Source organism: uncultured Stenotrophomonas sp. (assembly GCF_963519125.1).
Classification (GTDB): domain Bacteria; phylum Pseudomonadota; class Gammaproteobacteria; order Xanthomonadales; family Xanthomonadaceae; genus Stenotrophomonas.
The window spans coordinates 57,672-171,104 of the sequence record NZ_CAUQLJ010000002.1; the positions used below are offsets into that span (position 1 = coordinate 57,672).

Annotated in this window: 107 protein-coding genes, 3 pseudogenes and 1 other annotated feature (2 of these 111 running past the window's edge); of the genes and pseudogenes, 56 read left to right on the plus strand and 54 right to left on the minus strand. The window is 65.4% G+C overall.

Annotated features, from left to right (window positions below; translation table 11 throughout):
* Window positions 1-197: the 3' portion of an aldehyde dehydrogenase family protein gene (locus tag RYM47_RS01670; RefSeq protein WP_315385653.1), read on the plus strand. Its footprint begins 1,186 nt before the window's first position; 197 of the gene's 1,383 nt are visible here — the last part of the coding sequence; the start codon falls outside the window, past its left edge; it ends in the stop codon at window positions 195-197.
* A gap of 17 nt (window positions 198-214) precedes the next feature.
* Here the strand turns inward: RYM47_RS01670 and RYM47_RS01675 are convergent, their stop codons facing one another.
* Window positions 215-898, minus strand: coding sequence for a hypothetical protein (locus tag RYM47_RS01675; protein ID WP_315385655.1), 684 nt, complete (start codon window positions 896-898; stop codon window positions 215-217).
* Window positions 895-1,905: a LacI family DNA-binding transcriptional regulator gene (locus tag RYM47_RS01680; protein WP_315385657.1), complete on the minus strand. Its 1,011-nt coding sequence runs from the start codon at window positions 1,903-1,905 to the stop codon at window positions 895-897. The genes RYM47_RS01675 and RYM47_RS01680 overlap by 4 nt, the downstream gene beginning before the upstream one ends.
* Before the next feature lie 95 nt (window positions 1,906-2,000).
* Here RYM47_RS01680 and RYM47_RS01685 point away from each other — a divergent pair, with 95 nt between their 5' ends.
* Genes RYM47_RS01685 through RYM47_RS01705 form a run of 5 tightly spaced genes read left to right on the plus strand, consistent with a single transcriptional unit; the run spans window position 2,001 to window position 6,623 of the window.
* Window positions 2,001-3,053: a sugar phosphate isomerase/epimerase family protein gene (locus tag RYM47_RS01685; RefSeq protein WP_315385659.1), complete on the plus strand. Its 1,053-nt coding sequence runs from the start codon at window positions 2,001-2,003 to the stop codon at window positions 3,051-3,053.
* A 27-nt stretch (window positions 3,054-3,080) separates the two neighbouring features.
* Window positions 3,081-4,298, plus strand: a complete 1,218-nt coding sequence (locus RYM47_RS01690) for a nucleoside permease (protein WP_315385660.1) — start codon at window positions 3,081-3,083, stop codon at window positions 4,296-4,298.
* Window positions 4,299-4,310: 12 nt separating this feature from the next.
* A complete protein-coding gene (locus RYM47_RS01695; RefSeq protein ID WP_315385661.1) occupies window positions 4,311-5,435 on the plus strand; it encodes a Gfo/Idh/MocA family oxidoreductase in 1,125 nt (374 codons plus the stop codon).
* 18 nt (window positions 5,436-5,453) lie between these two features.
* Window positions 5,454-6,308, plus strand: a complete 855-nt coding sequence (locus RYM47_RS01700) for a sugar phosphate isomerase/epimerase (RefSeq protein ID WP_315385663.1) — start codon at window positions 5,454-5,456, stop codon at window positions 6,306-6,308.
* 18 nt (window positions 6,309-6,326) lie between these two features.
* The gene (locus RYM47_RS01705; protein ID WP_315385664.1) at window positions 6,327-6,623 is read left to right on the plus strand and encodes a cytochrome c; all 297 of its coding nucleotides are present in this window, start codon (window positions 6,327-6,329) and stop codon (window positions 6,621-6,623) included.
* Between the two features lie 28 nt (window positions 6,624-6,651).
* Here RYM47_RS01705 and RYM47_RS01710 read toward each other — a convergent pair whose 3' ends face one another.
* The 8 genes from RYM47_RS01710 to RYM47_RS01745 form a co-directional block, all read right to left on the minus strand.
* A complete protein-coding gene (locus tag RYM47_RS01710) occupies window positions 6,652-7,383 on the minus strand; it encodes a DUF1080 domain-containing protein (RefSeq protein ID WP_315385666.1) in 732 nt (243 codons plus the stop codon).
* 17 nt (window positions 7,384-7,400) lie between these two features.
* The gene (locus RYM47_RS01715) at window positions 7,401-7,973 is read right to left on the minus strand and encodes a gluconate 2-dehydrogenase subunit 3 family protein (RefSeq protein WP_315385667.1); all 573 of its coding nucleotides are present in this window, start codon (window positions 7,971-7,973) and stop codon (window positions 7,401-7,403) included.
* On the minus strand, window positions 7,973-9,658 hold the full coding sequence (locus tag RYM47_RS01720) for a GMC family oxidoreductase (protein WP_315385669.1): 1,686 nt from the start codon (window positions 9,656-9,658) through the stop codon (window positions 7,973-7,975). The genes RYM47_RS01715 and RYM47_RS01720 overlap by 1 nt, the downstream gene beginning before the upstream one ends.
* Window positions 9,659-9,688: 30 nt before the next feature.
* Window positions 9,689-10,585 carry a TIM barrel protein gene (locus tag RYM47_RS01725; RefSeq protein WP_315385670.1) on the minus strand — a complete coding sequence of 299 codons (897 nt, stop codon included), beginning with the start codon at window positions 10,583-10,585 and terminating at the stop codon, window positions 9,689-9,691.
* A gap of 192 nt (window positions 10,586-10,777) precedes the next feature.
* Window positions 10,778-11,977, minus strand: coding sequence for an aldo/keto reductase (locus RYM47_RS01730; RefSeq protein ID WP_315385672.1), 1,200 nt, complete (start codon window positions 11,975-11,977; stop codon window positions 10,778-10,780).
* Window positions 11,978-12,028: 51 nt separating this feature from the next.
* Window positions 12,029-13,021, minus strand: coding sequence for an aldo/keto reductase (locus RYM47_RS01735; protein ID WP_315385674.1), 993 nt, complete (start codon window positions 13,019-13,021; stop codon window positions 12,029-12,031).
* A gap of 15 nt (window positions 13,022-13,036) precedes the next feature.
* A complete protein-coding gene (locus RYM47_RS01740; protein ID WP_315385675.1) occupies window positions 13,037-13,621 on the minus strand; it encodes a flavodoxin in 585 nt (194 codons plus the stop codon).
* 11 nt (window positions 13,622-13,632) lie between these two features.
* Window positions 13,633-14,616 carry an aldo/keto reductase gene (locus RYM47_RS01745; RefSeq protein WP_315385677.1) on the minus strand — a complete coding sequence of 328 codons (984 nt, stop codon included), beginning with the start codon at window positions 14,614-14,616 and terminating at the stop codon, window positions 13,633-13,635.
* Window positions 14,617-14,717: 101 nt separating this feature from the next.
* Here RYM47_RS01745 and RYM47_RS01750 point away from each other — a divergent pair, with 101 nt between their 5' ends.
* A complete protein-coding gene (locus RYM47_RS01750) occupies window positions 14,718-15,611 on the plus strand; it encodes a LysR family transcriptional regulator (protein ID WP_315385679.1) in 894 nt (297 codons plus the stop codon).
* A gap of 15 nt (window positions 15,612-15,626) precedes the next feature.
* Here the strand turns inward: RYM47_RS01750 and RYM47_RS01755 are convergent, their stop codons facing one another.
* Both RYM47_RS01755 and RYM47_RS01760 read right to left on the minus strand, forming a co-directional pair.
* The gene (locus tag RYM47_RS01755) at window positions 15,627-16,796 is read right to left on the minus strand and encodes a carboxymuconolactone decarboxylase family protein (RefSeq protein WP_315385680.1); all 1,170 of its coding nucleotides are present in this window, start codon (window positions 16,794-16,796) and stop codon (window positions 15,627-15,629) included.
* Window positions 16,797-16,811: 15 nt separating this feature from the next.
* On the minus strand, window positions 16,812-17,930 hold the full coding sequence (locus tag RYM47_RS01760) for an alpha/beta fold hydrolase (protein ID WP_315385681.1): 1,119 nt from the start codon (window positions 17,928-17,930) through the stop codon (window positions 16,812-16,814).
* A 110-nt stretch (window positions 17,931-18,040) separates the two neighbouring features.
* Here RYM47_RS01760 and RYM47_RS01765 point away from each other — a divergent pair, with 110 nt between their 5' ends.
* Window positions 18,041-18,559 (plus strand): hypothetical protein, encoded by a 519-nt coding sequence (locus RYM47_RS01765; protein WP_315385682.1) that lies wholly within the window; start codon window positions 18,041-18,043, stop codon window positions 18,557-18,559.
* A 375-nt stretch (window positions 18,560-18,934) separates the two neighbouring features.
* Window positions 18,935-19,684: an IS5 family transposase gene (locus tag RYM47_RS01770; RefSeq protein ID WP_026070729.1), complete on the plus strand. Its 750-nt coding sequence runs from the start codon at window positions 18,935-18,937 to the stop codon at window positions 19,682-19,684.
* Window positions 19,685-19,723: 39 nt separating this feature from the next.
* On the opposite strand, the pseudogene RYM47_RS01775 reads toward RYM47_RS01770, so the two are convergent.
* From RYM47_RS01775 to RYM47_RS01790, 4 genes and pseudogenes are all read right to left on the minus strand, one after another.
* Window positions 19,724-20,205: pseudogene (locus RYM47_RS01775) on the minus strand (IS5 family transposase); the annotation flags it as partial.
* Window positions 20,206-20,405: 200 nt separating this feature from the next.
* Entirely contained in the window at window positions 20,406-21,581 is a 1,176-nt protein-coding gene (locus RYM47_RS01780) for a zinc-dependent alcohol dehydrogenase (RefSeq protein ID WP_026070728.1), read from the minus strand.
* Between the two features lie 77 nt (window positions 21,582-21,658).
* Window positions 21,659-21,988, minus strand: a pseudogene (locus RYM47_RS01785) (transposase); the annotation flags it as partial.
* A 261-nt stretch (window positions 21,989-22,249) separates the two neighbouring features.
* Window positions 22,250-23,472 (minus strand): IS3 family transposase gene (locus RYM47_RS01790; protein ID WP_231390905.1). Its coding sequence is split into 2 segments (ribosomal slippage): window positions 22,250-23,184 and window positions 23,184-23,472, totalling 1,224 coding nucleotides; the frame shifts between segments, so codons are not numbered across the junction.
* Window positions 23,075-23,191, minus strand: a sequence feature (AL1L pseudoknot). Its footprint overlaps the gene before it by 117 nt.
* Before the next feature lie 50 nt (window positions 23,473-23,522).
* Between RYM47_RS01790 and RYM47_RS01795 the strand changes: the two are divergent.
* Window positions 23,523-23,738: pseudogene (locus tag RYM47_RS01795) on the plus strand (antibiotic biosynthesis monooxygenase); the annotation flags it as partial.
* Between the two features lie 623 nt (window positions 23,739-24,361).
* Here the strand turns inward: RYM47_RS01795 and RYM47_RS01800 are convergent.
* The 5 genes from RYM47_RS01800 to RYM47_RS01820 form a co-directional block, all read right to left on the minus strand.
* On the minus strand, window positions 24,362-24,772 hold the full coding sequence (locus RYM47_RS01800; protein WP_196933254.1) for a hypothetical protein: 411 nt from the start codon (window positions 24,770-24,772) through the stop codon (window positions 24,362-24,364).
* Between the two features lie 34 nt (window positions 24,773-24,806).
* Window positions 24,807-26,858 (minus strand): hypothetical protein, encoded by a 2,052-nt coding sequence (locus RYM47_RS01805; protein ID WP_196933255.1) that lies wholly within the window; start codon window positions 26,856-26,858, stop codon window positions 24,807-24,809.
* Window positions 26,851-28,419 carry a site-specific integrase gene (locus RYM47_RS01810; RefSeq protein WP_051008661.1) on the minus strand — a complete coding sequence of 523 codons (1,569 nt, stop codon included), beginning with the start codon at window positions 28,417-28,419 and terminating at the stop codon, window positions 26,851-26,853. Before RYM47_RS01810 ends, RYM47_RS01805 begins: the two co-directional genes overlap by 8 nt.
* The gene (locus tag RYM47_RS01815; RefSeq protein ID WP_196933256.1) at window positions 28,416-29,735 is read right to left on the minus strand and encodes a site-specific integrase; all 1,320 of its coding nucleotides are present in this window, start codon (window positions 29,733-29,735) and stop codon (window positions 28,416-28,418) included. The genes RYM47_RS01810 and RYM47_RS01815 overlap by 4 nt, the downstream gene beginning before the upstream one ends.
* 143 nt (window positions 29,736-29,878) lie before the next feature.
* Window positions 29,879-30,436, minus strand: coding sequence for a single-stranded DNA-binding protein (locus RYM47_RS01820; RefSeq protein WP_315385687.1), 558 nt, complete (start codon window positions 30,434-30,436; stop codon window positions 29,879-29,881).
* Between the two features lie 197 nt (window positions 30,437-30,633).
* Here RYM47_RS01820 and RYM47_RS01825 point away from each other — a divergent pair, with 197 nt between their 5' ends.
* The gene (locus RYM47_RS01825) at window positions 30,634-31,692 is read left to right on the plus strand and encodes a LacI family DNA-binding transcriptional regulator (protein WP_315385929.1); all 1,059 of its coding nucleotides are present in this window, start codon (window positions 30,634-30,636) and stop codon (window positions 31,690-31,692) included.
* Here the strand turns inward: RYM47_RS01825 and RYM47_RS01830 are convergent.
* The 6 genes from RYM47_RS01830 to RYM47_RS01855 form a co-directional block, all read right to left on the minus strand.
* The gene (locus tag RYM47_RS01830) at window positions 31,652-33,706 is read right to left on the minus strand and encodes a PAS domain-containing protein (protein WP_315385689.1); all 2,055 of its coding nucleotides are present in this window, start codon (window positions 33,704-33,706) and stop codon (window positions 31,652-31,654) included. The two genes, RYM47_RS01825 and RYM47_RS01830, sit on opposite strands and share 41 nt — an antisense overlap.
* Complete coding sequence (locus tag RYM47_RS01835) at window positions 33,696-35,195, minus strand: ATPase domain-containing protein (protein WP_315385691.1); 1,500 nt, start codon at window positions 35,193-35,195, stop codon at window positions 33,696-33,698. The genes RYM47_RS01830 and RYM47_RS01835 overlap by 11 nt, the downstream gene beginning before the upstream one ends.
* 143 nt (window positions 35,196-35,338) lie before the next feature.
* The gene (locus RYM47_RS01840) at window positions 35,339-35,719 is read right to left on the minus strand and encodes an SseB family protein (protein WP_315385693.1); all 381 of its coding nucleotides are present in this window, start codon (window positions 35,717-35,719) and stop codon (window positions 35,339-35,341) included.
* A gap of 9 nt (window positions 35,720-35,728) precedes the next feature.
* Window positions 35,729-37,447, minus strand: a complete 1,719-nt coding sequence (locus RYM47_RS01845) for an alpha-amylase family glycosyl hydrolase (RefSeq protein ID WP_315385694.1) — start codon at window positions 37,445-37,447, stop codon at window positions 35,729-35,731.
* Window positions 37,447-38,934, minus strand: coding sequence for an MFS transporter (locus tag RYM47_RS01850; RefSeq protein WP_315385696.1), 1,488 nt, complete (start codon window positions 38,932-38,934; stop codon window positions 37,447-37,449). Before RYM47_RS01850 ends, RYM47_RS01845 begins: the two co-directional genes overlap by 1 nt.
* Window positions 38,931-41,123, minus strand: a complete 2,193-nt coding sequence (locus tag RYM47_RS01855; RefSeq protein WP_315385698.1) for a Six-hairpin glycosidase-like protein — start codon at window positions 41,121-41,123, stop codon at window positions 38,931-38,933. The genes RYM47_RS01850 and RYM47_RS01855 overlap by 4 nt, the downstream gene beginning before the upstream one ends.
* A gap of 234 nt (window positions 41,124-41,357) precedes the next feature.
* Between RYM47_RS01855 and RYM47_RS01860 the strand changes: the two genes are divergently transcribed.
* Window positions 41,358-43,424 (plus strand): glycoside hydrolase family 97 protein, encoded by a 2,067-nt coding sequence (locus tag RYM47_RS01860; RefSeq protein ID WP_315385699.1) that lies wholly within the window; start codon window positions 41,358-41,360, stop codon window positions 43,422-43,424.
* Between the two features lie 168 nt (window positions 43,425-43,592).
* Window positions 43,593-46,355 carry a TonB-dependent receptor gene (locus RYM47_RS01865; RefSeq protein WP_315385700.1) on the plus strand — a complete coding sequence of 921 codons (2,763 nt, stop codon included), beginning with the start codon at window positions 43,593-43,595 and terminating at the stop codon, window positions 46,353-46,355.
* 223 nt (window positions 46,356-46,578) lie between these two features.
* Here RYM47_RS01865 and RYM47_RS01870 read toward each other — a convergent pair whose 3' ends face one another.
* Window positions 46,579-48,192 (minus strand): alpha-glucosidase family protein, encoded by a 1,614-nt coding sequence (locus tag RYM47_RS01870; RefSeq protein WP_315385702.1) that lies wholly within the window; start codon window positions 48,190-48,192, stop codon window positions 46,579-46,581.
* A gap of 169 nt (window positions 48,193-48,361) precedes the next feature.
* Here RYM47_RS01870 and RYM47_RS01875 point away from each other — a divergent pair, with 169 nt between their 5' ends.
* Window positions 48,362-49,360, plus strand: a complete 999-nt coding sequence (locus tag RYM47_RS01875; protein ID WP_315385703.1) for a polyprenyl synthetase family protein — start codon at window positions 48,362-48,364, stop codon at window positions 49,358-49,360.
* Window positions 49,361-49,398: 38 nt separating this feature from the next.
* On the opposite strand, the gene RYM47_RS01880 is transcribed toward RYM47_RS01875, so the two are convergent.
* The 4 genes from RYM47_RS01880 to RYM47_RS01895 form a co-directional block, all read right to left on the minus strand.
* The gene (locus RYM47_RS01880) at window positions 49,399-50,193 is read right to left on the minus strand and encodes a dienelactone hydrolase family protein (RefSeq protein ID WP_315385705.1); all 795 of its coding nucleotides are present in this window, start codon (window positions 50,191-50,193) and stop codon (window positions 49,399-49,401) included.
* Between the two features lie 121 nt (window positions 50,194-50,314).
* A complete protein-coding gene (gene murD / locus RYM47_RS01885; protein WP_315385706.1) occupies window positions 50,315-51,724 on the minus strand; it encodes a UDP-N-acetylmuramoyl-L-alanine--D-glutamate ligase in 1,410 nt (469 codons plus the stop codon).
* Window positions 51,705-53,060: a UDP-N-acetyl-alpha-D-muramoyl-L-alanyl-L-glutamate epimerase gene (gene murL, locus RYM47_RS01890; RefSeq protein ID WP_315385707.1), complete on the minus strand. Its 1,356-nt coding sequence runs from the start codon at window positions 53,058-53,060 to the stop codon at window positions 51,705-51,707. Before murL ends, murD begins: the two co-directional genes overlap by 20 nt.
* Before the next feature lie 41 nt (window positions 53,061-53,101).
* Window positions 53,102-55,705 carry a bifunctional aspartate kinase/diaminopimelate decarboxylase gene (locus RYM47_RS01895; RefSeq protein ID WP_315385708.1) on the minus strand — a complete coding sequence of 868 codons (2,604 nt, stop codon included), beginning with the start codon at window positions 55,703-55,705 and terminating at the stop codon, window positions 53,102-53,104.
* A 139-nt stretch (window positions 55,706-55,844) separates the two neighbouring features.
* Here RYM47_RS01895 and RYM47_RS01900 point away from each other — a divergent pair, with 139 nt between their 5' ends.
* On the plus strand, window positions 55,845-56,720 hold the full coding sequence (locus RYM47_RS01900) for a PhzF family phenazine biosynthesis protein (protein ID WP_315385709.1): 876 nt from the start codon (window positions 55,845-55,847) through the stop codon (window positions 56,718-56,720).
* Between the two features lie 90 nt (window positions 56,721-56,810).
* Here the strand turns inward: RYM47_RS01900 and RYM47_RS01905 are convergent, their stop codons facing one another.
* Entirely contained in the window at window positions 56,811-57,245 is a 435-nt protein-coding gene (locus tag RYM47_RS01905) for an OsmC family protein (protein ID WP_282246895.1), read from the minus strand.
* A 271-nt stretch (window positions 57,246-57,516) separates the two neighbouring features.
* Between RYM47_RS01905 and RYM47_RS01910 the strand changes: the two genes are divergently transcribed.
* From RYM47_RS01910 to RYM47_RS01925, 4 genes are all read left to right on the plus strand, one after another.
* Entirely contained in the window at window positions 57,517-57,915 is a 399-nt protein-coding gene (locus tag RYM47_RS01910) for an HU family DNA-binding protein (protein WP_315385710.1), read from the plus strand.
* A gap of 261 nt (window positions 57,916-58,176) precedes the next feature.
* Window positions 58,177-58,485, plus strand: coding sequence for a DUF3861 family protein (locus RYM47_RS01915; RefSeq protein WP_070206636.1), 309 nt, complete (start codon window positions 58,177-58,179; stop codon window positions 58,483-58,485).
* Window positions 58,486-58,525: 40 nt separating this feature from the next.
* Window positions 58,526-59,059: a hypothetical protein gene (locus RYM47_RS01920; RefSeq protein WP_315385712.1), complete on the plus strand. Its 534-nt coding sequence runs from the start codon at window positions 58,526-58,528 to the stop codon at window positions 59,057-59,059.
* Window positions 59,060-59,123: 64 nt separating this feature from the next.
* Entirely contained in the window at window positions 59,124-59,720 is a 597-nt protein-coding gene (locus tag RYM47_RS01925; RefSeq protein WP_315385713.1) for a DUF1439 domain-containing protein, read from the plus strand.
* A gap of 18 nt (window positions 59,721-59,738) precedes the next feature.
* On the opposite strand, the gene RYM47_RS01930 is transcribed toward RYM47_RS01925, so the two are convergent.
* Window positions 59,739-60,206 carry an SET domain-containing protein-lysine N-methyltransferase gene (locus RYM47_RS01930; RefSeq protein ID WP_315385715.1) on the minus strand — a complete coding sequence of 156 codons (468 nt, stop codon included), beginning with the start codon at window positions 60,204-60,206 and terminating at the stop codon, window positions 59,739-59,741.
* Between the two features lie 132 nt (window positions 60,207-60,338).
* Here RYM47_RS01930 and RYM47_RS01935 point away from each other — a divergent pair, with 132 nt between their 5' ends.
* The 5 genes from RYM47_RS01935 (at window position 60,339) to RYM47_RS01955 (ending at window position 65,637) form a co-directional block, all read left to right on the plus strand.
* The gene (locus RYM47_RS01935; protein ID WP_315385717.1) at window positions 60,339-60,791 is read left to right on the plus strand and encodes an SUF system Fe-S cluster assembly regulator; all 453 of its coding nucleotides are present in this window, start codon (window positions 60,339-60,341) and stop codon (window positions 60,789-60,791) included.
* A gap of 16 nt (window positions 60,792-60,807) precedes the next feature.
* Window positions 60,808-62,283: a Fe-S cluster assembly protein SufB gene (gene sufB, locus RYM47_RS01940; RefSeq protein WP_315385719.1), complete on the plus strand. Its 1,476-nt coding sequence runs from the start codon at window positions 60,808-60,810 to the stop codon at window positions 62,281-62,283.
* A 74-nt stretch (window positions 62,284-62,357) separates the two neighbouring features.
* A complete protein-coding gene (gene sufC / locus RYM47_RS01945; RefSeq protein WP_315385721.1) occupies window positions 62,358-63,122 on the plus strand; it encodes a Fe-S cluster assembly ATPase SufC in 765 nt (254 codons plus the stop codon).
* A complete protein-coding gene (sufD, locus tag RYM47_RS01950; RefSeq protein WP_315385723.1) occupies window positions 63,122-64,384 on the plus strand; it encodes a Fe-S cluster assembly protein SufD in 1,263 nt (420 codons plus the stop codon). The genes sufC and sufD overlap by 1 nt, the downstream gene beginning before the upstream one ends.
* Window positions 64,381-65,637, plus strand: a complete 1,257-nt coding sequence (locus RYM47_RS01955) for a cysteine desulfurase (protein WP_315385725.1) — start codon at window positions 64,381-64,383, stop codon at window positions 65,635-65,637. Before sufD ends, RYM47_RS01955 begins: the two co-directional genes overlap by 4 nt.
* Before the next feature lie 131 nt (window positions 65,638-65,768).
* Here the strand turns inward: RYM47_RS01955 and RYM47_RS01960 are convergent, their stop codons facing one another.
* The 8 genes from RYM47_RS01960 to RYM47_RS01995 all read right to left on the minus strand — a co-directional run bounded on the left by RYM47_RS01960 (window position 65,769) and on the right by RYM47_RS01995 (window position 76,013).
* Complete coding sequence (locus RYM47_RS01960; RefSeq protein WP_315385727.1) at window positions 65,769-66,086, minus strand: hypothetical protein; 318 nt, start codon at window positions 66,084-66,086, stop codon at window positions 65,769-65,771.
* A 104-nt stretch (window positions 66,087-66,190) separates the two neighbouring features.
* Window positions 66,191-66,625, minus strand: a complete 435-nt coding sequence (locus tag RYM47_RS01965; protein ID WP_315385729.1) for a hypothetical protein — start codon at window positions 66,623-66,625, stop codon at window positions 66,191-66,193.
* A gap of 191 nt (window positions 66,626-66,816) precedes the next feature.
* Window positions 66,817-67,233, minus strand: a complete 417-nt coding sequence (locus RYM47_RS01970) for a hypothetical protein (protein ID WP_315385731.1) — start codon at window positions 67,231-67,233, stop codon at window positions 66,817-66,819.
* A gap of 51 nt (window positions 67,234-67,284) precedes the next feature.
* Entirely contained in the window at window positions 67,285-67,815 is a 531-nt protein-coding gene (locus RYM47_RS01975; protein ID WP_315385733.1) for a hypothetical protein, read from the minus strand.
* Between the two features lie 623 nt (window positions 67,816-68,438).
* The gene (locus tag RYM47_RS01980; protein WP_315385735.1) at window positions 68,439-68,807 is read right to left on the minus strand and encodes a hypothetical protein; all 369 of its coding nucleotides are present in this window, start codon (window positions 68,805-68,807) and stop codon (window positions 68,439-68,441) included.
* Window positions 68,808-69,358: 551 nt separating this feature from the next.
* The gene (locus RYM47_RS01985; protein ID WP_315385737.1) at window positions 69,359-69,793 is read right to left on the minus strand and encodes a DUF4265 domain-containing protein; all 435 of its coding nucleotides are present in this window, start codon (window positions 69,791-69,793) and stop codon (window positions 69,359-69,361) included.
* On the minus strand, window positions 69,790-70,641 hold the full coding sequence (locus RYM47_RS01990) for an RHS repeat-associated core domain-containing protein (RefSeq protein ID WP_315385739.1): 852 nt from the start codon (window positions 70,639-70,641) through the stop codon (window positions 69,790-69,792). The genes RYM47_RS01985 and RYM47_RS01990 overlap by 4 nt, the downstream gene beginning before the upstream one ends.
* Before the next feature lie 41 nt (window positions 70,642-70,682).
* Window positions 70,683-76,013 (minus strand): wall-associated protein, encoded by a 5,331-nt coding sequence (locus RYM47_RS01995; protein ID WP_315385741.1) that lies wholly within the window; start codon window positions 76,011-76,013, stop codon window positions 70,683-70,685.
* Between the two features lie 378 nt (window positions 76,014-76,391).
* On the opposite strand from RYM47_RS01995, the gene RYM47_RS02000 reads away from it, so the two are divergent.
* From RYM47_RS02000 to RYM47_RS02060, 13 genes are all read left to right on the plus strand, one after another.
* Window positions 76,392-77,183, plus strand: coding sequence for an energy transducer TonB (locus RYM47_RS02000; protein ID WP_315385744.1), 792 nt, complete (start codon window positions 76,392-76,394; stop codon window positions 77,181-77,183).
* Window positions 77,184-77,234: 51 nt separating this feature from the next.
* On the plus strand, window positions 77,235-77,771 hold the full coding sequence (locus RYM47_RS02005) for a GNAT family N-acetyltransferase (RefSeq protein ID WP_315385746.1): 537 nt from the start codon (window positions 77,235-77,237) through the stop codon (window positions 77,769-77,771).
* Entirely contained in the window at window positions 77,768-78,100 is a 333-nt protein-coding gene (locus tag RYM47_RS02010; protein ID WP_315385748.1) for a non-heme iron oxygenase ferredoxin subunit, read from the plus strand. Before RYM47_RS02005 ends, RYM47_RS02010 begins: the two co-directional genes overlap by 4 nt.
* Window positions 78,101-78,234: 134 nt before the next feature.
* Window positions 78,235-78,630 (plus strand): hypothetical protein, encoded by a 396-nt coding sequence (locus tag RYM47_RS02015; RefSeq protein WP_315385750.1) that lies wholly within the window; start codon window positions 78,235-78,237, stop codon window positions 78,628-78,630.
* Window positions 78,631-78,786: 156 nt separating this feature from the next.
* Window positions 78,787-81,108, plus strand: a complete 2,322-nt coding sequence (locus RYM47_RS02020; RefSeq protein WP_315385752.1) for a catecholate siderophore receptor Fiu — start codon at window positions 78,787-78,789, stop codon at window positions 81,106-81,108.
* Window positions 81,109-81,127: 19 nt separating this feature from the next.
* Complete coding sequence (locus RYM47_RS02025; protein WP_315385754.1) at window positions 81,128-81,814, plus strand: Fe2+-dependent dioxygenase; 687 nt, start codon at window positions 81,128-81,130, stop codon at window positions 81,812-81,814.
* A 121-nt stretch (window positions 81,815-81,935) separates the two neighbouring features.
* A complete protein-coding gene (locus RYM47_RS02030) occupies window positions 81,936-82,364 on the plus strand; it encodes a hypothetical protein (RefSeq protein ID WP_315385756.1) in 429 nt (142 codons plus the stop codon).
* Between the two features lie 149 nt (window positions 82,365-82,513).
* Window positions 82,514-84,946 carry a TonB-dependent receptor gene (locus RYM47_RS02035; RefSeq protein ID WP_315385758.1) on the plus strand — a complete coding sequence of 811 codons (2,433 nt, stop codon included), beginning with the start codon at window positions 82,514-82,516 and terminating at the stop codon, window positions 84,944-84,946.
* 148 nt (window positions 84,947-85,094) lie between these two features.
* Window positions 85,095-85,736, plus strand: a complete 642-nt coding sequence (locus tag RYM47_RS02040; protein WP_315385931.1) for a PepSY-associated TM helix domain-containing protein — start codon at window positions 85,095-85,097, stop codon at window positions 85,734-85,736.
* 32 nt (window positions 85,737-85,768) lie between these two features.
* Window positions 85,769-86,287: a DUF2271 domain-containing protein gene (locus tag RYM47_RS02045; RefSeq protein ID WP_315385760.1), complete on the plus strand. Its 519-nt coding sequence runs from the start codon at window positions 85,769-85,771 to the stop codon at window positions 86,285-86,287.
* A gap of 57 nt (window positions 86,288-86,344) precedes the next feature.
* Window positions 86,345-87,151, plus strand: a complete 807-nt coding sequence (locus RYM47_RS02050) for a DUF4198 domain-containing protein (RefSeq protein WP_315385762.1) — start codon at window positions 86,345-86,347, stop codon at window positions 87,149-87,151.
* A 4-nt stretch (window positions 87,152-87,155) separates the two neighbouring features.
* Window positions 87,156-88,133, plus strand: a complete 978-nt coding sequence (locus RYM47_RS02055) for an FAD:protein FMN transferase (protein WP_315385763.1) — start codon at window positions 87,156-87,158, stop codon at window positions 88,131-88,133.
* Window positions 88,130-89,740 carry a sulfite reductase subunit alpha gene (locus RYM47_RS02060; protein WP_315385764.1) on the plus strand — a complete coding sequence of 537 codons (1,611 nt, stop codon included), beginning with the start codon at window positions 88,130-88,132 and terminating at the stop codon, window positions 89,738-89,740. The genes RYM47_RS02055 and RYM47_RS02060 overlap by 4 nt, the downstream gene beginning before the upstream one ends.
* A 160-nt stretch (window positions 89,741-89,900) precedes the next feature.
* On the opposite strand, the gene RYM47_RS02065 is transcribed toward RYM47_RS02060, so the two are convergent.
* The 6 genes from RYM47_RS02065 to RYM47_RS02090 form a co-directional block, all read right to left on the minus strand.
* Complete coding sequence (locus RYM47_RS02065) at window positions 89,901-90,500, minus strand: HutD family protein (RefSeq protein ID WP_315385765.1); 600 nt, start codon at window positions 90,498-90,500, stop codon at window positions 89,901-89,903.
* Window positions 90,501-90,514: 14 nt separating this feature from the next.
* A complete protein-coding gene (locus RYM47_RS02070) occupies window positions 90,515-91,108 on the minus strand; it encodes a murein L,D-transpeptidase catalytic domain family protein (RefSeq protein ID WP_315385933.1) in 594 nt (197 codons plus the stop codon).
* Window positions 91,109-91,215: 107 nt separating this feature from the next.
* Complete coding sequence (locus tag RYM47_RS02075) at window positions 91,216-92,247, minus strand: L,D-transpeptidase (protein WP_315385766.1); 1,032 nt, start codon at window positions 92,245-92,247, stop codon at window positions 91,216-91,218.
* Window positions 92,248-92,345: 98 nt separating this feature from the next.
* Window positions 92,346-92,822: a hypothetical protein gene (locus RYM47_RS02080; protein ID WP_315385767.1), complete on the minus strand. Its 477-nt coding sequence runs from the start codon at window positions 92,820-92,822 to the stop codon at window positions 92,346-92,348.
* The gene (locus tag RYM47_RS02085; protein WP_315385768.1) at window positions 92,816-93,370 is read right to left on the minus strand and encodes a hypothetical protein; all 555 of its coding nucleotides are present in this window, start codon (window positions 93,368-93,370) and stop codon (window positions 92,816-92,818) included. The genes RYM47_RS02080 and RYM47_RS02085 overlap by 7 nt, the downstream gene beginning before the upstream one ends.
* A gap of 396 nt (window positions 93,371-93,766) precedes the next feature.
* The gene (locus tag RYM47_RS02090) at window positions 93,767-94,054 is read right to left on the minus strand and encodes a ComEA family DNA-binding protein (protein WP_315385934.1); all 288 of its coding nucleotides are present in this window, start codon (window positions 94,052-94,054) and stop codon (window positions 93,767-93,769) included.
* Window positions 94,055-94,296: 242 nt separating this feature from the next.
* On the opposite strand from RYM47_RS02090, the gene RYM47_RS02095 reads away from it, so the two are divergent.
* The 4 genes from RYM47_RS02095 (at window position 94,297) to murU (ending at window position 97,914) form a co-directional block, all read left to right on the plus strand.
* Complete coding sequence (locus RYM47_RS02095; protein WP_315385769.1) at window positions 94,297-95,790, plus strand: M20 family metallopeptidase; 1,494 nt, start codon at window positions 94,297-94,299, stop codon at window positions 95,788-95,790.
* A 64-nt stretch (window positions 95,791-95,854) separates the two neighbouring features.
* Entirely contained in the window at window positions 95,855-96,124 is a 270-nt protein-coding gene (locus RYM47_RS02100) for a GlsB/YeaQ/YmgE family stress response membrane protein (protein ID WP_315385771.1), read from the plus strand.
* A 57-nt stretch (window positions 96,125-96,181) separates the two neighbouring features.
* Window positions 96,182-97,207, plus strand: a complete 1,026-nt coding sequence (locus tag RYM47_RS02105) for a phosphotransferase (RefSeq protein WP_315385773.1) — start codon at window positions 96,182-96,184, stop codon at window positions 97,205-97,207.
* Entirely contained in the window at window positions 97,204-97,914 is a 711-nt protein-coding gene (gene murU, locus RYM47_RS02110; protein ID WP_315385775.1) for an N-acetylmuramate alpha-1-phosphate uridylyltransferase MurU, read from the plus strand. The genes RYM47_RS02105 and murU overlap by 4 nt, the downstream gene beginning before the upstream one ends.
* 228 nt (window positions 97,915-98,142) lie before the next feature.
* Here the strand turns inward: murU and hda are convergent, their stop codons facing one another.
* From hda to RYM47_RS02125, 3 genes are read right to left on the minus strand one after another with little or no spacing between them, the layout of a single operon-like run.
* Window positions 98,143-98,853: a DnaA regulatory inactivator Hda gene (gene hda, locus RYM47_RS02115; protein WP_315385777.1), complete on the minus strand. Its 711-nt coding sequence runs from the start codon at window positions 98,851-98,853 to the stop codon at window positions 98,143-98,145.
* Window position 98,854: 1 nt separating this feature from the next.
* On the minus strand, window positions 98,855-100,018 hold the full coding sequence (locus RYM47_RS02120; RefSeq protein ID WP_315385778.1) for an AI-2E family transporter: 1,164 nt from the start codon (window positions 100,016-100,018) through the stop codon (window positions 98,855-98,857).
* Window positions 100,015-101,139, minus strand: coding sequence for a DUF2066 domain-containing protein (locus tag RYM47_RS02125; protein WP_315385781.1), 1,125 nt, complete (start codon window positions 101,137-101,139; stop codon window positions 100,015-100,017). Before RYM47_RS02125 ends, RYM47_RS02120 begins: the two co-directional genes overlap by 4 nt.
* Before the next feature lie 137 nt (window positions 101,140-101,276).
* On the opposite strand from RYM47_RS02125, the gene purM reads away from it, so the two are divergent.
* The 7 genes from purM (at window position 101,277) to RYM47_RS02160 (ending at window position 105,873) form a co-directional block, all read left to right on the plus strand.
* Entirely contained in the window at window positions 101,277-102,302 is a 1,026-nt protein-coding gene (gene purM / locus RYM47_RS02130; protein ID WP_315385935.1) for a phosphoribosylformylglycinamidine cyclo-ligase, read from the plus strand.
* 82 nt (window positions 102,303-102,384) lie between these two features.
* Window positions 102,385-102,735: a hypothetical protein gene (locus RYM47_RS02135; protein WP_315385783.1), complete on the plus strand. Its 351-nt coding sequence runs from the start codon at window positions 102,385-102,387 to the stop codon at window positions 102,733-102,735.
* The gene (locus tag RYM47_RS02140) at window positions 102,735-103,193 is read left to right on the plus strand and encodes a hypothetical protein (protein ID WP_315385785.1); all 459 of its coding nucleotides are present in this window, start codon (window positions 102,735-102,737) and stop codon (window positions 103,191-103,193) included. Before RYM47_RS02135 ends, RYM47_RS02140 begins: the two co-directional genes overlap by 1 nt.
* Before the next feature lie 9 nt (window positions 103,194-103,202).
* Entirely contained in the window at window positions 103,203-103,640 is a 438-nt protein-coding gene (locus tag RYM47_RS02145; protein ID WP_315385787.1) for a hypothetical protein, read from the plus strand.
* A gap of 25 nt (window positions 103,641-103,665) precedes the next feature.
* The gene (purN, locus tag RYM47_RS02150; RefSeq protein WP_315385789.1) at window positions 103,666-104,325 is read left to right on the plus strand and encodes a phosphoribosylglycinamide formyltransferase; all 660 of its coding nucleotides are present in this window, start codon (window positions 103,666-103,668) and stop codon (window positions 104,323-104,325) included.
* Window positions 104,326-104,392: 67 nt separating this feature from the next.
* Window positions 104,393-105,187, plus strand: coding sequence for a DUF3108 domain-containing protein (locus tag RYM47_RS02155; protein WP_315385791.1), 795 nt, complete (start codon window positions 104,393-104,395; stop codon window positions 105,185-105,187).
* 2 nt (window positions 105,188-105,189) lie between these two features.
* Window positions 105,190-105,873 carry a DUF3108 domain-containing protein gene (locus RYM47_RS02160; protein ID WP_315385793.1) on the plus strand — a complete coding sequence of 228 codons (684 nt, stop codon included), beginning with the start codon at window positions 105,190-105,192 and terminating at the stop codon, window positions 105,871-105,873.
* A gap of 37 nt (window positions 105,874-105,910) precedes the next feature.
* On the opposite strand, the gene RYM47_RS02165 is transcribed toward RYM47_RS02160, so the two are convergent.
* The 3 genes from RYM47_RS02165 to RYM47_RS02175 are packed head-to-tail and all read right to left on the minus strand — an operon-like array spanning window position 105,911 to window position 107,781.
* Complete coding sequence (locus RYM47_RS02165) at window positions 105,911-106,222, minus strand: EF-hand domain-containing protein (RefSeq protein WP_315385795.1); 312 nt, start codon at window positions 106,220-106,222, stop codon at window positions 105,911-105,913.
* A complete protein-coding gene (gene murA, locus RYM47_RS02170) occupies window positions 106,219-107,490 on the minus strand; it encodes a UDP-N-acetylglucosamine 1-carboxyvinyltransferase (RefSeq protein ID WP_315385797.1) in 1,272 nt (423 codons plus the stop codon). The genes RYM47_RS02165 and murA overlap by 4 nt, the downstream gene beginning before the upstream one ends.
* Before the next feature lie 57 nt (window positions 107,491-107,547).
* Window positions 107,548-107,781: a BolA/IbaG family iron-sulfur metabolism protein gene (locus tag RYM47_RS02175; RefSeq protein WP_315385799.1), complete on the minus strand. Its 234-nt coding sequence runs from the start codon at window positions 107,779-107,781 to the stop codon at window positions 107,548-107,550.
* 53 nt (window positions 107,782-107,834) lie between these two features.
* Between RYM47_RS02175 and RYM47_RS02180 the strand changes: the two genes are divergently transcribed.
* The 8 genes from RYM47_RS02180 to RYM47_RS02215 form a co-directional block, all read left to right on the plus strand.
* The gene (locus RYM47_RS02180; RefSeq protein WP_315385801.1) at window positions 107,835-108,836 is read left to right on the plus strand and encodes a KpsF/GutQ family sugar-phosphate isomerase; all 1,002 of its coding nucleotides are present in this window, start codon (window positions 107,835-107,837) and stop codon (window positions 108,834-108,836) included.
* Between the two features lie 41 nt (window positions 108,837-108,877).
* Window positions 108,878-109,426: an HAD hydrolase family protein gene (locus tag RYM47_RS02185; protein WP_102944142.1), complete on the plus strand. Its 549-nt coding sequence runs from the start codon at window positions 108,878-108,880 to the stop codon at window positions 109,424-109,426.
* Complete coding sequence (lptC, locus tag RYM47_RS02190; RefSeq protein WP_315385803.1) at window positions 109,423-109,983, plus strand: LPS export ABC transporter periplasmic protein LptC; 561 nt, start codon at window positions 109,423-109,425, stop codon at window positions 109,981-109,983. The genes RYM47_RS02185 and lptC overlap by 4 nt, the downstream gene beginning before the upstream one ends.
* A gap of 65 nt (window positions 109,984-110,048) precedes the next feature.
* Complete coding sequence (gene lptA / locus RYM47_RS02195; protein ID WP_315385804.1) at window positions 110,049-110,612, plus strand: lipopolysaccharide transport periplasmic protein LptA; 564 nt, start codon at window positions 110,049-110,051, stop codon at window positions 110,610-110,612.
* The gene (gene lptB, locus RYM47_RS02200) at window positions 110,612-111,331 is read left to right on the plus strand and encodes an LPS export ABC transporter ATP-binding protein (protein WP_102944145.1); all 720 of its coding nucleotides are present in this window, start codon (window positions 110,612-110,614) and stop codon (window positions 111,329-111,331) included. Before lptA ends, lptB begins: the two co-directional genes overlap by 1 nt.
* Window positions 111,332-111,373: 42 nt before the next feature.
* The gene (locus RYM47_RS02205; protein ID WP_315385807.1) at window positions 111,374-112,813 is read left to right on the plus strand and encodes an RNA polymerase factor sigma-54; all 1,440 of its coding nucleotides are present in this window, start codon (window positions 111,374-111,376) and stop codon (window positions 112,811-112,813) included.
* 57 nt (window positions 112,814-112,870) lie between these two features.
* Entirely contained in the window at window positions 112,871-113,194 is a 324-nt protein-coding gene (gene raiA, locus RYM47_RS02210) for a ribosome-associated translation inhibitor RaiA (RefSeq protein ID WP_315385808.1), read from the plus strand.
* Between the two features lie 21 nt (window positions 113,195-113,215).
* Window positions 113,216-113,433 carry the beginning of a PTS sugar transporter subunit IIA gene (locus RYM47_RS02215; RefSeq protein WP_315385810.1) on the plus strand. It continues 235 nt past the right edge of the window, so only the first 218 of its 453 coding nucleotides appear in the window; it begins with the start codon at window positions 113,216-113,218; the stop codon falls past the right edge of the window.

Genomic DNA, 113,433 nt, shown 5'->3' on the forward strand with positions numbered 1-113,433 from the left:
CGCAGGACATCGACATCGCGATGCGCGCCGCCAACCGCCTGGACGCCTCGGCAGTGATGATCAACGACCCCACCGCGTTCCGTACCGACTGGATGCCGTTCGCAGGCCGCCGCGAATCCGGTTACGGCACCGGCGGCATTCCGTACACCATGCGCGACATGACCCAGGAAAAGATGATCCTGATGCGCAGGAGCTGATCCCGCGCGCCACGTCGCTACGCTTTCGCCAACTGCCTGGCTGCACCAGACCCCAGGTTGCGGATGAACACACCGGCACTGGCGCCCAGTGCGCCAGCGCCCATCCAGATCGCGATGGTGGCGGTGTTGGCCGCGACGATCTGCAGGTAGCCGAGCTCGCTATGGCGAACCACGAAGTAGGCGGACAACAGCACCATGCACATGTTGATCAGGGCCACGGCGACGGCAAATCCATAGCGCCCGGAGATCCACCCTCCGGCCAGTGCGAACCAGAGCGAGCACAGCACCGCAATGGCGTCCGCCCGTTCGAAGGAGAAGGTGGTCCCTGCCCTCATGCCGATGTTGAACAGCGTCGTCGCCTCCGTGGTGAGCGCAAGGAAGACCAGCAGCGCCGCGATGTGCCGCCACATCGTGTTGCGCCACACGCCCATTCGATCCAGCATGAACGTGATCAGGGCCGCCAGCGCCAGATAGCTCTCCGCAGTGAGAAAACGTCCCGCAGGATTCACCCAGAACATCACTTCCGAGTCCGGCTCGAAGTACGGAAGCCCCACCCAACTTCCCAGTGGCAGGTAATACAGCTGGTGCGCCAGGAAGGGGTACAGATGATCCAGCACATGGGCCAGCGCCAACAGAATCCCCGGCAGCACCATCCAGGTGGCCAGGACCGCCCACGGCAGTACGCGCTTCGATGTAGTCATTGCAACTCCTTTGCCATACCCGTAGATCCCCGCACCATCAAACTGAAATCCAGCGTCTGCTGCAGCGGCACGTCCACCCCTTCGATGATGGCCAGCAGCAGCTTGACCGCGCGCACGCCGATCTCCCGCATCGGCTGCCGGATGGTCGTCAGCGGCGGCGACAGATAGCTGGATGATGCCAGATCGTCGAAGCCGACGATGGACAGGTCCTCCGGCACGCGCAGGCCCAGATCGCGGCAGGCCGCCATCGCGCCCAGCGCCATCTGGTCGCTGAAGCAGAAAATGGCGGTTGGCTTCGACGCCCCGCCCAACAGTGCCCTTGCGGCGGCATGTCCGGATTCGAGGGAGAAGTCGCCGGGCACCACGCTCAGGCTGCGCAGCCGGCCACGTGCCTTGCCGGCGCCCCGGACGCCTTCCAGCCGCTGCCGGTGCAGCGGGTTGTCCGGCGGTCCGCCCACCACGGCGATCCGTTCGTGCCCCAGCCCGTACAGGTGCTCCATCACCGCGCGCGCCGCGGCCGCGTTGTCGATGTGCACGCTGGGAATGCCCAGTGCCGGGTCGAACTCGCATCCATTGACCACTGGCGCCTCTGCACCCTGCTGCTGCACGATCTCGCGCGCCGTCGGCGGCAGCCGATGCCCGAGTACGATCAACCCGTCGGCCTCGTTGCGGCGGAGCATCTGCGCGTAGCGTTCCTCGCGCTCGGGCAGGTTCTGGGTATCGCCCAGCAGGACTGCGTAGCCCACGGCCTGCGCCGCGTCTTCCGCGCCCTGCAGGATCTGCGCGAAGAATGGATTGGCGATGTCCGGCACGGTGACCAGCAGCTTGCCGCTGCGCTGGGTCTTGAGCGTGCGTGCCACGGTGTTGGGTACGTAGCCAAGCGCGAGGGCAGCCTGCTCGATCCGCGTGCGCGTGGCGGGCAGCACCTTGTCCGGCCGCGAGAGCGCGCGCGACACCGTACCTGCGGAGACGCCCACGTGCTTTGCGATGTCGTAAATGGTGGCCATGGCGTCAGTTCTTCTTTCCGCTGTGCAGTGCACAACGGGGTTTGCGGAAGTCCCTGCTAGGGTAATGCAATCGATTGCATCGAGGGCAATTCCCGTTGAAGACGCTCAAGGGTCCCGCACTGTTCCTGGCGCAGTTCATCAGCGACACACCTCCGTTTGATCGGCTCGACACGCTGGCCGGCTGGGCGGCGGGCCTGGGCTATTCTGGCGTACAAGTACCAACCAGCGCGCCTCACCTCTTCGACCTGGCCGAAGCTGCGCGCAGCCAGGCGTACTGCGACGACGTTGCCGGCATGCTGGCCGGACACGGACTGCAGATCACCGAGTTGTCCACGCACCTGCAGGGACAGCTGGTCGCCGTGCATCCCGCCTACGACAGCCTGTTCGACGGCTTCGCACCGGCAGACAAGCGTGGCGATCCCGCCGCCCGCCAGGCCTGGGCGGCGGAGCAGCTGCTGCTGGCCGCGAAGGCCAGCGAGCGCCTCGGGCTGAAAGCGCATGCCACGTTCTCCGGTGCGCTGGCCTGGCCGTACTTCTATCCGTGGCCGCAACGTCCGCCGGGTCTGGTCGAAGAAGCCTTCGCCGAGCTCGGCCGCCGCTGGCGCCCCATTCTCGATGCCTTCGACGCCTGCGGCGTGGATCTGTGCTTCGAGATCCACCCGGGCGAAGACCTGCACGACGGCGCGACGTTCGAGCGCTTCCTCGACGTGGTCGACCACCATCCCCGCGCGAAGATGCTGTACGACCCCAGCCACCTGCTGCTGCAGCAGATCGACTACCTGGGCTTCATCGACCGCTACCACCCGCGCATCGGCATCTTCCACGTCAAGGACGCGGAGTTCCGCCCCAGCGCGCGCAGTGGCGTGTATGGCGGCTACCAGGACTGGATCGACCGACCGGGGCGGTTCCGCTCGCTCGGCGACGGCCAGATCGACTTCAAGGCGATCTTCTCGAAATTCGCGCAGTACGACTTCCCGGGCTGGGCGGTCGTGGAATGGGAGTGCTGCCTGAAGCACCCGGAAGACGGCGCGCGGGAAGGCGCCGCCTTCGTGCGCGACCACATCATCCGCGTCACCGAACGCGCCTTCGACGACTTTGCCGAAGGCGGCACCGATCCTCACTCACTGCGCCGCATGCTCGGCATCTGAGCCATTACCGCCCCGGGAGGGCACGTCATGAAGCACACCATGTCGCGTTTGGGCGCGATGATGTTTCTGCAGTTCTTCATCTGGGGCGCGTGGTTCGTCACCCTCGGCACGTACCTGGTGCAAGGCCCGCTCCAGGCCAGTGCCAGCCAGGTCGCGACCGCCTTCCTCAGCCAGTCCATCGGCGCCATCGTCGCGCCGTTCCTGGTCGGCCTGGTCGCGGACCGCTACTTCGCCGCCCAGCGCATCCTCGCGGTCCTGCATCTCGCCGGTGCGGTACTGATGTGGCTGGCGTCCACGGCAACCGACTTCAACACGTTCTTCGCCTGCGTCATGGGCTACATGCTGCTGTTCATGCCGACCCTGGCCCTGGCCAACAGCGTGGCGATGCGGCACATGCAGTCGCCTGAGAAGCAGTTCCCCCCGGTGCGGGTGGCCGGCAGCATCGGCTGGATCGTGGCGGGCGTGCTGATCGGCTGGCTGGGCTGGGAACAGGCGCATCGACTGGAGCTGACCTTCCAGATGGCGGCGGTGGCGTCGCTCGCGCTCGGCCTGTATGCCTTCACCCTGCCGCATACGCCGCCGCTGGCACAGCAGCGTGACGCCAGCCTCGGGCAGGTCCTGGGGTTGGATTCGCTGAAGCTGCTGAAGTCGCGCTCGTACCTGGTGTTCTTCCTGGCGTCGATCGCCATCTGCATTCCGCTGGCGTTCTACTACAACTTCACCAACCCCTACCTCAACGACCTCGGCGTACGCGGCGCCGCCGGCCTGCAGTCGCTGGGCCAGGTCTCCGAAGTGCTGCTGATGCTGGCCATGCCGTTCCTGTTCGTGCGGCTGGGGGTCAAGACCATGCTGGCGGTGGGCATGGCCGCGTGGGTGGTGCGCTATGTCATGTTCGCGTTTGGCGACGCCGGTGGCGGCTTCTCGCTGCTGGTGATCGGCATCGTGCTGCATGGCATCTGCTATGACTTCTTCTTCGTCACCGGCCAGATCTACACCGACGCGCACGCCGGCCCCGACGCCCGCAGCAGCGCACAGGGCTTCATCACCCTGGCCACATACGGCGTGGGCATGCTGATCGGCACGTTCCTGTCTGGTGCAGTGGTGGAGCACTACACCACGGCGGCCGGTCCGGACTGGCAACAGATCTGGCTGTTCCCCGCCGGCGTCGCACTGGTGGTGCTGATCGCCTTCCTGGCCCTGTTCCGCGACCGCCCGGTCGTGGCGGCCTCGCCTGCCACGAACTGAGGACCGCACCCGATGCCCAAGCTTGGAATCGCCATCGTCGGCACCGGCATGATCGGCGCGGTGCACCACCGCGCGGCCCTGCTGGCCGGCGCCGAGGTCCGCGGCGTCGCCGCTTCGTCGCCCGAACGCGCCACCGAAGTGGCGAGCGCGTGGAATCTGCCGCGTGCCTACCGCGATATCGACGAGGTGGTCGCCGACCCGCAGGTGCAGGTCGTGCACGTCTGCACCCCCAACCACCTGCACCGCGCCATGGCGCAGGCCGCGCTGGAAGCCGGCAAGCACGTCATCTGCGAGAAGCCGCTGGCAACGACCCTCCAGGATGCCCAGGTGCTGGCGGCGCTGGCCGCCTCCACCGGGTTCGTGGCCACGGTTCCGTTCGTCTACCGCTACCACCCGGTGGTCCGCGAGGCCCGCGCGCGGATCGCGCAGGGCGAGCTGGGGCCGCTGCACCTGATCCATGGCAGCTATCTCCAGGACTGGCTGTTGGACCCGGCCAGCAACAACTGGCGCGTGGACCCGGCGCTGGGCGGCACCTCGCGCGTGTTCGCCGACATCGGCTCGCACTGGTGCGACCTGGTGGAGTGGGTGAGCGGCGAGCGCTTCGTCGACGTCAGCGCCGCCTTCGCCACCGTGATCGGCGAGCGCGGCGCCGGCAGCGGGCAGAGCTTCACCACGCCGGCCGCCGGCGGCGCGATGCAGGCGGTCTCCAGCGAGGACGTGGCGGCGGCACTGTTCAAGACCGGCGCCGGAACGCTGGCATCGTTGACGGTCAGCCAGGTGTCGGCGGGCCGCCACAATCGCCTCTGGTTCGAAATCGACGCGGCCAATGCCAGCGTGGCCTTCAACCAGGAAGATGCCGAGCGACTGTGGATCGGTCGGCCCGACCAGCGTGAGGAGATCTTCGTACGGGGCCCGGGCGCCGGCAGCGCAGAGCAACGGCGACTCTCGGTGTTGCCACCCGGGCATGCACAGGGCTACGGCCACTGCTTCGAGGCGTTCGTCGCCGACACCTATGCCGCCATCCACGGTGAGCGCCCGGAGGGCCTGCCCACCTTTGACGACGGCGCGCGCTCGGCGTTGATCGTCGACCGCGTCATCGCCTCCGCCAGGTCCCGCGCCTGGACGCCCATCGACTGATTCCCTGAGGATTTCCGGATGAAGATTGCTGCACGCAGGACCGCCACGCTCGCGCTGCTGATGATGGCCGCCCTTCCCGCCTTCGCAGGCGACCCCACCGGCCCGCAACCGCCCATCGCGGTGCAGATGTACACGCTGCGCAATGCCGGTTCGCTCGACCAGCAGCTGAAGATCGTCCACGACGCGGGCGTGCACGCGGTGGAAACGGTGGGCACCCAGAACGTCAGCGCGGCGGAGCTCAAGCAGCTGCTCGACCGCTATGCGATCAAGGCCATCTCATCGCACGTGCAGCTGGCCGATCTGCGCAATGACCTGGACGCGGCCATCGCCTTCAATCGCTCGATCGGCAACACCGTGCTGGTGGTGCCGTACCTGGACCAGAAGGATCGCCCCACCGATGCAGCAGGCTGGACGGCCCTGGGCAAGGAACTGGGCCAGATCTCCAAGCGGGTGCGCGCCCAGGGCATGCGCCTGGCCTACCACAACCACGACTTCGAACTGGTCGACTTCAACGGCAAGACCGGCCTTGAACTGCTGTTCGCCGCCGCCGGCCCCGACCTGCAGACCGAGCTGGACCTGGCCTGGGTACAGCGTGCAGGCCATGACCCGGTGGTGATGCTGGGCAAGTTCAAGGGCCGCCTGTTTGCCGTACACGCCAAGGACAATGCACCGAAGGGCCAGGCCGAAGACGAAGGCGGTTTCGCCGCAGTCGGCCAGGGTGTCCTGGACTGGAACGCGATCCTGCCTGCGGCAGCGGCAGACGGCGTGCAGTGGTACATCGTCGAACACGACCAACCGCATGATCCGGCCAAGGCCATCCAGGCCGGGGCCGATTACCTGCGCGCCCACCTGACGGCGCGCGCGCCGCGCTAGCACGCGAAGGAGTCCTGCTTGAAAAGCATTCTGACTGTAGCTGTACTGCTCTGTGGATCAACCCTGGCCAATGCCGCATGGTGCGAAGACAACCCTGCAGCTGGCGCGAAGCTTTATGCCACCCACTGCGTCGCCTGCCACGGGGCGGAGCGCGCGGGCGTTCCGCCTACTTTCCCCGCGCTCACCGACATCGGCAAGCGCCTGCAGCCTGCGCAGATCAAGGAAAGGATCACCAAAGGCGGCGGCCTGATGCCGCCGTTTGCCCAGCTGTCGCCGCAGGAGATCAACGACATCGCCAGCTTCCTGGTCAAATAGGAAGCCGGCGCCAGGGGTGCGCGGGTCCTTACAGCGCGCGCACCCAGATGTTGCGGTAGCTGACCTTCGAGTCATGCTCCTGCAGGTAGATCGGCGCACACCCGTGGACCGGGTACGAAGGCGCGCCGATGTATTCGGTCTTGCCCGACAGGACGGTATCGTTCTGCACCAGCACGCCGTTGTGCAGCACGGTGATGCGCGCGGGTGAGATCAAGCCGCCGCCCTCCGAGAAACGCGGCGCCTTCCAGATGACGTCGTAGGCCTGCCACTGGCCGGGTGCACGCGAAGCGTTCACCAGCGGAATGGCCTGCTTGTAGAGGGAAGCCGCCTGGCCGTTGGCATAGGTCGGGTTGTTGTAGCTGTCGAGCACCTGCAGCTCATACACCTCCTGCAGGAAGATGCCGCTGTTGCCGCGGTGCTGCCCGTCGAAGCCCTTGGTCTCCGTGGGCGTGCGCCACTCCACGTGCAACTGGATGTCGCAGAACGTCTGCGTTGTCCGGATGCCCTTGCTGCCCGGCACCACGGTCATCGCGCCGTCGGCAATGGTCCACGGCACGCGGCCGCCCTGCTCCGACTCCCATGCGGAGGTGTCCTTGCCGTTGAACAGCACGATTGCGTCGGAAGGCGCGCCGCCCGCCGGCGTGGCAACTACGGCGGGCACGGGCGTCCATACCTCGGTTTTTGTCGGGTCGCCACTGGACTGTGCGAAGGCAGGGGCGGCGGCCAGCAGGCTCGCCGCCATCAACAGGGGTCGGGTCATCGTGTCATTGCACTCCATCAGCCGGTCGCCCAGGCGGGCGTACCGGGGACATAGGCCAGGTCGCCATCGTAGCGACCCGGTACGGCGACATACTGCAGTGCTTCAGTCGCACCCACCTTCGAGGTGAAGTAACCGAAGATGGTCAACTGCTTGATCATCGTGAAGTAATGCGGCGTCGGTCCGGACGCGTCCGATTCTCCGGTGGAGCTGACGTCGACATTGCGCTTCCTCGCCTCCGCGTCCAACTCGCGCAGCAGCACCGCGCGGGCTTCTGGAGCAAGCGAAACGAACCGGCCGCCCGCCCGCTTGTCGATATCAGCCAGGCCCGCGTGGAACGCAGCCTGCTGACGGGCCGTGTAGCAGTCGCTGACGAACTTCGCCATGAATGCGCCGGTGCCCGCGTCCTTGGCTCCGGGTGTCTTCGTGCGCGGCAGGATGGTCTCGGCGATCTCATCCAGCGTGCCGATGTCGGCTGCGGAGAAGGCCTTCGCCCCGGCAGCCGGCACCTGCCCACTGGCGAGAGCGGGCAGCCCTACCAAAGCCGCACCCGTGGCGGCGACGATCATCTTGAGGAGGTCGCGACGGTCCATCACAGGTTCCCCGCTTTCAGTTCGCGCACGGCATGGTCCGCTGCCCGCGCGGTCAACGCCATGTAGGTCAGCGAGGGATTCACGCAGGCGCTGGAGGTCATGCAGGCGCCGTCGGTCACGTACACGTTGGGCGCGTCCCAGACCTGGTTGTGCTGGTTCAGCACCGAGCTCCTGCGATCACGCCCCATGCGCGCGGTGCCCATTTCGTGGATCCCCTTGCCGGGCGCGTAGTCGTTGTCGTGCATCTCCACGTCCTTGACGCCGGCGGCCTCCAGCATCTCGGCGGCATCGGCCGCCATGTCCTTGCGCATGGCCTTCTCGTTCGCGCGCAGGGAAACGTCCATGGCCAGCACCGGCAGGCCCCATTTGTCCTTGCGTTCCGGGTCCAGGCGGATGGTGTTGTCGTGGTGCGGCAGCATCTCGCCGAATCCGGTCATACCGATCCGCCAGTCGCCCGGCAGGGTCAGCGCTTCCTTCAGGTCGGCACCGATGTTCAGCTCGGCGATCTCGCGCGACCAGCCGTTGCGGCTGGCACCGCCCTGGTATCCAAACCCGCGCGTATAACCGCGCTTGTCGTCGGCGACGTTGCGGAAGCGTGGAACGTAGAAGCCGCAGGGACGACGACCGAAGTAGTACTTGTCATCGTAGCCTTCGACGCGGCCGGACGCGCCGGCACCGAAATGATGGTCCATCACGTTGTGACCGAGCTCGCCCGACGAGGAACCGAGCCCACCCTCCCAAACGTCGGTGGCTGAATTCATCAGCAGCCACGTCGAGTTGAACGAGGACGCGTTGAGGAAGATGACCTTGGCGGTATACACGTAGGTCTCCCCACTCTCGGCGTCGATCACCTCCACGCCCCGCGCACGCTTGCGGTCCTTGTCGTAGAGCACTTCCTTGACGATCGAGAACGGCCGCAGGGTCAGGTTGCCGGTCTTCATAGCCGCCGGCAGCGTCGCCGACTGGGTGGAGAAGTAAGCACCGAACGGACAGCCCAGGATGCATTTGTTGCGGTACTGGCAGTTGACGCGGCCCTGCTCCGGCTTGGGCTGGGTAATGTTCGCAGTACGCGAGTGGATCATGTGCCGGGTGCCGCCAAAGGCCTTCTTGATCCGCGCAGCCACGTCCTCCTCGACGATGTTGAGCGGAATGGGCGGCAGGAACTCACCGTCCGGCAGGACGTCCAGCCCCTCGCGCGTGCCAGCGATGCCGGCGAATTTCTCCACGTGGTCGTACCACGGCGCGATGTCGACGTAACGGATCGGCCAGTCGGTGGCGATGCCGTCCTTGAGGTTGGCCTGGAAATCCAGGTCGGACAGCCGATAGCTCTGCCGCCCCCACATCAGCGAGCGGCCGCCCACGTGATAGCCACGGAACCAGTCGAAGCGCTTGGTCTCGACGTAGGGCGATTCCTTTTCGTCGGCCCACATGCCTTCCAGGTTCTCGGCCAGGCCGTAATCGCGCATCAGCACGGGGAAGTCCGCTTTCATCGCCTGGGTCGGCCGGTTGCGATGCGGGAAGTCCCACGGTTCCTTCATCGCGTTGACGTAGTCCTTGACGTGCTCGATGTTGCGTCCACGTTCCAGCATCAGGACCTTGAGCCCTTTCTCGGTCAATTCCTTTGCCGCCCAACCGCCACTGATTCCCGAGCCAACAACGATGGCGTCGTAATGATTGTCTGCCATGGGTTCTACTTCACCTTGGTGGATATCGTTTCAGACGTCGCAGAGGCGGATCGCCTCGCGCAGCGAAGCGACGGGATCGGCGGCCACAGGACTGAATTCCTGCGCCAGATACCCGTCGAAACCGGTGTCGCGGATCGCGCGACAAATGGCGGGATAGTTCAGTTCCTGCTGGTCCCCGATCTCGTGTCGGCCAGGTACGCCCGCGGTGTGGTAATGCTTGAAATGCGCGTGATGCCGACCGATGGTGGCGATGATGTCGCCCTCCATGATCTGCATGTGGTAGATGTCGTAGAGCAGGCCGAAGTTGTCCGAACCGAGCCGCTGGCAGAGTTCCACGCCCCATGCGGAGTGGTCGCACAGATAATCGGGATGATCAACCCGGGAGTTCAGCAACTCCATCACCAGCACCACGCCGCGTTTCTCGGCATGGCCGAGGATACGCTTGAGGCCGGCCTCGGCATGCGCCATGCCTTCCTGCGGGTCCATGCCGTTGCGGTTGCCGGAAAAGCAGATGAGGTTGCGGTAGCCGGCATCGGCGACCAGGTCGATGTGCCGTGTGTAGCGTGCCACCAGTTCATCGTGAAACTGGACACCGGCGAAGCCCTTGGTCAGTCCAAGCTCTGCGCCGTTGCACATCGAGCTGTACACACCATGGGATTTCAACGTGGGCCAATCTTCGGGACCTACAAGATCGATGGCGGCGAAGCCGATGCCTTTTACCGTCTGGCAGAGCTGCGCGACCGACTGTTGTGGGAAGGTCCAACGGGCGACCGAATGCTTGATATTGCCCTTGAGAGGCGCGGCGTCGGCCAAAGCGGGCAAAACGCCGGCCGCGCCCAACCCCAGACTTCCGGCAACCGCGATGCGCAGCGCATCCCGTCGCGAGAACCGCGAAACTTGGATCGATCCAATCGAACGGTCGGACATTCGCACTCCGGCCTCCCAACCGGTATCAAACGCAACAATTCGGGGCAATGCAATCGATTGCACCATAAAGTAGCGAATCGATTTATTGCAAGTCGCAGTGCACGAAAAAACTTGCTGCAGGGCACAACAGAAAGGCCCGTAAACGGGGCTTTCTGGAATTACTTGCAGTGGGTGCAGATACCTGCCGTTCGTTCAGGGCTTGGCAGGCGCCTCGACACCCGTCGCGTTCAACACGGGCGGCGGCAGGCGCTCCCCTTCTATGTGGATCCCCTGCAGGGCGGCCTGCAGCTCAGCGAGTTCGGCATCGGTAAATGAGACGGAGGCCGCTGCGACGTTCTGCTGGAGATGCACGATGTTGGTCGTTCCGGGAATCGGCACGATCCAGGGCTTGACGGTGCCCAGCCAGGCCAGCGCCAGCTGCGCCGATGTGACACTCTTGCGCAGTGCCCATTCCTGGACAAGTCGAGCCAGCACGATATTTTTGGCAAGCGCATCGGGCGCAAAGCGCGGAACCGCTGCACGGAAGTCGCCTTCCCCAAAGTGCGTCCGGGCATTGACCATGCCGGCAAGGAAGCCCATGCCCAGCGGGCTCCACGGCACGAAACCGATTCCCAGCTCTTCGCACAGGGGCAGCACACTGGTTTCAGGTCCGCGCCACAGCATCGAGAACTCGTTCTGGATGGCCGCAACAGGATGAACCGCATGCGCGCGGCGGATCGTCTGCAAACCGGGCTCGGACAAGCCGTAGTGCAGCACCTTGCCCTCCGCAGCCAGGTCCTTCATCGTCCCCGCGACGTCTTCGATGGGCACGTTCGGGTCGACGCGGTGCTGGTAGAGCAGATCGATGCGGTCGGTGCGCAGCCGTCGCAGCTGTCCCTCGACGACCTGGCGGATATGTTCGGGCCGGCTGTTGGTACTGCCGCGACGCTCACCGGTGTCCGGATCGACGTCGAACCCGAATTTTGTCGCCACCACGACCTTGTCCCGGACACCCTGAAGGGCCTCACCGAGCAGTGCTTCCGAGAAGAACGGACCATAGACCTCGGCGGTATCGAACAGCGTTACACCGAGGTCGACCGCGCGTCGGATAAGTGCGATGCCGGCAGCCCGGTCGGTGCTGCTGGAATACAGGTCATTCACCACGTCAGTGCCCTGCCCCGGGTTCCACTGGACACCCAGGCCGATGGGGAAGACTTCGATGGGCCCCAGGCGGCGACGGGGAACAGGGGCGGTGCTGGCGGGAGTGGCCGGGGCGGTTCCCTGGCTGCCTGCCTGTCTGTCGCCTGACGCGTTGCCGCATGCGGACAACAGCAGCGGCGCAATGCCAGCCACTGCGGCGCCCATCAGCATCTGGCGACGCTGGCTATCGGGTATATCGGACGGACGATTCATCGCACTCTCTCCATATTGATCGGAAATACGCTGTACAACCGAGTCGTCGGGTCAAAGACCCGTCATTTTCAGAGCGCCCTCGGGCAGGCGGTCGCCTACAACGTCCAGCGCCGACAACCCGGCGTTGATGGCGGCAAGCTCGGCGTCGCTCAGCGAAACCTCCACCGCGCCCAGGTTTTCCTCGAGGCGATGCAGCTTGGTGGTCCCCGGAATCGGCACGATCCACGGCCGCTGTGCGAGCAACCACGCCAGTGCCACCTGCGCCGGCGTAGCGCCCTTGGCGGTTGCGACGGCGGACACCACATCGACCAGTGCAAGGTTCGCCTTGCGGGCTTCCGGTGAGAAACGCGGCACCAGGTTCCGGAAGTCATTGGGATCGAACGTGGTGTGCTCGTCGATCTTGCCGGTGAGGAATCCAGCACCCAATGGACTGAAAGGGACGAACCCGATCTGGAGTTCCTCAAGCACACGCAGCAGACCGGTCTCCGGGCCGCGCCAGAACATCGAGTATTCGCTCTGCACCGCCGCTACCGGCTGGACCGCGTGAGCACGCCGAATCGTCTCTGCACCGGCTTCAGAGAGTCCGAAGTGTTTGACCTTGCCTTCTGCAATGAGATCCCTCACCGCGCCGGCGATGTCCTCGATGGGCACGTTGGGATCGACGCGATGCTGATAGAACAGGTCGATACGGTCGGTACGCAGGCGCTTGAGGCTTGCCTCTGCAACCGCCTTGATGTGTTCGGGGCGGCTGTTGGTGCCGCCGCTGCGCTGTTTCGTGGCGGGGTCCATGTCAAAGCCAAACTTGGTGGCAATCACCACCTGATCCCGGACCGGTTCCAAGGCCTGGCCAACCAGCTCTTCATTCGCGAACGGGCCATACACCTCGGCGGTATCGAACAGGGTGACGCCACGCTCAACCGCCGTGCGGATCAGCCCGATCATCGCCTGCGGGTCGGCAGCTGGCCCGTAGTTGGCGCTCATGCCCATGCAACCCAGGCCCAACGCAGAGACTTCCAGTCCCTGTCCCAGCGTGCGCATCTTCATATCATTGTCCTCGCATCATCGGCCGCGTTGCAGCCACTCATTTACGCGTTCCATCGTCTGCCGCTCCTGGTCGGCCTGCATGAGGAACTCCTTCTGCAGATTCGCCCCAGGCGCCAGTCGGGCTATCACCTCCCTGCTGCTGCCCAGGCCGTATCCCCCGTGGGTGACGAACGGCACAAGGGTCTTGCCATTGAGGTCGTGGCGGGAGAGAAACGATCGGATGACGGGTGGCGCGGTTTCTCCCCAGATCGGGAAGCCGAGGTACACCGTCTGGTAGCTCCTGATCGCGACCACGGTTGCTTCCAGTGCCGGCTCGATGCCACGGTCCCGCTCCTGGCGCGCTTGCTCTACCGTGGCCAGATACTCGTCCGGGTACGGAACCGCAGGTTGAATCTCGAACAGATCCGCACCGAAAGCGCGCTGGATCAGTCCCGCTACAACACGGGTATTACCCGACCTTGAGAAGTACGCCACCAGTGCGGTGGAGCCGTTCGTCCCGGCGCCAGGGTTTCCGGCACTGGGCGCCACAGCGCCGCCCAATGGCAGGCTTGCGAGGGCAGCGACGACAGCTCTGCGTGAAGGATCCCTGGGGGTGGCCATGCGCAGAGGCCTCAGCGGTCAATCATCTTCTGCGCGGCAGGCGAGTATCGCGCACCGGCAATCCTGATGTTCCCAAGCGCAGTCGCAATGCGCTGCAGATCCTCGGCGGTCAACGCCACGCTGTCGGCGGCAAGATTTTCCTCCAGGCGGTGCAGCTTGGTGGTGCCCGGAATCGGAACAATCCACGGCCGCTGCGCCAGCAGCCACGCCAACGCCATCTGCGCGGGGGTGACGCCTCTCTGCGTGGCAAGCTCGCCCAGCACATCCAACAGTGACTGATTGGCGTCCCGCGCCTCGGTGGAGAAACGCGGCACCGAATTGCGGAAGTCGTCGCTGCCGAACGTTGTCTGGGCGCCGATGGCACCGGTGAGGAAGCCTTTGCCCAAGGGACTGAACGGAACGAAGCCGATGCCCAGCTCCTCCAGCAACGGCAGTACGTCCTGCTCCGGCTCCCGCCACCACAACGAGTATTCGCTCTGGAGTGCGGTTACCGGCTGGACGGCATGTGCACGGCGAATGGACGCAACGCCCGCTTCAGAAAGACCGAAGTGCCGGACCTTGCCTTCGGCAATGAGATCTTTCACCGTACCCGCAACGTCTTCCATGGGTACGGCAGGGTCCACCCGATGCTGGTAGAACAGATCGATGTAGTCGGTGCCCAGTCGCTGCAGCGCTGCGTCTGCCACTTCGCGGATCCGGGCAGGCCGACTGTCCGTTCCCTGCGTCGGATCGCCGTTCTTGAATCCAAACTTGGTTGCGATGACCACTTGATCGCGGAAGGGCGCTACCGCCTCGCCCAGCAGCATTTCGTTTTCACCCTGGGCATACGCTTCTGCAGTGTCGAACAACGTGACACCACGCTCGAACGCGGCCCGGATGAGTTCAATGCCATGTCGCTTGTCGACTGCGGGGCCGTAGCCAAAGCTCAGGCCCATGCAACCGAATCCGAGTGCCGAGACTTCCAGTCCGCCCTGTCCAAGTACGCGCTTTTTCATGTTGTCCTCGCCATTTGCTTGGGTACCGGACCAATGTAGGCCTACGCGAAGTCCATCACTAGAGGGCATAATCGGATATGGTTCATGCCGTGGGCGCATAAATGATCACCGAGAACTACGACCAGCTGGCCCTCTTCGCTCTTGTTGCCCGCGAACGCAGCTTTACCCGTGCGGCCGCCAAGCTCGGCATGTCGCAGCCCGCGTTGAGCCGCGTCATCCGTCAACTGGAAGAGCGCCTGGGCGTGCGCTTGCTGGCGCGCACCACGCGCAGCGTCTCGCCTACCGAAGCGGGGGAGCGGCTGCTGCGCGTCGTGGCGCCGCGCTTCGAGGAGATAGATACGGAGCTGGCCCTGCTCACCGCCTATCGGGACAAGCCCGCGGGCAAAGTCCGCATCACCGCAGGCGAGCACGCCGCGGTGACCGTGCTGCGCCCCGCATTGGCCGGATTGCTGCCTGACAACCCGGATCTGCATATCGAGATCATCGTCGACTATGGCCTTACCGACATCGTGGCCGAAGGGTATGACGCCGGCGTCCGTCTGGGCGAGCAGCTCGCCAAGGACATGATCGCGGTGCGGGTCGGGCCAGACCTGCGCATGGCGGTGGTAGGCTCCCCTGCCTATTTCAAAGGTCGAGCGCGCCCGAAGACACCGCGCGACCTGATGCAGCACAACTGCATCACCATCCGGCTTCCGACCTACGGCGGCATCTATGCATGGGAGTTCGAGAAAAAGGGCGAGGAACTCAAGGTCCGGGTCGAAGGGCAGCTGGTGTTCAACAACATCGCCATGCGGCTGGACGCTGCGTTGAATGGCCTGGGCCTGGCGTACATGCCGGAGGACCTGGTGCTGGAGCACATCGAGGGCGGACGACTGGTCCGGGTATTGGCGGACTGGTGCCCGCCCTTCCCCGGGTATCACCTGTATTACCCGAGCCGGCGGCAGACCTCACCGGCGTTTACGTTGGTTCGAGACGCGTTGCGCCATGACCCGTGAGTTTATTCAACCTGATCAGCTGCGCTGTGTTTCGCCTTGCTGGGCGAGATGCCAATCGATCGCCGCGTGCACCCGCTGACCTGCTTCCGACATCCCGGCCTCGTCGAGCGATCCTGCCAGCAGCCACAACTGGTCGACATCCAGGCCCACGCGAAGACTGGCGCCAATATGCGAACGCAGCTGTGCGGTGACGTCGGGCATGGTAGAGAGGATTCCGACCGTCGCCAGTTCGCGATCCTGCCAATTGAGCGTGTCGCGTTCGAAGATCGCGCCGAACAGGTGCGCCTGCAGGTAGTCGTTGATCACAGGCGCGAACTGGAAGACCGGTCCATCGACAGTCCGACCCGAAATGCGGCTCTGGTTCTCGCGTCCGATACGCTGTAGTTCAGCGCCCTGGGGGAGTGGGCCCGTTACGTTCGGCCCCATCTCGTCGTGTACGCCGTCCTGTTTCCTTTCCTCGACGACATTCATCAGCTCACCGAGGGCATTCAGGCTGCGCGGGAAACCCGCGTAGGCGTAAAGCTGCACCAGGACTTCCTTGGCCGCGCTTACAGAAAGACCTGCATCCAACCCCTGCGCCAGCGCGCTGCGCAGACGAACCGGGTCACCACCTGCTGCCGCCGCGCCGATCACGGGAATCGCCCTGCGCCTGGAAGACAGCGCGGCGTCGGCTTGAGCCGGTGACAGGGCGGCAGTTGCATCCCGCTCATACTCTTCCGGACTCACCTGCTCCAGCCATTGCACACTCTTGCCGTCAACGACACCGGTAACGGTCAGATGGGTCATGGCGGTTCGAGGACCGGCGCCGTGCCAGTGTTTGACCCCGGGCGGGCACACGACCACGTCACCGGGCCGGATGACCTTGACCGGCTTTCCCCATTCCTGCGTCAGCCCAGTCCCTGCCGTTACCACCAGCCGTTGCCCGGCCGGGTGGGTGTGCCATGCCGAGCGCGCCCCGGGTTCGAACGTCACGTAGGCTCCTGAAGCGGGGATCGCCATCTCGGCCGCGAACAAGGGATCCACGCGCACGCGCCCGGTGAAGTTTTCACGCGCGCCAAACACCGGGGCCTGGGTTCCGGCACGCGTTACGCGTTGCCTGCCAACTTCGTCGTCCGGGCTGGCCACTGCCTGCCCCGCGAGCCCCAGCAAGGGAATACTGATCAAGGCCAATAGTGGTTTGTTCATGCCATCACTCCAGGGTCAACGATCCAGCGCCTTCTTCTTCAGGAAGTCGCTCACCAGATCCGCGATCTCGATGTTGTTCATGTCGGAAAACAGGAAATGGCTGTTGCCGCGGATGCCCACGTCCGGCAGGTGGACCAGAGTTACATCCCCGCCTTGCCGATTGACGGCATCGCGCCACAGCCGGGCCATCTCCAGCCGCGCGCGCCAACTGTCCAGGGCAGGCAGGTGGACCGGCTTTTCGGGAATGTTGTCCCCGTACAGGACCAGGATCGGAATCCGGGTCAGCGCCTTGAACGCCTCAGGCGACACCTCGGTGCCCGAGACGGTATCGAAGGCACTGGGAATCGGCGCGGGTGCATCGCCCTTTGCGAAGACGAAGCTGCTGCCGGGCTCGAATGCGATGATCGCGCGCACATTCTGGCTCTTGATCGCCGTCATCCATCCCGGCCCACCTGCCTGCGAGTGGGTGAACAGGATCGCCGGACCGGTCTTCTGCAGCAGGGCCGCCACGCCATCAGAGAGCACCTGCACATCGAACGGACCGGTGTTGGGCGTCATCGAGCGGAAGAACTGATCAAGGACCTCCTCGCCGCCGGGGAACTGGCTGTCCTTGAAGGGATTCGGCCAGAAACCGATGCGGAACTGGTTGAACCACATCTGCTCATCGGGAACCGGCTTCAGTGTCGCTTCCACCATGCTCCGGCCAGCTTTCCCCCGGCGAGGTTGATCGATCAGGTACGTCGTGAAGTGCCGGCGGAGGAACAGGTTCTGGAAGCCTTCGCGGCCATCTGCAGTCGTCTCCCAACTCTTGGCGGACTGTCCTGCACCGTGCCACATGATGATCGGAAGCGGCTTGGCCCCGACAGGCACCTGATAGAAGGCGTAGACGTGATCGCCATGGAAGGTCTGGCCATCCGGCTTGGACGGCGCGAGTGGATCGAAGATGCCTGGCTGCGTATGCACTGCGCCACCGGCGATGACGCTGCCTTGCGACTCGATCTGCAGGGGCTCGCGTGCGAGTGTTGGTGCCACCGGAAAAAGCGCGGCGGAAACAAGCAGAAATGCGGCAACGCGAACCCGAAGAGGCAGTACGATTGGCGTCATGGCACGCTCGATAACGAGGGGAATGAGCAACGTACGTCAGGGGAAGTCATGGAAAAAGCGCAGCAGTGGCATATGACTTATGCCGTGGAGATATATATCCGATGAATGACGTGTCAGATTGCCTGCGGAAAGGTAAGCACATGACGATCAGAACCTATCCACTGGCCCTGGCGCTCCTGATCATGGCAGTTTGCGCTCACGCATCGGAGGCCAGCCGGACAAGCTCACCGCCAAGCGCCGCCTACAAGTGCGAGGGCGATGCAAACATGACCATCATCGCAACTACGGCGGATTTCTCTTTGTCGGCACCCGGCCCGGACAAAGACGGCTATCGGCACGCGCACTCAGGCAAACAGACGTTCCGATGCGAAGGAGGGCCAGACGTATCGGTCGAGGTTTTGCCGCCCCGAGCAACTGGAGAGTGCGGAGGTGATGGAGGGGTCGTCATCACAGACATCACATTCCCAGGATGGCGCAAGGGCAGCGAGCTCATCGAGTTCAACAAGCAGTGCTTTTTCAGCGATTACATTACGAAGCTGAAGATCCTCAAACACGACTCGCACTATTCGGTGGAGCGTTGCTCTGCGAAGAACAAGCTCAATAAACAAGCTTTCGTCGGCTGTACGACCACGTTATCGGCGAAGCCATCTATCCCATGACCATCAACAATCACGCGCATCCTGAACTGGGAGCGGAAACATTAATGGCGGCACAAAAAAGGCCCTTGCAATGCAAGGGCCTTTTAATTCGCTTCAATCAGAACGGTTGTGCACACATAGGTGTGCTCCCAAGGACGCCGGACTGCGCCCCAACCATCTGATCTTGTTGACATTCTCTTGGCAAGGGCCTACTCCTTGATCGACTAGTTGGCCGCTACTTGTAGAGAACGCAGCCGCAGCGAACGATTTTAGCGTGTTTTCTCACCACTTCCTGCCAGCCCTTCAGAACGACTCTAGGCTCCAAACCCAATCACCCACTTGAAGCCTGACGGCAAATCATGATTCCGATGCGTCTTGATCGCGTTGGAGCCGGTGATGAGCAAGCTGTTTTGGCTGTCAGATGATCAATGGGCGGCAGTCGAGCCGCATCTGCCGAGGAACCAGGCAGCCGCTCGGCGGGTCGATGATCGCCGGGTGATCTCGGGCATCATTCATGTGTTGAAGATCGGCTGTCGTTGGCAGGATTGCCCCGCCGAATACGGCCCGTCCACGACCGTCTACAACCGGTTCAATCGCTGGTCCCACAAACGGTTCTGGTTGAAGCTGCTGGAGGCGCTGGCCGATGCGGGCGCGGTCACTCGCAGCACCTCGATCGACTCGACCTACGTCAAGGCGCAACGCTCGGCCTTCGGCGGAAAAGGGGGGGGCCGGACGCAGGGCATCGGCCCGTCGCGCGGTGGCCAAACGACCAAGGTTCACGCCCTCACCGACGTCGTCGGACGTCCCTTCGCCCTGATCCTGACACCAGGAAACGTCTCCGACATCACCGTCGCTCCGACCCTGCTCGCCCGCGCTCCCGACGCCCGCTACGTCCTTGCTGACAAAGGATATGACGCCGACGGTCTGCGACGTTCGCTGCGCCAGACCGGGGCCGTTCCCGTCATCCCCGGCCGGGCCAATCGAAAGCGAGCCGTCATCTACGACAAGGCCCGATACAAAGAACGACACCGCGTCGAGAACGCCTTCTGCCGGATCAAGGACTACCGCCGCGTCGCCACCCGCTACGACAAACTCGCGGCCAACTTCCTCTCCGGCGTCGCACTCGCCATCCTGGTCGCCTTCTGACTATGAATGAGTCTGGAGCCTAGGCTTAGGACTCACTGATCACAGCCAGAAGAGCACGGTGGCGGCCAGTGCTAGTGCGGAGAAGCCGACGGTTGGCGGTCATATCGCGTTGCCACGCGGCGCCAGTCCTTCAGGCGGCCGAACATGATCTCGATGCGGTTACGCCGTTCGTACCGCGGCTTGTCGTATTTGACAGGCAGAGATCGGGATTTGCGGCCCGGAAGGCACGGTTTGATGCCCTTTTGCTCCAGCGCATCTCTGAACCAGTCAGCGTCATAGCCGCGGTCGGCGAGCATCCACTTGGCCTTGGGCAGATCGTCAAGCAAGGCAGCTGCACCGGTGTAATCGCTGATCTGGCCGGCCGTGATGAAGAAGCTTAAAGGGCGGCCGTTTGCATCAGTCACGGCGTGCAGCTTCGTGTTGATGCTGCCCTTGGTCCGTCCAATCAGGGGCCCGAGATCCCTTTTTACCCCAAGGCTGGAATGCGTGCGGCCGGCCTTGAGATAGGTTGCGTCGATCATGTCGGCCTGCGGGTCGGCTTTCTGGTCTGTAGGGCCCCATGGCAGCCTGCCTGCCGACCGCCGGCACCGGAGATGGCTCCACCGCCATCTCCGGCCTCCGGTTCCGCTTCGCTCCACCTCCGTCCGGACATGACGGCGACGAGCTTATTGTACTAACAAACCGCTCGGTCCGCTCGGCGGGGGCAGATCAGATCCGCACGTCAGCCGTGCGGGCGCATAACCACCTTAATGACGCCTTCTTCCTTGTCCCGAAACTTGGCGTACATTTCCGGCGCGTCCTCGAGGCTTGCCGGGTGGGTAATCACGAAACTGGGATCGATTGCACCGGCTACGATCTTCTCCAGCAACGGCTTGGTGTAGCGCTGGACGTGGGTCTGACCGAGTTTGATCGTCAGTCCCTTGTTCATTGCCGCCCCGAGTGGGAGCTTGTCGGCCACGCCGACATATACGCCAGGGACGGACACCGTGCCTCCCTTGCGACAATTCATGATGGCTTGGCGCAGCACATGCACCCGATCAGTGGCGAGCATCAAGCTCGCCTTGACCTTGTCCATCACCGCGTCGGCCGCGCCGTGACCTGCCGCCTCGCAGCCGACCGCATCGATGCAGCTGTCCGGGCCACGTCCCTTGGTCCGCGCCTGCAATTCGTCATAGACATCGGTCTCGGCGAAGTTGATCGTCTCGGCGCCGCCCGCCTCGGCCATGGCGAGCCGCTCGGGCACCTCGTCGATCGCGATCACCCGGCCCGCGCCCATCATCAGGGCCGATCGGATGGCGAACTGACCGACTGGGCCGCAACCCCAGATCGCGACGGTGTCGCCGGGCTCGATCTGTGCGTTCTCGGCGGCCATGTAGCCGGTCGGAAATATGTCGGATAGAAACAGCGCCTGCTCATCCGTAATGTTGTCGGGGATTTTGATCGGACCGAAGTCGGCCATCGGCACGCGCAGATATTCCGCCTGACCGCCGCAGTAGCCGCCCATCATGTGGCTGAAGCCGAACAACCCTGCGGGCGAATGGCCCATGGCCTTTGCTGCCATCTCGGCGTTCGGATTCGTCCGGTCGCAAGCTGCAAACAAGCCTTTCTTACAGAACCAGCAATCGCCGCAGCTGATCGTGAAGGGTACGACGACACGATCGCCGATCTTCAGGTTCGTCACTTCGGAACCGAGCGCCACGACCTCCCCCATATTCTCGTGGCCGAGGATATCACCTGCCTCCATCGTAGGCTGGTAACCATCGAGCAGGTGAAGGTCGGACCCGCAAATGGCGCATGCCGTGACCTTGATGATGGCATCACGGGGGTGCTTGATCTCGGGATCCGCGACGGTGTCGACGCGAACGTCACCCTTACCGTGCCAACACAGTGCGCGCATAATTCTCTCCATTCAGAAAACCGGTCCAACCGGCCGACCATTCCGAAGACCTTAACGCGCTTGCGCGTGATCGGGTCCCCCCTTTTTGCGCCGCCGGAGCACCGGTGCGCGTTCACATAGCTGCTGTCGATCTGGCCAGTCTAGGCGCTCCACCCTTCCTCGGTCAAGGCCGCCAGGATACAGTTCACGCCGCGTCGGCTCCAGCGGTTCCAGCGATTGTAGATGGTCGTCGAGGGATCATACTCGCTCGGGCAGTCGGCTCAGCGACCGCCGCACTTCAGCATGTGCACGATACCCGATATCACCCGTCGGTCATCGACCCGCCGGGCCCCCGGCTGGTTCTTCGGCAAGTGCGGCTCGATCGCCGCCCACGCCGCATCCGACAACCAAAACAACGATCCCGCCATGCCCAGACCCTCCTCAACTGGAGACTCCTGAATCAGCACGCCGTTGCAGAATCAAGCTTCTGATTGGGTTTGGACCCTAGCAGGCTGTTGAGAAACACCCCGCGATTGCCGTGTCGATAGCTCCTGTCGATTGTTCCGGCGAGGGTTCAGCGTCGATCTTGGCGCCAAACGCGGACTCCGGGCGCACCTTTCCTCAGGTCGGCGACGGCGACCACCAGCCACTGAATCGCCCCGGCTTCTCCGGAGGCCATTTCGTTTGAGTCACGCCGCGATGGCGTGACCCGTGTTGCCGGCGTAGTACGCCGCCTCCGCTTCCGCCGGGGGTATGTTGCCGATTGGCCCCAGCAGTCGCTGGTTGTTATACCAGTCGACCCAACCCAGGGTCTCCCATTCGACCTCCTCCCGGCTGCGCCAGGAGCGGCGGTTCGTAACCTCGGTCTTGAACAGTCCGATCACCGTTTCGGCCAGCGCGTTGTCGTAGCTGTCGCCGACGCTGCCCACCGAAGGTTCGATGCCGGCCTCGATCAGGCGGTCGGTATAGCGGATGGAAAGGTATTGGCTGCCCCTGTCGGAATGATGGATCAGTGCCTTCTCCGCTGGGCGGCGCACCCACACGGCCTGCTCGAGTGCGTCGAGCACGAACTGCGTCTGCTGCGACGAACTGGCCCGCCAGCCGACGATCCGCCGGGCGAATACGTCGATCACGAAAGCCACGTACACAAATCCCTGCCACGTCGGCACGTAGGTGAAATCGCTCACCCACAGCGCGTTCGGCCGGTCAGCCTTGAACTGCCGCTTCACCAGGTCCATCGGCTTCTCTTCCACCACTTCCTGCCCGATCCATTTGCGCGGCTTGCCACGCACCACGCCCTGGAGGCCAGCCCGGCGCATCAGTCGCTCCACCGTGCATCGGGCCACCCGCACGCCTTCCCGGTGGAGCTGGCGCCACACCTTGCGCGCCCCGTAGGCCTGCCGGTTCTCTTTCCAGACCCGGTCGATCACCGGCGCCAAGGCCTGCTCCCGATGCCAGCGCGCCGGCTGGCGCGACGGGTCGGCCTGGCGGCTGGTGTGCTCGTAGTACGTCGACGGGGCGATCGGCAACACCTTGCAGATCGGCTCGACCCCGTAGGCATCGCGGTGATCGTCGATGAACCCATTTAAGGCTTGAATCGGCGGTCGAGCTCCGCCTGGGCAAAATACGCCGACGCCTTGCGCAGGATCTCGTTGGCCTGGCGCAGCTCGCGGTTCTCGCGCTCCAGGGCCTTGATCCGCGCCTGTTCGTCGGTCGTCAGTCCGGGCCGCAGCCCGCTGTCGCGCTCGGCACGGCGGACCCACGTCCGCAGCGTCTCCGCCTTGCAGCCGATCTTCCCGGCCACCGACGTGATCGCCGCCCACTGGGAGCTGTGCTCGCCCTGGTGGTCCAGGACCATCCGCACAGCCCGCTCACGCACCTCGGGTGCGTACCTCGTCAATCTGTTGCTCATGGCTCCATCCTCTCAAGGTTTGGAGCCTCCGGGAAAGACGGGGCGATTCACTCGCCAACGCCGAGTCCGGCACCACGGCCTGGTTCGCATTGAAGTTTGGCCCTTCGACGTTTGGTGTGTTCGATGCCTTTGCCGATGAGGCAGGTCGCCAGGCACATCTGAACGGCCAGATCGCCGCGGCCTTGATGGCCAACGCAGCGACCTTGCTCAGTTCTCCGCCCAATATCGAGAAGGTCGAACTTCTTGCAGCCAAACTTCCTGCATGACAACTCGGCCTTGACCCAATCAGGTCACGCTGCAGGATGGGGGTCACACAGCCCTACGTGCGACCCCTCATTCGTGTGATGGCGAATGAGTTTCTCAATAGCCTCGGGTGCGACTTTCGTATGGTAGCTGTGCGCACGATACGCCTGGGAGTTCTTCCCAGCGCGGAGGCCCTCCGGAAACGGTTGGATGTCATCCGATGGGCCAGGTCGTGCTGCAGCCTTCAGGACGACCTCCTGAAACTCGACAGACAACTCTCTGGCAAACGTCACTCGTGCACTTGCGTCCTCACGCCGGATCGCTGACACGATGGTTTCGGCTCTCTCGGGCACGACGGTGGCGACATCGGGTGGCAGGCGGCCCGCCGCCACGCGGAGGACGTCGGCTGGTATCTGAAGCGCGTTTCCGATGGCTTCGAACTGGTCATCCGCAGGTTGTCGCCGACCACTTTCCAGCATGCTGAGGTACGACTTTGTCACATTCAGTTCCTTCGCCAAGGCGGTCAGCGTGAGCTCCTGTTCCTGGCGCCTTTCTCGCAGCAAACGGCCAAAACTACCAGGCTGTTGAGAAACTCCCTGCGAGATCCGTTGTCATAGGTGAGCTTCAAGTTGTTGCTGAGTCAGCTTCATGCAGACTTCTTTTCCTTTGTCTTCTTCTTGTTGCGCGACCGACCGGATCGGTTGACCTCCGGGAGAGGTTTGTCCCATGCCAACAAGTCCATGCGAACATTGTTTGCGTACGCGTTGTACTGCCAGCGCCGGAACTGATCCAGGAGCAGCTCGTTGGTCTCCGAAAGACGCTTCACCTGTGCTTCCAAGTCGGCAATCCGTCGCGTCGCGACCTCAAGCGTGTAGTCGCGGGGCAAGGCGTCTCTGGCAGTGCGGATGTCCTTCTGTCTCTTCTGGAAGCCCTCCTTGATAGAGGGGTAGAGGTACATCGTGTGCTTAGACACGGACTCGACGTCCAGAACCTTGGCGACGCGCGCACAGAACAGCGGCCAGGTCAGCTTGCCCTCCCAGCGATCCAGTTCTCGCATGATTCTGGGGAGACTGGACTTGGTGATGACCCGCTTAGGCATCTTCAGGCAGCTTGGATGGTAGAGAAACGATGGGGGGCGTCGCGACTTCAGTGGCGGGGATGACATGGACACCGAGGTCAATGAGTGCGCGCTTGATAGGTGAAGGATCATGCCCCTCGGGAATCCGCACCAGGGCGCCGTCCGGGACGTCCGGATGCTCCAGCGTGATACGTATCGCGCGCTGGTGGGCCAACTCCCACTTGTGGTTGTCGACCCACCTATCCGCGCCGAATTCACCGTCCTCGTGCGCTTTCTGGGCCCGCTCGAGCAACCACGCCGTTTGCGCCTCGGCCAGCCGTATGCGGTCCAACGTGATGTGGTCGCCCTTGATGCAGGTGAGCTCAGTGCAGGTGAGACACTTCCGGCGCTTCTCGCACGGCATCATGGAATAGTCGTGGGTGCAGAGGCCGTACAGCGTCACCTTGGCAGTGCCGGGGCGATCGACGCCAAGTTCCGTGTAGTGGACGGGCTTTCGATCCCTAAAACGCTCGAGCACGGACGGCCGCTCCCCGATGATGAGCGCACGCGCCTCTGAGGCTCGCTCTTCAGGCGTTCGGTGGTCGTAGTGCCGGTTGTGTCGGGGATCCGCACGCCCTGCCCACTGAGCGAGCGTGTAGTCATCCATCCCCGTCCGTACACCCATCGTGTTGAGCCAATGGCGCGGCTGGTGCGTCGTCATCTCGATCCTTGACCCGTCCGGATTCGTCTTCCCGAACCGCGCAAAGAGCGAAGGGCCATGGGAATCCTGCATGCGTCTATTAACCTCATTGACGTCGGCCAGCCGCCAGGAGAATGCTTTGGGTGAAAACTCTGCGTGGAATTCATTCTCGCGATGCAGGCACAACGCGTCCCAGATGAGAAGCTGCCGCGTTGCGTCGGTATAGGGCCAATGGGCTCCGCCATAGACTTGTCGTACCACATCGGCCAGCCGTGCGTAGGTGACCTCGCCCGAGGCAATCACCGCAGCGAAAGGCTTGCTGACTTTGATTGCGGACCAGTTTTCCGTGCCGTCACGTCGACGAATGGATTTGGGCACTTTGAGCCCGATCGCCGCGCAGAACTCCTCGGGCGACAGCGGGGCGTCTTGCGGATGATCGGGCGCCGTGATGCAACCGGCATGTATCAGAAACTTGCCTGGGTTCTCGAAGGCGAATTTGGCCGCAAGACGCGCTGGCTCACCCAACTCCATCAGGCGACGATGCGCTTCCTCCATGACCGAGTGCATGGGAGCCACGATCCACTTCTTCATCGCGCCCTTGCCCTTGGCGGCGCGCCAGCGAAACAGCATCTGCTGTTCGCCGTTGTCGTCTGCCTCCCATTGCAGACAGTTGGTGGGAAGCTTGAACGGTTCCGACCCGCGACTGGGTGCCGTCATCAATAGCGCCATGATCGAGGAGAAGTAACGTGATTCCTTGTCGTTGGCTTCTGCGAACACCTCAGCCATGGCGAGCATCGCCGCGTGGGAGGGGAGCTTCTTCTCTCGGTGCTCCCTGCCCGCTTCGCCCAGATCTTCAGTCAGGATCGTGGGCTTTCGAAATGGTGATTTCCAGGCCGGGAGGGACGGCACCAAGTGGTTTCTACGAAGGAAGTCGAACAACTTCACCAGATCGAGGCCAGTCTTATGGATGAAATCATCGCTCGTAGCAAACTCCCTACACTTTTGCGCGCTCGCATCCATCACCGCGCCTGTAATGCGCTGGATGTCGACCGGACCGGGGCTGTCCCGAAGCGCCGCCTCTACACATCGCAAGGCTTGAATGCGGTAACTCAAGGACACGACCGGCCGATGGCTATAGTCGTAGCGGATGTAGGCCTTCGCGAACTGCTTGAATGGCTCCGCGAGAGGAACAAACGAGTAGGACGTCAACGGCGCCGTCTTCGTTCCGAATACGACGACCGCTTTTCCGTCTTGCCAGCGATCTTCGTCCCACGTTGCCAGCCCACCAAAAGCGGATAGTTCTTCCCGACACAACCGAATGAACGCCGTGAGGTTGCCCCGCGCATCCAGTTCGGCCTTGGGAACGAACTGGACGATCTCAGCCACGCACCTGCTCCACCACTAATGCATCCTCCGCCCGCATCTGCTGGCAGCGCAGCACGCAATGCTCCACGGCCAGAATCAGCAGGTCGTCGGCATTGACGACTTCTTCTGCACACCCAGCGGCCTGGGCAGCGGCCTTCTCGGCGTAGAGCTCCTCCAACACCTCTTCATGCGGCCCGAACACCCACGGCTGGAAGAAACGGCAGGTGTAGCAGGCGCGATATCCACTCGCGCAGAACCCATAGTTTCCACACGTTCCTACCGCATGTTGCTCCGCGTTCGGAACGCGGCTCTTGGGATCGTCACCTCGAATCGCCTCCCTCTCAGAGCGGACGAGTGTGCCCATGCAAGCTTGCGCGAATGGCGCTAGCTTGGGACCAATCATTTGATTGATGACGACCGCCTCCTGCGGCGTGTTGTCAGTATAGACGCGGACATTTTGAATGTCGGAATGGTCCATGAGCTCGGCAACTACGAATGCACCATAGCCCTCGCGCCTCAGCTTTGTGCCGCGCGTGTGCCGAAACCGAGTTGCGGTGAGTCGGATGAACTCCCCCGTCCGCTCTGACCTCGCTGTCGACTTGCGTCCGCAGCTTCGAAGCGCGTCGCCTAAGGCAGCGGTAGTTTCATGCAGCGCGTCTGGCCGCTGCCCCAGCAAGGCCTCCTTAAGGGCCTCCAACGAGACTACCTTCATCAACGCACGACCGTTAATGAAAATCGGAATCTCCTGCAGGAGCCCGTCGTCCATCACCGAACGACCTAACTGCTCTTCTACCGTCACGATCGAGCGACGGTGCTGCCCTTGCAGTACCAGGTACAGATCCTCGTTGACGGCCAGTGATCGAAATTCGCCACGAAATCCCACACCACGCTGTTTGGCACGAGGAATGACGATTCGATGTAGCCACGCGCCGTCGCGATTCTCGCGAATCAGGTCCTTGCCGCGAAGGGCCGCGAGCTGCACCGCTCGCCGAGCGGTCATGGCAAGGCAAAGAAGGTACGTGTAGTCCCGAAAGGGAATCGCCTGCGTCGTCACAGCACGATTCGCCCATTCGAGAATGAGTGACATCTCGATGTCGGTGTATGGCCCACTATCCGGACAGCCACTGGAGACGGCCGCGCCCTTGATGTTTCCCTTGATCCGCCAGCCCTCCAGCAGATCCACGACTTCATTGGAAACGCCTTCGAACCCGTAGTCGTGCCAGGCGATCAGAAAGCCCTTCAGCGCTCCCAGATGGTACTGGTCTGATTCCTCAAGCATTGCTCGCCAATTGAGCAGCGCCGCAGGCTCCACTGTTGTCGCGCCGGTGTCTCGCAAGAACTGCTTGAACCTTTGCGCCATGTTGAACGTGTGCATCGCCGACATTTCTTCGGCGTAGCGCTGGAGCGTCGCCCGGAAGCCGCCTTGGGTCGGCTCTGGCAACTCTGTCGCATGACCAAGCGACACGGTCACGTCTTTATTCAGCTGCCAAGTATCCTGTGAAGCATCGAAGGTGTAGCCGTCCTTCGATTCGGACCTCGTAAGCCGCAATTCACACCTTGCTTCGGGCGCTCTTGCACTCATGAACTTACCCTTCGGCCTCGTATGACTCGACCCAACCCGGATTGAAGTTCACGCACTGCCTTGTCGCTGACTTCCCGGATATGACGTTTGTTGTAGACCGCACCAGACGCCTTGCTCCAGTGGCCAGCCAGAAAGGCCCGAATGTCGAGCTCACGGCCTTCTGAAATGAGGGTCTGCTCACCAGGCGCAGCGCCATGCCGCACCCGCGCGTTGTGGGCGTCAATCGCCACCGAGAGGTCGTAGTTGAAATGGTGGCGGAACGCATGGGGATGGATGTCGCCGAACGCGTCGTTGACGGAGCGCATCGTTTCCATGATCCGTCCCACCGAGGACAGCGACATGGGCTTCCCCCAATGCTCCCCCTTGTGATGGGTGACCAACAGGTAGGGATGCTGGCGCGCCGACTTGATCCTTGCTCGATGCTTCATCACGTATTCGTGAATCAGGTTTGCGAGACCTTCCGGAATCGGAATTGGTCGTTCCTTGGTTTTCGCCAAAGGCTGATAGCGTCGCGAATCGAGGAGGTCATCGTGATTACGGCGGACCCACACCTGTGGCTCGTCGCCAAGGTCGATCTGGTCGATTCGAAGGCTCAGTAGTTCCCCTCGCCGTATTCCCGTGTATTGCAAGAGGGCAAAAAGGATGGCGTTTCGCAGCCTGACCGAGGGATCCCGAAACGGATTCTCCGGGGACTCGTAGGCCACAACGGCCATGAAGCGCTCAACTAGTTCCGTCGGCGGCGACTTCTCATCTCGGTCGTCTTGATGCCGTCGGGCGAGACCGCGGGGGCGGTGCTTCCGAATGAGCTTCGCCATCCGAGCAATTTCGGCCGCGAACTTGGGTGAGTTCTGATGTTGCGTGATGGCGGAGCCCAGAAACTCCAGATAATTCGCGATGGAACTCATTCGATTGTAGTGCTGCTGCCCTTCGACGGTCGGGCTCGACGACACCGTGGCCGTGCGCGCCTCCAGCAGTACAACGTTGTTGGCCAAAGTCCTTCCGTCGCTACTGATGTCTTCCACATGCCGCATGTCCAACGACGCGAAGTCGCGCAAGGAAACCACATCAGCGAGCGTCAAGAAGTTGCCGTTCGAGAACTCCCTCTCCAGATTTCTAGCGGGAGTCTGCCTGGACTCCCAGCGCAGCAGCACCAGAACGTCTCTCAGTGTGTTGACGATGGTGTTGACCGCTGCGCCAGCATTACGCAACTGCGAGGTTGCGAAGAGCGTGGGATAGAACAGGGGAAGACCCCGCGCGTCATGAAGCATCGGAACCCGCTCCCCGCCACCAAAGATGTGCATCGAGAGCGTGTACACGCGAGACTCCACTATCTCCACTTTTTACAAGTGTAGCACTATAGAAATCTTTCTCAACAAAAAAATTCCGATGGGAACAAAGAAAAAGCCCTCAATGACGAGGGCTTTCTCTACTAAACTCTACAAAAACGCTTAGGTGTACCTCAGAACGGAATGTCGTCGTCTGCGAAGTCGTCCATCGGCGGAGCCGACTGCTGCGGCTGCTGCGGACGCTGCTGCTGGCCGTAGCCACCACCGCGCTGACCACCGCCACCACCACCGCCACCACCACCACCGCCGTACTCCTGGCGCGGGGCCTGCTGGCGCTGCGGACGGTCGCCGCCGTAGTTGCCGCCACCGCCACCTGCACCACCGCCGCCGCCTTCACCGCGGCCGCCGAGCATCTGCATTTCGTCGGCGATGATATCGGTGGAGTACTTCTCCACGCCGTCCTGGCCGGTGTACTTGTCGTAACGCAGGCTGCCTTCGACGTAGACCGAGCTGCCCTTGCGCAGGTATTCGCCGGCGATTTCACCGAGCTTGCCGAAGAAGACAACGCGGTGCCATTCGGTGCGCTCCTGCTGGTTGCCATCCTTGTCCTTGCGGACGCTGGTGGTGGCCAGGCTGATGCGGGTGATCGCCATGCCGCCTTGGGTGTACTTCACGTCCGGGTCGTTGCCGAGGTTGCCGACCAGGATGACTTTATTGATGCCGCGCGCCATAGGGTGCTCTTCGGTTGTCCGAGGGATGACTGAACGACGCATTCTAACACCGCCGTGCGCCCCGCCCCTGTCGGGGATGCCCGCTCTAGATGTCGGATTTCAGCCCAACCCTTGTGGGACAAGGCGCATGGGGGACCGCCGCCCGGGCCCGGGGCGGCCATGGCATCATGGCCTCCGTCGTCCCAGCCCTGCCCTCCATGACCATCCGCGGCAAAGCCACCTCCCTGGATATCGCCCACCTGGCCGGGGTGTCCCAGCCGACCGTGTCGCGGGCGCTGCGGGGCAGCCCGATGGTCAACCCGGAGACCCGGGAGCGGATCCTGCGGATCGCCCGGGAGCTGAATTACAAGGTAGACAAGAACGCCTCCAGCCTGCGCCTGCGCAACGCCGGGACGCTGGCCCTGCTGTTCTTTGAAGACCCGACCAACGACGATTCGCTGATCAACCCGTTTTTCCACGCCATGCTGGGCTCGATCACCCGCGCCTGCGCGCTGCGCGGTTACGACCTGCTGGTGTCGTTCCAGCAGCTGTCCACCGACTGGCAGGCCGATTACGAGGACAGCAACAAGGCCGACGGCATCATCCTGCTCGGGTATGGCGATTACCACGAGTCGCGCGAGCGGCTGCAGCGGCTGGTCGAACAGGGCACCCACTTCGTGCGCTGGGGTGCCGCACTGCCGGACCAGCCCGGGGTGTCGATCGGCTGCGACAACTTCCAGGGGGGCTTCGACATCACCGCCCACCTGCTTGACCAGGGCTGCCGGCGCATCGCCTTCGTCGGCCATGCCTCCAGCCATTACCCCGAGTTCGAGGAGCGCTATCGCGGCCACGTGGCGGCCATGGCGGCGCGTGGCGTAGTGGCCGAGCCGAGCCTGCAGTTCGATGCGATCACCACGGAACAGTCCGGCTACGATGCCTGCCAGGCGCTGCTTGCCGATGGTGCCGCTATCGACGCGGTGTTCGCGGCCAGCGATCTGATCGCGATTGGCGCCCTGCGCGCGTTGCGCGAGCACGGCCTGCGCGTCCCGCAGGACGTGGCGCTGGTCGGTTTCGACGATATTCCACTGGCGGCCTCGATCTCGCCGACCCTGTCCACGGTGCAGCAGGACACCAAGCAGGCCGGGCAGCTGCTGGTGGAACGACTGCTGGCGCTGATCCAGGGCGAGCCGGTGGAAAGCCAGACCATTCCGGTGAAGCTGGTGCTGCGCGAGTCGTCTATCCGGCTGCCGCCAGCGCCCCCTGCACCGCATCGCTGAACGCATCCAGCGGGAAGGGTTTGGCGATCATGCTCATGCCCTCGTCCAGGAACGCGGCGCGCTCCTGCGCCTTTTCCGCGTAGCCGGTCATGAACAGCACCGGCAACGCCGGGCGCGATTGGCGGGCGATCTCGGCCAGCTGTCGGCCGTTGAGGCCTGGCAGGCCGACGTCGGTAACCAGCAGGTCGATCCGGCGCGACGAGGACAGGATCGGAATGGCGCCGTCGGCGTCACCGACCACCTGCACGGCGTATCCCAGGTCTTCCAGCACCACGGTCACCAGCATGCGTACCTGCGGGTCGTCTTCGACGACCAGGATCGACTGGCCATCGCCCTTGGCGACCGATGACGGCGGCGGCTCGGCAGTCGCGTCGGCGGCTTCGTCCACGAGCGGAATGAACAGCGAAATGGTGGTGCCCTGCCCCGTTTCCGAGACGATGTCGATATGCCCGCCGGACTGCTGCATGAATCCATACACCATCGACATGCCCAGGCCGGTGCCCTTGCCGATCGGCTTGGTGGTGAAGAACGGCTCGAAGGCGCGCTCCATCACTTCCGGCGGCATCCCGGTACCGGTGTCGGACACCGCCACGACCGCGTAGTGGCCGGCCGGCACGGTGGCCCGTTCGGCCTCGGCCAGATGCAACGGGAACGCGCGCAGCACCAGTTCGCCGCCGTTGGGCATGGCGTCGCGCGCATTGATGGCCAGGTTCAGCAGCGCGCTTTCGAACTGGTTGCTGTCCAGGGTGGCATGCAACGGCGTGCTGGCGACCTCGGTGCGGATACGTACGCTTTCGCCCAGCGAGCTGCGCAGCAGCGGCTGCATCGCGTCGACCAGCGCGTTGACCTCGACCTGGCGCGCGTCCAGCGACTGCCGCCGGGAAAACGCCAGCAGGCGCTGGGTCAGCGCAGCGGCGCGTTGGCTGGAGGTGGTGGCCGCGTCCAGGAAGCGCTCCAGGTCATTCACGCGCCCCATTTCCACGCGCATGCGGATGATGTCCAGCGCAGACAGGATGCCGGTGAGCATGTTGTTGAAGTCATGCGCGATGCCACCGGTGAGCTGGCCGATGGCTTCCATCTTCTGCGACTGTCGTAGTGCGGTCTCACTGGCTTCGCGGGCGGCCATCTGCGCTTCCAGTTCACGGGTGCGCTCGGCCACCAGCGTTTCAAGCTCCTGCGCGTGCTGCAGGCTGGCTTCCAGCGCCTGCTTGGCCGCGGTGATATCGGTCACGAACACGTGGAAACCATCCACCGCGCCATCCGCGGCGCGCCGGGGCGAATAGCGCACTTCGCAATCGCGGCGGCGCCCTTCCCGGGTCGGCCAGCTCACTTCAAACACGCGCTCTTCGCCGGCCAGTACCTGCTGCATGATCGGCTTTCGCTCTTCCCACACCCGGGTGCCGACCACGTCGCCGATGTGCCGGCCGATCACTTCGCCCACCGGCAGGTCGAACCACGTCTCGTAGGCTTTGTTGGCAAAGCGGTAGTGCATGCTGCGGTCGACGAAGGCGATCAGTACCGGCATCGCATCGGCGATCAGGCGCAGCTCGGACTCGCTGCGTTCCAGCGCGCTGCGGCTATCGGCCAGCGCGCGCATCTGGTCGCGCACTACGAACTGCTTCTGCCGCGCGCGCAACGCGCCCTGCACTGCACTGAGCAGCGAAATGCCGCCCAGCGGGCGGTCCAGTTCGACTACGTTGATGGTCTGCGGCAACAGGATCGGCAACGGCGAACGTCGGTGCGCGCGCGGTGAACGCAGCAGGATCACCGGCAGGTCCGACCAGCTGGGCTGGGTTTCCAGCGCCGCCAGCAGTGCCTCGGTCCCGGTCGCCAAGGCCTCTTCGGTGATCAGCACCACACCCGCCTGGTCATCCAGCGCCGCCGACAGCTCTTCCAGACTGCCCGCGTCGCGGGTGCTCAGGCCGGCGGCATCCAGTACCGAAGCCATGCTGACCGCATCGCGTCCGAACGGCGCGACGATATGCACCACACCGCCGCGACAGTCATCCCGCATAGGGGTGACTCAGCAGCGAGGCCGAGTCGCCGACGAACTCCGGAGTGCCGGTCAAAATTCCCTTGAACTCCTTCAACGGCCCGCTCAGCGCAATGCCCTGGCGGTTGATCTTGAGCTCGCGGATGGTGTCTTCGTGCGCGCCACCGCGGTTCTTGATCACGGAAATCGCCTTGCGGATGCGTCCCTGCGCTTCGAAGAAGCGGAACAGGATCACCGCGTCGGCAATGTAGGAGACGTTGAGGTTGCCGGTGGACATGGTGCCGACCAGCCCGTGCTGGGGGTTGACCAGGAACGTGGCTACGCCCTTCTGGTTCAAGTAAGAGAGCATTTCGTGGAGCTGCAGCATCAGCTGCTTCTCCTGCGGCATGGCGGCCACATAGCCGTTGAGGCTGTCGATCACCAGCACGCTGCAGCCGCGTTCTTCCACGGCTTTCTGCACGTTCCAGGCGAACTCACCGGGGGAGATTTCGGCCGGGTCGATCTGCATGACCTCCAGCCGCCCGGCGTCGACATGCGGTACCAGGTCGATGCCCAGCGCGTCGGCCCGGCTGAGCAGCGTGCCCACGCGCTCGTCGAACTCGAAGATGCAGCACTTCTCGCCTCGCTCGCAGGCAGCCCAGACGTACTGCAGGGCCAGGTTGGTCTTGCCGCTGCCGGCCGGGCCGGTCAGCAGCGTGCTGGTGCCGCGCAGCGGGCCACCGCCGAGCAGGTTGTCGACTTCAGCGATGCCGCTGGCCAGTGCCGCTTCGGCAAACTCTGCGTGGTGATCGGACGCAATCAGTCGCGGAAACACTTCCAGACCGCCTGTGCGGATGGCGATGTCGTGGTACCCGGCGACGAAATTGACGCCGCGCAGCTTCTGCACCTGCAGCCGGCGGCGGGCCGCGCCAAAATCCAGGGTCAGCCGCTCCAGAGAGATCACGCCATGGCACAGGCTGTGCAGCTGGCCGTCGCGATCATCGGCGCCGGAGGTCAGGTCATCAACCAGGATCACGGTGGCACTCTGCGGCGCGAAATACTGTTTGAGCGCAAGGATCTGGCGCCGGTAGCGCAGCGAATCCTGGGCCAGCAGGCGCAGCTCGGACAGCGAGTCGAACACCACCCGGCTCGGCCGGATCCTGTCGACCTCAGCCTGGATCAGGTTGACCGTTTCATCCAGCTCCACCTCCCACGAGTGCAGCACCGACTGCAGCCGACCATTGCCCAGCGCATCTTCGGCCGAACCGAGCTCGAACAGGTGCAGGCCGTCCAGCGACCAGCCGTGCGCACTGGCCACCTCACGCAGTTCTTCTGCGGTTTCCGACAGGGTGATGTACAGGCAGCGCTCCCTCTGCTTCAGCCCCTGCAGCAGGAACTGCAGCGACAGCGTGGTCTTGCCCGAGCCGGGCGGCCCTTCCAGCAGGTACAACCTTCCCTGCGGCAAGCCGCCGCCAATGACGGAATCAAGGCCCTGCACACCGGTAGTGACACGCGAAGACTGTGTCTGCATATGAGTCCACCCTGTTTGACGGGGAGGAGTCTAGCAACCGGTTCTGTGTAGGAATTGTGTGATCGTGGTCTCTACGGCGCGTCACGCTGCGGCCGTGTTCATGCACGTCAAGGGAGTGTAGACGAGCGCACTGCGGCGCCTGCTCAGGCGAAATCCTTGAGGATTTCCTGGATGCCCTGCCAGGACAGTTCAAGGCCGAGCGAAGTGCCAGGGTTGACCACCACGCCGTAGCCACCGGGTACGCGCTTGAGCACCTCTATCATGCGCATGCGGATGATGTGCGGGGCCTCCTGCGGGTAATCACCGACGCGTGCCTCATCGGTGAACACCGCCACGTGCATGACACCGTTGATGGCAAACAGCAGCGGATCGAAACCGCTGCCATCCGCAGTGACCAGGTTGCCAGTGAGCAGCACCACGTCCGACGCCATGAAGGCCTGCATGAAAGCCTTCAGCGGAACCTGCCCGTCCATGGCGGACTTGAGCAGGGTTTCGAGGGGGTTCCGGGGGGCAAGATCGATCATGCCGCCATGTTACCGAAGGCGTTTCGTCCTCGCGACCTGATCGTCCATCGCACGCACCAGTTCCGCCTCCAGCGCCTTCTGCTTCACCGGCCCGTCCAGCAGGTACACCTTCACCCCGTGCGCGGGTACCTCAGCCTTCAAGCTGCCTTTCACCTTCACGCTGCCCTGCCCCAGCGCATCGCGCCAGGTACCTGCCTGCAGGTAGCGGCTGACCTCGATGCTGCGTGCGGCATCGCCCTTGTTCAGCAGCACCAGCGCGGTCTGCGCGGTGTCCCCATGCTGCAGCACGCGGAAGAACACCGCTTCGTCGCCCTGCAGGCGCTCGTTGACCTGCAGCCCGCGCTGCAATGCCGGGGTGGCTTCGCGCAGCTTGGCAATGCGCTGCAGCGGCCCGAAGATCGGGCTCTGTGGTGCGGCGTCCACGCGCGGCTGGCCGAAGTAGGCGCGGTTGCCGGCGTGTTCGGCACGGCTGCGCATGAAGCCGGTTTCCGAGCCGTAGTAAAGCACCGGAATGCCGCGCGCGGTGAACAGCCAGTTGTGCGCGTCGATGAAGCCGTTGTCGGTGGCATCCAGCCGCGCCATGTCGTGGTTGTCGTAGAAGCTCATCAGCTCGTACGGGTTGGCATACGGCCCGCCCACCAGGTGCAGCGGTTCGGCCAGTGCTTCGAAGCCCTTCTGCTCCCTGCCGAACACGCTGGACATCGCGCCGCGCAGCGGGAAGTCGAGCACGCTCACATTCGCGTTGGTCGGCCAGGTGTGTTCGGCGATCTTCGCCGCATCGTAGTCGAAGGCTTCGCCGAACATGAACATGCCCGGGTGTTCGGCGCGGATGCGCTTGACGAATTTATTCCACCACGGGTGCGGCAGCCAGCCGATGGTGTCGATGCGCAGCGCATCCACGCCCTGTGCGGTCCACTGCAGGTACGCGCCGACCAGGTAGTCCATGACCGCCGGGTTGTCCTGGTTGAAGTCGCCCAGCTCGGCCAGGTTGCCGTCGAAGATCGAACCCTTGGCCGAATCGACTGGACCAATGTTGTTGTAGAAGGCGTGCAGCGGGTTGTGTTTCGGGTCCAGCTGCTGCGGCGGCAGGTTCTGATGGTCGGCGATGAGCGTGCCGTCCTTGTCGAAGATCTGGCCGAACTGCGGCTGCCTGACCGGCATGGTCCAGGCCGGGGAGCCGTGGTTGCCGACGATGTCCAGCACCACTTTGAGCTTCGCGTCGTGGAGGCCACGGGTCAGCCCGGCGAAATCCAGGTCCTTGCTGGGCAGGTGCTCGTCGAGCGTGTAGAAGTTGATGCCCCAGTAGCCGTGGTACCCGGTCTTGCCGCGGTCGGTCAGGGTGCTGGTGCAGCTGATCGGCTTGCTGCCGGTGAATGCTTCGTCCGGGTTGTCGATGATCGGGGTGATCCAGACCGCGCCGAAGCCGAGGTTGCGGATGTAGTCCGCGTTGTCGAGCACGCCGCGGAAGTCGCCGCCCAGGTAACCGATGTTGCCGTCCACCTTGTCCGGGCACGGCACCGGAATGTCGAAGGTGCGGTGCTTGCCGCCCTGGTCGCGGTGATCATTGGACGGGTCGCCATTGACGAAGCGGTCGGTGACCACGAAGTACACCGCGTCGCTGGCGAACGGCTCCAGCGTGCCCACATATTCCGGGCGCGGCGCGGCAACGGCACTGCCGGCCAGCAGGGCGAAGCAAAGACCCAAGCTCAAACGCGAACGGCACAGCATCAGACAACCTCCTGGTGGGACGGAACACGCAGCACGCACAGCCCGGCAACCAGCAGGCTGGCGCCACCGAGCGCCAGCACATGCATGGGGTCGCCGCCCAGCCACAGGCGCAGCATGAAACCCAGTGCGCTGGCCGCAACCAGCTGCGGAATCACGATGAAGAAATTGAACAGGCCCATGTACACGCCCATCTTGGCCGCCGGCACGCTGTCGGACAGCAGCGCGTAGGGGAGCGACAGGATCGAGGCCCAGGCGAAGCCGACCCCGACCATCGACAGCAGCAACCACTTGGGGTCGTCGATCAGCATCAGCGAGATCAGCCCCAACCCACCCAGCCACAGGTTGACCAGGTGGCTCAGGCGCAGGCCCATCCAGCGCACCATCAGCGGGATCAGCAACGCGGCCAGCGCGGCGAAACCGTTGTAGGCACCGAACAGCACGCCCACCCAGTTGGCCCCTTCGTTGTAGGCGGCCGAGGCCGGGTCGGTGGAGCCGAAGTGGGTACCGGCAACCGCCGCGGTGGTGTAGATCCACATCGCAAACAGCGCGAACCACGAGAAGAACTGCACCCAGGCCAGCCGGCGCATGGTGCGCGGCATGCTGCGCAGGTCGCCGACGATGGTGGCCAGCATGTGCGGGCCTGGCAGCACCCGCGCCACGCCGAGCAGCAGGCCGTAGGCAATGCACAGCCCGGCCAGCACGTAGAGCATCTTGTCGCCGTCGCGCCAGGCAATCGCAGCGGCCAGGGCCAGGCCGAGCACGATCCAGGCACCGATCTGCAGCAGCGGCGGCGGTCCGGCCAGCGGCGCGGATTGATGCACCGCCGGCGGTTCGGCGTCGTCGAAGCTGGCCAGCTCGGCCGGCGAGTACTCGCGGGTGCTGAACACCGTCCAGGCAATCGAGCCCAGCAGCACCACGGCACCGAAGTAGAACGCGTAGCGCACCGTGGGCGGCATCTCGCCCGCCGGGGCGGTGTTGGCCACGCCGAAGTGGGCCAGGATGAACGGAAGGAAGCTGGCGACGATGGCGCCCACGCCGATGAAGAAACTCTGCATCGCGTAGCCGGTGGGGCGCTGGCGCGGGGCCAGCTTGTCGCCGACGAAGGCGCGGAACGGCTCCATCGACACGTTGATCGAAGCGTCCAGTACCCACAGCGTGCCGGCGGCGATCCACAGCGTGGGCGAGTTCGGCATCACCAGCAGCGCCAGCGTAGTGAGGACCGCGCCGATCATGAAGTACGGGCGACGTCGGCCCCAGCGGGTCCAGGTGCGGTCGGACAGATAGCCGATGATCGGCTGTACCAGCAGACCGGTCAGCGGCGCGGCGATCCACAGCCCGGGCACCGCGTCCATCGGCGCGCCCAGGGTTTCGAAGATGCGGCTCGCGTTGGCATTCTGCAGGGCGAACCCGAACTGGATGCCGAGGAAGCCGAAGCACATGTTCCAGATCTGCCAGAACGACAGGGTGGGCTTGGCGGGGCGGCTCATCGTGCGGCCTCCGCGTCACCGGCCACCGGGGCAAGCAGCAGCGCGCTGACGTTGGCCGCATTGAGCACGCCGTCGCGCCCGCCCTTGCCGCCGTTGTACTGGGCGAAATGTTCCAGTGCGCTCATGTTGAAGCCCGGTTCCAGGGTGAACGTGCAGCTGCCCTTGGGCAGGTCGAATTCGGCGGCGGTGGAGTCCTGCGGGCCGACGCTGTGGGGCATCACGACGGTGGCGCGTTGTGGTGCCTGGCCGGTGCATTGCACGGCCAGCTGCTTCACCGCGGCGGTGACGCCGGTGTTGATCGGGCCATTCGGGTTGTCATAGCGCAGGCGCAGGCGAACGCGGGTGGGTTTGGCTGCGGCCCAGCGCCAGCTCGTCGCGCCGGGCAGCGTGAGCTGCGGGCCGACGCAGCTCATGGGGCTGTGCAGGGATTCGAGGGTGCCTTCGCGACGGGTCAGGGTGAAGCAATGGCGGTAGCCATCATCGGCCAACGTATAGGTGGTGGTGCCAGGTACCTCTTTTCCGTCCTGCCAGAGGTGATGGTTGGCGGGGATGATGGTGAACCAAGGGCGTTCTGCCTCGGCGACCCACACCGGCGACGTGGGTGTGGGTGGGGCGAAGAGGTTGGTTTCGGTGGGGGCTGTGGGGGACACGCGTGGCGTGTCGCTACGCAGTTTCACGGTGACCGTATTGGCATTGCGCTTCACGCTCGCGGCGACCAGCAGGGTGCCTTCCAGCGTGTCGGGGCGCTGGAGAACATAGGTGGTCTTGCCGTCGTTGAGTTCGATGCTGGTGCGATTGCCGAACAGCTGTGGGACCAGGGCCGTGGGCAGTTGTGGGGTCACGCTGCCGTCGGCTGCCACGCCGAATACGCCTTCCAACACCATGGAGAGGTAGCCGGCAACCGACCACAGCTGACGCGGGGAGTTGACCACCGGGCCGCTCAGCTCGCCCTCGTCGACGTGCACCGACAGGGTGCGCATCTCGTAATTCTCCATGTTCGAGCCGGCCAGCGCGCTGCCGCGCATCAGCGATTCGATCTCGCGCTGGATGCGGGTGGCATCGCCTACCTTGCGGGCGGCGCGCAGCGAATAGGCGCTGACGAACGGCCACACCGCGCGGTTGTGGTAGATCGGCTGCTGCGCTTCCTGCGGCCATACCACCGGGCTGCCGCCTTCCACGTACGGATAGGTGGCCAACGCACGGCGCGCACGTTCGGCGGGAAACACATCGGCCAATACGCCCAGCGAAATGCCGAGCAGGTCGTACTTGGCGTAGGGCACCGGGTGCGCGGCTTCGCCGATGTAGCTCATGTACATGCCGGCGTCTTCGCGCCAGAAGCGCGCGTCGATCTGCGTGGCAAGGGCATCAGCCCATGCGGCGTAGTCGGTGGCGCGGGCGTCGCCGCGCTCGCGCGCGAAGCGCTCGGCCAGGCGCAGCGCCTGGTAGTGCAGCACGTTGGTGGACAGCGCGAAGGAGTCGCCGATGAAGCGCACGTCCTGGCGGGTCCAGTCCGGATAGGTCTGTTCGCGCCAGTCCAGGAACGAGGTCTCGCCCCGGTACAGGCCGGTGCGCGGGTCGAACACCATCGCGCGGTCCTGCGCCAGCGTGGACTGCAGGGCCTGCCAGGTCTGCTCGGTGAATGCGGGGTTGTCATGCAGGTCGCGCGCGGCCAGGAACCACACCACGCGGTCGCTGCTGATCGGCCAGCTGCCGCCCGAGCCGGTGTCCTGGGCCACGAACAGGCCCGGGGTCTGCCCGTCGCGGGCCTTTGACAGCTTGAACTGCAACGACTGCCGGGTACGCACCGGATCCAGCCGGGCCAGCGCAAGGTCGGCCGCAAAACTCACATCGCGCGTCCACACATACGGCCAGCGCGCGCCGGTCTCGAAGCATTCGCAGTCGACCGGCTTGCCGAAGTTGAAGGCGGGATCGCGGATCGCGTCCACCCGGTTGGCCGCCATTTCCTGCTGGGCCAGCGCAAACAGCGAGTCAAACATCACGTTGCCGGTCTGGCTGCGCATCGGCTGGGCGGCGATGGCCACCGGTTTGCCATCGGCGAGCAGCGTGAAGCTGCCATCGGCGGCGGCGCTGGCACGCGCACTGCGGCCATCGAAGGTGAGGTCCGCCGCAGTAGCGGTGGACAGCAGCGCCGCCCCAAGGGCGGCGGTCAGGCAGATCGTCTTCAGCATCGAAAAGCGGCCGACCGGCGTGCGCCTGTCTGCCTTCCTCCCTTCTTGCACGCGGTGTGGTTCAACAGCGCCGGGGCGCTGTCGTCGCGGCCCCCTCCCAGGGTGCCTGCCTGCATGGTAGGTGAGACGCGCCGGTTGCCGCCCGCTTGCATACGTATTCATGGCCTGGCGCGGTGATGCGGTGAACGGCGTGGCTATAGTCCAGAGCAGGTTCCGGCTGCCCTGGGAGGGGAAATGCCTTTGGTTGTTGCGTTGCCGCGCGCGTTGCGTGCGCCCCGTCCGTTGGCCTGGCTGGCCGTTTCGTTGTTGTTCTGCGCGGTGGGCGCGCAGGCTGAACCGGTTACCGTGGCCAGCGCCAGTTCGCCAGGCAAAATACTGAAGGTGTCGCTCCAGCTCGATGGGGGCAACCCGACCTATCGGGTCGAGCGGCTGGGCAAGACCGTGGTGGCCGAGTCGAAGCTGGGCTTCCAGCTGCGCGATGGACGACTGGACCGCGATCTGGCGGTCCTGGGACAGAACACACGCAGCGTCGATGAGACCTGGGAACAGCCGTGGGGCGAGCGCCGCCGCGTGCGCGACCACTACAACGAAGTGACCGTGCAGCTGGCCGAGCGTACTGGTGCCAAGCGCCGGCTGGACGTGGTGTACCGCGTATACGACGACGGTTTGGGCTTCCGCTACCACTTCCCCGAGCAGCCGGGGCTGCGCGAAGCGATCATCGACGACGAGCTGACCGAGTTCGCCATCGCCCCCGAATCCACCGCGTGGTGGATCCCCGCCGGCGAGCCGATCCACTATGAATACCTGTACCAGCGCACCCCGCTGGACCAGGTGCCGCTGGCGCACACGCCGCTGACCCTGCGCAGCACCGACGGCCTGCACGTGGCGATCCACGAAGCCGCGCTGGTCGACTACGCCGGCATGTGGCTGCGCCGCACCGATGGTCAGCGGCTGCGCGCGCAGCTGTCGCCGTCGGCCGAAGGCTGGAAGGTGCGCCGCACCCTGCCCTTCAGTACGCCATGGCGCACCCTGCAGATCAGTGACACCGCCGGCGGCCTGGTGGAATCCAATCTGATCCTCAACCTCAATGAGCCAAATGCACTGGGCGATGTGAGCTGGTTCAAGCCCTCCAAGTACCTGGGCGTCTGGTGGTCGATGCATCTGGACCAGGAAAGCTGGGCCACCGGCCCGAAGCATGCGGCGACCACCGCCAAGACGAAGAAGGTCATCGACTTCGCCGCGGAGCACGGCTTCCGCGGCGTGCTGGTGGAAGGCTGGAATCCGGGCTGGGACGGCAATTGGGTCGGCAACGGCTACGACTTCGACTTCACCCGGGCAACGCCCGACTTCGACATCGAAGCGCTGTCGGCGTACGGGGCGAAAAAGGGCGTGCACCTGATCGGCCACCATGAAACCGGCTGTGCGATCGAGCATTACGAAGACCAGCTTGGCGCGGCGCTGGACCTGTATGCACGGCTGGGCGTGGATTCCTTCAAGAGCGGCTACGTCTGCGATGACGGCCAGGTCGACCGGCGCAACCCGGCCGGCGGCCCGCTGTGGCGCGAGTGGCACGATGGCCAGTTCATGGCCCGCCATCACCTGAAGGTGGTGCAGGAAGCGGCGAAGCGGCATATCGCGGTCAATCCGCACGAGCCGATCAAGGACACCGGCCTGCGCCGCACGTACCCAAATTGGGTCTCGCGCGAAGGCGCGCGCGGCATGGAATACAACGCCTGGGGCCAGCCGCCGAACCCGCCCGAGCATGAGGTCAACCTGGTATTCACCCGCATGTTGTCCGGGCCGATGGACTACACCCCGGGCATCCTCAGCCTGAAGGGCCGCCATGGTCAGGCCATCCCCAGCACGCTCGCCCGCCAGCTGGCGCTGTACGTGGTGATCTACAGCCCGATCCAGATGGCCGCTGACCTGCCCGAGCACTACGAGCAGCATCGCGAGGCGTTCAAATTCATCGAAGACGTCGCGGTGGACTGGGACGACACCCGGGTGTTGGATGGCGAGGTCGGCGACTACGTGACAATCGCCCGCAAGGACCGTAACAGCCGCGACTGGTACCTGGGCAGCATCACCGACGAGTCCGGTCGTTCGCTGCCGGTGCCGCTGTCGTTCCTGGAGCCGGGCGTGCGCTACCGCGCCGAGATCTACCGCGATGGCGAGGGCGCCGATTATCAACGCAACCCGTTCGCATTCGCGCGCGAAACCCGCGAAGTCTCCAGTGCCGACACCCTGACGCTTGTACTGGCACCGGGCGGCGGCCAGGCCATCCGGTTCAGCCCGCTGTAATCGGTTCCAACATCCTGCATATGCATTGAATACGTATGCAGGGTGATTCACGCCGGAGGCGCGCTGCCTACCATAGCCACGCAGTCAACGGCCACCGCGCCATGACACCTGCGGCAACGCATCGCCGTTGATCACAACATGTTTGGCAACATTGCCTGGGAGGGGAAAATGTTGAATCGCAAGCGCAGCGCGCTGAGTATCGCGCTGGCCGTCGCCCTGACGCCGCTGTTGGCGTCGGCGCAGTCCACCACCACCGGTGCGGACACCCCGCCGCCGGCCGGTAACGCCGCCACCGACCTGGACACCGTGCAGGTCACCGGTATCCGTCGCGGCATCGAGAACGCCATCGCGATCAAGCAGGACGCCACCTCGGTGGTCGAAGCGATCTCGGCCGAAGACATCGGCAAACTGCCGGATGTCAGCATTGCCGAATCGCTGGGCCGCCTGCCCGGCCTGGCCGCCCAGCGCGTGGCCGGCCGCGCGCAGGTGATCAGCGTGCGCGGTCTGTCGCCGGATTTCGCCACCACCCTGCTCAACGGGCGTGAGATGGTCAGCACCGGCGACAACCGCAGCGTCGAGTTCGACCAGTACCCGTCGGAACTCGTCAATGGCGTGACCGTGTACAAGACCCCCGACGCCGCGCTGGTCGGCCAGGGCCTGTCCGGCACCATCGACATGCAGACCGTACGCCCGCTGTCGTTCGGCGAACGCGTGATCGCGCTGAGCGGCCGCTACTCGAAGAACTCGCTGGGCAAGGCCGCCAATGTGGATGCCTTCGGCAACCGCTTCAGCGCCAGCTACATCGACCAGTTCGCCGAAGACACCTGGGGCATCGCGATCGGTTACGCGCACAGCGACAACCCGATCCAGGAAAACCAGGTCGGCCTGTACGAGCCGTGGACCACCGAGCAGACCGACCAGGGCAACCGCCCGGGCGTCGCGCCGGGCACCGCGTTCTCGGACGGCATCAAGGCGCTGCGCCGTACCGGCAACGCCAAGCGCGACGGCTACATGGCCACCGTGCAGTTCCGCCCGTCGAACATCTGGACCAGCACGCTGGACCTGTTCCACACCAAGGCCGAACAGATCGACACCGCCAACCAGTTCGAGGTCAACCTCAGCAACTACAACGGCGGCTACACCCCGGGTCTGTTCATCAGCAATCCGCAGGTCAACGGCAACGGCACCTTCACCGGTGGCACCGCCAGCGGCGTGTACCCGCTGGTGCGCGGCATGTACAACAAGCGCGAGGACAAGATCGATGCGTTCGGCTGGAACAACGAGCTGACCTTCGACAGCTTCAAGCTGACCGCCGACGTGAACTACTCCAAGGCCACCCGCGATGAGCTGAACCTGGAGAACAACCTGCAGCTCACCCCGATGCCGCAGCTGGACACCATCGGCCTGACCGTCAACCCCGATGGCTTCTCGCAGATCCGCCCGGGCCTGGACTACTCCAATCCCGAAGCGCTGTACCTGACCAACACCATCTACGGCTCGGGCTACGGCAAGGTGCCGCAGGTCGAAGACCGCCTGAAGGGCGCCCGCCTGCAGGGCACGTTCAACATGCCCGAAGCGCTGTCCTGGTTCCAGGACGTGGACGTGGGCGTGAACTACGCCGACCGCCGCAAGGAAAAGACCCAGGCCGAAGGCAACATCCTGCTCGGCGCACAGGGCGACGCCAACGTCGGCAGCGACCTGCAGTACCGGCCGGTCAACCTGGGCTTTGCCGGCATCGGCTATATCCCGGCGTGGAACGTGCCGGCCGCGGTCGACCGCTACATGGTGTTCAACCCGGTCACCAACCTGGACTACCTGATTCCGAAGTCGTGGGTGGTGCAGGAAAAGACCACCACCGCCTGGGTCCGCGCCAACATCAACACCGATATCGGCGACGTGCGCGTGCGCGGCAACGTGGGCGTGCAGATGATCCGTACCGACCAGAGCTCGCAGTCGAACTACTTCGACCGCTCGCGACCGGTCGGCCAGGAAGTGCTGCCGATCGATGAAGGCAAGACCTACACCGACTGGCTGCCGAGCTTGAACCTGGCCTTCACCTTCCCGCACCAGCAGACCCTGCGTTTCGCGGTGGCCAAGCAGGTGGCGCGTCCGCGCGTGGACCAGATGCGTGCCGGCCTGGAGTTCGGCGTGGACACCGCCACCGGCAAGCCGGGCGGCAGCGGCGGCAACCCGCTGCTGGATCCGTGGCGCGCCAACGCCATCGACCTCTCCTACGAGAAGTACTTCGGTGAGAAGGCGTACGTGGCGGCCGCGGTGTTCTACAAGGACCTGAAGAGCTATGTCTACACCCAGTCGGTGGACGACTACGACTTCAGCGACCTGCTGGCCAGCTACGTAATTCCGCCGGGCATGACCGCACCGCTGCAGACCATCGGTACGTTCTCCGCGCCGCAGAACGGCACCGGCGGCACCCTGCGTGGCCTGGAACTGACCGCCTCGTTCCCGCTGGAAATGATCGCCGACCCGCTGCGCGGTTTCGGCGTGCAGGCCAGCGCGACCTTCAACGACAGCGACATCAAGATCCTGGACCCGGAAAGCGCCTCCAGCGTGGGTACCGATCCGATCAGCCTGCCGGGCCTGTCCGAGCGCGTCTACAACTTCACCGCCTACTACGAGCGCAATGGCTTCGAAGCACGCGTGAGCCAGCGCCGTCGTTCGGACTTCATCGGTGAGATCGGCAACTTCAACGGCAACCGCACCCTGCGTTACGTGGTCGGCGAGAACGTGACCGACGCGCAGATCAGCTACACCTTCGCAGACAGCAGCAGCCTGCACGGGCTGACCCTGCTCCTGCAGGGCAGCAACCTGACCAACGAGCCGTACCGCACCTACGCGGGTACCAAGGACCGGCCGCTGGAATACATCGAGTGGGGCCGGACCTACATGCTGGGTGTGAACTACAAGTTCTGATCCAGATGTAGAAACACGAACGATAAACCCGCTGCGCGAGCAGCGGGTTTTTTCGTTTGGTGTCTGGGTTGGTCGGGGACACACATGGCGTGTCGCTACGCGGATGAAGCATCCAGGGCCATGACGCGTAGGGACACGCCATGCGTGTCTGCTCTTGGCGGGAACCCAAAAAAAGGGCGGGAACCTCTCGGTCCCGCCCTTCAATACCACCGGAAATCGTAAATCAGCTGCGCCGTGCGCAGTACATCGCCTGGGCTGGCAGCTGCAGCTGGGTACCTTCTACCTGGCCCGCATCCGGACCCGGCACGTGCAACGCGTGCCACTGCCCTTCCGGCAGCGCCACCGTGGTAGCTTCGGCCGACAGGTTGAACGCCAGCAACAGCGTTTCACCGGCATGCACGCGCTCGAACATCAGCACCGGCTCGGCGGTCTCCAGGAACCTTATGTCACCCAGCAGCAGGGTCGGCATGGTCCGGCGCCAGGCCAGGAACTGCCGGAACGCGTTCAACACCGAGTGCGGGTCATGCTCCTGCACCGCCACCGCACGAACCTGGTGGTCCTGCGGAATTGGCAGCCACGGTTCACCGGTGGTGAACCCGGCCAGCGGCGCGTCCAGCCACGGCATCGGTGTGCGGCACCCGTCGCGGCCCTTGAAGTTCGGCCAGAAGGTAATGCCATACGGGTCCTGCAACGCTTCGAACGGCACGTCGGCTTCGCCCAGGCCCAGCTCCTCGCCCTGGTACAGGCAGATCGAGCCGCGCAGCGAGCACAGCACCGCCACCAGCAGGCGGGCCAGGCGCGGCTGCGCCGGGTGGCCACCCCAGCGGGTCACCGCACGCTCCACATCGTGGTTGGAGATCGCCCAGCACGGCCAGCCTTCGGTCATGGTCGCTTCCAGTCGCGACACGGTGTCGCGGATGTAGGCGGCGCTGTAGTCCTTCACCAGCAGCTCGAAGCTGTAGCCCATGTGCAGGCGGCCCGGCGCGGTGTACTCGGCGGTGGTCGCCAGCGAGTCCTCGGCCGAGATCTCGCCCAGGCTGACCGCGCCCGGGTACTGGTCCAGCAGCCCGCGCAGGCGCTCGATGAACGGCAGGTTCTCCGGGCGCGTGTTGTTGTAATAGTGGTACTGGTACGCGTACGGATTATCGGCACTGAAGCCACGGCCCAGGCGCTTTTCCAGCGGCTTGGCCGGGTTGTCGCGCAGGTCCTTGTCGTGGAAGCAGAAGTTGATCGAGTCCAGGCGGAAGCCGTCCACGCCCCGGTCGAGCCAGAACTTCACGTAGTCCAGGGTCGCCTGCTGCACCGCCGGGTTATGGAAGTCCAGGTCGGGCTGGTCGGCCAGGAAGTTGTGCAGGAAGTACTGCTCGCGGCGCGGCTCCCACTGCCAGGCCACGCCACCGAAGATCGACATCCAGTTGTTGGGCGGGGTGCCGTCCTCGCGCGGATCAGCCCACACGTACCAGTCCGCCTTGGGATTGGTGCGGTCCTGGCGGCTTTCGCGGAACCAGGCATGCTCGATCGAGGTATGGCTGAACACCTGGTCGATCATCACCTTCAGGCCCAGCGCATGCGCCTTGGCCAGCAGCCGGTCGAAATCGGCCAGGGTGCCGAACAGCGGGTCGACGTCGCGGTGGTCAGCGATGTCGTAGCCGAAGTCGGCCATCGGCGAGGTGAAGAACGGCGAAATCCAGATCGCGTCCACGCCCAGCGACGCGACGTAGTCCAGGCGCTCGATGATGCCGGGCAGGTCGCCCACGCCGTCACCGTTGGCATCCAGGAAACTGCGCGGGTAAATCTGATAGATGACGGCACCGCGCCACCATGGAGTCTGCGTCATCGAGGGGCCCCCCTCCGGGCCAGAACGTACCCGACAAGCTTAGCGGCGGGCCCTTGGCGGTGGCGCCACCTGCATACGTATTCACGCCCTGCCCCGCCGCCGGACGCCTTCGCGGGCGGAATACGTCCGCACCGCCTATAATTCGGGCCAAGCCTGAAAGTCAGACCGCATGACCATCATCGAAGACACCCGCCCCGCGCTGGGCCTGCCCCAGATCCAGTCGCTCGCCGCGCCCGACATGGCCGCCGTGGACGCGCTGATCCGCCGCCGACTGTCTTCGGATGTCGTGCTGATCAACCAGATCGCCGACCACATCATCTCCGCCGGGGGCAAGCGCCTGCGGCCGATGCTGGTCATGCTGGCCGGCCACGCGGTCGGCCAGGCCGGGCCCGAGCACCACCAGCTGGCTGCGATCATCGAGTTCATCCATACCTCGACCCTGCTGCACGACGACGTGGTCGACGAGTCCAGCCTGCGGCGTGGCCGCAGCACGGCCAACGCGCTGTGGGGCAATGCGCCCAGCGTGCTGGTGGGCGACTTCCTGTACTCGCGCAGCTTCCAGCTGATGGTGGAGCTGGACCGCATGCCGGTCATGCAGATCCTGGCCGACACCACCAACCGGATCGCCGAAGGCGAGGTGCTGCAGCTGCTGCACGTGCATAACCCGGATACGGACGAGGCCGCCTACCTGCGCGTGATCGAGCGCAAGACCGCGGTGCTGTTCGCCGCCGGCACCAAGCTGGGCGCGCTGGCCAGCGGCGTGGACGCGGCCACCCAGCAGGCCCTGTACGACTACGGCATGCACCTGGGCTACGCGTTCCAGATTGCCGACGACGTACTGGACTATTCGGCCAATGCCGACGAGTTGGGCAAGAACCTGGGCGACGACCTCGCCGAGGGCAAGGCCACCCTGCCGCTGATCCATGCCATGGCCCATTCGGATGCGGCTACCCGTGGGCGGTTGCGCGAGATCGTGCAGAGCGGCGACGCCGAGGCGATGCCGGAAGTGCTGGCTGCGATCCATGCAACCGGCGGCCTCGAATACAGCCGCCAGCGGGCCGAGGAATATGCCGAGGCCGCCGAGCGTGCGCTCGACGGCCTGGCGGACAACGATGCGGCAGCCGCGTTGCGCGGCCTGGCCCGCTACGCGGTGCAGCGCTCGCATTGAGGTCGAGGTGCCGGGCAGAGCCCGGCACTACGGTCTGATTACCGTTTGTCGAACAAGCCTTCAAAGAACGAATCCAGGCTCTTCCACGCGCGCTTCGCCGCGCGTGCGTTGTACGCGCAGCCCGGTGGGCTGTTGGCGTCGGCTTCGGCGAAGCAGTGCACTGCGCCGCTGTAGTTGGTGAACTCCCAATCCACCTTGGCCGCGTTCATTTCCTGCTGGAAGCCGGCGATGTCTTCCGCGCTGACGCTCTTGTCGTCGGCGCCGTTGAGCACCAGCACCGACGGATGCGTGTCACCGGCCTTGGCCGGCAGCGGCGAACCCAGCCCGCCATGCAGGCTGACCACACCGGCCAGCGGTGCACCGGCACGGGCCAGTTCCAGCACCGTGGTGCCGCCGAAGCAGAAGCCCACCGCGCCGATCTTCGAGGCATCCAGTGGCGCGGTGCCGGCCTGGGCCTTGAGTACCTCCAGCGCCTTCAGCGCGCGGGCGCGCAGTACCGGGCGGTCGTTGCGCAGCTTGGTGGCCACCGGGCCGGCTTCGGCGTCGGTCTTCGGGCGCACGCCCTTGCCGTAGACGTCGGCCACCAGCACCACGTAGTCGTCGCCCGCCAGCTGCTTGGCCTTGGCAATGGCCGAGTCATTCACGCCCTTCCAGTTCGGCACCATGACCAGGCCGGGGCGCTTGTCATTGTCTTCGTCGTCGTAGACCAGCACGCCACTGAAGGTGGTGCCTTCGTGTTTCCATTCGACCGGTTTGGCCTGCATCGCGGCCAGCGCCGGCAACGCCGTCATGCCCAGCACCAGTGCCGCACCCCACCGCCATTGCTGCTTCATGCGCCTGCTCCTTTCGGGAAAGAGCCTTATGAAAGCACAGGGGATGTGACGTTGGATGGGGGTTTCCGCGGTGTCAGGCCTCCCGTGGGACACGCATGGCGTGTCGCTACGCCATGCCGGATCAGGCGACCCCGATCCCCGGGATCGCGGTGATCTGGTCCGGGTCGAACCCGGCCAGCTCGGCGAAATGCCGGCCGCGGGCGACATAATCCTTGTACACCCCGAAACTCGGCGCGCCCGGCGACATCAACACGACCCCGCCCTGCCCGCCCAGCGCGGCGCGGGCCAGCCGCACGGCCTCGTCCAGGTCGCCTGCCGCATGCAGGCCGAACCGCCCGGCATCGGCCAGCGGCTGCAGCAGCGCGTGGATGCGCGGGCCGTTCGCCCCCATGGTGACGATCTCCACCGGCGGCACGTCGCGCGCCATGTGCGCGACGAAGTCCTGCCAGTCCACGCCCCGGTCGTGCCCGCCCACCAGCAGCGCGATGCGCTGGCCGGCGAAACACTCCAGCGCGGCCAGGCTGGCGTGCGGTGTGGTGCTGATCGAATCGTTGACGAAACGCAGTCCATCGCGGGTGCCGATGGTCTGCAACCGGTTGGGTAGCGGTCGGAACTCCTGCACGGCCGGGGCCAGCGCCACTGCGTCCAGGCCCAGCGCTTCCACCGCAGCCAGCACCGCGCACAGGTTGCCGCGGTTGTGGCGTCCCGGCAGCGGCGTGTTCGCGGTGTCGAACACCGGCTGGTCGGCGCGATACACGATCTCACCGCGCATGTGCCAACCCTGCGGCTGGTTGAACCAGACCACTTCGCTGCTCGGCAGTGACAATCCGGCCAGGTGCGGGTCAGCCGCATTGAGCACGGCGATTTGCGGCGCCGCTTCGGTCACCAGCGCCAGCTTGTCCTGGATGTAACGCGCTTCGCTGCCATGCCAGTCCAGGTGCTCGGGGAACAGGTTCAGCACCACCGCCACCTGCGGGTGCGCACCGCTGCGCGCCACTTCGCCGGTCTGGTAGCTGGACAACTCCACCGCCCAGTACGAAGGCGCCGGTTGCGGGTCCAGCACCTCCAGCAGCGGCAGGCCGATGTTGCCGACCAGCCCGGTGCGCGCGCCGGAGGCGCGCAGCAGGTGCGCCAACAGCGAGGTGGTGGTGCTCTTGCCCTTGGTGCCGGTCACGCACACGGTATTGCGCACGGTGCCGTCGGCGTCAGCATGCTCGGCAAACCACAGCGAAGTGCCGCCAATGAACTGCGTGCCCCGTTCAGCAGCAGCCAGGGCTGCTTCGCCGTAAGGGCTGATTCCCGGTGACTTGATCACCACGTCGAACGCGGCCAGCGTGTCGCCGCTCACATCCGACCGCACCTGCAGTGCGCTGCCGGCTTCGGCGCGCGCGGCGGCGGCCTCGGCCTCGGGACAGAACAGGGTCAGCTCAAGCGCGGGCAGGCGTTGCCGAAGTACCGAAAACGCCGCACGCCCTTCACGGCCCCAGCCCCACAAGGCAACCCGCTTGCCTTCAAGCTGCGAAATTCGCACGCAGGCGCTCCCAGATCGCCGCCGGAATGCGGTGCTCGCCTTCCAGCACCAGCAACGGCTCGATCTGCAGCTCGTCAGCGTCCAGCTGCGGCCGGATCTCGTGGATGAAGCGCTTCACCAGCGCATCCTCGTTCCATTCCGCACGCGCGGCCAGGGTCGCCATCGCCGCACGCGACTCACGGCCCTCGCCCACGCACTCGAACGGCTTGTGGTCCTGGAATTCCAGCAGCGCGTCGAAACCGCCGGCCTGCTCCAGATCGTCCAGCAGGTTGCGGCCGAAGATGCGCACCAGCCGGGTCTTGGGCATGAACGGGGCCAGCGCAAGGAACACGAAGTGGCACTTCGGACACACCCCGCACCAACGGTTCACCGGGCGCTCGCCCAGGATGTGGAAGTTGCGGTTGCAGCTGGAGAAATGCGCGTCGTAGAAATCGGTTTTCGCGAACTGCCGCGCCACCGCCAGTTCCGACAGCGGGCGCAGCAGCGAGTAGTACTGCAGGTCGGCGGCCACGTGGCGCTGCAGATGCTCGCCGAACGCCTGCTCGAAGGCCCAGCCCTTGGACCACTGGTGGTTCACTTCACCGGTGCCCGGGATCTGGCTGCCATAGCTGGCCGAGCGCTCGTTGGAGAACACCACCTGGTCCACGCCCTGCAGCAACGCGGCCAGCACCATGATCGCCGAGTTCACCGCCGTCACCGGGATGTGCCCGTTCCACGCGCCCTGGCGGTTGAGCTCGAACAGCTCCGGCGCCAGCGTGCGGCCGATGTTGAGCATCGGCAGGCCGGTACGCTCTGCGCAGGCGCGGATCAACTGCGAACCACCGATCCAGGTCACCGTTTCGGCGATCCCCAGCGTGCGCAGCGCTTCGATGCTGACCAGCGAATCTTTGCCGCCGCCGATGGCCACCAGTGCATGCTCGCGCAGGCCCACCGCCGACGCGGCAACCGCTTCGCCCTCCACCGGCAGGCGGAAGCGACCGCGCAGGTTCAGGCCATTGCGGTAGGCGAATTCCCCCAGGCCGTTGAGGTACACCGTTTCCACCAGCGCAGCGGTGTCGGCGTCGACGGTGTAGCTGTCGATCCGCACCTGCTCCGGTACGCCGGCCTTGTAGTAGCTGACACCGGCGATGAGGTGCAGCAGGCGCAGCGCGCGCTGCACCGCCTCGGCGCGGGCCCCTTCCAGCACGAACGGCGCACCGGGAATGGTGACCGTCTCGACCAGTTCCGGGCCGTTGTCGAAGGCGTAGACCAGCTGCGCCACGCCGGTGTCCGCGGCGAAGTCGCAGCGGACGAAGCGGAAGCAGGCAACCTGGTGTTTATCGAATGCAGCAGTCATGGTGGGTCCGGTGGGGCATGAGGGAAAACAGCGGGCGGCGCTCAGGGCACATCGTCGATGATGTCCTCGCGCGGCAGCTCACGCTGGTTGTAGGTATTGGCCATGACGTAGCCGTAGGCGCCGGCATCGGCGATCAGCATCACGTCATCCGGCGCGGTGGTAGCCGGCAGGCGGCGGCGCTTGCCGAACACATCGCTGGACTCGCAGATCGGCCCGACCACGTCGAACATCGCCTCCGAGTACCCGCCCAGGCGGCTGAGGTTTTCGATGTCGTGCCAGGCGTCGTACAGGGCCGGGCGCATCAGCGTGTTCATGCCCGCGTCCAGCCCGACCCGACGCACGCCGTCCTTTTCCACCACCTGGGTAGCGGTGGCCAGCAGCACGCCGGATTCGGCCACCAGGTAGCGGCCCGGTTCGATCGCCAGGCGGAACGCCGGGTGCACCGCCTTGACCTCGGCCAGGCCCACGGCCCAGGCCTCGAGGTCGAACGGTTCGTCGTCGGCGCTGTACGGAATCGGCAGGCCACCGCCGATGTCGATGGTTTCCACGCTGCCGATGCGGCGCGCGAAGCCAGCCAGTTCGTCGCACATCAGGCGCCAGTGCTGCGCGGTTTCCACGCCGCTGCCCAGGTGCGCGTGCAGGCCGACCACGCGGGTGCCCAGCTCGCCGGCCAGGCGCACGAAGTCGTCCACTCGGGCGATCGGCAGGCCGAACTTGGAATCCTTGCCGCCGGTGCGGACCTTGGCATGGTGGCCTTCGCCACGGCCCAGGTCCACGCGCAGCCACAGCTCACGATTGCGGAACAGGTCCGGCCAGCGCTGCAGCGCTTCCACGTTGTCCAGGGTCACGGTCACGCCGAGCGCGAATGCCGCTTCGTACTCGGCACGCGGGGCGAAGCTGGGGGTGAACAGCACGCGGCGCGGCGACAGCGTCGGCAGCGCGTTGAAGACATGCTTGAGCTCGCCGTGCGAGACGCATTCCAGGCCGAAGCCTTCCTGCTCCAGCAGTTCCAGGATGGCGGGGTGGCTGTTGGCCTTGATCGCGTAGTAACGCTGGTCGATCGGCTTGATCGCCGCCAGCGCCCGCGCACGTGCGCGGACCGTGGCCAGGTTGTACACGTAACGCGGCGTACCGGCCTGCGCCAGGTGCAGCAGGTGCTCGCGCTGGCCACGCCACCAGGCGGTTTCGCGCGGGCGGATGGTGCCGGCGATCTCGCGCCAGCGCGGGCCGAACACCTCGCCCTCTTCCACCGGCATCGCCCCGCTGTCGATCAGCTCGGCGTGCAGGATCGGCAGCAGGCCGTCGGCGTCGGCTTCATCGATGACGAAGGTCAGGTTCAGGTCGTTGGACGACTGCGAAATCATGTGCACGCGCTCGCGCCCGAAGGTCGCCCACACGTCCGACAGCTTGTGCAGCAGCGAGCGCATGCCGCGCCCGACCAGGGTGATCGCCGCGCACGGCACGATGATCTTGACCTTGCAGATCTGCGACAGGTCGGCCGACAGCGCAGCCAGCACGTCGGTGTTGACCAGGTTCTCGGACGGATCCAGCGACACGGTCACGTTGGTTTCGGCCGAACCGATCAGGTCGACCGACAGCCCGTGCTTCTTGAACAGGCCGAACACATCGGCCAGGAAGCCGACCTGCTGCCACATGCCGATGCCTTCCATCGACACCAGCACGATGCCGTTGCGGCGGCTGATCGCCTTCACCCCCGGCACCGGTGCAGCGCTGCCGTCGATGCTGGTACCCGGCAGTTCCGGGCGCTCGGTATCGAGGATGGCCATCGGCACGCCGGCATCGCGGCACGGCTTGATCGAGCGCGGGTGCAGCACCTTGGCGCCGGTGGTGGCGATTTCCTGGGCTTCGTAATAATCCAGGCGGGTCAGCAGGCGCGCGTCCGGGACGTCCTTCGGATTGGCGCTGAACATGCCCGGCACGTCGGTCCAGATTTCCACCCGGCTGGCGCCAAGCAGCGCGCCGAAGTACGCCGCCGAGGTGTCCGAGCCGCCGCGGCCGAGGATGGCGGTACCGCCGTCGGCGTGGCGCGAGATGAAGCCCTGGGTGATCAGCATGCGGGTCGGCTGCGCGCGGAAACCCGCCGCCCACTCGGCATCCGAGCGCCACTGGCAGTTCACCGACAGGCGCTGCGACCAGTCGCTCTGGTTGGGCTGCGGGGGCAGCGCCTGCAGCCACTCACGTGCGTCCATCCAGCCGAAATCGAGGCCACTGGCGCGCAGGTACGCGGCGCCAATGCTCGACGACAGCAGCTCGCCCTGGCCGAGTACGTCGGCCTGCCAGTCCAGCGGACGGGTGGCCGCGCGTGGGTCGTCCAGCAGGCCCTGCAGCGCGGCCAGGCGCGCGTCCAGCGTGCCGGCGTCCAGCGCCAGCTCGGCCAGGAACTCGCGGTGGCGCGCCACCAGCGCGTCCACGCGGGCGCGGCTGTCGGCGGCGCCATCGGCAATCGCGGTCAGTTCATTGGTGACCCCCGACAGCGCAGAGACCACCACCAGCACGCGCGCACCGGTTTCTTCCGCACGTTTTTTCGCCAGCTTCCCGATCGTGTCCCAGCGGTGACGACGCGACACGGAGGTGCCGCCGAACTTCAGTACGATCCAGCGATCGACAAGGGGGGAAGCTGACATGGAGGTAAGAATGGGTAGGTAGTGGGGGGAACGACCCGGCACGCCGGGCCGAACCTCTGATTCTATGCCAACCGGCCGCCCCCGTCAGACCCGGCCGGCCTTGTTAAGCTGCCCGACCGTTCCGCCTGACCGACCTGCCATGACTGCCCGCCGCTTCCTCCAGCTTGACGTGTTCTCCCCCTATCCCGGTGCGGGCAACCCGCTGGCCGTGGTGCTGGACGCCGAAGGCCTCGACGATGCCCGGATGCAGGCAATCGCGCGCTGGACCCGGCTGCCGGAAACCACCTTCGTGCTCGCCCCGCAGGCACCCGGCGCCAGCTACCGGATCCGCATGTTCAGCCCGCAGAAGGAAGTGCCGTTTGCCGGCCACCCAAGCGTCGGTACCGCGCATGCAGTGCTGGACGCCGGCTTGGCGAAGGCAGTGGACGGCCTGCTGGTACAGGACGGCATTGCCGGTGCCCTGCCCTTGCGGGTGGTGGGCGAAGGCGCCACGCGCAGCATCGCGATCCGCACGCCGCGCGCGACGGTGGCAGAAGTGACCACCGCCAGCGACCCGCGTCTGCAGGCAGCCCTGGCCGGCTGGCCGTTGGGCGAACTGCCGCCGGCGCGCATGGCCGGTGGCCGCAGCTGGTGGGTGGTGGCGCTCGCCGATGAAGTCGCGCTGCGCGCCCTGTCGCCGGACTGGGACGCGGTCGCGGCGCTGGCCGAAAGTACCGACAGCATGGGCGTGTTTGCCTACGCGCGCGCTGCGGGTAGTGACTACGACCTGGCCGTCCGTGCGTTCGTCGGCAACGGTCGACGCTTTGAAGACGCCGCCTCGGGCGCGGCCAATGCGGTGCTGGCGGCGTGGCTGGACAGCCGCGGTGCGCTGCCCGGTCGCGCGGGAAGCTACGTGGTCAGCCAAGGCCGCGAAGTGGGCCACGATGCGCGGCTGACACTGCATGTGGACGCAGACGGCGAAGTCTGGTCCGGCGGCCAGGTGCAGACGGTGATCGAAGGCACGATCACCTGGTAATGGACCGAATGCCGGTAGAGCCACGCCCTGCGTGGCTGCGCGCGAACCGTACACCGCGCAGCCACGCAGGGCGTGGCTCTACCGGCCCCATCAACCAGCCAATTCGGCTTCCAGGCTGATCGGCACCGCACTCAACGCCTTGGACACCGGGCAGTTCTGCTTGGCGTCGTCGGCGATCGCGCGGAATTGCGTCGCGTCGATGTTCGGGACCACCGCCTTGACCTTCAGGGTGATCTGCGAGAGCTGCGGGCCGCCTTCCATCGACAGGTCGACCTTGGCCTCGGTGTCCAGCGAGGTCGGCACGAAACCGGCTTCGGTGAGCTTGGCCGACAGCGCCATGGTGAAGCAGCCGGCGTGCGCGGCGGCGATCAGTTCTTCCGGGTTGGTGCCCTTTTCGTCGCCGAAGCGGCTGCTGAAGGCATAGCGGGTCTTGTCCAGCAGGCCGCTCTGCGGCGTGCTGAGTTGTCCCTTGCCTGTCTTGAGGTCACCTTCCCAGTGCGCTGTGGCGTGACGCGAAATGCCCATCGGTTCTTCCTCTGTGGGTGAATGGCAAGTGCAGCGTAGACCGGAGGGCGTTAGCGCCGTGTCTGGCCAGCCGGGGCTCCCAAAAGCGGCCCGGAGGGCGTCTCGGGACCGCATTTCGGGGCATGTCCTGATGCACTGCGGTAATCGAAATTGCAGAAAAGCCGAATTTTTATGCGTTTGCCTATTGGCGGCGCCGCATTGTTGCCCTACATTTCGCTTGCCGATGGGTTCGGCGCGACCACCCAACCAACCGATCACGGAACAGGAAACCATGGCAAAGACCGCTAAGAAGGCTGCCCCGAAGAAGGCAGTGAAGAAAGTCGCGACGAAGGCAGCCGCCAAGCCGGCCGCTCCGAAGCCGATCAAGGAAGTGCTGACCAAGTCCGGCCTGGTTGCACACATCGCAGAAGCCTCCGGCGTTGTCGCCAAGGACGTCCGCGCAGTGCTGGCCTCGCTGGAAACCGCAGTGTCGTCCTCGGTGCACAAGAAGGGCGCAGGCAGCTTCACCCTGCCGGGCCTGCTGAAGATCACCACCGTCAGCGTTGCCGCCAAGCCGAAGCGCAAGGGCATCAACCCGTTCACCAAGGAAGAACAGTGGTTCGCCGCCAAGCCGGCCACCACCAAGCTGAAGGTGCGTCCGCTCAAGAAGCTCAAGGACGCCGCGCTGTAATCTGCGCGCTTCCTGCAGCACCCGGACGGGACGGCCTTGGCCGTCCCGTCCTCGTTTTGGGGCACCGCGTCGCTGGCGAAACACAGCGTTGCCAAACGTCGGCAGCACCCGGCCCGCCGGTTCAGACCCTGCCGCCACGGGCTGCACGGAGGATCCGCGCAAAAGCGGAACGCACAAGGTGGAACACTGCGTGCGGCCGCGCCTGTCGCCCCGACCCGTCGCCGCGCCTAAGGTGGGTCCATCCCCCCACAGTGCACCGCCATGGCCAGCCCCTCGCAACGCTATCGCATCACCGTTACCCCGATCGAAAAGGACGGGCTGCAGTGCAGCGGACGCTGCACCATCGAACTGGAACACCGTGCCCAGCAGGACTGGATGCGGCTGCTGGAGGTGGCCCGGCGCCAGACCGGCCTGAGCGGCGACGAGCGCGCCGCGGCAATCGTCGCCACCCAGCTGCTGCAGGACCTGGCCCAGCGCTACGCCGACCAGCCCAGCCATCCGCTGACCGCACTGCAGCCGCAGCTGGACCAGGTGCTCAGCGCCCTGGATGGAATACAGCGCGCGCCCTGAAGCACCGCTACACTCTGCCCTCCACCGGGGAGGGTGCGCCATGCGTCGCGTCGTGTTTCTTTTGCCGCTGTTGTTTGCAGGGTGCTCCTGCCAGCCCGACCCGGTCGCCGGGGGCGCGCGGCCGGATGCCGCTCCCCTCGCCCACGCAGCGCCCGCGGCGGATGCAGCGCCGCCCGCGGAAGGCGCGCTCTCCAGCGTGGCGTCGCCAACGCTCAGCGCGGTGGCACCCGGCGCCGCGGACGAAGGCACCACCGTACGCAACTACGTGTATGCCCTGCTCAACCGCGACCGCAGCGCCTCGGACGCTTACTGGAGCGGTGGCCGTACCAGCTCCCGCCCCGACGACGCAGTGCTGCGTGACATTCCCGACCTGCGCAACCTGCGGATCGACACCGACAGTCCCATTGCCCGCGACACCGAACAGCCTTCGCGCCTGCGCGAGGTCCCGGTGCGGGTCCGCGCCATCACCGGTACGGGCACCTTCATCTTCCAGGGCTGGTACCGCCTGCAGCCGCGCCCCGACGGCAGCGGCTGGGAAATCCAGGGCGCATCACTGCAGCCGGTGGTGCAATAGCCGTGTAGCACCGATTCATCCAGACCCGCTATCGTGTCTGCATCCCACTCCAGCGCCTGCGCCCATGAAGCTACGCCCGATGTTCGCCCGCCTTGCCGCCTGCACCGTCCTGATCGCCGCTGCCGTCGGCGCGCAGGCCGCTCCCAGCATTTCCGGTCGCAACCTTTCGGTCGGTGCCGCCGACGTGCAGCAGTACCTCGATGGCAGCTTCCCGCGCACCCAGGACGCGCTGGGCGGCCTGATCGCCATGACCATGAGCCATCCCAAGCTGACCCTGCCGCAGGGCAACCGGCTGGACCTGGGCATGGACGTGGCGCTGGCGACCGCCGGTGGCGCCCCCGCGCCGCTGGGCAAGGTCAAGCTGAGCAGCGGCCTGCGCTATGACGCGCAGACCCAGGGCTTCCACCTGGACCAGCCGACCGTGGACGACTTCACCCCGGCCAACAACGGTGGTCGGCTGGACTCGCGCACCCGCGAGCTGCTCAACGTGTTCCTGACCGACTACGCCCGGCGCGAGCCGATCTACAAAATCGACCCGACCGTCGGCGCCCTGCTCGGCGCGCTGCAGGTGCAGTCGGCCCAGGTGCAGAACGGCAAGCTGGTGGTGACCTTCAACCAGGACCTGGGCGCGATGGTGCCGGCCGGGGTGTTGGGGAAATAACCCCAACACCGTTGTCCGTCAGCGCTTCGGTTGCAGCATCGTCCCGGTGCACTTCTTCGAGCCACAGCGGCATTCCCAGATCTTCTTCAGGCGCGCCGTGTGGCGCTCGGCCAGGGTGATGCCGTAGTTGTAGGTCAGCTCGGCGCCGGGCTGGATGTCCTTGATCGCCTCGATGAACACCTTGTCCTCGCGGCGGTTGTCGCCCTCGGCTTCCTCGATCACGGCTTCGCAGTTCGGGTCGCAGCTGTGGTTCAACCAGCGCGCATCGTTGCCCTTGTAGTTGGCGTCGATCACGTAGTCGTCGTTCAGGGTGAACAGGAACGTGTGACCGCTTTCCACATCCCCGGTATCATCGGCATCCACATCGGCGTGGCTGCGCAGCAGGCCCTTGTACTGGATGACCCGTTCGCCCTTCTTCAGTGGCGCCAGCGCGAACACGCCATTGCCGTGGATCGAGGATTTGCGGGCTTGGATCTTCTTGGGCATCAGGCTGGCCGTTACGTTGGGATGGTCGATTCTCGCTTAATAGTCGTGATGATGCCTACCTGAACACGACGGGTTGGATGCCCGCGCATAAAAGCGTACAATTTCAGTCCGCTTTATGGCTCTGCCCTCCCCATGCTCCGCGTCACCAAGCTCACCGATTACGCCACCGTCGTCCTGACCGTCCTTGCCGCACGCCCGGGCGAGGTACTCAGCGCGACCGAACTGGCCGAATTCGCCCGCCTCGAACCGCCCACCGTCAGCAAGCTGCTCAAGCCGCTGGCCCAGGCCGGCCTGGTTGAAGGCCTGCGCGGCGTCCGCGGCGGCTACCGGCTGACCCGTGCCGCGGACCAGATCAGCCTGTTCGAGATCGTCGAAGCCATGGAGGGCCCGCTGGGCCTGACCGAGTGCGCGCACGACCACAGCCAGTGCGGACGCGAGCTCCAGTGCGGCGCGCGCAGCAGCTGGCGGATGATCAACGACGTGGTGTCCGAAGCACTGCGCAAGGTCAGCCTGGCGCAGATCCTGCCCCCTCTTCCCCTTGTTGATGGCACCCGTCGCGTGATCGCGGCGGATGTCGTCTCCTGATTTACAGGCAGCCCCCATGGCCACCGATACCCTCGACACCGTCGCCCCCGGCGATACCCCCAACCGCGAGATCCATGAGCAGCTCGGCCGCAAGTATTCGGCCGGCTTCATCACGGACATCGAATCGGACTCGCTGCCGCCCGGCCTGGACGAGGACACCATCCGTGCCCTGTCGGCCAAGAAGGACGAGCCGGAATGGATGACCGAATGGCGCCTGGCCGCCTACCGGCACTTCCTGACCATGCCGATGCCGAACTGGGCCAAGCTGCAGATCGCCGCGATCGACCTGCAGGCGCTCAGCTACTACTCCGCGCCGAAGGGCCCGAAGTACGCCTCGCTGGATGACGTGCCCAAGGAGCTGCTGGACACCTACGACAAGCTGGGCGTGCCGCTGCACGAGCGCGCCAAGCTGGCCGGCGTGGCGGTGGATGCGGTGTTCGACTCGGTGTCGGTCGGTACCACCTTCCGCAAGGAACTGGCCGAGAAGGGCATCATCTTCTGCTCGATGTCCGAGGCCATCAAGGAACACCCGGAGCTGGTGCGCCAGTACCTGGGCACCGTGGTGCCGGTGGGTGACAACTACTTCGCCGCGCTCAACTCGGCGGTGTTCTCCGATGGCAGCTTCGTGTTCATTCCCAAGGGCGTGCGCTGCCCGATGGAGCTGAGCACCTACTTCCGCATCAACGCCGGCCACACCGGCCAGTTCGAGCGTACCCTGATCGTGTGCGAGGACAAGGCCTACGTGTCCTACCTGGAAGGCTGCACCGCGCCGATGCGCGACGAGAACCAGCTGCACGCCGCCGTGGTCGAGCTGGTCGCGCTGGAAGACGCGGAGATCAAGTACTCCACCGTGCAGAACTGGTACCCGGGCGACGAGAACGGCGTCGGCGGCATCTACAACTTCGTCACCAAGCGTGCCGAATGCCGTGGCGCGCGCAGCAAGGTCACCTGGACCCAGGTCGAGACCGGTTCGGCGATCACCTGGAAGTACCCGTCCTGCGTGCTGCTGGGCGACGATTCGGTGGGCGAGTTCCACTCGGTGGCGCTCACACACCACCGCCAGCAGGCCGACACCGGCACCAAGATGATCCACATCGGCAAGCGCACCAAGAGCAAGATCGTCAGCAAGGGCATCAGCGCCGGCCGCGGCCAGAACACCTACCGCGGCCTGGTGCGGGTGGACCGCAACGCCGATGGCGCGCGCAACTACACCCAGTGCGATTCGCTGCTGATCGGCAAGCAGTGCGGCGCCCACACCTTCCCCTACATCGAGGTGAAGAACCCGGGCGCCACCGTCGAGCACGAGGCCACCACCTCCAAGATCTCCGACGACCAGCTGTTCTATTGCCGCGCCCGTGGCATCAGCCAGGAAGACGCGGTGTCGATGATCGTCGACGGCTTCTGCAAGCAGGTGTTCCGCGAACTGCCGATGGAGTTCGCGGTGGAAGCCAAGAAGCTGCTGGAAGTCTCGCTGGAAGGTTCGGTGGGCTGACCGCCCGCCCCTGCCCCTCGCAAACGCATTCTCTTTACCGGCGGGCCGCGGCCCGCCCCACGGAAACCCCCACCATGCTGAAGATCGAAAACCTCCACGCCCGCATCGGCGACAAGGAAATCCTCAAGGGCCTGTCGCTGGACATCCAGCCGGGCCAGGTGCACGCCATCATGGGCCCGAACGGCGCTGGCAAGTCCACCCTGGGCAATGTCCTGGCCGGCCGCGACGGCTACGAAGTGACCGAAGGCAGCGTGCAGTTCGACGGCGTCGACCTGCTGGAGCAGGACCCGGAAGCGCGCGCCGCTGCCGGCCTGTTCCTGGCGTTCCAGTACCCGGTGGAAATCCCGGGCGTGAACAACACCTACTTCCTGCGCGCGGCACTGAACGCCCAGCGCAAGGCACGCGGCGAGGAAGAACTCGATTCCATGCAGTTCCTCAAGCTGGTGCGCCAGAAGCTGGCCGTGCTGCACCTGAAGGACGAACTGCTGCACCGTGGCGTCAACGAAGGCTTCTCCGGTGGCGAGAAGAAGCGCAACGAAATCTTCCAGCTGGCCGTGCTCGAGCCGAAGCTGGCGATCCTGGACGAGACCGACAGCGGCCTGGACATCGACGCGCTCAAGAGCGTGGCCGACGGTGTCAACGCGCTGCGCTCGCCGGACCGTTCGTTCCTGGTGATCACCCATTACCAGCGCCTGCTCGACTACATCAAGCCAGACGTGGTGCACGTGCTGGCCGACGGCAAGATCGTGCAGAGCGGCGGCCCGGAGCTCGCCCTGGAACTGGAAGCCCACGGCTACCACTTCCTGAAGGACCGCGTGGTGCCGGAGGCAGCGGTCTGATGAGCGCCCTGCTGGATTCCCTTGCCGCCGGCTTCTGCGGCAGCGACGCGCGACGCGCCGAGCTCGACGCGGCCCTGCAGGCCGGCCTGCCCGGCCCGCGCAGCGAAGCCTGGAAATACACCTCGCTGCGCCAGCTGGAACGCCGTACCTTCCAGCCCGCGCCGCTGGCTGCGCCCGACATCGACCCTGCCCTGCTGGCCGACATCCCGTCGCCGCGGCTGGTGTTCGTGAACGGCCGCCCGTCCGCCGCGCACAGTGATGTGTCGGCGCTGCCGGCCGGCGTGCAGGTGCAGACTCTGTCCTCGGCGCTGCACGCCGGTGACGACGCCCTGCGCTTCCTCGGCCGCCGCTTCGAGCGCAGCGAAGAGATCTTCGCCCGCCTCAACGCCGCACTGGCCGACGAAGGCGTGCTGGTCCGCGTGGATGACGGCGTGCAGGTCGACGCACCGCTGCAGCTGGTCTTCATCAGCGCCGCCGGCACCGCCGACCTGGCCTGGCACCACCGCCACCTGATCGAGCTGCGCGCCGGCGCCGCGCTCGGCGTGGTCGAACACCATCTGGACCTGGGCGACGCCGCGCACTTCGGCAACACCCTCGTGCACGTGCACCTGGCCAAGGACGCCGTGCTCTCGCACGCCCGCGTGCAGGCCGACAGCGCCCGCGCCACCACCCTGCTGCGCACCGACGCCGTGCTGGCCCGGGACGCGCAGTACCGCCGCGTGGACCTGGAGCTGGGCGCCGCGCTCAGCCGCCACGAACTCAACGTGCGCCTGGAAGGCGACAACGCCCAGCTCACCGCCAACGGCGTGCTGCTCGGCAATGGCCGCCGCCACGTCGACACCCGCCTGGGCATCGAGCACATCGCGCGCGACACCGCCTCGGAAATGGTCTGGCGCGGCGTCGCCGCCAACCGCAGCCGCGTGGTCTTCCACGGCGGCATCCACATCCGGGCCGGCGCCGATGGCACCGACGCCAACCTCTCCAACAAGAACCTGCTGCTCTCGGCCGACGCCGAGATCGACACCCAGCCCACGCTGGTGATCGACGCGGATGAGGTGAAGGCCGCCCACGGCGCCACCGTCGGCCAGCTCGACGCCAACGCGCTGTTCTACCTGCGCTCGCGCGGCCTGCCGGCCGAACAGGCCCAGCAGCTGCTCAGCGCCGCGTTCTGCCATGAACCGCTGAACATGCTCGACGCGCGCCTGACCGAGCAGCTGCGCCGCCAGCTCGACATCGCGCTGGCCAAGGCAGGCGTGGCATGAACCTCTCCACCCCGCGCCCGGCGACCGACACTGCGGTCGCCCCCGACTGGGACCGCGTGCGCCTGGACTTCCCGCTGCTGATGCGGGAAGTGCACGGCAAGCCGCTGGTGTACTTCGACAACGCCAACACCGGGCAGAAGCCGGTGCAGGTGATCGGCGCGGTGGACGAGTACTACCGGCGCTACAACGCCAACGTGAGCCGCGCCGTGCACGCGCTGGGCACCGAGGCCACCGACGCCTACGAGGGCGCACGCACCAAGCTGGCACGCTTCCTCAACGTGCGCGCCAGCGAGCTGGTGCTGTGCAGCGGCACCACCTTCGCGATCAACCTGGTGGCCTATTCGTGGGCGTTGCCGCGCCTGAAGGCCGGCGACGTGATCCTGGTGTCGCGCATGGAGCACCACGCCAACATCGTGCCGTGGCAGCTGGTCGCCCAGCGCACCGGCGCCACCATCCGCGTGGCCGAGATCACCCCCGAGGGCGCACTCGACCTCGACGCGCTGCGCAAGGCGATGACCCCCGAGGTCAAGCTGCTCGCCGTTGCCCACGTCTCCAACGTGCTGGGCACCGTGAACCCGGTTCGCGAGATCTGCCGTGAAGCGCGCAAGCGCGGCATCATCACCGTGGTCGACGGCTCGCAGGCCGTGCCGCACCGCAAGGTCGACATTGCCGCGATCGGCTGCGACTTCTACGCCATCACCGGCCACAAGATGTGCGGCCCGACCGGCACCGGCGCGCTGTGGGCCAAGCGCGAGCACCTGGATGCCATGCCGCCGTTCCTGGGCGGCGGCGAGATGATCAAGGAAGTCAGTTTCGACGGCACCGTGTTCAGCGATGCCCCGCACAAGTTCGAAGCCGGCACCCCGAACATCGCCGGTTTCATTGGTCTCGGCGTGGCGGTGGATTACCTCGAATCGCTGGGCCTGGAGCACGTGGAAGCACGCGAAGGCGAACTGCTCGCACACTTCACCGAAGAGCTCAACAAGATCGAAGGCCTGCGCATGTTCGGCACCACGCCGGACAAGGCGGCGGTGGTCTCCTTCCTGATCGAAGGCGCGCACGCGCACGACCTGGCCACCCTGCTCGACCTGGAAGGCGTCGCCATCCGCTCCGGCCAGCACTGCGCCCACCCGCTGCTGCAGTACTACGGCGTAGCAGCCACCTGCCGCGCGTCGCTCGCGTTCTACAACACGCACGCCGAAATCGAGCGCTTCATCGCAGCGCTGAACAAGGTTCGCAAGCTGCTGGGCTGACCTGGTAGCGCACGACCGCTGGTCGTGCGCAGATTGCAAACTGCGGACGCCCCCCCGCACCCACCGGTCTCGCCACGCATTCCATGCGAAGATTGACACTGGAACCGAGCCAGCAACCCACGCGGCACATCCTAGATGCCGGGGATGCCATGGCGGAAAATGCACTCTGCGCCATCCAGGTTGCACGAACCCGCAGTAATTCTGACTCCACCACCGGACTGCAGCTCAATTTTCACCGAAAGAGCCTCGCCGTCATGGTTCCACGTAACCTCATTGATCGAATTGCTACTTCCCCAGGGCTCGCGCCGATCGATCAGAACGTCAACCAGAGACTCAAAGACCAGGCGCCGCACTGACGACGCCGGATCCAGTGCGTGGATTTCGACGGTCCCAAGTGCCCAGTCAACCCGTACATCCAGCAGTGTCCAGTCATGCAAGTTCAATGTCACGTTGCTCCAAGCGTCGGCGTTGCTGACGTCACACTAGGAATCACAGGTTGGTGCCGTGCCGACACGTCATCGGCACGATCAAAGCCGAAAATCTACGACTCCCTTCAGCGCCTTGACAGCGGGTCAAGCAGCCCATCGATATAGCCTCCGAGCCCAACGACATCTACAGCTCCACCGATGAGATCGTCATCCATCATCTTCCGCACCTCACCGATCCCGCCCAACCTGCTCGTCACTGATCGCATGAATTCCAGTCGCCCCAGGAACAGCGTCGTATCCTGATCCAGCCGGACAATCCAACGCTTGCCGAGCGAACAGACATAGTGGTCGCGCAGGAAATTGGTGTTCTCGTCCCAATACGCCCGAACTGAGTCCATGTCTGCCTTGATGTGAACCATGGACCCCGAATCAGCCGCGTTTCTGTACCTGGTCGCAGCGAGGCCAGACGGATATCCGACCCCGCTGTTGTGCGCCGCCAGCCAGCAACTCCAAACAATATCGGGCGCCAGATCCTCATACAACGTACGGTCAAAAGCCATTCCCGCCCAACCCTAAGTCGCAAACGGCAGGTCAGGTGGCATCGTCGGAAGCAAGATGGACTCGATGAAGTTCAGCCAATCAGTCGTCATCACCTTCGCTTCCTTTCGAAAGAGGCACCCATCATCGCGACTCTACCAGATACCCTGCATCCCTGACTGGAGAACGCAAACCGCTTCGCTATTGCACACCATCAAGGAACAACAGCCGCGAAAGTAAAATTCACAGGCAAGCCAAGACGCCCCAATATCTGCACTGCGTTTGAGCCGAGAGTAACCTGCCCCGCACCTCCACCGCGCTCATCCACGTCCGTAAGCAGAAGCACGTCCACGAATGCAGACTCAACTCCGGGCAGGCTCGCCAACTCAGTTCCCCCACTCATCGCGATCCGACCCATGACAGCGATCAGTGCAGAAACTTCGGCATCGTCGCCTTGCAACGTCAGCCTCCAGAGTCCCGTTTTCTCCACTACGCCAGAGCCATTGGACGTCGTCCATGCGTGCCCCATCCTGTGAGCTTTGGTTGGCTGGACGGCCAGGATCCCCGAGATGACATCCGGATCAAGCGCATCGCCCTTGATGTATAGGGTGACTTGGCACGAAGCAGGCATTGGTTCGGCTTCCTCACTAATCGCCACAGGTTATCGGGGCCTGCGCTGCTGTCAACGCTTCGCCGGGAAGCTCACTGCAAGGCCTGGTGCCCCCCCTGCCCCTTGGATCAGCACGCTGAACTGCTCATCGGCAGTGTTTCCATAACAGTCCACGAGCATCACGACCCCAGCGGATTCAGATTGGAACAGAGCCGAGTCGCCGGTGGAGGCCGCGATTGCCACCATGGAGGTGACGGCGAACCCGCTCACGGGCGCGAATCCAAGATCGTCGTTCTCATGAAAGCCGATCTCGCCCTCAACGAGACCCAGTCTGCGCTCGGCGCACTGCATGACCCTGAGTGCTTCGGCTTGGTCCACATAAGTACGAACGAGGCCCGGGGCATCACGGATATCCCGCGGCCACAAAATGTTCCACTCGAATGACCTGGCCCGGAAGTCATCGATACTTAGGTTGCAGGAGGCCGCTTCATTGATGGCCTGGACCAGCGCAGCGCCGTGGCGTGACCGCAAGTGCGCGCGCGCTCTCTCATCGCCCAGCAAGGTTCGCCGCTTACGTACCTCATCCCAGCGCTTGCTCTCCACTCGGGGCGTCCTCGAATCAAGTAGTTGTCACATCAACAACACGGAAAACGCCGCAACCGTTCTCTGCTTCAGCACGGTGCACATGTTCCCCCTGAAGTCGACGTCACCATCACAGGGACAGCCTTTCCCTCATCCTGGTAGCGAATAGTGCTGTTCCAGAGTAGATTCAGGACCTCCTCACGCCCCAGCCATTGCCCCCAAGAGTGCGCATGCCGCTCCGATGGCCACGCTGAGAAGAAGCAGGACTGCGGGCGGGAACCCAGCACTGGTACCCACAACCAACGGGACTGAAAGCAGTTTAACCACAACGAATGCGAGCAAGGTTCTGGGCGCCGCGCCACCGGGCCATTTACGCGCACAGGGGAAGCAGGTCAGGAAGTAAGCCAGCCCGAGCAAGACCTCGTGCGGAATAAGCAAACTAATGTGTCCCAGGCTGGCAATCAACTCGACTTCAAAGTAGCCAAGCGGCACGCCAACGACCAAGGCGGACACCGCCAACCCAATTGACACCGCCGCGACTCTTGTAATGCACCTGCCAAACGGTGAAGAAGGCACGCAATACGGCAAGTCTTTCATCTGAAAATTCGATCCCCTTGATGCCAATTGCGCCGCTCACATCCAGGTCACTGGTAGACCCTCGGAACTCCACTGAATTCGCCGAGAGCGTATCGATAAGAGGGAAGCACGTCAGAAACTGAGTAGACCTCCAGGCAGGCGATGAATCCGTTCCGCACGTAGAGAATGAACTCCAGCTCCTTCGCGTCGCCGGTAACAGCACTCAAGTCCGCGATGCGGAAGTCCCGCTGCCCCTCCAGGGGAACGGCGCCGGTCGTGAGAACAAAGTCCACGTAAACGCCAGCGGAGGTTTCGTCCCTCACTACTGACTCAATCCTGCTTGTTTGCGCCACAAGATCACGAGGAACACCTCTGCCATGCAGAAGGAGCGCAATCGCGTCTTGTCCAAGCTTCGGAAGCTGTGAGATAGCGGACATCGTGACAACCAGTCAGAGTTGGAAGGTGATAGCTAACGAAGCGCGCCGCCAGAGTCGAGTACAGTCGACTCAAGGAAGGCGTGCTGTCTCAAGTAGCTGCTTGAACATTGAGTCGCTCCCAACGAAGACATTGTTCCGTAGTACGCCCTGGTACTTGCATTGCATCGAACGTACATCGTCAGGAAGTAGCATCGGTAACGTTTACCAGCCCGGGCGCGATGATTACCGGCTCCAGGCTTGGCGGCCCAATGACCAAAACGCTCGCTGCGCCCTACCAACCAGAGCACCCCGCGTCGTTGCAGGCCGCAACGCGGTAGGCATAGTTACCCGGGCCGCGCCATGGGGTCGCATAGGACGTCGCGTTGGCATCCAGCAGCGTGACCCAGCCCGCACTATTGGCACTCTCCTGAAGCGTGTAGCGATCGGCCCCGCCAATCGCCCTCCAGCCAATGCCGATGCTGAGTCACGCCGCCCTGCATGATGTAGCCGAGGGCGCTGAGTGTGGGGGGAGCGGGGGGGGGCGGGCACAGCTTGACAGCGGAGGAAAAACCCTACTGCCGAAGAATTGCCTCCTCGTAATCTGCGAGCGATCGGTTAGACAATGATTCCAAGTAGGCTATCACGCTGGAAAGCTTCGATTCTGGAGGCACGTTCACTGCCAGCAGGCTTTTAGCTGCCAATGTCTCTACTGCGCATCCCAGCCTTTGCAGCGACAACCTTACCTCGTCAATCAGCGCATCATCAAAAAGCACGACCCTCAGCAGCGAGTTATCCGACGTCTCTACGACTCCGTCGAACCACAATCTACCTTCATCCTCGCTGACTGAGATTCTATCCCCAAGCGTAGCGCTATTTATAAAAAACGGAATGCTATCGATCACATATCCTCCATCACCGGGAAGCTCTTGCGTCCAAATGGATTCGACTGCGACCGGTGGGTAGTCATCCACCTGGTCCAGCTTGAAGTGCACACGAATCGAATTCATAGCTTGTCGCTCTTTCTGCCATTGCATTCCCTACAGAGTACTTGCCCATTGCTCGGCGATCCATCTCCACCTTTTGATCGCGGGATCACATGATCAACTGCAGTCTCATTCTTTGGAGGCGTCACGCCCGCTTGACTTTTAACCGCCGGGACCGTAGGTATTTCGCAATCCGTACACGTGGTTTGGCCGCCATTCTTTGATGCGTTTTCCGACCGGACCTTTTCCTTGCCCGCTTTTGTGAAAGGCTTATAGGCCCTTTCTCCACCAGCCGTCCCTTGATTGCCGCGATCACCCTTGGCCTGATCTCCGGCGTCATCACCGCCATCTCCTCCCAACGACTTCGCTCGCTGGACCAGCTTATCCACACCACTATCAATTGCTCTTTCGATCGCAGCTTTCTGCTCCGGCGGAGCCGCATAGTAGAGAGTCGCCACCACCAGAAGTGGAACTGCGATCGTCTCAATAGCCACAGCATTCCTGCCGTCAGGATCGCTGAACCTGTAAGGGCTGCTGTTTCCATACCTATAGCGATTGAAGCTCGCGACAGAGCCACCGTGCGCGCTTACAGGATCTACGCTTAAAAAAGTCCCGGACTGTGGGTCCATGTAGCGCTGCTGCATGTAGCTGAGCCCTGTAGACGAATCCGCGACGTGCCCTGCGTAGCCCGGGCCATCTTTTGGCGCGCCGTTGACGACCGCACCGTATGGTTCGTAAACAATCCGCTCGATCACATTGGCGCCGGCGTCAGTCATCGCCACTGGCGAGCCCAAGGCGTCAGTATGAATGTACTCCACCGTTTCCTGAGCGCTGGCGATATGCAACATCCCGGTCGCCAGCAGCAGCGTCATAAGTCCGCGCATTACCACGTTCGTCATCCTGATTGCATTCATCATTCAGTCTCGTAGATGCCGCGCGCGGGGGTGAACAGCGGGGACCACTCAGAGCACCCACCCGCATTGCAAGCCCGCACGCGTATCGGCGAACCGCAGTACGCATTTCCGGCTGCGGCCACATAGTCCTTAGGGCCCGTATACAGGTGTTTGCCGCCCACACCGGTTTCCAGCTGGTACTCAGTCGCCGTCGCGACAGGGTGCCAACCCGCCTCGCACCACACCTGATAGGGCGCGCGCTTGGTGGTCAACCAGGTAGCTATGTAGAACACCGGCGTACTTGGCGGAAGCGATACGGTTACGGTTGCAACACCGGACCACGGCCCACACCCGACGAAGTTACAGGCCTGTGCGCGATAGCTGTAACTGCCGTTGCCACGACTGACGGCCGCCGATGTGCGCCCATCCGCCAGCAACGTGTTCCACCCACCACCGTTGGCACTCTCCTGCACGATGAAATACTCCGTGGTGGCCGGCGTGCTCCAGCTGAAGGCATAGTCGGTAACGTTTACCAGCCCGGGCGCGCTGATTACCGGCTCCAGGCCAGGCGGCCCAATGACCGAAACGCTCGCGGTGCCCGACCAACCAGAGCACCCCGCGCCGTTGCAGGCCGCTACGCGGTAGGCAAAATTACCCGGGCCGCGCCACGGGGTCGCGTAGGAGGTCGCGTTGGCGTCCAGCAGCGTGACCCACCCCGCACCGTTGGCGCTTTCCTGAAGCGTGTAGCGATCGGCCCCGCCAATCGCGCTCCAGCCAATGCCGATGCTACCCGGCCCGCTGCGGGAAGGCGCACTCAGGCCCGGGGCTGCGCCCGGTGGATAGACCACCGTAACCGAGGCGTTGCCGCTGTAGCCCGTGCAACCGATGGGATTGCAGGCGCGCACGCGGTAGGTGTACTGGCCCGCAGGCTTGCCGCCAATGCCGAGAGACAGTGGAGCCGCGTTATGGATCAACGTCCATGCCGCACCGTTGGCGCTTTCTTCCAGCTGATATGCCGTGGCACCGGCCGAGCCGGACCAGCTCACCGCATAGCTGCCGTTGTAGGCGACTGCTGGCAGGCTCAGCGTGGGCACGGCTGCGGGCGGAAGCTCCACTGCCACATTCGCAACGTTGCTCCAGTCGCCACACACATCCCTACACCCGCGCACCCGGAATTGATATGTGCCGGTCTGCAATCCGCTGGCGGCGTAGGTCAATGCCGCGCCGCCGTACAGCGCGGACCAGTTGCCACCTACTCCCTGCTGCAGCTCGTAGCGGTTTGCGCCACCCGCAGGGGTCCAGGTCAACGTCACGCCGCCCTGCGTGATATACCCGGGGGCGCTGAGCGCGGGGACGCTCGGTGCCGCCGCCCCACTCACCTGGGCGACCAAGCTCCCGGAAAGGTACAGATAATCCGTTTGCTTGCCCGTACGCTCGTTGCGCTGGAAGCGCAGTACGCCGCCGTTGTCGTAGAACGAGTAAATGGCGCCGCTTGCAGCCGATAGAGACCTGACGCGGCGTCCATGCGCGTCGTACTCGTAGGTTTCAGCGCCGCTCACGCTGCGCAGGCGGTTGCCGTAGTCGAAGGCGAACGCTTGGCCGTTGCGCACGGACATGTTGCCCTGCGGGTCATAGCTCATGCCGGTGACGGTTGCGCCGGTTGCGGTGTCCATCACGTTGACCAGGCGGTTGGCCGGGTCGAAGTAGTGGGTTCTATCGCGGCTGCCGACCTTCGCCCTGCGCAGGTTGTCCAACGCGTCATATTCGTACAGCGCATTGCCGAAGCTGGGTGCGGTCACGGTACGCAGCCTATCCAGGCCGTCGTATGTCATGTCACGGTTGCCCGGGGCGCCGGGCAGCCCGTCGGAGATCGCCAGCACGTTGCCCGCGGGATCGTAGTCATAGCTGTCATCGTGGACGGCGGCCGACGCATTGGCGTCACGGCTACGCTCTGGAAGCCCGCGAGCGTTCTGTACCATGGTGTGGACAACGCCGTTGCCGTAGACGAATCCAGCCAGCGCACCATTGGCGTAATAGCTTGCCTGCTGAGCGTAACTGCCAACCATGGTGGTCCGACCGAGGGCATCGGGCGCGTAGTCAATGCTGCGGCCGCCCGGGTAGATCTGCCATGCCAGGTTGCCGTTCGCATCGTATCCGTGATAGAGGGTGACCGTTCCGAGGGTGGAATGCTGCATGCTCTCTGCAACCAGCAGACGTCGCTGGTTGTAGTAGTAGCGATTGATCACGGGCAGCTCGCTGGGGTCGTTCCGGGTGTAGATCTCCACAGGAAGGCCGTCCGGCGCGTAATACCAGTTCTGGTTACCGCGCCCGTCGGGAAAGGTAAGTGCAGACAGACGATTGACTGCATCGTAACCACGAGAAATCGCCCGGCCGCTCGCCAGCGCTTCCGCGCGACTGCAGTCTGAAGCGTTGGTCAGCCCCGTTCCAGCGGCAGACCATGCAAGATTTCCTGCCGCGTCGTAGTCCTGAACCGTGACCCCAGTTTCCGGCTCAATGGTCTTGCACAACTGCTGGAACGCGTCGTACACGTACCGCCGGGTCAGCGCCTGGCTTCCATCAGCGTTACGCCGGGTGATCGCAAGCGGTTTGCCGAGCGCATCGCGCTGAATCTCCGTGACCACGCCTTCCGGATGCTGGATGGTGAGCGGCATCTCGTATGTCGGTTGATCGTACGCGAGATGCCGGGTCACTGTCGCAAGGCCGCGCGCATTGGTAGTGCGCACCGACAGGTTGCCGATGTAGTCAGTGGAGCTGACCAAATCACCTAGCTCTGAGGTCTGGCGCACAACCTGTGGTCGGCCGAGCGCGTCGTACTGCGTGCTCGTACCCGCAAGCGATTGCGCAATATCCGACACCTGCCTCGTGGGGTAAGAGGCAAAGACTGCACGACCTGAGCTGTCGTACCGCGTCACCACAGCGCTGTCGAGCACGCCATTAAGGTTCTGGGTGACAAGCACGGGCCGGAACATGGCGTCCAGGTAGGTATCGGTGCGTTGCCCACCAATCGTGCGCGAGTGCTTCCAGGCACCGGCGGGGATGCCGAACTGGGCAGCGCCCATTCTCTCCAGGCTCAGGGTCACCGAGTTCCATGCCACGTTGTCGCCGGTGGGGAACTGCTGTGATAGAAGCCGACCCATGCTGTCATAGCCGTAGCGGGTAGTCGCCCCAGCCTCGTCGGTTAGTGCGGTGATCCAACCGTTGTCATCCACCTCTACCTGTCGGGTGGCGCCATTCAGAGCTTCCTGGGTGGGCGGTGACCGCAGCAGCTGGGGCACGCCGCGCTTCCAGCTGGACAGGTGGCTGGTGTTTCCGCGTCCATCGGTAGCCGTCGCGACGGTGCCGTCCGCGGCGTAGCTGACCTGCTGGGCAAGGCGGCCAAACGCGTAAGCGCGCAGCGGTAGCGCAGTAGTGCCATCGAACTCGGTTCGGGACTGCTCAATGTCATTGAGCACAGTTCGGGCGGGCTGCCCACGTACCCACAGCTGGGGATTGTCGTAGTACTGCTGGATAGTGCTGCGGCTCTGCCCGGTCGAATTGGACTCAACCACATCGACCTCGCGCACCGATGCATCGAAGTTCTGAACCTGGCGCGTGAACTGCACCCCGTCCTGATTGATGACAGTGCTTTGCACCGGCCGATTGAGGTGTTCACCCAGCTCGGTGGCGCCGTATTTCAGGTTATGCCCAGCCTCGCGCGGGAAGGGCGCCGACGCCAGCAGCGCGTCCGGGTAGTAGTTGTTTCGATCAGCCCTCACCACCGTACCGCCAATACTGGTGGTGGTGCCCAGCAACAGTCCATCATTGTACGCCACTTCCTTACCGAACTCATACGTCCTGATCGCGCCGTCCGGTGCGGTCTCAATCGTGATTTTTGGCTCGGACTGGCCTACGGGGTACATCGGTGAGCCTGCTGCATTCACGTTCCGGTCGTACTGCCCCGTCAGGTTCGTGTACTGATAGGTCCACTGCGCACTTGGCATTCCGGGACCGCTGATGGTCTTGGTCACCAGCGACATCGCGTCGCGGTAGATGGGCGTGAGGTTCCAACCGTCCGCGATCAGTTGCTCATCGCCCGACGTCTGGCAGTTGAAGGGAACGTTCTTGCGTCCATGACGGAACGGACGAAATGCAAAAGTGCCAACCGCACCGGAAGGATGGGTGATGGTGGCGACCACTTCGGTCTGAACGATCTTGTTCGTCTTGGCGCATACCGCCGGATTGTCCATGTACTCGGCAGGTGCCTGCCCGATGTAATCCGGATACTTCTTTGTCACGGACACCGAAGGAAGGTTGTATCCCCAACTGGTCCCGTCCGGCAGCGTTACAAACTGAAGAGGGCCTGCCGGCGAGTAAGCATATGTCCACGTCCGACCTGAGGTGGAGGCGGTCGACACTCGGCCCTGCGCATCATACGTGAGGGTGATGCTGCGGCCATCACTAGCGACGATTCGATCCAGCCGTGCGCCATTCCATTCGTAGCGAACCCAGTTTCCGAATCGGTCGACTACCTGCGAGGGATAGAGGTAGACCTTCTTACGCTTGAGCGTGGCGTGCGTTACGGTGTCGTATGGCTGAAGCGTAGCGGACTCGTTAACACGCGCCACCATCCAGTCGAAGTAATACTTCGTGCCATCTGGCGAATGCCCGAGGAAGCCCTGCCCAGGCTGCCCGCTCTTCAGCGCGCTTAGACATGAGAAGAACCAGCCGCTTTTCGTGTTCCAGGGTGTTGGCTGGCCTACCTGCGGCACCGGCTGGCGCGGGTCCCCGCTGCCCGCGAGCACTGTCTCGCCCTGGCCACCGGGCAGGGTGAGGCGCACGCCATCCCAATAGGTATGAGAGTCGAAGTAGATCTTCTGGGTGTGCAGGTGATTCCAGACTTCCAACGTCGGCGGGGCAGTGACTGTCGAGCAGCGCGCGGCAGGACTCCAGTATCCCTCCACTTCGGTCTCGGGCTGATCGCCGTAGGTTCCCGACAGCGAGGGTATGTCGAGTAACCAGTTGCCGAACTCGTTGTCGCTGGATCCGCCGGACATATCGTCGTAGCTTCGGCTGATGGACACTTGCAGGCTGTTGTTGCCCGGCAAGGAAATGTCGGTAGCGCTGAGGCTCATGGACCCGTCGTACAGGTTGACCTTCTCGCCGAAGATCTCTCCCTTCATCGGTTCAACCAGATCGCCGTACTTCAGGCGTTTCCCATACTCCTCGCGCCAGGTGGGAACGATCTGGGCGTGTCCGGCCAGCGGTATCAGAACGCTTGCCATCACAAATAGATGCGCCAGACGCCGCATGGGCCCACGCAAAGAAGAAAGTTCGCTCGCAGTCAATTGCATCCCCCAGTTCCCTGTTGTCGATACGCTGACGCGCAACGCAGATACAAAGGACTGACGCGAGCGCGCATCTCCGGCCTGCCACTTGGGCAGGAAAGCGTTATGGATTCCGGAGTGTCACGCCTTCGAATCCCCCGAAGCGCCGACACGTTTTGCAGGCAACCGTTATGAGGCAGCGCCCAGAGCGCGTCAATAGGGATTTGCCGTCAGTACTGAATGCTTCCCCGACAGAATCGCCACCAATAGTGATGCCCGTCACAATGAAGAATTCCCTTACATCCAATAGCGGGCGAGGCCGGCCGGCGGACCACGTACTGCACCGACACAGCACGCGATGAGTGCCTATGCCATAATGAGAACCCTTCTCATTAATGCCGTCTGATGTCGTCGGTCGCCCCCAGTGCCGCAAGCAGCCTGTCGCTGCACGATTACCTGCGGCGCCTGCCCCCGCCGCGTGGCACCGCAACCGCCGCCGCACCGTTCACCGAGCGCCACGCCCGCAAGCTCGCGGCCAGCCTGACCATCATGGCCCACGTTGCCGCCCTCGCCCTCCTGCTTTGGACCCACGCGGGCAGCACGCCGGTGCTCCCGCCGCCTCCCGCCGACCGTACCCAGCTCCTGCTGCTGCCACCGCGCGCGCCCCAGGTGCCGCTGGAAGACATCATCGCGCCCACGCCAAGCATCGCCGCCGCCGTACAACACCAGAAACCCGAGCCGCCGCGCGATCTTCCGAAAACGCCGCCGCGCGATGCGGCCAACTGGGTCATCCCGCCGCCTACCCCGCCGCAGCCCAGAACCGACGCCCCCGCGCCACTGCAGCAGCAGGCGTCTGTCGCCGCCTCTCCGCCCAGTCCGCCACTGCCGCCCGGCCCCAGCGAAGCCACGCCCGGCCGCGACAGCTGGGAAGGCCGGGTCATGGCCCAATTGGAGCGTTTCCGCCGCTACCCGCATGCCGCGCGTGCACGCCGCCACGAAGGTGTGGTGCAGGTCCGCGTGAGCCTGGCCCGCGACGGCCACTTGTTGGCGCTGTCGGTGGAGAAGAGCTCCGGTTACGCGATGCTGGACCAGGCCGCGCTGGATACCTTCCGCCGCGCCGAACCGCTGCCCGCCGTGCCGGACGACCGGCCGGCACCGGTGGAGCTGTCGTTCCCGGTCGAATTCTTCATCCGCTGAGCCCGCGCCGTCGAACTACCCGCCACTGGCAGCCGCCACTAGAATGACGGCATGAGCACCCTGACCTTCCGTGCGGCCACGCTGGCCGACATCCCCGCCCTGATCACCCTTGTCACCTCGGCTTACCGTGGCGACGCCAGCCGCGCCGGCTGGACCACCGAAGCAGACATGCTGGACGGTGCGCGCATCGACGCGACCGGCCTGCAGGCCGATATCGAGCGCCCGCGCAGCACCGTGCTGCTGGCCGAACGCGACGGAAAACTGCTGGCCTGCGCCCACGTGGCCGACGACCATGGCAAGGGCTACTTCGGCATGTTTTCGGTGGACCCGGCCCAGCAGGGCGGCGGCATCGGCAAGCAGGTGATGGACGCCGCTGAAGCGCATGCCGCACGCGAATGGGCAGTGCCGGTGATGCAGATGACGGTGATCGACATCCGCGACGAGCTGATCGCCTTCTACGAACGCCGCGGCTACGCGCGCACCGGGATCAAGAAGCCGTTCCCCTACGGCGACGAGCGCTTCGGCATTCCCAAGCGCGACGACCTGCGCTTCGAAGTGCTGGAAAAGCCGCTGGCAGCGCACGCATGAGCGAGACCTGGACCTTCGTCTGCGCCATCGCAGAACTGCTGCCGGGCGAGATGAAGAGCACCTTCGACGAGGTCACCGGCACGCCGATCGTGGTGTTCAACCTGGACGGCGAGCTGTACGCGCTGGAAGACCAGTGCACCCATGAGGAGTTCGAGCTGTCCTCGGGCACCTTCGACACCGCCGAAGGCAGCATCGAGTGCGTGCTGCACAGCGCGCGCTTCGACGTGCGTGACGGCCGCGCCCTGTGCGCCCCGGCCTACAGCCCGGTCCCCAAGTTCCCGGTGAAGCGGGAGCACGACGCGGTCTGGACCCGCGACGACCGCGACTGAGTCCACAGTTTTCGATATACGGCCCTGTTCAGCGCCAGAACGGGGATGATGGCGACATGATCGCGGATGCGAATCATTATTGTTTCTGTTAATTTACCGTCATCCGCCGCCCCGGCCTGACCGATCCCCGCCTCATGGCTTTCGCCCGAGACGCCGCCTCCGCCCGCTGGACCCCGCTGCTGCTGACCGCTGCGGCGATGTTCTGCCTGCTTGCCGCCTTCATCGGCTGGCCGGGCCTGGACGCGGCGGCAGGATCGGCCGGGCCAACGGTCAACGCAGTATCGGGCGACGACCGCAGTCAATCCGGCGATCCCCTGCCCGACCGCCCCACCATCGCCGTCCAGGCCTTCGCGGTTGGCGAAAAGGAAGCTGAGAGCGGCAGGCCCGGCAAGACGGGCGCACCGGTCTGGACAATGCCGCTGCTGTCCAGTGCTGGCACCACCCCGACACCCGCCGTTCCGGCACCGATCTCCCTTCCGACGCGCCCACCGCGCTCGCACCTGTCCCAGGCACCGCCCCTCCGCGCCTGATCAACCCGCCGCGCTGGCCTGCTGCCGCGCGTGCCGCTGACTGCTGTCCGCACTTCGTCTTTCCGCATCCGATCGACCGTCCATGCTCCTGCGTGCGCGCTTCCCCCCGTGCGTGTACGCGGCATCCCTTTGTCCGTTTCAAGGTCTCCAACCACCATGATCAAGAGCCGCAAGCATTCCTCCCCCGCCCGTAGCGCCGCCAGCCTGGCCACGGCCAGCCTGGTTACCGGGCTCAGCCTCGCCGTGTTGCCGGTAGCCGCTCAGGCCCAGTCCAGCGACACCAGTGCGCGGACGCTGGACCAGGTGCACGTGCTGGCCACGCGCGGCTTCAAGGCCGACAAGGTCGCCTCGCCCAAGTTCACCCAATCGCTGCAGGACACGCCGCAGACCATCCAGGTCATCACCCGCGACCTGTTCACCCAGCAGGGCGCGACCACGCTGACCGACGCGCTGCGCAACAGCCCGGGCGTCGGCACGTTCTACGTGGGCGAAAACGGCAACACCAACACCGGCGACAGCATCTTCATGCGTGGCTTCGACACCTCCAGCAGCATCTTCGTGGATGGCGTGCGTGATGTCGGTTCGATCTCGCGCGATGTGTTCAACACCGAGCAGGTGGAAGTGTCCAAGGGCCCGGCCGGCACTGACAACGGTCGCTCGGCCCCGACCGGCTCGATCAACATGGTCAGTAAGCAGGCCAACCTGCATGACGCGGTCAGCGGCACCCTCTCTGCGGGCAGCGACAGCCAGCAGCGCGGTACCGCCGACTGGAACCAGACCCTGGGCACCAGCAGCGCGCTGCGCCTCAACGCCATGTGGCAGGACAACGACCAGCCGGGTCGCGACCACGTCAACAACTCGCGCTGGGGCATCGCGCCGTCGCTGGTGTTCGGGCTGGACAGCAACACCCGTTACATCCTCAACCTGCTGTACGTGGATCAGCAGAACGTACCTGACGGCGGCGTGCCGACCCTCGGCCTGCCGGGCTGGACCCCGCAGCCCACCCTCGAACAGCTGGCCGGCCACCCGGTGGATCCGGAGAACTTCTACGGCACCCGCGCCGACCATGACGACGTCACCGCGAAGATGGCCACGTTCCGGATCGAACATGACTTCAATGACGGCCTGCAGCTGACCAACACCGCGCGTTGGGGCCGCACCGACCAAGACTACCTGCTGACCGCGTTCATGGGCACCGGCACACGCGGCGCCAATGGCGCGCCGACCGGCAACATCCGCTACACCGACCGCAACAATCTGGACACCTACACGATCGCGCGCAGCCTGCCGACCTTCAAGGACCAGCAGAACACCATCCTTACCGACCAGCTCAACCTGCGCGCGGACTTCAACACCGGCGCCATCGCACACAACCTGAGCACCGGCCTGGAATTCACCCGCGAAGAGCTCAAGACCTTCGGGCAGGCCGCCACCAACGGCACCACCTGGTCGGCCGCCAACCTGTACAACCCGGACTGGAACGCCACCGGGCTCACCTGGGCGCACAACGGCGCCAACACCCGTGGCGAGACCACCACCTCGTCGGTATACCTGTTCGACACGCTGCACTTCACCGAGAGCTTCCTGGTCACTGCCGGCCTGCGCGCGGACCATTACAAGACCGAGTACCAGAGTGCGGCGGTGTGCGGCGGCCGTGGCCCGGCCTGCGGCGTCAATCCGGTCGGCACGGTCATCGCCAACCCGTCGCTGGAGCACAGCGACACCCTGCTCAACTGGAAGCTGGGCGCGGTGTACAAGGTCGGCGACATCGTCAGCCTGTACGGCAATTACGCGCTGTCGCAGCAGCCCCCGGGTGGCAACAACTTCCAGCTGAGCAGCTCGGCCAGCAGCGCCGACAACCCCAGCCTGGACCCACAGAAGGCCAAGACCCTGGAAGTGGGCACCAAGTGGGCATTCCTGGATGACGCGCTGGCGTTCAACGTCGCCCTGTTCAAGACCGAGGTCAGCAACGAGATCAACACCCAGGTGCTGGACGACGCCGGCAACCCGACCCAGACCGGCAAGAAGTCGGTGCAGGGCATCGAAGTCTCCACGGTGGGCCGCATCACCGACAACTGGTCGGTGTCGGCCGGCTACAGCCACCTGGACACCGAAGTCGAAGAGGGCGCCAACGTGGCCGCCGACGGCACCCGCAACCTGACCTACACCCCGGGCGCGACCTTCACCAGCTGGACCAGCTACACGTTCCCGTTCGGACTGACCCTGGGCGGTGGCGTGCGCTACGCGGGCCAGATGCACCGCGGCACCGACGGCGCGGTGGGTACGCCGGCCTTCACCAAGTCCTATACGGTGTACGACGCGGTCGCCTCGTATGCGATCAATGACCACCTGGTGCTGCGTTTGAACGCTTACAACCTGTTCGACAAGCAGTATGTGGCCGCGATCAACAAGAGCGGCTACCGTTACACCCCGGGCGTGCCGCGCAGCGTGCTGTTCAGCGCCGACTTCCGCTTCTGATCCCCGCCAGGACCCTGCCATGCTGCTGCACGTCCCCGATGTCCTCACTGCCGACGAACTGGCCCACCTGCAGCGCGCACTGGCGGCGGCGGACTGGGCCGACGGCCGCGAGACGGTGGGCGTGCAGGGCGCGCAGGTGAAGCGCAACCAGCAGCTGCCCGACGCCTCGCCGCTGAAAGCAGAACTGGGCCGGATCGTGCTGGCGGCGCTGGAACGGCACCCGCTGTTCTTCGCCGCCGCACTGCCGCTGCGGATCCTGCCGCCCCGCTTCAACCGATACCAGGGCGGCGGCGAGTACGGGTTCCATGTCGATGGCGCGGTGATGATCACCGGCACGGACGGCCAGCGCGGTCACCTGCGCTCGGACGTCTCGTGCACGCTGTTCCTCTCTGCGCCGGAGGACTACGAAGGCGGCGAACTGGTCATCAGCGACACCTACGGCGAGCATGAAGTGAAGCTGCCTGCGGGCGACCTGGTGCTGTACCCGTCCAGCAGCCTGCACAAGGTAAATCCGGTGACCCGCGGTGCGCGGGTCGCGTCGTTCTTCTGGGTGCAGAGCATGGTGCGGGATGACGGCGCGCGGCGGATGCTGCTGGAAATGGATGGGGCGATCGAGAAACTCAGGGTGACCGGGGCCGATCCGGGCGCGGTGCTGCAGTTGACCGGGGTGTATCACAACCTGCTGCGCCGCTGGAGCGAGACCTGAGGACCGCGATCAGCCACGCCCAGCATGGCTGATGTAAACCATTCCTATTTGCGTTTGTGACAAACGCTACCTACAATTCCCGCCGCGCCGGAATCCCGGTGCTTTCGACAGGGAATCCGTCTTGCGTCATCCCCACCACCACCGCAGCTTTGCCCCCGCCGTGCGCGGGCAGCGCCCTGCGTTGGCGACAGTGCTGGGTTGGCTGGCCTTGCTGTCGATGCTGTTCGGCACCCTGCCCCTGCTCGAACCGCACCTGCCCGGCACTGCCGCGCTGGTGCTGCAACTGCCGGCCGACGAGCGCAGTCCCGGTGAAAACCGCCTGCAGGAAGAAACGCCGGCCAAGCCGCGCCGGACGGCCAGTGCACAACCTGCGGCCGTGCCACCGCGCCTGCCACCTGCCCCGCTCAACGAATCGCTCGACGCCCTGATCGCCACCCTGGCCGAGCTGCCACCGCAGCGCGTGCCGTCGATCGATTCCGCTCCGTCCACGCCGCTGCCGGCGGCCCCGGGCCTGCGCGTGCAGCGCGGGCAGGCACCGCCGCAGGGCTGATCCCGGCTGTCGCGCGCCCTTGCGTGCGCACACCAGCGGCTGACCCTGCCGCACCGCCCGCACTGCGGGTTTTCCGCTGACTTTTCCATTTCCGCTGCGGCCGCCGGCCGCGGTGTTCCTGCGTTCGCATCCTTTTCGAGGAAACTCCCATGGCCCAGCGCCATCGTCGTCGCACGTCCCTGTCCCGCTGCACGCTCAGCGTCGCCCTGCTCGGCGCGCTCAGCGCACCTGCCTTCGCCAGTGGCGACGCCGCCGGCGACCCCAAGACCCTGGACCAGGTGGTGGTCACTGCCTCGGGCTTCGAACAGAAGATCACAGACGCCCCAGCCAGCATCAGCGTGGTCAGCCGCGAAGAACTCAGCAAGCGTCCCTACACCAGCCTGGTCGATGCACTGCGCGACGTGGAAGGCATCGACGTCGGCATGGAAACCACCGACAAGAACGGCCGCGCCACCATCTCCATGCGCGGCATGCCGTCCGAATACACCCTGGTGCTGATCGACGGCCGCCGACAGAGCAACGTGGGCCAGCTGTATCCGAACAACTTCGGCGGTGGCCAGTTCGCCTACCTGCCGCCGCTGGATGCGATCGAACGCATCGAAGTAGTACGTGGCCCGATGTCCACGCTGTATGGCTCCGACGCGATGGGCGGGGTGATCAACATCATCACCCGGCGCAACCAGGACAGCTGGCACGGCTCGGTCACCCAGGGCTTTACCGTGCAGCAGGACGACCAGTTCGGCGACGCACGCACCACCGATGTGTACCTGACCGGCCCGCTGGTGAAGGAACGGCTGGACGTGGCCGTGCGTGGCAGCTACTACGACGCCAAGGCCTCCAACCCGGAATGGGAGGCGCTGACCCTGCCTGACGGCACCCTGTGGGAGCGCAGCATCGGCTTCGGCGGCGGCGGCAAGGCGGTAGCCAACACCAACTGGAACACCGGCGTGCGCCTGAGCTGGTCGATCAACGACGACCACGACCTGTCGCTGGACTACGACGTCTCGCGCCAGAAGTACGACAACAGCGAAGGCCAGACCGGTACCCTGGACAGCCTGGCCAGCCTGTGGCGCGTCGGCAACGCGACCATCCCGAACCCGAACGGCACCGGCACCGTCACCCGCCGCGTGGTGCAGCCGCGCGTGGGCTACACCGCCTACCAGCGCTATGAGCGCGACCAGCTGGCGTTGAGCCACCAGGGACGTTATTCGTTCGGTACCTGGCAGACCACGCTGACCCAGACCAAGAGCAACAACCTCGGCCGTTCGCTGCCGCTGACCCTGGACGAACGCGCCAACCTGCAGACCCTGTGGAACGACGTGTGCCGCCGCACCGGCGCAGCCAACAACTGCGCTGCCGGCGCCCGCAACGGGTTGTCGGCGTTGAACCCAGCCGAGATGGGGCGACTGGAAGCGTTCCTGCCGCGCCCGATGCGCACCATGGAACTGGAAGGCTACGTGCTCGACACGATGCTGGACATGAGCTTCGATGCGCACAAGTTGACCCTCGGCGGCCAGTACACCGACACCGACATGATCGACGGCGTGTTCGGCATGGACGGCGCGGGCTACCGCGACAACGTCAAGCAAAAGCACCGCATGTGGTCGGTGTTCGCCGAGGACAACTGGGCGTTGACCGAAGCACTGACCGCCACCGTGGGCGTGCGCTATGACGACCACAACATCTTCGGCAGCCATGTCAGCCCGCGCGCTTACCTGGTGTGGAACGCCAGCGATGCGTGGACGTTCAAGGGCGGCGTGAGCACCGGCTACAAGACCCCGCGCCCGGACCAGCTGTTCCCGGGCGTGACCGGCTTCGGTGGGCAGGGCGTGCTGCCGCTGGTGGGCTCGCCCAACCTGCAGCCGGAAACCAGCACCAACTACGAGATCGCGTCGTACTACGAGGGTGAGCGCTGGGGCTTCAATGTCACCGGCTTCCTCAACAAGTTCGACGACAAGATCGCCAGTGGCGGCACGTTCCCGAACTGCGAAGTCGCGCCGGCAGGTAGCGGGTACTGCGTGGATGTTGGTCCGGGCTGGGCGGCGCTGGGGTACAGCACCTTCAGCCAGAGTGTGAACATCGATACCGCTGAGACGCGTGGCGTGGAAGCGGCGGCGCACGTGGACCTGCTGGAAAGCTTGCAGCTGCGCGGCAACTACACGTATACGAAGTCCGAGCAGACCAGTGGCGTGGACAAGGGCAAGCCGGTCGGTGGCACCACCACCCCGGCCAAGCACATGGCCAACGCCAGCCTCAACTGGCAGATCAACGACGCGGTGAGCCTGTCGCTGATCGGCGAAGGGCGTTATGACCGCTACCGCGACACGCTGGTGACCAATGTGGGCGGGGTCAGCAACTCGCAGGTGCGGTACTACGAGGATTACACCCTCTTCCACCTGGGCGGCAGCTGGGACATCAACCAGTGGCTGACCGTCAACGCGCGGGTGAACAACCTGTTCGACAAGGATTTTGTGTCGCAATCGTGCGTGTTGCTGAACGATAGTGAGTTCAACTGTGTGGATGATTACGCGACGAAAGACCAGCGTCGGAGTTACTGGATTTCGTTGAACGCGAAGTTCTGATGGGGTGGCGCCCGGCCATGGGGCCGGGCGCAGGACACCTCGGTAGCGCCGGCCGTTGGTTGGCTACCGGACCCTCATCGCCCGAACAACAATTGCGAACCATTCTCATCAATGGTGTAATTCGCTACTCGCTCTTCCTTTTGTGACCGTGGCCACCAGCGCTCCTTCCACCGCCGTGCAGCAGCAACAGAGCCGGGGCTTCTGGCTCCGGACCCTGCACCAGTGGCATTGGATCAGTTCGGCGGTTTGCCTGATCGGCATGCTGTTGTTTGCCGCCACGGGGATCACGCTCAATCACGCAGCCAAGATCGAGGCCACGCCCCAGGTGGTCAACCGCCAACTGGAACTGCCGGCCGACCTGCTTGGCCAACTTGGCGACCGCACCGACGGCAACGCCCCGGTGCCCCGCCCCGCCGCGCGCTGGCTGGACCGCGAACTGGGCATTTCCATCGGCCGCCGCCAAGCCGAGTGGTCTCCCGAAGAAATCTACCTCTCCATGCCCAGCCCCGGTGGCGACGCATGGCTGAGCATCGACCGCGAATCCGGCGCAGTGGAATACGAAGCCACCTCGCGCGGCTGGGTGTCCTACTTCAACGACCTGCACAAGGGTCGCAACGCGGGGCCGGCCTGGGGCTGGTTCCTGGACATCTTCGCGGTGGCCTGCCTGGTCTTCTGCATCACCGGCCTGTTCCTGCTGCACCTGCATGCCCGCCAGCGCCGCATGACCTGGCCGCTGGTCGGCCTGGGCCTGATGGTGCCGCTGTTGATCGCCCTGATCCTGATCCACTGATCCGCCTGTCCCCCCCCTTTCGGAGTCGCACCATGCGCGTCACCCTCACCATCGCCCTGAGCGGCCTGCTGGCCACGTCGCCGGCCTATGCCACCACCCTCGACATCAACGTCGAGGTGCCCAAGCTCAACGTGGCCGAGTACCACCGTCCGTATGTCGCGGTGTGGCTGGAAGGCGCCGACCAGAAGGTCGCGGCCAACCTGGCGGTCTGGTACCAGCAGACCGGCAACAGCGAAGGCAAGGGCACCAAGTGGCTGCCCGACCTGCGCCAGTGGTGGCGCAAGAGCGGCCGTGAGCTGACAGTGCCGGTGGACGGCGTGACCGGGCCGACCAAGCCGGCCGGTACCCACGCGCTGTCGTTCACCGACAAACAGCCGGCGTTGAAGTCGCTGGCCCCCGGCAACTACACCCTGGTGGTGGAAGCGGTACGCGAAGTCGGCGGCCGTGAACTGCTCAAGGTTCCCTTCACCTGGCCGGCGACCGCGCCGCAGACCGGCAAGGCGCAGGGCAGCACCGAACTGGGCCTGGTCACGCTGTCGGCCAAGCCCTGATTTTCCTGCCGTCCTCCCCGCGTGGGAGGGCGTCCTTCAACCGTCCTGGAGTTGTTGATGAAGCGCTCGCTCGTCCTAGCCGCCGCCCTGGCCGCCGCCCTTCCGTTCTCCGCCCTCGCCCACAAGGCCTGGCTGCAGCCGTCGCAGACCGTCATCGCCGGTGAGCACCCGTGGATCACCGTGGACGCCGCGGTGTCCAACGACCTGTTCTACTTCAACCACGTGCCGCTGCGCCTGGAAAGCCTGGTCATCACCGCGCCCGATGGCACCACCGTGCAGCCGCAGAACGCGTCCACCGGCAAGTTCCGCAGCGTGTTCGACGTCGAACTGACCCAGCAGGGCACCTACCGTCTGGCCTCGGTCAACAACGGCCTGTCGGCCAGCTGGGAAGAGAACGGCAAGCCAAAGCGCTGGCGCGGCACCGTGGCGACCTTCGCCACCGAAGTGCCGAAGAAAGCCAAGAAGCTGCAGGTGAGCCAGTCGGTCAACCGCATCGAGACCTTCGTTACCAACGGCACGCCGAACGCCACCGCGCTGGCGCCCACCAAGGTCGGCATCGAACTGGTCGCGCTGGGCCACCCCAACGACCTCTTCGCCGGTGAGGAAGCGAAGTTCCGCGTGCTGGTCGACGGCAAGCCGCGCGCCGGTCTTGCCTTCGAAATCACCCGTGGCGGTACGCGTTATCGCAACGCCCAGGAAGAGATCAAGCTCACCAGCGACAAGAACGGCGAGTTCACGGTGACCTGGCCGGAAGCCGGCATGTACTGGCTGGAAACCAGCAGCGAAGACAAGAAGACCACGCTGAAGCAGGCCAAGAGCCGCCGTTTGAATTACGTGGCCACCCTGGAAGTGCTGCCGCAGTAACCCAATGACTTCTGTGTCCGACGACATCGCCAGCCTCGGTGGTCACACCATGGGCACCACCTGGCAGGTAAAACTGACCGCCTCGCCCAACCGCGACCTGCACCCGCTGCACGCGGGCATCCAGGCGCAGCTGGACACCGTGGTGGCACAGATGAGCACGTGGGAAGCGGCAAGCGACATTTCGCGTTTCAACCGCGCAGCGGCCGGTACGTCCGTGCCGCTGCCGGATCGCTTCGTCGAGGTGATGCACTGCGCGCTGGATATCGCAGCTCGCAGCAACGGCGCGTTCGATCCGACCGTGGGCCCGCTCGTGGCATTGTGGGGCTTTGGTGCCCAGGCCCACGCGCAGCGTGTACCGGATGTGGACCTGCTGGCCGCAACCCGCGCCCGCTGTGGCTGGCAGCGCCTGCACATGGAAGACGTCGCGCTGCTGCAACCCGGCGGGCTGGAGCTGGATCTCTCCGCCATCGCCAAGGGCTTCGCGGTCGACTTGGTCAGCCGCTGGCTGCGCGCGCAGGGCATTTCCGCAGCGCTTGTTGAAGTGGGCGGCGAACTGCACGGCTACGGCAGCAAGCCGGACGGCCAACCGTGGCGCGTGCTGGTCGAAGCCGGTCCCGAAGAAGAAGCGCAACTGCCGCACCCGCCGCGCGTGCTCGCGCTGGATGACCTCGCCGTCGCCACCTCCGGCGATCGCTGGCATCAGTTCAGTGCCAACGGCGCGCAGTACAGCCACACGCTGGACCCACGCGTAGGCGCACCGGTCAGTCGTGCCTCCGCTGCGGTCACGGTCGTCGCGCGCGAGGCCATGCATGCCGACGGCTGGGCCACCGCCTTGACCGTGATGGGTGCCGATGAGGGCCTCGCCTTCGCCAATGCGAACGGACTGGCGGCGCGCTTCATCGTGCGCACCGCACAGGGCATCGAAGAACACCTGAGCGACGCATTCGCGCACCTGCTCGCCGAACAGAACCAGGCCGCATGAAGCGTAGCCCTTCGCGCGCGGTGCTGGGCAATATCGCCGTGATGGTCGCGCTCGCACTACTGGCCTGGCTGCTGCTGCGCCTGCACCTTCAGGAAGACTGGTGGCGCGCCGCACCGCTGGCCTCGCACTGGCGCTGGGCGGCCGGCAGCATCGCCGCCTACGCTGCGCTGTGCACGCTGCTGTGGTGGCGCGGTCGCCGTCGCGACGACGCACCTGCTGACAACGGGGAGGCACCCCTGCTGCTGGTCTGGGCGAGTCAAACGGGCTTCGCCCAGCAGTTGTGCGAGCGCAGCGCCGAGGTCCTGCGCGCGGCCGGCATGGCAGTGCGGGTGCGCGGCCTGCATCAGGTCGATGCAGCACTGCTGCAACAGTCCACCCGTGCCCTGCTGATCGTCAGCACCACCGGCGAGGGCGACGCACCCGACCACGCGCTGCCGTTCCTGCGCAGGGTGATGGCGCAGGACCTGGCCCTGCCGCACCTGCATTACGGCGTGCTGGCCCTGGGCGATCGCAGCTACGGCCACTTCTGCGCGTTCGGCCACCAGCTCGACGCCTGGCTGCGCCAGCACGGCGCGCATCCGCTGTTCGATACCGTCGAAGTGGACAACGCCGACCCGGCCGCGTTGCGCCACTGGCAGCAGCTGCTCGGCCAGCTCGGCGGCAACGCCACCGAGCTGCCGGACTGGGCACCGGCGCAGTACCAGCACTGGCAGCTGCGCGCGCGCGAAAAGGTCAACGCGGGCAGCCCGGGCGCAGCGACCTGGCAGGTCGCGCTGGTGCCCGCCGATGGCGTGCTGCCGCCGTGGCAGGCCGGCGATGTGGTCGAAATCGGACCGCAGCATGGTGCGGCCGAGGTCGACGCGTGGCTCGCGCGGCATGCCCGCGAGGGTGCTGCGATTGTCGAAGGGCAGTCACTGCACGACTGGCTGGCGCGCTCGCACCTGCCGGTGTTGCCCGACTCAGTACCGGCCAATGACGCCGCGCTGGTGGCCACGCTCAAACCGCTGCCGCACCGCGAGTACTCCATCGCCAGCACCCCGGCCGAGGGGCAGGTGCTGTTGCTGCTGCGCCGGTTGCTACGGCCGGACGGCACGCCCGGGCTGGGCAGCGGGTGGTTGTGCGACCACGCGGCGATCGGCGGACGTATCGATCTGCGCTTCCGCAGCAATCCCAATTTCCATGCGCCGTCTGCAGATGTTCCGTTGATCCTGATCGGCAATGGCACCGGCATGGCGGGGCTACGTGCGCACCTGCGTGCGCGGGTGGAGTTGGGTGCAGGCCGCAACTGGCTGCTGTTCGGCGAACGAACCGCCGCCCACGATTTCCATTTCGGCGAAGACATCCAGCGCTGGCAACGCGAAGGCATGATCGCGAAACTGGACACGGTGTTCAGCCGCGACGGTGGCACGCACCGCTATGTGCAGGACCGCCTGCTGGCCGAACTGGACACGCTGCGCCAGTGGGTCCGCGAAGGCGCCACTATCCTGGTCTGCGGCAGCCTGCAGGGCATGGCCCCGGCGGTGGATGCGGTGATCGAACAGGCATTGGGCCGCGACGGCAAGGAAGCGCTGATCGTGGCAGGCAGGTACCGCCGCGACGTGTATTGACCGGCGCAGGTGGGCGGGTTGGTAGGGTCGGATCCCAATCGACCGCTCGTATGGTTGATCGGCGCGGCGAACGCATGACCTGTGCCGAAGACGATGTTGGACGCAGGTAATGACCCCAATGAACGTTGCACCGTTATCGGCGGTCGATTGGGATGCGACCCTACCTCTGATCCACACGGATCGCCAGGATTTCACCGCCGCCATTCAGCGCATACCGCCTGCGCTCCCCCGCCGCCAGCCAGGCCGTATCACCCTGCTCCAACGGCGGCAGATCCGCCTCGCCTTCGAACCGCGCCTGCCCGGCCAACAGATGGATCGCCCACGCCGTACCCGGCTCGGTGAAGAAAAACATGCTGCCCGCCAGCGGCCGGTGCAACATCTCGGCGTCGACCTGATCGCGCCGCCACATCAGGTTGAAATCATGGGTGAGTCCGTCCACCAGTTCACCGCTGACCTGCGCTTCACCGGCAAAGCGCAGCCGGTCATGCGGCGGCATCAGCGTATGCACGGCGCCGTCGGCGAACCGAAGACGCAGGCCCTCACCACGCAGCAGCACCAGCTCGCGTTCAATCCCGGGGAACGATGAAAACGCCGCATCCTGTTCGATCTCGGCGATCGACAAACGCAACTGCCAGTCGTCGCTGTCGGGCACGCGCAGGATCTCGCGCGTCCAGCCCAGGCCATTACGCCAGCGCTCGCGACGGTACTCGAAACTCGGAATGACGCGCGTGGCAGCGCTGAGGTCAGGGGCGGTCGACATGCCGCCATTGTGCCTCAGCCGCAGTCGGGGCTGAGCAGCTTCGAACGCGCCAGCCAGTCCTTGTCCGGGTAGTAGGCGAACACCATTGCCCCGCCCTGCAGGCTGTCGATCAGGGGCCGTGCCACGGTCAGGCGCACCGCGGGGCAGCCCAGGCTGCGGCCAAGCCGGCCCTGCAGCCGCGCGATGGTCGGGTTCACGTAGGGCGCACCGTGGATGACGATGGCGCGGTCTCGGGCGTTGTCGTTGAAGCCCGGCTCCAGACCGTCCAGTCGCAGCGAATAGCCGTTGCCGCCCATGTAGGTTTCCTTGGCGGTGAATGCGCCGATGCTGGACATGAAGCTGCCGTAACGGTTGGAGAAACGCTCGGTGGCGTTGCTGCCGCTGTTGCGGCCATGCGCGACCCATTCTTCGAACAGCAGCTTCTGCCGCGCAAGGTCGAACACCCATAGACGCTGCTCGGTGGACGGGCGTGAGTAATCGATGACGCTCAGGCGACCAGGGTCGATGCCCAGCTCCGGCCGGCGCAGCGCGCAGGACATCGCCTTGGCCGCCAGCTGCAGTACCTTGCGGTCCGCATTGGGCGCCGCACGCGCCATCATCTCGGCCATCTGGTCTGCCGGCAGCGCTGGCCGTTGTCCGGCATTCGCGTCGCCCCCAGAGAGGGCGAGCGCGGTGACACCCAGCAGCAGGGAAAACGGAATTCGGTGGGCCATTCCTACAAGGTGGCCCCGGCGGCGTCCGATTCCAACACCGGCTGCAGGTTCTGTTCATCTGCCACCGGCCGTACCGCTGGCAGGCTGGTCACCAGCAGCGTGGTCCCCGGCACCAGCGCCTTGTACAGCTGCGCCGCGAATGACGGCGGCAGCGCCATCGGCAGGCTCGGCGTAGCCAACAGATCCGGGCTGGCATTACCGGCGCTCTGCCCCAGCAGCGGGTACGCCGTCCACTTGTGCAGCTTCTGCGTCGCGTCCAGCGGGCTGGCGGCGTCCGAATAGCCCTGCTGCATTACGAACAGAGTGGTGCCTTCGAACGCCGGAAGTGCCTTGGCCTCCAGCCGTGACTCGCCAATCAGCACCCCGTCTCGCAGCACGTACAGCCGCTGGTCGTGCAGGCTGACCAGAATGCCCACCTGCCCGGCTGGCGCCGCACTGTCGTTCCAGTAGTGGTCCGGCGCGTCGGTGGTTTCGAGCAGCGCCTTGCCGGTGCTGTTCACCGGCGCCAGCACCGCCGGGTAGGCCAGGGTCATCGGCGCGCTTTTGGCGTCGGCCACCACCACGGTGTCGCCGCGCTTTGTTTCACCGAACAACTTCTGCGCGAATGCCTGCGGAAGCCGCACGCAGCCATGCGACGCCGGGTGGCCGGGCAGGTTGCCGCCGTGCAGCGCGATGCCGTCCCAAGTCAGGCGCTGCATGTAGGGCATCGGCGCGCTGTTATAGAGGTTGGACTTGTGGTCCTTGTCCTTCTGCAGGATGGTGAAGACACCCGTGGGCGTTTCATGCCCTGCCTTGCCCGAGCTGATCGTGCTCAGACCGATGGCGATGCCGTTGCGGTACACGTAGGCGCGCTGTTCATCCAGGCTGACCACCAGCACGATCGGCCCGGCCGGCGAGATTTCGGGATGCCAGAGGAACTGGCCGGGCTTGAGGTCGGTCGGGCCGGCGGGTTCGGTTGCCGCCCAGGCAGGAAGTGCCAGGGCGGCGATCAGCGAACCGGCGATGTGCTTCAGCAGCGTGCGGCGTGTGGGCATGTTGCTTTCCTTCGGGTGGGTCGAGGACACGCATGGCGTGTCGCTACATGATGCCCGATGGGCGCTTGCAGGTGATTCACCGGTGTCGCTCGGTGCGATCAAAGGCTTATCACCCTTCCACATCGATCGACAGACACGAACCTTTCCTCCGGCACCGCGCGCATCCCTCCGTTCTCGTGGAAGCGGACGGGATAGCGCAGGCGGACAATATAGGTTTCGTAGCCCAGAAGACGGGAAATCGGCGAAGGGGCATGGCCTTCCCAGCCGCGAGCGACCATCTGGCATGCACCGGGATTGAGCGCCAGGAAATGGTCAACCCCGGCAAACGTTACAGGGTGCGATGGCACACCGTAGGTCACGCTCAGGTTGCCGTCCTTTTGCCGCCAGCGCGCCAACTCCACGCTTGGCGGATAACTGGCAAGCATGCTCTCGATTGCAGCACGTTCGATTTCCCCAGCAGGCACGAAACGCCGCTGCTCGAAGCAGTAGCCTTGCCAGGCGAGCACGACCACGGCCAGCACGCATGCCCGCAGCAGCCCTAGAGTGCCGATCAGCAGGGCCGTCTTCTTCAACATACCCACGTTCCGCGGTTGGCGATGCGATCATCGGCGTTGACCGTCACGACCTTGCCGCACCGAGTGACGCTGACAAAACTCTCATGGGGAATGGAGCGGATCCTTCCATCCTGCTCGAAGCGCACCGGGTAGTGCAGCCTTACGATGTAGTACTCGACGCCAAGCAGGGCGGAGAGCCCCGACAGACGTTTACCGTCCGCTCCCCCTCGCACGATGCGGGCCCCATCAGGCAACCGCGTCAAGAAGTCATCAACGCTGGCGAAACGCTCGGCATTGGCCGGCACGGCCCAGGTCTGCACACTACGTCCTTCACCCAGATCCTCGAGGCTTACCGGGACGCTTGGTGGAAAGGTCTTCAACTCATGGCGCACGGCCGCCTGCTTGATTTCCGCCGGGTCGAGGATGCGCTGCTGTTTGCCGCAGACGCCCCGCCTGGCCGCATCCATCCGCTGCGCCCCAAAGAGGATCGCCCACAGAAGCAGGGCGCCGCCAATCAGCAAGGGGACCGTGGGCAAAAGCGATGTGCATTGCGCATACTGCTGCCGCATAACATCCTTGCCATGCCTGTCTGGAGGGGCCCGCAGGAAAGCAGCGGGAATTCGGCTACATGCGAATCACTGCGACCTACGCCACCATTCCACAAAAGAAATTGCCCGGTCACACATCCCTGTGCGGACCGGGCAATCGTCACGTCCTTGTCGGCATCCCGCCTTCCCCCTGTGCATCCTGCGCAGTGTGGGTGCCGGCCATGCTCCCTGCACTCGGCCGAATTCTGTTCCGCCATCCCTCCCCTTCCCGGGTCTGGATGCCACCGTCCTGGTGGATCCGCGCCAATCCTTCCGCGCTGCGTCCGTGCGTGCCGCCTCCGTGCGGCTGTCGTGGCAGCCGGCTCCTGCCTGGCTGCCGTGACCGGCGTCGTGCCGGTCGCGACCCATCCTGTTACGTCAGCGCCTTGGAACGGGTGTCGGCGCTGCCCTCCTGGGCGGTGCCACCGTGGGCGCCGCCATGGCCCCCACCGTCATCCGTCGTCGATTCCGTTCGACCGTTGCTGTCCCTATCCCTTTCACCCGGGCCAGGTCCTCGACCCGGACGAAAGGTCCGTGTTGTCGCCGGTACGCGACGATCGCCTGGGCCTTTTTGGACCCCACGTTCGTCAATCCCTGCTGCAGCGACGTCGCATCGGCGGTGTTGATGTTGATCCGGTCGGCCGCCGAAGCGGTTCCCGCCAACATCACTCCCAGCACCAGCGCCTTCCACGAAAACCAAGGCCCCACCGTGTAGCTCCCTGTGACTTCGGACCCCTCTGCTGCCGGCATCCCGTCGGAGCAATCAGTGTCCCTCGCCACATGCACACAGCCTATCGTCGACATCACCTTCACACAGCCAGCTAAATACCTGACGTCGTGTAGGGAAATCCCTACCCCCGCTCAGGCGTAGAATGGCGAGATCAGCCACATGCACTCGGAGTTACCTGATGGACAGCGCCAAGCTCGGCCAATTCGTCAATGAAAAGTGGGACAGCGAGATCGTTCCGCAATTGGTCGAATACATCCGCATTCCCAACAAATCGCCGATGTTCGACGCCAATTGGGTCGAAAATGGCTATATGGAGCAGGCGGTTACCCTGATGGAGACGTGGGCCAAGGCCCAGACCCTGCCGGGCCTGAAGGTGGAGGTGGTGCGCCTGGAAGGCCGCACGCCGCTGCTGCTGCTCGAAATTCCCGCCACCGGCGCCGAAACCGGCGACGACACCATCCTGCTGTACGGGCATCTGGACAAGCAGCCGGAAATGACCGGCTGGGACGACGACCTGGGGCCGTGGCTGCCGGTGCTGCGCGGCGACAAGCTGTACGGCCGCGGCGGCGCCGATGACGGCTACGCCATCTACGGCTCGCTGGCTGCGGTGCTCGCGCTGCAGGCGCAGAACCTGCCGCACGCCCGCTGCGTGGTGCTGATCGAAGCCTGCGAGGAATCGGGCAGCTACGACCTGCCGGCCTACGTGGACCACCTGGCCGACCGCATCGGCAAGCCGTCGCTGGTGGTGTGCCTGGATTCGGGCTGCGCCAACTACGACCAGCTGTGGTGCACCACCTCGCTGCGCGGCCTGACCGGCGGCAACTTCACCGTGAAGGTGCTCAACGAAGGCGTGCATTCCGGCGACGCCTCCGGCGTGGTGCCGTCCAGCTTCCGCCTGCTGCGCCAGCTGCTGTCGCGGATCGAGGACGAGAACACCGGCCGCATCCTGATCGACGGCATGCACGTGGAGATTCCGGAAGAGCGCCAGGCCCAGGCCAAGCGCGCCGCCGAAGTGGTGGATACCGAGATCTTCGAGAAATTCCCGATGGTCGACGGGCTGCGCCCGATGAACGAGGACCTTACCGAACTGGTGCTCAACCGCACCTGGCGCCCGGCGCTGTCGGTGACCGGCGTGGACGGCATGCCGCCGCTGGCCTCGGCCGGCAACGTGCTGCGCCCGCATACCGCAGTGAAGCTGTCGCTGCGCCTGCCGCCAACCGCCGACGGCAAGGCCTGCGGCGAACTGCTGAAGGAAGCGCTGCTGCGCGACCCGCCGAACGGCGCGGAAGTGAAGCTGGACCTGGAGAAGGCCTCGTCGGGCTGGAACGCACCAGCGATGGCGCCGTGGCTGACCCAGGCCATCGATGCTGCCAGCCAGACCTTCTTCGGCAAGCCGGCGATGTACATGGGCGAAGGCGGCTCGATTCCGTTCATGGGCATGCTGGGCGAGAAGTTCCCGGGTGCGCAGTTCATGATCACCGGCGTGCTCGGCCCGCATTCGAACGCGCACGGTCCGAACGAGTTCCTGCACATCCCGATGGGCAAGCGCGTGACCGCGTGCGTGTCCAAGGTGATCAGCGAGCATTACGCGGCCAGCCTGCGCGGCGAGACCAGCGGTTCGCCGGTCGCGGCCGACAGCGGTACCCGCCACGGTGGGCATGGTTGCTGTTAAGAGGTAGACGCGGAGGGACGCAGCCTTTTGATAGGCTGCGTCCATCTCCCGCAGGAATTACACGATGGACGGATTGTTCGGCAGCTCCAGCTGGCTCTACATCATCCTGGTCGGTTTCTTCGTCGGCCTGTTCGGGCGGTTCTTCATGCCCGGCAACAACCGCATGGGCTGCCTGCTGACCATCGTGCTCGGCATCGTCGGAGCACTGGTCGCCGGCTGGTTCGGCCAGTACATGGGCTGGTACTCGCGCGGTGAGCCGGCCGGCTTCATCGGCGCCATCCTCGGTGCGATCGCCGTACTCGCCGTGCTGCGGTTGTTCAGAAGCAAACGCTGATATCTCCACCCCCTCCTTCCACGCGCGCCACCCGGCGCCGCTTCGACGTACCTGTCCATGAACGATCCCGCTTCCGACCCGCTGCGCGCCGAACTCCGCCGGCAATGGACCGCCACCGCACTGGGCGACCCCGACCTGCACCTGGACCGGGCCTCGGTGGATGCGGGCTTCCGCAGCTACTGGCGTGCCAGCAGCACGCACGGCAGCCACATCGTGATGGACTCGCCACCGGGGCTGGAAGACGTGCGTCCGTGGCTGCGCATGCACGACCTGCTGGAACCCAACGGCGTGCGCGTGCCTCGCGTGCTGGCCCGCGATGAAGATCAGGGCTTCCTGCTGCTGGAAGACCTGGGTGGACCGACCCTGGCCCGGTACATCGATGACGACACTGCGGATGCCTGGTTCGACGCGGCATTCGCGCAGCTGATCCGCCTGCAGTCGATCCCGGTGCCCGAGGGCATGGGGTCGTTCGGTGAAGCGCTGCTGCAGCGTGATGCGGGCCTGTTCGACGAATGGTTCCTGCAGCGCCACCTGGGCCTGCAGCTGGACTGCGGTGAAGTGGAACAGCTGCAGCTCGTGCATCGCCGCCTGATGGACAACGCGCTGCAGCAGCCGCAGGTACTCACCCACCGCGACTTCATGCCACGCAACCTGATGCCGGTGGAACCCGGCCCGGCCGTGCTCGACTTCCAGGACCTGGTGCGCGGACCGATCGCCTATGACCCGGTCAGTCTGTTCAAGGACGCGTTCCTGAGCTGGCCACTGGAAAAGGTCGACGCCTGGCTGGCGCGCTACCACGCAGAGGCGTTGGCAGCTGGGCTGCCGGTGCGGCCGTGGCCGCAGTTCCTGCGCGACGCCGACTGGATGGGCGTGCAGCGCCACCTGAAGATCCTCGGCCTGTTCGTGCGCCTGCGCGACCGCGACGGCAAGGGCCACTACTTCGCCGACGCACCGCGCTTCATCCGCTATCTGGACGAAGTGCTGCCACGCCATCCGGAACTTGCCGGGTTGAACACGCTGCTGCAGGACCGGATCAAACCGGCCATGGCGGCGCTGGCGCTGCCGGTGTCCAGCGGCGCATGAAGGCGATCATCTTCAGTGCGGGCAAGGGCGAACGCATGCGCCCGCTGACGCTCACAACGCCCAAGCCGCTGCTGGTGGCGGGCGGCAAGCCGCTGATCGTGTGGCACCTGGAACGGCTGGCTGCCGCGGGTTTCGACGACGTGGTGATCAATACGTCGTGGCTGGGCGACCAGTTCGAGCCGGCGCTGGGTGACGGCAGCCGCTGGAACCTGCGCCTGCACTTCATCGACGAAGGCGCGGTGCCACTCGAAACCGGCGGCGGCATCCTCAACGCATTGCCGCTGCTGGGCGATGCACCGTTCCTGGTAGTCAACGGCGATGTGTGGACGGATGTGGACTTCACCACCCTGCCCCGCGACCCCGCAGGCGATGCGCACCTGGTGCTGGTCGACAATCCCGTGCAGCATCCGCGGGGTGATTTCATCCTGCGTGCGGATGGCGGTGTCAGTGACACGGGCGATGCGCCGCGGTTGACGTATGCCGGTGTGGGAATCTTCCGCCCGGCAATCCTCAACGGATGGCGCGAGGTCATCGGCGCTACGGAGGGCGCGGCAGCGAACCCGCCGCAGTTCGGTTTGGCACCGATGATGCGCCACGCGATGAAGGAGAGCCGCGTGACCGGCCAGCGCCACAATGGGCGATGGACCGACGTAGGTACCCCTGAGCGGTTGGCGGCGTTGGATGCGGAACTCTCGCGAACGCTATGAGGTCTGGTAGGGTCGGTTCCCGAACGACGCCGTGCATGGATGCACAAGTGCTGCGTTCACAGGATGCGAAGGAGCAGTCCGCACGTATTGGTGATCGGCGCGACGAACGCGTGACCCCAGCCAACGCCGATTTCGATTAGGGTTCATGCCACAAATGAACGTTGCCACGTTATCGGCGGTCGATCGGGATGCGACCCTACCGAGGCAGCCATCCAGCACCGCCCTCGTTTACAACCGATGCGATCCCTCTTCCACCACCTGCCGCAGGAATGGCACGGTGATGCGCCGCTGCGCGGCCAATGATTCGCGGTCCAGCCAGTCCAGCAGGCTGACCAGGCTGCCCAGCTCGCGGCCGGTCCGGGTCAGCAGCCATTCGATGGCCGCTTCATCGATCGACAAACCACGCCGCGCAGCACGCTCGCGCAGCACCACCGCGCGACCCTCGTCGTCCAGCGGCTGCAGCACCACGCGCACGCATTGCTGCAGGCGCGAGCGCAGGTCCGGCAGCACCAGCCCGAGCTGGTCGGGTGAATGCTGGGCGGTGTACAGCAGGGTGATGCCGGCGCTGCGCGCGCGGTTGTGGAAGTCGAACAGCGCCACTTCATCGTCGCGGTGGCCGGCCACCGCATCCAGTCCGTCCAGCGCGACCAGGTCGCGGCCTTCCAGCGACTCCAGCGCCGCGCGGGTGCGGCCCACCACCGCCTTCAGCGGCAGGTAGGTCGGTTGCCGCCCGGCCTGTTCGGCCAGCGAGCACATCGCCAGCGCCTGATGGGTCTTGCCGGTGCCGGCCGCGCCTTCCAGGTACACCCAGTGCTGGTCCGCGCCCACGGCGATCGCGCGCAGCTGCGCCAGCGCACCGTCCGGCGCGCCGATGAAGGTTTCCAGTCGCTCGTCCTGCGGGTAACGCAGGGCAAGCGGCAGCTGCGGAACAACACTCACGTCAGCCGTGGCCCTTGGACGTGTCGATGATCACGGTCTGCTTGTCGATGTGCGTATCGATCACGATCGCGGTCGGCTCCCCCGCGTACAACTCACTCTCCCGATAGCGCAGGTGCGCATAACGCAGCAGCACGTTGCTCACCGCCGCCACCGGCAGCGCCAGCAGCATGCCAAGGAAGCCAAACAGCTGGCCACCGGCCATCACCGCGAAGATCACCGCCACCGGGTGGAGGCCGATCTTGTCGCCGACGATGCGCGGGGTCAGCACGTAGCTCTCCAACAGCTGGCCCACGGTGAATACCACGCCGACCAGGATCAGCAGCTTCAGGTCGAAGCCCTGCGCCTGGACCAGCGCGGCCAGCACCGCCATGACGATGCCGGTGGTGGCGCCGAGGTACGGAATGAAGCTGATCAACCCGGCGATCAGGCCGATCAACAGACCCAGCTTCAGCCCGACCAGCGACAGGCCGATCGCGTAGATCAGGCCCAGCGCCACCATCACCAGGAACTGGCCACGGATGAACGCGCCCAGCACGTCGTTGGACTCACGCGCCAGTTTGGTGATGGTGCCCACGTGGTTGCGTGGAATGGTCGAGGCCACGCGCTCGACCAGCTTGTCCCAGTCGCGCAGGAAGTAGAACGCCAGGATCGGCAGCAGCAGGATGTTGACCACCCAGGTCACCATCGCGAAGCCCGAGCGCGAGACGTAGCCCATGAACGTGGTGGCGAAGCCGCCGGCCTGCTGCCAGTGGCTGCGCACCCATTCAATCAGACGGTCCGGATCCATCCACTGCATCACTTCCAGGCCGGTCTTCTGCTCGAACCAGGGAATGCCCTTTTCCATCAACCACGCCTGTGCCTGCGGCGCGACCGCGATCAGGGTGGTGATCTGGCGCTCGATCATCGGCACCAGCACCAGCAGCAGCGCCACGATCACCAGCACCATCGCGGCGAACACCAGCACCACGCCGGTCATGCGCGAGCGGCCGGTGGCCTCGATGCGGTCCACCAGCGGGTCGCCCAGCCAGGCCAGCGCCAGCGCCAGCACGAACGGGGTCAGGATCGGGGCCAGCAGCCACACCACCCAACCGACCGCCAGTGCGAACAGGATGTACTTGATACGACGCAGGAACTGCGCGATCTCGGCTTCCGGGGTGAGGATCATCGCAGGCGGTACTCATTGCTGGCCGGGGGTGGCGGAGTGCCAGGCGCGGCGTCTTCGTCGATCGGCACCGGCAGCGGGGCCAGTGGCACGATCACGCCGTTCTCGCCGAGCATGCGGTTCAGGCCGGGCAGACCGGTGGTCAGCTCCAGCGCCAGCTCCAGGCGGTTGCCCGAAGCGCGTACCGGGGTGATGTTGCGCACCACCGGACTCTCGCGCAGGCCGGCGGCCAGGCGCAGGTAGTCCTCGGCGCTGTTCAGTCCGGTCACCACGATGGTGTAGGTGCCGGCCGCACCCGTGGCCGCACCGGCCTTGGCATAGCGGCGCACCAGGGCGTCGGCGGTGCCGTCGGCACCGCCCGCCATCGCGCGGCGCGCGTCGCTGTCAGTGGTGGTCCACTTGTTCAGCTCCCGGCCGCCATCCACGAACACCCAGTCGGCCACCCAGCCACCGGTCTTGTCGCGGTACAGCTTGCCGACCAGCTGCATCGGCGGGGAATAGCGCGAGGAGGCGCGGGCCACCGCAGCGGTGTCCTGGCGCCAGATCGCGCCGACCAGGGCCTGTTCCGCAGCGCTGCCGGTGGGCAGGCCGAGCTTGTAGCCGCGCTCGATGGCGCGGTTCAGCAGCGGCCGGGCCGCATTGGCCTGCTGCACGGTGACCAGGCGCGGGCCGCTGCCGTCGTCGATGGCCATCCAGACGACCGGCTTGGGCCGCGGCTGCGGCCACAGCGGCAGGCCGAGGGCGGAGATCAGGCCGTCCACGTCGTCCTGGCGGAACCGGGCCACCAGCATGGTGCGGTAGCTGGGCGCGCCGCTGGCCGAGGTGCTCTGGTCCTGGCGGTAGTCGTAGCTGGCCACGTAGTTCTTGGCGTCGCGCAGGGACTGCATCACGCCCGGGCGGGTGATCACGCTGCGGTCGCCGGACAGTTTGGCCAGCACGTTGCCCAGCGCGCGGGCCAGGGCCCCGTTGCGGTCGGCTTCGCCCTGGCTGTTGACCGGCACTTCGGCCTCGTAGGCGCCACTGGCGGTGGCCACGTCGCCTTCGGTACGGAGGCCGCTCTGGGCCATCGTGGCCACCGGCAGGCACAGCGCGAGGAACATCATTACAAAGAGGCTGCGGCGCATCAGGACTTCCATTGAGCGTATCCGGGGGGAATTGTTGCCCGAATAGGGCCTGCGCGCCAACGTGGCCTGTTAAAATCCCGCTTTCACCCCAGCGCAGCCCGACGCCCGTGACCAATTCTCCGTCCAATCCCTCCCCCCTGACCTACCGCGACGCCGGCGTCGACATCGACGCGGGCAACGAACTGGTCGAGCGCATCAAGCCACTGGTGAAGCGCAGCTTCCGGCCGGAGGTGATGGGTGGCCTGGGCGGGTTCGGCGCCCTGTTCGACCTGTCCAGCAAGTACCGCGAACCGGTACTGGTCTCGGGCACGGACGGCGTTGGCACCAAGCTGAAGCTGGCACAACAGCTGGGCCGGCACGACACGATCGGCATCGACCTGGTCGCCATGTGCGTGAACGACGTGCTGGTGCAGGGCGCCGAGCCGCTGTTCTTCCTGGACTACTTCGCCACCGGCAAGCTGGACATCGACACCGCCGCGGCGGTCGTGGGCGGCATCGCCAGCGGCTGCACCGAGGCCGGCTGCGCGCTGATCGGCGGCGAAACCGCTGAAATGCCCGACATGTATGCCCCCGGCGAATACGACCTGGCCGGTTTCACCGTGGCCGGCGTCGAAAAGAGCGAGCTCAAGGACGGCGCCAGCGTGGCTGAAGGCGACGTGCTGATCGGCATCGCCTCCTCCGGCCCGCACTCCAACGGTTACTCGCTGGTCCGCCGCATCTACGACCGCGCCGGCCAGCCGGCCGACCTGGAGCTGGAAGGCGGGGTCAAGCTGGTCGACGCGCTGATGGCGCCGACCCGCCTGTACGTCAAGCCGATCCTGGCCCTGCTCAAGACCCACGGCCCGGCCATCCACGGCATGGCCCACATCACCGGTGGGGGCCTGACCGAGAACATCATCCGCGTGGTGCCCGACGGTCTGGGCCTGGACATCGACGCCGCCGCCTGGACCCTGCCCCCAGTGTTCCAGTGGCTGCAGAAGGAAGGCGCGGTGGCCGACAGCGAAATGTGGCGCACCTTCAACTGCGGCATCGGCTTCGTGCTGATCGTCGCCCCGGACCAGGTGGCTACCGTGTCCGCTGCCGTCGAAGCCCAGGGCCTGGCGCAATGGACCTTCGGCAAGGTCACCGCGGCCGACGGCGCCGACCGCGTGCGGATCGGCTGACATTCGCCTGAAGGAGCTGCGCATGGATGCATCGATTCCCCTTCCGCCCGTAAGCCCCGGCCTCAGCCAGGGCGACGAACGCATGCTGCGCTGGTTGCCGCGATTGTTTTTCATCGCCGCAGCGCTGTTGCTGTTGTGGGCAGGCCCATCCTGGTGGATCGGCAACCGCATGGTGATGGACATGCCGGTCGAAGTACGCCCGCCCGCGCCCTGGTCCACGCTGATTCCCTTGCTGATGGCGGCGATGCCTGCTGTGTTTGCCATCGTGCTGATTACCGTGGGCGTCTGTCTCGCCCGCCGTCGCAGCTACCGGCTGTGCATGGTGGCCTCGTGCGTGGCGGTCTTCTGTGGGCCGGCCTTCGTACTGGCCATTCCGACCGTCATCCTGCTGACCCGTACACCGGTCAAGGCGCTTTTCGAGCGGAACGTCTGATGACAAGCACTGACCCCACCGCCCCCGCACTGTCCCTCGAAGATCAGTCGCAGCTGCGGCTGCTCTCGATATTCCACTACGTGGTAGCTGGGCTGACCGCCCTGTTCTCGCTCTTCCCGCTGATCCACGTGGGCATTGGCATCGCCACGTTGTCCGGCGCGATGCCGATCAACAGCAACGGCGGCCCGGCCTCGCCCGATGAGACCCGGCTGTTCGGCTGGCTGTTCATCGTGATCGGCTCGATCGTGATCCTGTGCGGGCTGACCCTGGCTGGCTTCATGGCCTACGCGGGGCGCTGCCTCGCCCGCCAACGCCGGCATACGCTGTGCGTGGTGGTGGCCGCGCTGTCGTGCATGTGCATGCCGCTGGGCACCGTGCTGGGCGTGTTCACCCTGGTCGTGCTGATGCGGCCGGCGGTCAAGGCCGCCTTCCACGCCCCCCCCACTGCCCAGCCCTGAGGTTCGCCGATGTCTACCACGCCTCCGCCGCTGAACTTCCCGCGCGGCTGGACCCCGCATCAGGTCGTCTCCCACCTGCACACGTTGAAGATCCTGTTCTACATCCTGGGGGCGCTGGAACTGCTGCTGGTGCCAATCCTGCTGCTGGGCGCGGCAGGCGGCTACATCAGCGAAAGCAACAGCGCCAACCCCAACGCCCAGCCGGCCTTGCTGGCGGCGATCATGATTGTCGCCGGCGCGATCTTCGCCGGGCTGGGTACCTTGAACATCATCGGTGCACGGCGCATGGCCGAACGCCGTTCGCACAAGCTGTGCAAGATTGCGGCAGGCGCGGCCTGCCTGGCCGGCGCCCTCGGCATCGCGCTGGGCGTGTACGCGCTGATCGTGCTGATGCGTCCGGAAGTGGTGGCCAGCTTCGGCGCCACCGACGGTACGGTCGCGGCATGAGCAACGGCCGTCGGGACCCACGCAGATGACGTCGCGCAGCCGCATCGCGGTGCTGGCCTCGGGCCGTGGCAGCAACCTGCAGGCCATCGTAGATGCCATCGCCGCCGGCACGCTGGATGCCGAAGTGGTGGCGGTGCTGTCGGACAAGCCCGATGCATCGGCTCTGCAGAAAGTCGCCCCCGGGCAACGCTGGGCGCGCTCGCCCAAGGACTTCTCCGACCGCGCCGCGTTCGACGCCGCGCTGGGCGATGCGCTGGCCTCGTTCACGCCGGACTGGGTGGTCTGTGCCGGCTACATGCGCATCCTGGGCGAGGCCTTCGTGCAGCGCTTCAGCGGCCGCCTGGTCAATATCCACCCGTCGCTGCTGCCGCTGTACAAGGGCCTGCATACCCATGCGCGTGCTTTGGAGGCCGGCGACACTGAGGCCGGGGCCAGCGTGCACTTCGTGGTGCCCGAGCTCGATGCCGGTACCGTGCTGGCCCAAGCGCGGGTGCCGGTGCTGCCTGGCGACAGTCCCGAGGCGCTGGCCCAGCGGGTCCTGGCCGTGGAGCACCCCCTGCTGATCGCCAGCCTGCAGTGGCTGGTGGCGGGTCGAGTAGCTGAACGCGAAGGACAGCTCGAGGTCGATGGCAACCCCCTGTTCAGTCCGCTGCGCCTAGATTGCGCCGGAACGCTCACGCATTAGCGGCCGTGCACACGCGCCGCTGACCCGGGCGCTGGCATCCTCCCCCTTCCCCCGCTTCCGCGCGCGTATGAAAAAGACCCTGTCCAAGCCCGTGCTGCTGCTCGCGTCCCTGCTCTGCACCGTGGCCATCGCCCAGGCGCAGGAAACGCCCGCACCGGTAACGCCGCCCGCGCCGGAGCTGGTGCTGCCACCGCCGGCCGCGTGGGAACCGCCTCCGCTGGAACCGTTCACCGCCACCTACCAGGCCCTGTACAAGGGCAAGGAAGCCGGCGATGCGACCATGCGCGTCACCCATACCGGTGGCGACCAATGGCGGGTGGACATGCAGGTGGTGGGCCGGAAGGGCTTTGCCAGCGTGCTGGGCCTGAACCTGGAACAGAGCACCGTATTCGAAAAACAGGGCACCACTTACGTTCCGCTGAGCCAGGCAACCGTGCGCAAGGGCCTGTTCCTGGGCAAGAAAGTCACCGGCACCTACGACTGGAAGGCCGGCACCGCGCAATGGCTGGGCGACCTGAAGAAGGAACGCACCCAGCCCATTCCGCTGCAGCCGGGCGACCAGAGCGCATTGCTGATCAACCTGGCGATCATGCGCGACGCGCGCCCGGGCCAGCAGATGCATTACCGTTATGTCGATGTCGGCCGGGTCCGCCAGCACGACTACCAAGCCGCGCCGGAGACCGAGAACGTCCAGGTCGGCGAGCTGTCCTACAACGCGCTGCGGGTGTATCGCACCAACGGCGGCAATGACGAAACCATCCTCTGGATCGCCAACGGGGTTCCGACCCCGGTGCGCATCCTGCAACGCGAAGACGGTCAGGATCGGATCGACCTGCGCCTGATCGAATACCAAGGAGTCTGAGCATGACCATCCTCTCCCGCCCCCTGTCCTGGATCGCCGCCGGCGCGCTGGCCGTGGTCAGCCTGCCTGCCTTGGCGCTGCAGCCATTTACCGCCGACTACCAGGCCAACTACATGGGCATGCAGGCGCCGGGCAAGATGACCCTCAAGCAGGTCGACGGCAACAAGTGGCAGTACAGCCTGGATGTCAGCAACCAGCTGGCCACGCTGAGCCAGAACACCACCTTCGACGAAGCCAACGGTGTCCTGCGTCCGCTCAGCAGCCAGGACCGTTCGTTGCTGCTGGTGAAAAAGCGCAACGTGCAGGCCAACTACGACTGGTCGAAGAAGCAGGCCACCTGGACCGGCGACATCAAGCCGGACCGTGCCGGTCCGGTCGCGCTCAAGGCCGGCGACATGGACGCCCTGCTGATCAACCTGGCCATTGCCCGCGATTTTGCCGCCGGCAAGCCGCTGACCTACCGCATGGTCGACGAAGGCCGGATCAAGCCGATGACCTACAAGGTCGCCGGCACTGAAAACATCACCGTCGGCGGCAAGACCTACAACGCCACCAAGGTGTCGCGCGTGGACGGCAACAAGGCATTGATTGCCTGGGTGACCAAGGACATGCCGGTGCCGGTGCGCCTGTTGCAGCGCGAAGGCGGCAAGGACGCGCTGGACCTGACCATCAAATCGTTCAAATAACCGTCAAAAAACAAGGCCCGCATCTGCGGGCCTTGTTTCATCTGGCGGGCGTTTCGGCCTGGAAGACCGTCCTGCAGTCCACGCGGATCTGCTCGTTGCTCTTCCGCCAGTAGAACGCGCGGCAGTGCCGGTTGCCGTCCTCGGTCTTGGTCACGCCGACGGCGTAGAACGACTGCAGCACTTCGGTGCGGCTGACCGTGCCGTCGCCATTCCAGTCCATGTCCTGCTGTTCCAGGCCCTGGGTGATGGCGATATCGGCGTACCAGGCATAGCCCAGCCAGCCCAGCACGACCAGCACCAGGATCAGCAGCGCCTTGCGGCGTCGGGTGAACTGGCCGCGCAGGATCATGCGACGCGCCGGATGGTGGCGCCGAGCGACGACAGCTTTTCTTCGATGTTCTCGTAGCCACGGTCCAGGTGGTAGATGCGGTCGATGGTGGTATCCCCTTCGGCCATCAGCCCGGCCAGGATCAGCGACGCCGAGGCGCGCAGGTCGGTGGCCATCACCGGCGCGCCGCTCAGCTGTTCGGCGCCGCGCACGATCGCGGTGTGACCCTCGACCTGGATGTCCGCGCCCAGGCGCAGCAGTTCGTTGACGTGCATGAAACGGTTTTCGAAGATCGTTTCATTGATCACGCCGACGCCGTCGGCCACGCAGTTGAGCGCCATGAACTGGGCCTGCATGTCGGTCGGGAACGCCGGGTACGGCGCAGTGGTCAGGTTGACCGCGCGCGGGCGCTTGCCGTGCATGTCCAGCGTGATGCTGTCTTCCGTGGTCTCGATCGAGGCACCGGCCTCGACCAGCTTGGACAGCACCGCGTCCATGGTGTTCGGGCGCGCACGGTTCACCGTGACCTTGCCACCGGTCATCGCCGCGGCGACCAGGAAGGTGCCGGTTTCGATGCGGTCGGGCAGCACTTCGTGGCGCCCCCCGGAAAGGCGCTCGACGCCCTCGATCACCAGACGCGCGGTGCCCAGGCCTTCGATCTTCGCGCCCAGCGCGATCAGGCAGTGCGCCAGGTTGGTGACTTCCGGTTCCATCGCCGCGTTGTCCAGCACCGTGGTGCCTTCGGCGAGCACGGCGGCCATCAGCACGTTTTCGGTGCCGGTGACGCTGACCATGTCGAAGGTGAAGTGCGCACCCTTCAGGCGCTTGGCGTGGGCCTTGATGAAGCCGTTCTCGACCACGATCTCCGCACCCAGCGCCTGCAGGCCCTTGATGTGCTGGTCGACCGGGCGCGAGCCGATCGCGCAGCCGCCGGGCAGCGACACTTCGGCCTGGCCGAAGCGGGCCAGCAGCGGGCCCAGCACCAGGATCGAGGCGCGCATGGTCTTGACCAGCTCATACGGTGCCACGTGCTGGTTGACCGGACGCGGGTCGACCACGATCGCGCTGCCGCGCGACAGCGTGCCCTGGTCGATGGTGACCTTGGCGCCGAGCTCGCCGAGCAGCTTCACCGTGGTGACCACGTCGTGCAGGTGCGGCACGTTGGTGATCTCCACCGGCTCGTCGGCCAGCAGGGTCGCGCACAGGATGGGGAGGACGGCGTTCTTGGCGCCGGAAATGTTCACTTCACCGTGCAGCGGCTTGCCGCCGGTCACTACGATCTTGGCCATGGAACCTGCAGATAGGAAGGGGGAATGGAAATGGGAATGGTGCCGGCCGTCGGCCGCTTACTTCGCCGCTTCGGCCGCGGTCACGGTCTTCAGCGCCAGCGCGTGGATCGCCCCGCCCATCAGATCGCCCAAGGTGGCGTAGACCATGCGGTGGCGGGCCAGCGGAAGTTTGCCGGCAAAGTCGTCGCAGACCACGGTGGCCTCGAAATGCACGCCGTCGTCGCCCTGCACGTCCGCGCGGGCGCCCGGCAGGCCGGTTTCGATCAAATTTCGGATGGTCTCGGCGTCCAACGGGCTTTCCTAATAAAATGTGCGCTCATTCTACTCTCCCGCGTGGCGCCCGCATGGCTGTATCGCCCCTGCCCCCCTCTTCGACCGACCCGGCCGCGCTGGTCGCCAGCGGCCGCCGCGTGTTCGAGATCGAGCGCGACGCCCTTGCTGCGGTAGCCGGGCGGCTGGGCGAGGACTTCAGCCGGGCCTGCCAGCTGGTGCTGGAAAGCCGCGGCCGCGTGGTGGCCACCGGCATGGGCAAGTCCGGTCACGTGGCGCGCAAGATCGCCGCCACCCTGGCCTCGACCGGCACCCCGGCCTTCTATGTGCACCCGGGTGAAGCCGGCCACGGCGACCTGGGCATGATCACCGAGGCCGACGTGGTGCTGGCGTTGTCCTACTCGGGCGAATCGGACGAGGTGCTGATGCTGCTGCCGGTGCTCAAGCGCCAAGGCAACCGCCTGATCGCCATGACCGGGCGGCCCGGCTCGTCGCTGGCACTGGCCGCCGACGTGCACCTGGACGTCAGCGTGCCGGCCGAGGCCTGCCCGCTGGCGCTGGCCCCCACCTCCAGCACCACCGCGTCGCTGGCGATGGGCGACGCCTTGGCCGTGGCCCTGCTCGACGCGCGCGGCTTCACCGCCGACGACTTCGCCCGTTCACACCCGGCCGGCAGCCTGGGTCGGCGCCTGCTGCTGCACATTACCGATGTGATGCACAGCGGCGATGAACTGCCCAAGGTCGGCGAAACCGCCAGCCTCAGCGAGGCCCTGGTTGAAATGAGCCGCAAGCGACTGGGCATGACCGCGGTGGTCGATGCCGACCAGCGCCTGGTCGGCCTGTTCACCGACGGCGACCTGCGCCGGGCCCTGGACAGCGACCTGGACGTGCGCAGCGCGCGGATCGTCGACGTGATGACGCGGACCCCGCGCACCATCGGCGCCGACCAGCTCGCCGTGGAAGCGGCCCGGGTCATGGAGACCCAGCAGATCAACGGCCTGATCGTAGTCGATGGCGACGGCCGCGCGGTCGGCGCACTCAACATTCATGACCTGTTGCGGGCCCGGGTGGTTTAAACCACAGTGGCACTCCTCCATTCAGCTGACCTCCGTTCCTGATGCCCTATTCCCCGCTGCCCGGTTTCCCGTCCCACCTGCATGCCGCCGCCGGCCGTATCCGGCTGGCCTGTTTCGACGTGGACGGCACGCTCACCGATGGTCGGCTCTACTACGACCGTGACGGCAACGAGAGCAAGGCGTATTACGTGCAGGACGGACTGGGCCTGAAACTGCTGCAGCAGCACGGTATCCACCCCGTGCTGATCACCGCGCGCAACAGCCTGTCGGCGCTCAAGCGTGGCGCCGACCTGGGCATCGACACCCAGATCGCGGTCGGCGACAAGCTGGCCAGTGTGCGGGTGCTGTGCGAACAGCACGGCATCGGCCTGGACCAGGTGGCGTTCATGGGCGACGACCTGCCCGACCTGGCCCCGCTGTGTGCGGTCGGCCTGGCCGTGGCCCCGGCCAATGCCCATCCCTGGATCGCCGAGCGCGTGCACTGGCAGACCCGCGCCGACGGCGGCCGTGGCGCTGCGCGCGAGTTGTGCGACGTGCTGCTGGCCGCGCAGGGCCACGTGGATGCGGTGCTGGCGAGGTTCGGCGCATGAGCTGGCGTACCGCACTGGGCGGCCTGTTGCTGGTAGCGGCCGTGCTCAGCGGCTGGGCGCTGCTGCGCGGCCGCGACAAGGCGCCGCTGGCGACGGGCGACGACGCCAGCCGCGACTACGTGCTGCACGACTTCGAGATCGTAGCGCTGGACGAACAGGGTCGCGAGTCGACCACCCTGCGTGCGCCGCTGCTGGAGCGCACCCGCAGCGACGAAACGATGACCATCCAGACGCCCCTGTTCCTGCTGCCCGACCGCGACGGCAACCACTGGGAACTGCGCAGCGACACCGGCTGGGTCAGCGCCAACGGCGACAAGCTGCGCCTGACCGGAAATGTCAGCGGCGACAGCCCGCGCGTGCCCACGGTGCCGCCGACCACGTTCCGTACCGAGCAGCTGGACGTGTTCCCGAATGAAAACCGGGCCACCTCCGACGGCCTGGTTACCCTGACCCGACCGGGCATGGTCCAGTCCGGGGTAGGCTTCGCATTGAACTCCAGCGACAAGACCTATCAGTTCCTGAGCCAGGTCAAGACCCGATACACGCCCCGCCAATGACCCGCTCCGATGTTCCAGCTACGGCACTGGCCGTTCCCCCGAATCAGGCAGGAAAGCCCCACGTCATGAAGATCTTCTACGCCGCCGTATTCGCCTTGTGCCTGGCCGTGCCCAGCGTTGCCGTGCAGGCCAAGAGCAGCGATCGAAACCAGGAAATGACCATCGAGTCCGGCGCGCAGTCCGGCTCGTTCCTGGGCGATGGCATCATCACCCTGTCCAACAACGTCGTCATCCAGCAGGGCACGCTGGACATCCGCGCCGCGCAGGCCCAGGTCCACATGAAGGATGGCGAGGCGGTGCGTGCCGTGTTCACCGGCAAGCAGGCCACCATGAAACAGCAGCTGGACGACGGCAGCATGATGAATGCACGCGCCGACAACATCGATTACGACATCAAGGGCGAAATCATCACCCTGACCGGCAACTACGAAGTGGTCAGCGCGCAGGGCACCAACAGCGGCCAGCGCATGGTCTACAACACCCGTACCGGCGAAATGAACAGCGGTGGCGGCGGTGAAGCCGGCCGCGTGCGCACGGTCATTCCGCCCAAAAACAAGGGCGCGGCCCCGGCCGCCAAGCCGGCCGCGCCGGCCAAGACCACCGTACCCGCTGCCGGGAGCAAGAAGTAATGCTCGTCGCCAAAGGCCTGCGCAAGCGCTACAAGCAGCGCGAAGTGGTCAAGGAATTCGGCCTGACCCTGGATGCCGGTGAAGTGGTCGGCCTGCTGGGCCCCAACGGTGCCGGCAAGACCACCTGCTTCTACATGATCGTCGGGCTGGTCGAGGCCGACGCCGGCAGCATCGTGCTGGACGGCAAGGACATCACCGCCGACCCGATGTACACCCGCGCCAAGCAGGGTGTGGGCTACCTGCCGCAGGAGCCGTCGGTGTTCCGCAAGCTGACCGTGGCCGACAACCTGCGCCTGGTGCTGGAGCTGCGCGAGGACCTGGACAAGGCCGGCCGCGAGAAGGAGCTGAATTCGCTGCTGGACGAACTGCAGATCGGCCACGTGGCCGACCAGCTGGGCGCCAGCCTGTCCGGTGGCGAGCGCCGCCGCTGCGAAATCGCCCGGGCACTGGCCGCCAAGCCGCGCCTGATCCTGCTCGATGAGCCGTTCGCCGGCGTCGACCCGATCTCGGTCGGCGAGATCCAGCGCATCGTCACCCACCTCAAACAGCGCGGCATCGGGGTCCTGATCACCGACCACAATGTGCGCGAGACCTTGGGAATCTGCGACCGCGCGTATATCCTCAACGAAGGCAGCGTACTGGCGCAGGGGGCACCAGCCGCGATCCTGGAAAACGCAGACGTCCGTCGTGTCTACCTTGGAGAGACCTTCAAGCTCTGACCCGCCGGCCGCTGCATCGCCTTCCCTCCGTTCGGCACAGGCATGAAAGCACGGCTGCAGACATCGCTCGGGCAACAACTGGTCATGACGCCGCAGCTGCGTCAGGCGATCAAGTTGCTGCAGATGTCGACCACCGAGCTGGAGCTGGAGCTGGCCGAGGCGGTGGAAACCAACCCCTTGCTGGACTGGGCCGAGAACGCCGAGCCCGGCCTGGAAACGTCGCCGGGCAGCGACGAGCGCCCGGCCGAAGCGGCCGAGCGCGCCGACGAGCGCGACGCCCGCACCGACGGTGCCGATGACTGGGCGCCCGGTGAAAGCGATTGGAGCAGCGGCGGTAGCGGCGGCTCGTTCGACGATGACGACAACGGCAGCGCCGCCGAGCGCGTGGCCGAGACCGAGAGCCTGGCCGACCACCTGCTGTGGCAGCTGCACCTCTCGCACCTGTCCCGGCGCGACCGCAGCATCGGCGCCGCCCTGATCGACGCACTGGAAGAGGACGGCTACCTGCGCGAGCCGCTTTCCACCATTGCCGAGACCCTGCTGCCGGCCATCCATGCCGACGAGGCCGAGATCCTCACCGTGCTGCACCAGATCCAGCGCTTCGACCCGATCGGGGTCGGCGCGCGCAGCCTGGGCGAGTGCCTGCAGCTGCAGCTGGACGTGCTGGACCCGCAGACCCCCGGTCTGGCGCTGGCCCGGCGGATCGCCGACGGCCCGCTGGAGCGCCTGCCGCGCAGCGGCGTGAACGGCATCGCCCATGAGCTGCGCGAGCCGGTGGGCGCGGTGGAGACCGCCGTGCAGCTGCTGCGTTCGCTGGATCCGCGCCCGGGCACCCAGATCGGCGAGCTGGCCCACGACAGCTACGTGGTCCCGGACTGCGTGGTCTGGCGCCAGAACGGCAGCTGGCGGGCGGCCCTGGCCGGCCACGCCGGGCCCAGGGTGGTCATCCACCGGGGCTATGAACAGATGATCCGCCGCTGTGGCGAAAGCGACGCCGGCTACCTGCGCGCCCACCTGCAGGAAGCGCGCTGGCTGCTCAAGGGCCTGGAGGCCCGGGGCGAGACCCTGCTGCGGGTGATGCGCTGCCTGCTGCAGCAGCAGGCCGCCTTCCTGGAGTTTGGTGAACAGGCCCTGCGCCCGCTGACCCTGCGCGAGGTCGCCGGTGAGCTGGGCCTCCACGAATCGACCATTTCCCGGGCCATTGCCCGCAAGTACGTGCGCACCCCGCGCGGCACCCTGCCCCTGCGGGCGTTCTTCGCCTCCGGGATCGACACCGACAGCGGCGGCGAGGCTTCCAGCACCGCCATCCAGGCCATGATCCGACGCCTGATCGACGACGAGAACCCGCGCAAGCCGCTTTCTGACGCCAAGCTGGCTGACCTGCTCAAGACCTCCGGCATACCGGTGGCGCGGCGCACCGTGGCGAAGTATCGTGAGGCCATGAACATTTCCGCCTCGCACGAACGAGTACGCATCGCCTGACGCTCCACCGCGCGCGACGGGAAGGTTCATTGGCACATCCGAAGAGGAGAAGAACCGATGGAAATCCAGACGTATGGCAGCAACGTGGAAGTTACCCCCGCCCTGCAGAGCTACGTGGAGGAAAAGGTTGGCCGGGTCGGCAAGCATTTCGACCAGCACTGCCAGATCCGGGTGACGCTCAAGCTGGACAAGACCCAGCACCACGTGGACGCCGACGTGACCCTCGCCGGAAAGGCGCTGCATGCCAAGGCCGACGGCCAGACCATGTATGCCGCCATCGACATCCTGGCCGACAAGCTCGACCAGCTGGTGATCAAGCACAAGGAGAAAAAGCACCAGCACGCCCCGGTTCCGGCTCCCTTGGGCGACAATGGCGGCTGACGCCCCCGCTCTCCCCTTTCCATGCCTTTGACTGATCTACTGGCGGCCGTGCGCACCCAGGTGCTGCCGGCCGCCGATCGCGACAGTGTCCTGAAGGCCGCCGCCAGGCTGCTGGCCTGCCGCGAAGCCAACGCCGACCTGCTGTACGCCAACCTGCGCGAGCGCGAAACGCTGGGCAGTACCGCCATTGGCCATGGCATCGCCATTCCGCATGGCCGCGCACCGTTGCTGGAACGCCC

Bases quoted from the DNA above. Each gene is read 5' to 3' on its own strand.
- RYM47_RS01675 (WP_315385655.1), bottom strand. From the start codon at position 898: ATGACTACATCGAAGCGCGTACTGCCGTGGGCGGTCCTGGCCACCTGG.
- RYM47_RS01680 (WP_315385657.1), bottom strand. From the start codon at position 1,905: ATGGCCACCATTTACGACATCGCAAAGCACGTGGGCGTCTCCGCAGGT.
- RYM47_RS01690 (WP_315385660.1), top strand. From the start codon at position 3,081: ATGAAGCACACCATGTCGCGTTTGGGCGCGATGATGTTTCTGCAGTTC.
- RYM47_RS01695 (WP_315385661.1), top strand. From the start codon at position 4,311: ATGCCCAAGCTTGGAATCGCCATCGTCGGCACCGGCATGATCGGCGCG.
- RYM47_RS01700 (WP_315385663.1), top strand. From the start codon at position 5,454: ATGAAGATTGCTGCACGCAGGACCGCCACGCTCGCGCTGCTGATGATG.
- RYM47_RS01710 (WP_315385666.1), bottom strand. From the start codon at position 7,383: ATGACCCGACCCCTGTTGATGGCGGCGAGCCTGCTGGCCGCCGCCCCT.
- RYM47_RS01715 (WP_315385667.1), bottom strand. From the start codon at position 7,973: ATGGACCGTCGCGACCTCCTCAAGATGATCGTCGCCGCCACGGGTGCG.
- RYM47_RS01720 (WP_315385669.1), bottom strand. From the start codon at position 9,658: ATGGCAGACAATCATTACGACGCCATCGTTGTTGGCTCGGGAATCAGT.
- RYM47_RS01725 (WP_315385670.1), bottom strand. From the start codon at position 10,585: ATGTCCGACCGTTCGATTGGATCGATCCAAGTTTCGCGGTTCTCGCGA.
- RYM47_RS01730 (WP_315385672.1), bottom strand. From the start codon at position 11,977: ATGAATCGTCCGTCCGATATACCCGATAGCCAGCGTCGCCAGATGCTG.
- RYM47_RS01735 (WP_315385674.1), bottom strand. From the start codon at position 13,021: ATGAAGATGCGCACGCTGGGACAGGGACTGGAAGTCTCTGCGTTGGGC.
- RYM47_RS01740 (WP_315385675.1), bottom strand. From the start codon at position 13,621: ATGGCCACCCCCAGGGATCCTTCACGCAGAGCTGTCGTCGCTGCCCTC.
- RYM47_RS01745 (WP_315385677.1), bottom strand. From the start codon at position 14,616: ATGAAAAAGCGCGTACTTGGACAGGGCGGACTGGAAGTCTCGGCACTC.
- RYM47_RS01750 (WP_315385679.1), top strand. From the start codon at position 14,718: ATGATCACCGAGAACTACGACCAGCTGGCCCTCTTCGCTCTTGTTGCC.
- RYM47_RS01755 (WP_315385680.1), bottom strand. From the start codon at position 16,796: ATGAACAAACCACTATTGGCCTTGATCAGTATTCCCTTGCTGGGGCTC.
- RYM47_RS01765 (WP_315385682.1), top strand. From the start codon at position 18,041: ATGACGATCAGAACCTATCCACTGGCCCTGGCGCTCCTGATCATGGCA.
- RYM47_RS01770 (WP_026070729.1), top strand. From the start codon at position 18,935: ATGAGCAAGCTGTTTTGGCTGTCAGATGATCAATGGGCGGCAGTCGAG.
- RYM47_RS01780 (WP_026070728.1), bottom strand. From the start codon at position 21,581: ATGCGCGCACTGTGTTGGCACGGTAAGGGTGACGTTCGCGTCGACACC.
- RYM47_RS01800 (WP_196933254.1), bottom strand. From the start codon at position 24,772: ATGCGAGAACTGGATCGCTGGGAGGGCAAGCTGACCTGGCCGCTGTTC.
- RYM47_RS01810 (WP_051008661.1), bottom strand. From the start codon at position 28,419: ATGAGTGCAAGAGCGCCCGAAGCAAGGTGTGAATTGCGGCTTACGAGG.
- RYM47_RS01820 (WP_315385687.1), bottom strand. From the start codon at position 30,436: ATGGCGCGCGGCATCAATAAAGTCATCCTGGTCGGCAACCTCGGCAAC.
- RYM47_RS01825 (WP_315385929.1), top strand. From the start codon at position 30,634: ATGACCATCCGCGGCAAAGCCACCTCCCTGGATATCGCCCACCTGGCC.
- RYM47_RS01830 (WP_315385689.1), bottom strand. From the start codon at position 33,706: ATGCGGGATGACTGTCGCGGCGGTGTGGTGCATATCGTCGCGCCGTTC.
- RYM47_RS01835 (WP_315385691.1), bottom strand. From the start codon at position 35,195: ATGCAGACACAGTCTTCGCGTGTCACTACCGGTGTGCAGGGCCTTGAT.
- RYM47_RS01840 (WP_315385693.1), bottom strand. From the start codon at position 35,719: ATGATCGATCTTGCCCCCCGGAACCCCCTCGAAACCCTGCTCAAGTCC.
- RYM47_RS01845 (WP_315385694.1), bottom strand. From the start codon at position 37,447: ATGCTGTGCCGTTCGCGTTTGAGCTTGGGTCTTTGCTTCGCCCTGCTG.
- RYM47_RS01850 (WP_315385696.1), bottom strand. From the start codon at position 38,934: ATGAGCCGCCCCGCCAAGCCCACCCTGTCGTTCTGGCAGATCTGGAAC.
- RYM47_RS01855 (WP_315385698.1), bottom strand. From the start codon at position 41,123: ATGCTGAAGACGATCTGCCTGACCGCCGCCCTTGGGGCGGCGCTGCTG.
- RYM47_RS01860 (WP_315385699.1), top strand. From the start codon at position 41,358: ATGCCTTTGGTTGTTGCGTTGCCGCGCGCGTTGCGTGCGCCCCGTCCG.
- RYM47_RS01865 (WP_315385700.1), top strand. From the start codon at position 43,593: ATGTTGAATCGCAAGCGCAGCGCGCTGAGTATCGCGCTGGCCGTCGCC.
- RYM47_RS01870 (WP_315385702.1), bottom strand. From the start codon at position 48,192: ATGACGCAGACTCCATGGTGGCGCGGTGCCGTCATCTATCAGATTTAC.
- RYM47_RS01875 (WP_315385703.1), top strand. From the start codon at position 48,362: ATGACCATCATCGAAGACACCCGCCCCGCGCTGGGCCTGCCCCAGATC.
- RYM47_RS01880 (WP_315385705.1), bottom strand. From the start codon at position 50,193: ATGAAGCAGCAATGGCGGTGGGGTGCGGCACTGGTGCTGGGCATGACG.
- murL (WP_315385707.1), bottom strand. From the start codon at position 53,060: ATGACTGCTGCATTCGATAAACACCAGGTTGCCTGCTTCCGCTTCGTC.
- RYM47_RS01895 (WP_315385708.1), bottom strand. From the start codon at position 55,705: ATGTCAGCTTCCCCCCTTGTCGATCGCTGGATCGTACTGAAGTTCGGC.
- RYM47_RS01900 (WP_315385709.1), top strand. From the start codon at position 55,845: ATGACTGCCCGCCGCTTCCTCCAGCTTGACGTGTTCTCCCCCTATCCC.
- RYM47_RS01905 (WP_282246895.1), bottom strand. From the start codon at position 57,245: ATGGGCATTTCGCGTCACGCCACAGCGCACTGGGAAGGTGACCTCAAG.
- RYM47_RS01910 (WP_315385710.1), top strand. From the start codon at position 57,517: ATGGCAAAGACCGCTAAGAAGGCTGCCCCGAAGAAGGCAGTGAAGAAA.
- RYM47_RS01915 (WP_070206636.1), top strand. From the start codon at position 58,177: ATGGCCAGCCCCTCGCAACGCTATCGCATCACCGTTACCCCGATCGAA.
- RYM47_RS01920 (WP_315385712.1), top strand. From the start codon at position 58,526: ATGCGTCGCGTCGTGTTTCTTTTGCCGCTGTTGTTTGCAGGGTGCTCC.
- RYM47_RS01925 (WP_315385713.1), top strand. From the start codon at position 59,124: ATGAAGCTACGCCCGATGTTCGCCCGCCTTGCCGCCTGCACCGTCCTG.
- RYM47_RS01930 (WP_315385715.1), bottom strand. From the start codon at position 60,206: ATGCCCAAGAAGATCCAAGCCCGCAAATCCTCGATCCACGGCAATGGC.
- RYM47_RS01935 (WP_315385717.1), top strand. From the start codon at position 60,339: ATGCTCCGCGTCACCAAGCTCACCGATTACGCCACCGTCGTCCTGACC.
- sufB (WP_315385719.1), top strand. From the start codon at position 60,808: ATGGCCACCGATACCCTCGACACCGTCGCCCCCGGCGATACCCCCAAC.
- sufC (WP_315385721.1), top strand. From the start codon at position 62,358: ATGCTGAAGATCGAAAACCTCCACGCCCGCATCGGCGACAAGGAAATC.
- sufD (WP_315385723.1), top strand. From the start codon at position 63,122: ATGAGCGCCCTGCTGGATTCCCTTGCCGCCGGCTTCTGCGGCAGCGAC.
- RYM47_RS01955 (WP_315385725.1), top strand. From the start codon at position 64,381: ATGAACCTCTCCACCCCGCGCCCGGCGACCGACACTGCGGTCGCCCCC.
- RYM47_RS01965 (WP_315385729.1), bottom strand. From the start codon at position 66,625: ATGGCTTTTGACCGTACGTTGTATGAGGATCTGGCGCCCGATATTGTT.
- RYM47_RS01970 (WP_315385731.1), bottom strand. From the start codon at position 67,233: ATGCCTGCTTCGTGCCAAGTCACCCTATACATCAAGGGCGATGCGCTT.
- RYM47_RS01980 (WP_315385735.1), bottom strand. From the start codon at position 68,807: ATGTCCGCTATCTCACAGCTTCCGAAGCTTGGACAAGACGCGATTGCG.
- RYM47_RS01985 (WP_315385737.1), bottom strand. From the start codon at position 69,793: ATGAATTCGATTCGTGTGCACTTCAAGCTGGACCAGGTGGATGACTAC.
- RYM47_RS01990 (WP_315385739.1), bottom strand. From the start codon at position 70,641: ATGACGCTGCTGCTGGCGACCGGGATGTTGCATATCGCCAGCGCTCAG.
- RYM47_RS01995 (WP_315385741.1), bottom strand. From the start codon at position 76,013: ATGCAATTGACTGCGAGCGAACTTTCTTCTTTGCGTGGGCCCATGCGG.
- RYM47_RS02000 (WP_315385744.1), top strand. From the start codon at position 76,392: ATGTCGTCGGTCGCCCCCAGTGCCGCAAGCAGCCTGTCGCTGCACGAT.
- RYM47_RS02005 (WP_315385746.1), top strand. From the start codon at position 77,235: ATGAGCACCCTGACCTTCCGTGCGGCCACGCTGGCCGACATCCCCGCC.
- RYM47_RS02010 (WP_315385748.1), top strand. From the start codon at position 77,768: ATGAGCGAGACCTGGACCTTCGTCTGCGCCATCGCAGAACTGCTGCCG.
- RYM47_RS02015 (WP_315385750.1), top strand. From the start codon at position 78,235: ATGGCTTTCGCCCGAGACGCCGCCTCCGCCCGCTGGACCCCGCTGCTG.
- RYM47_RS02020 (WP_315385752.1), top strand. From the start codon at position 78,787: ATGATCAAGAGCCGCAAGCATTCCTCCCCCGCCCGTAGCGCCGCCAGC.
- RYM47_RS02025 (WP_315385754.1), top strand. From the start codon at position 81,128: ATGCTGCTGCACGTCCCCGATGTCCTCACTGCCGACGAACTGGCCCAC.
- RYM47_RS02035 (WP_315385758.1), top strand. From the start codon at position 82,514: ATGGCCCAGCGCCATCGTCGTCGCACGTCCCTGTCCCGCTGCACGCTC.
- RYM47_RS02045 (WP_315385760.1), top strand. From the start codon at position 85,769: ATGCGCGTCACCCTCACCATCGCCCTGAGCGGCCTGCTGGCCACGTCG.
- RYM47_RS02050 (WP_315385762.1), top strand. From the start codon at position 86,345: ATGAAGCGCTCGCTCGTCCTAGCCGCCGCCCTGGCCGCCGCCCTTCCG.
- RYM47_RS02055 (WP_315385763.1), top strand. From the start codon at position 87,156: ATGACTTCTGTGTCCGACGACATCGCCAGCCTCGGTGGTCACACCATG.
- RYM47_RS02060 (WP_315385764.1), top strand. From the start codon at position 88,130: ATGAAGCGTAGCCCTTCGCGCGCGGTGCTGGGCAATATCGCCGTGATG.
- RYM47_RS02065 (WP_315385765.1), bottom strand. From the start codon at position 90,500: ATGTCGACCGCCCCTGACCTCAGCGCTGCCACGCGCGTCATTCCGAGT.
- RYM47_RS02070 (WP_315385933.1), bottom strand. From the start codon at position 91,108: ATGGCCGAGATGATGGCGCGTGCGGCGCCCAATGCGGACCGCAAGGTA.
- RYM47_RS02075 (WP_315385766.1), bottom strand. From the start codon at position 92,247: ATGCCCACACGCCGCACGCTGCTGAAGCACATCGCCGGTTCGCTGATC.
- RYM47_RS02080 (WP_315385767.1), bottom strand. From the start codon at position 92,822: ATGTTGAAGAAGACGGCCCTGCTGATCGGCACTCTAGGGCTGCTGCGG.
- RYM47_RS02085 (WP_315385768.1), bottom strand. From the start codon at position 93,370: ATGCGGCAGCAGTATGCGCAATGCACATCGCTTTTGCCCACGGTCCCC.
- RYM47_RS02090 (WP_315385934.1), bottom strand. From the start codon at position 94,054: ATGTTGGCGGGAACCGCTTCGGCGGCCGACCGGATCAACATCAACACC.
- RYM47_RS02095 (WP_315385769.1), top strand. From the start codon at position 94,297: ATGGACAGCGCCAAGCTCGGCCAATTCGTCAATGAAAAGTGGGACAGC.
- RYM47_RS02100 (WP_315385771.1), top strand. From the start codon at position 95,855: ATGGACGGATTGTTCGGCAGCTCCAGCTGGCTCTACATCATCCTGGTC.
- RYM47_RS02105 (WP_315385773.1), top strand. From the start codon at position 96,182: ATGAACGATCCCGCTTCCGACCCGCTGCGCGCCGAACTCCGCCGGCAA.
- murU (WP_315385775.1), top strand. From the start codon at position 97,204: ATGAAGGCGATCATCTTCAGTGCGGGCAAGGGCGAACGCATGCGCCCG.
- RYM47_RS02120 (WP_315385778.1), bottom strand. From the start codon at position 100,018: ATGATCCTCACCCCGGAAGCCGAGATCGCGCAGTTCCTGCGTCGTATC.
- RYM47_RS02125 (WP_315385781.1), bottom strand. From the start codon at position 101,139: ATGCGCCGCAGCCTCTTTGTAATGATGTTCCTCGCGCTGTGCCTGCCG.
- RYM47_RS02135 (WP_315385783.1), top strand. From the start codon at position 102,385: ATGCTGCGCTGGTTGCCGCGATTGTTTTTCATCGCCGCAGCGCTGTTG.
- RYM47_RS02140 (WP_315385785.1), top strand. From the start codon at position 102,735: ATGACAAGCACTGACCCCACCGCCCCCGCACTGTCCCTCGAAGATCAG.
- RYM47_RS02145 (WP_315385787.1), top strand. From the start codon at position 103,203: ATGTCTACCACGCCTCCGCCGCTGAACTTCCCGCGCGGCTGGACCCCG.
- purN (WP_315385789.1), top strand. From the start codon at position 103,666: ATGACGTCGCGCAGCCGCATCGCGGTGCTGGCCTCGGGCCGTGGCAGC.
- RYM47_RS02155 (WP_315385791.1), top strand. From the start codon at position 104,393: ATGAAAAAGACCCTGTCCAAGCCCGTGCTGCTGCTCGCGTCCCTGCTC.
- RYM47_RS02160 (WP_315385793.1), top strand. From the start codon at position 105,190: ATGACCATCCTCTCCCGCCCCCTGTCCTGGATCGCCGCCGGCGCGCTG.
- RYM47_RS02165 (WP_315385795.1), bottom strand. From the start codon at position 106,222: ATGATCCTGCGCGGCCAGTTCACCCGACGCCGCAAGGCGCTGCTGATC.
- murA (WP_315385797.1), bottom strand. From the start codon at position 107,490: ATGGCCAAGATCGTAGTGACCGGCGGCAAGCCGCTGCACGGTGAAGTG.
- RYM47_RS02180 (WP_315385801.1), top strand. From the start codon at position 107,835: ATGGCTGTATCGCCCCTGCCCCCCTCTTCGACCGACCCGGCCGCGCTG.
- RYM47_RS02185 (WP_102944142.1), top strand. From the start codon at position 108,878: ATGCCCTATTCCCCGCTGCCCGGTTTCCCGTCCCACCTGCATGCCGCC.
- lptC (WP_315385803.1), top strand. From the start codon at position 109,423: ATGAGCTGGCGTACCGCACTGGGCGGCCTGTTGCTGGTAGCGGCCGTG.
- lptA (WP_315385804.1), top strand. From the start codon at position 110,049: ATGAAGATCTTCTACGCCGCCGTATTCGCCTTGTGCCTGGCCGTGCCC.
- lptB (WP_102944145.1), top strand. From the start codon at position 110,612: ATGCTCGTCGCCAAAGGCCTGCGCAAGCGCTACAAGCAGCGCGAAGTG.
- RYM47_RS02205 (WP_315385807.1), top strand. From the start codon at position 111,374: ATGAAAGCACGGCTGCAGACATCGCTCGGGCAACAACTGGTCATGACG.
- raiA (WP_315385808.1), top strand. From the start codon at position 112,871: ATGGAAATCCAGACGTATGGCAGCAACGTGGAAGTTACCCCCGCCCTG.